The organism is Flavobacteriaceae bacterium (assembly GCA_014075215.1).
In the GTDB taxonomy this organism is placed as follows: domain Bacteria; phylum Bacteroidota; class Bacteroidia; order Flavobacteriales; family Flavobacteriaceae; genus Polaribacter.
On sequence record CP046177.1, the window covers coordinates 403,700 to 519,042 of the forward strand.

Consider the following 115,343-nt stretch of genomic DNA (forward strand, 5'->3'; position numbering starts at 1 on the left):
TTTGATGATATCGTATCTGTAGGAGAACTGACATCTTCTCGATATATCGCTATTACAGGCAGTTTTTTCTTTAAAGCGACATCGTTTATTTCTTCAGTAATTCTAGCACCAGGACAATTAAAACTTTCTTTTCCATCTTCAAAAGGTAGAAACCTAGTAACCAAAATTCTTAACTTCTTCTCCTTGTTTTCTTTCAATGGAAAAGTAGTTTTTACCTCAATGGGGGGATTGATTTTAACTTTACCTTGCTCAATTTCTTTAAAATTATTTTCTGTATTTGGGTTAAGTAGATAAAAGGAAATGACTCCTAATAGAGATATAACAGAAATAATGATTATTAGGGTACTACTTATTTTCGAAGTCAGCGTTTTAATGAGAGAAATGCCCTTTTGTGTTGGGTTCTGAGTTTCTACTGGTTTTAGACCCTTGTTTATGTCTGTCTCTAAAAAAGGCAATAAGTGTTTATCTTTAAAATAGTTCTCATATTTCCCAATTTTGAAAAAATCAAATAAACTTTGTTTGGACTCTTCAAAACTCAAATCTCCAGCAAATCCACAATAAATATGGAGAAAATCAGATCTCAATCCAGTTCCTATCGACCCTCCGTCTGAAAATCTTGTTATGTGTGCATCGTCTACAATCGCATTAGGTCTGTTATCAAGCCTTCTTATCTCAGTACCTTCTATAATGTGTCTGCTAACTTCTTCACTAAAGCGTCTTTTTATTGAATCTTCTATTTCAGATATATCAAACTTTTCTATATTTTGATAATACTTCCTTAATGCATTCAAAATGTCAATTACTACATTATTAACATCTTTCGCTTTGTGTTCTTTGCTTTTTTTTCGTCGAATAAAACAATCTCTAAGGTTTTCTCTATTTCCCGACATACTAGTTTGACATTTAAGCAAATTTACAATATTATTAGTAGCCCTTAGCTACTTATCCAAAATGTCAAAAAAAGAAAAAAGTAAGCGATTCGAATTTATTAACGAAAATCTTATTGATGGGCCGTGCCTCTATCAAGGAATTCCTTACACAACAGATGAAACAATTGATATCATTGGCAAAAAGGGAATTGAAAAAATTGATAATGAGATTAAAAAGATGGTTAAATGGAAAAATAAGATATATAAACAAAGAAACCCTGATCTGAAAGGTTTAGCTTTTACATTAAGTTTTGCAGATTTCTTTTCTCAGAGAGTTATTGAAATCACAGGAGAATTTCCTGAAAAACCCAGTAGGTATATCGAAATGCACTCTGGGTTAAAAGAGTTTAATATTCCAAAGAATTTGAGAAAAAATAACTTCGAACTTTTAAAAAGAACTAACTATTACCTAATTAAAGTTTCTGCTACAATTTTACCCGATAGGTTTGTCGAATATTTGGCAAAAAAAGTATAATACGATTCGATTTATATTCGATTTTTTTTTTGCAATTAAATTGCAAAAAAAACTCAAAAAAGGTTAGGTCTGCAAGCGATCTGCAATTTCTTTTAAACATAAAAATTTGTGCTTTTGTATCTGAAAATCAAAAATATACAAAGATGAAAAAACACAACCGTTACCCAATTGAACTTGGCTTGAGAGCTAACCTATTACGATTGGTAATTTTAGCAGGAATTATTCTTTTGTTAGTTGTCATCAGTAATTGAATGTATTTAAGGCAACAGGCGAAATTCGCCTGTCGCTTCTTTAAACTTTACTCCGTGAAGATACAAATTATATCAAAGAATTAAAAACTAGAACGAATGAAAACACAAGAACAAGATTACCTAAAAGGACTACAAGCAGGGTTCAAAGCAGAACCCCAAGAAGAAGTAAAATCTGACCAACCCATTTTTTATCGGTTTGGATTTTATGAGGGGCAAAAAGCTTCTACTGAATTTAAGTCTACAGAAATGATACTCAATCAATTTCTAGACAAAGATTAATCAGAGAGGCGAATTGTCTTCGCCTCTTTTTCAAAAACAAAAAATCGTGAATTATTTCACAACAAAACTTTAACCATATGTTCGGAATCTATAGAAACTACAAAATTATTCCTAAAATCAGAAAATTACTCGCCAAGAGTTTTGCTCTTCTTCAAGATGATGTCATAGAAGCAGCTCAAGTTGCGGCTACTCAAAACCCACCTACAGACCAAGTACTAGAACAACTTCCTTTTGTGAAGTATATCTTTTTTTCAGCCGAAACTTTTCTGTATAAAGCCGCAGAACAACTTTCAAATGTTTTGTTTGATTTACAATCTAACGCATCGCATATCTATCAGTGCCATTGTGAAGTTACCCAACGCGTAAATACTAAAGTTCTAGAAATAGAAACAGAACTCAAAGACAAACTGGCGACTATCAAAACAAATTTTGCTGACAAACAAGTTGCTTCAACGGGTCGGATACAAATTTTGAGAACCTCGCTCGAAACGCATCTCAAAGAATTATTATCACTTCCTCGGCATCGCCTCTGGTGGCGAGTCATTTGCGTGGTGATTTTTTCATTGATTATCGGATTTGGTGATGCTATTTTTATTTCTAATGCTTTAGCCATAACAGGGGTTACGGAGCAGGAGAAAATTTTCCCAGCCATTTCCATTGCTTTGGCTCTTATCTTTTGCGGAATTTTTTTGGCAGAAATTTTCCATGAGAAAAAAATCCCGATAGGATTACGAGCTGTTGTAGGAATTCTTACTGCGGCATTGGTCTACAAAGCCATGTTTGTCATTGGAGGGTTTCGTTCTTCTTTAGTTGCCAAAGATATTGCGAATGGAGCAAAACTTCAAAATATCTCTCCTGAGCAATTCGCTTTGCTCTCAGTAATGCTATTTGTAGCATTGGCTTTTGTCCATTATCTGCTATTTCCATCCTTACAGGAATTTAGAGAAAACAGAACTTGGCGATCAAAAAAACGCCAGGTAAATACCATTCGCAAACGTCTCAGAAGAGAAGAACGCCTTCGAGACCACTTGCCCAAAGAGCAACTCCAAGAAGAACAACGAGTTTCTAGAACTTCACAAACAATAATTGATGCGTTGCTTCAACAAAAAGCCAATGCAGATCAAGAACTCCAAAAGGTAGAAGCTCAGTATCACAGCTTTTATCACACTTGTATCGCCTTTTGGGGACAAACCAATAGTCAGTACAAATCTTTGGTGGCCATCTACATTGATGGAATTAATAACCAACGTGAAGAACGCGACGAAAAATTGTTTTTGACCATTGATACGTTACCAGACATTTCAAACCCATTTCAAGGTTTTCAACCGTTGGTCTATCCTGACAGATCTGTAACACAGCAAAAAAAACCTATTGTAACACCAAATAAAAACCATTTTCATCATGAAAACACGACACCTATTCTTATCTCTTAAATTATTTATTCTGTGCTTATTGCTCTCTGGATGTCATGAGTACGTCCGTCAACAAGTAGAATTTACCATTGTGAACGATAATACGGGGAGTTTTGACCATCAAACCATGGATATTCAGGCAAACGATATTGTTGACTTATTTGAACTCAATACATCACCACTAAATTACGGTCGAGCCCGAACCCGTTTTTTATCCGATGTTTCATTAGAACATACCTGGCACATTTCTCTCCCGTTTGTATCTGATGCTGAGTACCAACGATATGTCCGAGAGGCACATATTCGACAATTCGGGCAACAAATTGACTCCATTTTAACAAAACTGAAAACGGCTTCACAGGGAAAACCTGCCTCAAACTTATTCACGCCAATCGTACGAGAATTACAACGCTTGGAAAACTCTCAGGCAGACAAAAAAATCTTGGTGATTTATTCCGATTTGTTCCATAACGATCACGAGTACAGTGTTTATCGAAGAACAGCTAATCTTACAGTTTTTGAGCAAGAAGCAACGCAATTTATTACTCAAAAGATGAATGGACTTGGTAGTCTCCAAGGAATTGAAGTCTATGTAGTGTATCAACCAACGCTCCAAACCGATCGTAAATTTTCGATTGTGAGTCGTGTTTTTTCGGAAATACTCGAAGCCAAGGGAGCTCAAGTATCAGTTGGTTCAAATTTTATCAAAACCTAATAATCAAAATTTTCCCTTGAGTTGAACATCCAAATTATGATACAACCCGATACCTTCTTGGGAATTTTTTTTCCAAGAAATTTTTCTAAACCCAATTTTTCTATGTTGACCTTTCAACAGTATCTATTGCAGCACCGTATTTCTTTTGAAGTTCTTACCGATAAAGAAAAAATGCAAGTACGAGCGGATTTCAAAAAACACTATGCCCGTGCGTATCAACGTGAACTTCGAGGTCGTATAAAGCGTATTGAACTTGTCTGTTCCAAGACGGAATACCAACAACTCAAACAAATTGCCAAACAATACGGCGAAGGGATTGGGGTATTGAGTCGCAAAGCCGTTTTGGCCTACATCGAAAGCGATATCTATTTACCACCGAATCCAATCTTAGCAGATACCAAATTGTTGATTAGAAGATCTGCCAACAATGTAAATCAATTGGTCAAAGCCAGTCGTATTCACAAACAAATTGATAATCAGCATTTAGAAGCCTTGGCACGAGAGTTTCGACAGATGGAAACGGTTTTAGACCAGTTTTATCAAACCCCAAAAATTGTCTTTAAACCTATTCATCTTATCCCAAATGCTCATTAAAATGCTTCATAGAAAATTAAGCAATCCCGGACTCTTTCAACTTGCGACTTATATTAATCAAGGGCGAGAATTATTGGAAAATGAACCTGATTTTGCCATTCGATATAATACGAATGGGGAGACCATGCGAGCCATTGCTGAGGATTTTCAGCGGAATAATACACTCATTCCGAAGCGAAAAAATCGCAATGGAATTGGGCATTATATTATTTCGTTTCACCCACAGGAAAAACGCCGCTTAAATAGTGAAAAACTCTTTACCATTGCGCAGAAATTTTGTGAAGAAATTGAAGCGGATAAAAAAATCGTGTTTGCCAGACCGCACTTTGATCGAGCTAATTATCATGTTCATTTCATGGTATCGGCCTCAAAATTTGGATCGGGAAAATCTTCACGGATTTCCAAACCTCGCTTGCGAGCAATCAAGCAAGAAATGGATCGGTTTCAGCAGCAAAATTTTCCAGAGTTAAAACAGAGTTTGCTTCATCTGTCAGGAAAAGAGGTTGCCAAATCAAGCCTGACAGGGATTCCTCTGCCGCAAAAATTCAAAGAAAGTGACGGATCACTCCGAGTAAAAAGACGAAGGAAAATTTCTCAACTCGATTCCATTCGGAAAACTCTGGTTGATATAGGGAAACAATACCCGGACAAAGAAGCCTTTTTAATCGCTCTTAAACAGCAAGGTATTGAAACGTACCAATATCGTAATCGCTGTATGGGGTATTGATTGACGGAAAAAAGTATCGCTGGAAACGCCTGAACCTCGATATATACAACCTGAAACAGTTTGTACGCTCTTTTGAACTCGAACAACTCAAACACAAACAAGAACCCCAAGAAAAACAATTAAACACCTTAGAAAAATGAATTTAGAAGATATTTTATTTGGCTATGACCAGAAACACTCTCATGGCTCAGCCCAGTGGGCAAATGCCGCTGAGCGTCGCAAAGTGCTGAGAACCCGAAACAAAGGCGTATATATTGCCAATGACTTGCGGCTGAATGTAGAAATGACAAATGCTCATATTGGCGTAATCGCTCCTACCCGCATGGGGAAAACCAGTCGCTATCTGCTTAATAATTGCTTGCGTCGGTGGTCTGACCCAATGGGAATGGTCATTTTTGACCCGAGTCAAGAAATCCGATCCAAGTCACAAAACTGGTTTATCAGTCAAGGCTATTCTGTTTTCTCCTTTGATATGGAGCAATATCAGCAGAGTCAGCAGATTAATTTTTTGGATGGAATCCATGACAAGAACACCGCTCGATTGACGGCGCAGGCTATCATTGGTGCTACATATAAGGATTCTAACGATGATGCCTTTTGGACAGAGGGGAGTATTGCTCTGGTTACCCTGTTATTTCTGGCGGTGGTCAGAGTCATGAATCCTGAAAATCGCACCGTTGCATTTGTTTATCAATTAGTGAACAAACTTGGTCATTCCCAAGATGAAGTTTCAGCCTTGATAGAGAATGCACTCGATGATGCAGACTTCGATGAGTATATGGCATTTCTGGCAAATTCGGAAAAGGTAAGATTAAGTATTTTGGCGACGGTACACAGTGCCTTGTATGCCTTTTCTGATCCTGTACTCAAGCATATCGGTGCTCAAACCACCTTTGATTTTTTAGCCCTTAGAGAACGAAAAACGATTTTATACCTGCATACCAGAGAAGATAAAATCCCATTTTTCAGTGCCTTTTTTTCGGTCTTTTTTCAGCAATTATTCGAAGCCCTAATGGTTGGAACGGGGAATCAAGTGTTTTTGATGTTAGATGAGTTCGCTTCGTACCATATAATGGATTTTCACCGTATCATTAGTGTCATTGCCAAACGAAGAGTGAGTATCTCAGTCATTCTGCAAAGTATTCAACAATTGCAGGTCGCTTATGGGAAAGAAAAAGCTCAAATTATTTTGGATAATCTCATAAAATTATTCTGCCAGGATTGCCCTCCCCATTCAGCAGAGATTGTCAGTCGGAGTTTGGGAACAACGACCGAACTCTACAGCCAAACCCAAACCAATTTTTTTGATACCACTGCGCCCAAACACCGAATCAGTCGTCATCTCTTGACTCCAGATGAAGTCAGAACTTTAAACAAAGATTACTGCCTGTTTTTATGCAGTCGGTATCGCCCCATGAAACTCAAGATGAAACCCTATTTCAAAAATAAAACTTTAGTCAAACGCTCAAAATTATAAATTATGATCTCAATTTTACTCCTCCTGTTTCTCCTGGGACTCTTATTCCCAAAACCCGTAAGAACCTTGGTAAATAGTTTTGTCAGTGCATTTGGAAAAATAATAACACCATTTCTGCACGGACTCGCTGATTTTCTCGGAAAATTATTACAAGGCTTATTTGTTGTACTCTGGAAATTTCTGCAATGGATTGTAGGCGTTATTGTTCGCCTTTTTCAAGCAATATTTTCGAGGAGGTAGCTCAAAAACAATGTTAAACCAAAAAATAGAATCTTATGAAAGTTATTTGTATACAAGAAGAAGCTTACTACGCCTTACTCGATGAAATGGTGGCGTATGTCAAAAGCAAAGAAATCATTCCTGATGAGTGGATCGATAGTACCGAAGCCATGCGACTCCTCAATATAAAATCTAAGACTACGCTCCAAACTTACCGCGATGAGGGCAAAATTGTATTCTCACAACCCAGTCGGAAAGTCATCCTTTATTCTCGTAAGAGTATCATGGAATTTTTAGAAAAAAACACGTATAAATTTTAAATCAAACAAATATGAAAACACCAACGCAAAAAGAAGCCGCTTTGACTGCTCTGGGGATGAATCATGGCTATATTTTAGCTCTCGCTGCTCCGAGTCTGCTTGAACGTATCAAGAAAATGGAACACGTTCCAGCTTACAAAAAAGGATTACTTGAAGCGGAACAGCAGATTCAAAAAAATCGAGAAAAAATTACCCAAGCCAAACAAAAACAGCAAGCTCGCAAAGCTAAACTGGCGCAAATCAAAGCGAAACAACAAAAAGAACAAGGCAAAAATGAAAAAGAGCGGTGATGTTTAGGAAAAAGAAAAAACAATGGTGGATTTGTAAATGCGGAAATATTCCTAACACCAATGGTTATGAGGGATTTTATAACTGTGACCATGTGGGCTATCCTGATGAAGAGAGTCTCCATTTTGCTTGTGCTCGTTGTGGTGATATTCAGCGTAGCTTTCGATTAGCACACGAGAATCGTCATCCTGAAGCTCCTCAAAAACCAATTGATTTTATCGAGTATCTTGAAATCAAAAAGAGACAGGAAAAATTAGCGTATATCAAAGCACAACAGAAAGATGAACCAGAACAAGAACGCTGATGTGGTGGCAGAAAAAAGATTATAAGTATTACCATAATAAAGGCTTTGTATCTGCGGTGTTTGCTCCCAAAGAAAAATTAGAAGCCCTTAAAAAAAGATACGAAAAATTGAAACTCACAAATAAGAATCTTTGGCAGTTACGTGCCGAAATGGAGGGTTTTATGCAAGGTTTGGAAAAACGCAACAGATCTCGGCTTGATATCTTGGACAAAACCAAACAGCCCAGTCGTGAAACTGATTTGGAGCGTTAGTTTTTAAACTTTTTTTTGTACAATCGATATTTTTTCCATTTCGTTTTTTCGTTTCTTACATTTTTTTAAAAAAAGAAAACATTTTTAAATCCGTGTTGCTGTTGACCCCAAATTCCGGCACAGGTCAAAAGTAGCCTCTATCCAACGCTTTGCAAGACCAAGCCCTTCGGGAGTCCGAACATTTTTTTTGCAAAAAAATAACCGATACTGTCTTGCCTTGTCCATCTGCTTCGGCTGTAAATGCCCTGTTTTGGAGTTGCTGTCGCCAACAGCAACCAAACAAAAAATAAAATGTTTAACCTAAGTACATGACAAAAATTTAGTCAAGTTCATATTGTTTTGATTTACAGGGTTTAATAGCACAGAAGCGATATAATCTAATCCATATTTGAATATGCTTTTAGCCATTCTTCCATGCTTTTTTATTTTGATAGGCTTAATCTGATGTAAATATATACCAACTTTGTAACACCATACGAAAGCCATCATTACAAGCAGTACTAATTTTTCAATACGCTTAATATCTTGCAGGTGTGTGTTTTCAATATCAAAGCCACTGGCTTTCATTGCTTTAAAACACATCTCTATCTGCCATCGTTCTTTGTATTGTTCAAAGGCCTTATCAGGAGCGTTGAACGATACAATGATTAAGAAATCAGGCTTTCCATTTTTTGGGTACAACTTGCATCCGGAAAGGAAACAAAGCTGACCATTAACACGTACAATTTTAGGATAATACACAAACTCATTGATCTTATGTGGATTAAACAAGTGAAATACTTTGATGGTTTTGTTCTTATCAGGAAGCTCTACCTTAAAGTTGTTTCGAATGCGGATATAATATTTGATTCCATTTGTATTCAAGAAATCCAACCAATGATTACCTACAAACTCTCTATCGGCTACAATGGATTTAATAACATCTTTGCCAAAAAGTCTTATGAAACGATTCACAAGATCAATACGCTCCTGACTGTTAGAGTTCCCTGGCTTATCTAACATAGTAAATAACAATGGGAAGGCAACACCTTTATAGACAACTCCCAACTTAAAAATGTTGATGTTGGTCTGACCAAACTTCCAATTGGTCCTATCAATACTCAAGATCAATCCCTCTTGCTTAGGAAGGAGACTAAATATAAGACGAGCGATCAAATCTCCATCCAACGAATAATCAGCAATAAATCTTTGAATACGTCTGAGTGATGACTTCGAATCTACTGAGGTCTCAAAAGCGTTGGCTACCTTTTCAAAGGTAACTGTCTGTACCTTACAGAGGGCGATAATGAAATGTGATATGAGTTTGATTCTTGCCAAATTGATCTTACCTTGGAAATGAGAACTTAAAACTGAATTTAATTCACTACTTTTAGTGGAAGCATTGGTTTTTTTCATTAGAAAAATGAGTGATGTTATTCTTCTAATATACTGAAAATCAATGCTTTATTTTAATTATTTAACATTTAATTTACTGATAATCAATTAATTATATTTTTTGTCATGTACTAAAATGTTTAACTTAAAATTTTAAAAGATGGCAACAACAGTAACAAAAAACGGAACAAGTAAAAAAGAAACAGTAACCGTTAAAAAAGAAGTGCAAAAGAAACTTGCAGAACAAACAATTGGCAAATCAGTTAATGTACAGCCTGTTAAAAGTACATCAATTCCAAAATCAGAAACTTCTGTGATTAATTTAGATGACAGAATGCAGAAATTTGAACAACTCAAAGGCTTGGCACATCAAAGAACACGATTGTCTGATACTTTAACTGAACTGAATAAATTCAAGTACAATCAGTCTGATTCGGCAAACTTTGAGATTAGAGATTCTCAAAATTTATCGTTTATAACGACCAATACGAATTTGATTCATTTGGTAACAAATCATCTGAAAGCTACTTTGGAGAGTAGAAAATCTGAGATTGAAAAACAGTTGATTGACTTTGAGTTGTAAAAACTTTTTTACTTCTTTTAGAAACTGTCTCGGGAAACCGAGGCAGTTTTTTTGTTTTTGAGGGTTTCCGTAAATCTTTATTAAACGAATAGATTTACTTTGTTTTGGGAAATGTTGTAAATTTGTTGTAAATTTTTCAGCCATGACCCCTATTCAATAAATTTTAGAGGAGAATCGAAAAAGGGTTAGGACTTAAATTTTTAAAAATATTATGACCTAACAAAATGAAACTTGATAAAATAATACTAAAAAACTTCAGAGGATATAAAGAAGAAATTAAAATTCCAATATCAAATTTGACAGCATTTATTGGTAAAAATGATGCTGGAAAATCGTCTGTTTTGGAAGCTCTGGAAATATTTTTTAATAATAAGTTAGTAATTTGTGAAAGAGAGGATTCGAATGTGAATTCAGATGATAATGAAATTCAGATTTCGTGTATTTTTTCAGATCTGCCAAATGAAATAATAATTGACACTACTGCACCAACAAGCCTCGAAAATGAATACCTTTTAAATAGTGATGGAAAATTACATATAAAAAAGATGTTTTCAACTACTGCGGCTAAGCCAAAGGAGAAAATTTATATTGTATGTAATCATCCTACGATTCAAAATGGAAAAGATCTTTTAAGACTTAAAAGATCTGAATTAAAAGCTAGAGCAGATAATTTAGGAATTAATGAAGCTGATTATAACAGTAACATTAATTCTTCGATTCGTGGGGCAATTTGGAATTCATTTGAATGTCTTGATATTACGAATTCAGAGATTTTAGTTGATAAAGAGGATACTAAGAAAGTATATGAATCATTGAAAAACTTTCTCCCCTTGTATGCTTTATTTCAATCTAATAGGCAAAGTAAAGATGATGATAAAGAAGTTTCTGATCCGATGAAGATTGCTATTCAACAAGCATTATCAGATTTGAATGCTGAATTAGAATATATAAAAACAAAAGTTCAAAATAGAGCTACTGCAACGGCTAGAAGGACTCTAGATAAGTTAAAAGAGATGGCTCCTGACTTAGCTTCTGTACTTAAACCCCAATTTAAAACAGAACCGAAGTTTGATTCCCAATTCAAATTAACTATCAGTTCAGACGATAATATACCAATCAATAAAAGAGGAAGTGGTGTAAGAAGGTTAGTTCTCCTCAATTTTTTTAGAGCTGAAGCTGACAGATTAAGAAATCAATATTCAGGTAGAAAAGTTATATATGCATTTGAGGAACCTGAAACCTCTCAGCATCCTGACCATCAAAAAATGCTTATTGAGGCATTCAAAGAAATTTCGAATTCAGGAAACTCTCAAGTTCTTCTCACAACTCATACCCCAACTCTTGGAGGGTTATTGTCCTTAGATAGCCTAAGATTTATTGAAAAAAATGGTAACACCCGAACTATGGAACTAGGAACTGATCAAGTATTTGAGAAAATAGCTGATGCACTTGGAGTATTGCCTGAACCAATAGCAAAAAATGCAACTGCAATTTTATTGTTAGAGGGAAAAGGAGATGTAACTTTCATAAGACATATGGCTAGTCAACTAAAAGAAGGCGGGTTCATTAATCATACATTAGAGGAAAAACGAATTGCTTTAGTTCCAATAGGTGGTTGTGGAAACTTAAAACATTGGACAACTTTAAGATTGGCAGACCAGTTTAATATACCCTATTGTGTTTTGCAGGATTCAGATAAAGGGACACCAGAAGAAGCAAAAAATATTGCTAAAATTCAAGAACTTAAAAATTCTGGTGTTAAAGCATATTTAACCAGAAAAAGAGAACCTGAAAATTATATACTCTTGGAGTGTTTGAATTTACCAAGTGGAAGTACATTTAATTTTACGGATACTTGTAATGCTAAATCACTAATTGCTCAAGAGAAATTTTCAAGTAGTAGAACTGTTTTAGAAAATTATTGGACAAACATGGATATTCAACAAATTAGAGAGGTTGAAAGATATCAAGAAAATGGAGTAGATAGGTATGAATTTACTGAAATGCTGAATGATTTTTTGAGTTTAGTAAATTGATAGTAAAATAAAATTATGAGTGCAAATTGAGTGCAAATAAAAAAGCCTCAGATTTATAAATATCTCTGAGACTTTGATTTTGCTAGCTCCTCCTCTTGGGCTCGAACCAAGGACCCTCTGATTAACAGTCAGATGCTCTAACCAGCTGAGCTAAGGAGGAATTTCGCGTTTTTTCTAGTTTAGCGCGTGCAAATATAGGTCTTTTACAAAAATCACAAAAACTTTTTTTAGAAAAACCAAAACCGTAAGAGATCTTTGCAAAATTGATTTGGCAAAAAAGTTCGACGCCCGAAGAAAATTTTCAACCGGAGTAACCTGTTGGTTTTGAGGATTTAAAATTTTCGAAAAGGAAGAAATTTGAAGCCAAATCAATTTCAATACAGAATATACCACTATTTTGCAAAGGTCTCCGTAGCTTCTTTTTTATAAAAGAAATTAATTTCCGGTTTTTGTAAAAGTTGTACTTTTGTTTGGAATGACAAACGTATTGTATAAAGCATTCTTTTTATGGACAAGTTTTCATTTTTAAACGCAGCGCATACGGGCTTTATAAGCGATTTATATGATCAGTATATTCAAAATCCCGATGCTGTCGAACCCAGTTGGAGAAGCTTTTTTCAAGGATATGACCTGGCCAATGAAAAGTACTTACTTACAGAAGACGATAAGGCTTCCAATGAAATTCCGGAAGCAGTAAGAAAAGAATTTTTGGTAATTGACCTGATTAACGGATATAGAACCAGAGGGCATCTGTTTACCAAAACAAATCCTGTTAGAGAAAGAAGAAAATATACTCCTTCTTTAGAAATAGAAAATTTCGGATTATCCCGGGATGATCTGGATACCACATTTAATGCCGGGCAAATCTTAGGAATTGGTGCGAAATCTTTACGAGGAATTATTCGTCATCTGGAAAGAATCTATTGCGATTCCATAGGTGTGGAATATATGTACCTGAGAAACCCGGAAGAGTTAAAGTGGTGGCAAAATCGTTTGAATCAGAATGATAATCATCCTGATTATTCATTAGATGCCAAAAAATATATTCTATCTAAATTAAATCAGGCCGTTACCTTCGAGAATTTTTTACAAACAAAATATGTCGGACAAAAACGCTTTTCTCTGGAAGGAGGCGAAACACTAATTCCAGGAATAAGTATAATTCTGAGAGAAGCAGCAGAGAAATACGATGTAAAAGAATGTGTCTTGGGAATGGCACATAGAGGACGCCTGAATACCTTGGTAAATATATTTAAAAAGCCTGTTCGTGATCTGTTTAGCGAGTTTGAAGGGAAAGATTTTGAAGATCAGAATATCGATGGAGATGTAAAATACCATTTGGGCTTAACGTTAAGTAAAACCTATAAAAACGGGAAAGAAATAAAAATGAATTTGGTTCCCAACCCTTCACACTTAGAAACCGTAGACGCGGTTGCCGAAGGAATTACCAGGGCAAAAATTGATAGAAAATACAACGGAGACGAGTCAAAAATTCTACCTATTTTAGTTCATGGCGATGCAGCAATTGCCGGTCAGGGAATTGTATATGAAGTCATACAAATGGCTCAGTTAAAAGGGTATAAAACAGGAGGTACTATTCATATTGTAGTCAACAATCAAATAGGTTTTACTACCAACTATTTAGACGCTCGCTCAAGTACATACTGTACGGACACAGCGAAAGTAACCTTATCTCCTGTGCTACATGTAAATGCAGATGATGTTGAAACAGTTTGTCATGCCGTAGAAATGGCTTTGGAATTTAGGATGAAATTTAAACGCGATGTTTTTATTGATTTGTTAGGGTACAGAAAATATGGCCATAACGAAGGTGATGAACCTCGCTTTACACAGCCAAAATTATATAAAGCCATAGCAATACACCCGAATCCTAAAAATATTTATGCCGATAAACTAATTGCCGAAGGAGTTATTGATGAAACATATATAACCTCCATTACAGACGGTTTTAAACAAATGTTAGGGAGAGAGTTTGATAAATCCAAAGAAGACAGTACTTCCAAAGTAAAAGAATTTATGGAGTCTACCTGGAAAGGATTTACACGTCAGCAATTAACAGCAATGTTACAGCCTGTAGACACAACTTATTCGGCAGATCAATTAAAAAACATTGCTACAGTGGTTTCTACAGTGCCGGAACACGTAAAATTTGTTCGTAAAGCCGAACGGATTTTACAAGGGCGGGCAAAAATGGTCTTTGAGACCAATAAATTAGATTGGGGGATGGCAGAGACCCTGGCATATGGTACTTTACTGGAAGAAGGCTATGATATACGTATTTCCGGACAAGATGTGGAAAGAGGTACTTTTTCTCATCGTCATGCCATTTTACGAGATGAAATTTCGGAAGCATCGGTCAATCTTTTAAATAAGAACCCTGAGAATAAAGGGAAAATGCGAATTTACAATTCGCTATTATCTGAATATGGAGTACTGGGTTTTGACTATGGGTATGCAATGGCAAATCCAAATACACTGACGATATGGGAAGCACAGTTCGGAGATTTTTCCAATGGAGCACAAATTGTTTTTGATCAATATATTTCAGCTGCGGAAGACAAGTGGAAAATTCAAAACGGAATTGTAGTATTGCTCCCTCACGGATATGAAGGGCAGGGCTCCGAACATTCATCAGCCAGAATAGAACGTTACTTGCAATTGTGTGCTGAAGATAATATGACCGTGGCAAATTGTACAACTCCGTCGAATTTCTATCACTTACTGCGTCGTCATATGAAACGCAATTTTAGAAAACCTCTGATCGTTTTTACTCCAAAAAGTTTATTGCGTCATCCAAAAGCGGTAAGTAGTATTGAAGAGTTGGCAAAAGGCAGTTTTCGGGAAATTATCGATGACACAGTGGATCCAAAAAATGTAAATAGATTAGTATTCTGCACAGGTAAATTTTATTACGACCTGTTGGCAGAACGAGAACAACTGGAAAGAAATGACATTGCTTTGGTAAGAATAGAACAATTATTTCCATTACATCAGGATAAATTACAAAAAGTAATTCATCGTTATCCAAACGTTTCGGAATATATTTGGGCGCAAGAAGAGCCTAGAAATATGGGCGCGTGGAGTTATATGTTACAACGTTTCGGTTTGGTTGAACTTCAAGTGGTTTCACGTCAATATTACGCGGTACCTGCAGCGGGTTCAACAACGCGATTTAAAAAACGACACCAAAAGGTAATAGATGCTGTTTTTAAAACAAATAAGACAAAATAAAATAGTCAAAATATAAAATTACAACAAATGATTTTAGAAATGAAAGTCCTTTCCCCGGGAGAATCCATTACAGAAGTAGAAATTGCAACCTGGTTGGTAGAAGATGGTGACTATGTAGAAAAAGACCAACCGATAGCAGAAGTAGATTCGGATAAAGCTACCTTAGAATTACCTGCAGAAGAAAGCGGGATAATTACTTTAAAAGCAGAAGAAGGTGATGTGGTAGCAGTAGGTGCAACCGTATGTTTAATTGATATGGATGCTGCAAAACCGGAAGGTTCTGCTATTGCTGAAATTAAAGAAGAAGTAAAAGAAACCACAAAAGAAGAACCCGTTAAAAAAGAAACAAAAACCACATACGCTTCAGGAACCGCTTCACCTGCGGCTAAAAAGATATTAGCTGAAAAAGAAATAGATACATCTCTTGTTCAAGGAACCGGAAAAGACGGCAGAATTACCAAAGAGGATGCAGTGAACGCTGTACCAAGTATGGGCACGCCAACCACCGGAGGAAACAGAAGCTCTGATAAAAAGAAACTTTCTATGTTGCGTAGAAAAGTTGCACAACGTCTGGTTTCCGTAAAAAATGAAACAGCAATGTTGACTACATTTAACGAAGTAAACATGCAACCCGTTTTTGATCTGAGAACCGAATACAAAGAAACATTTAAAACAAAGCACGGTGTGAGCTTAGGTTTTATGAGTTTCTTTACAAAAGCGTGTGTAAGGGCTCTGCAAATGTATCCGGATGTAAATTCTATGATGGACGGAGATTACAAAATCACCTACGATTTTCAGGATATTTCCATTGCCGTTTCCGGCCCTAAAGGATTAATGGTGCCTGTGATTAGAAATGCCGAGAATTTGACTTTCAGAGGAATTGAAAACGAGGTAAAACGATTAGCTGTACGGGCCAGAGATGGCCAAATCACGGTAGACGAAATGACCGGAGGAACATTTACTATTACCAATGGTGGTGTTTTTGGTTCCATGCTATCTACACCTATCATCAACCCTCCGCAGAGTGCAATTTTAGGAATGCACAATATTGTAAATCGCCCGATGGCAATTGACGGAGAAGTAGTCATCCAGCCTGTAATGTATGTTGCTTTGTCTTATGATCATAGAATTATTGATGGCCGCGAATCGGTCGGATTTCTGGTAGCAGTAAAAGAAGCGTTGGAAAATCCTGTGGAAATTTTAATGGATAACAATGTTGTTAAAGCATTAGAAGTCTAGTTTTTTTATTTGAACTTTTTCGCCAAATCAATTCAAATACATAATATATCACTATTTTGCAAAGGTTTCTTTTAATTTTTTTAAAAACAGACTACCCTCCACTTACCGGCGGAATAATAGCCATGACATCATTTTCCCTTAACAGTGTTTCATCTGTAGCATAGCACTCATTTACGGCAATGGCATATGAGTTGATTTCCAACAATTGAGGATATTGCTCTTGTAACTCCTTCTTCAATTGAAATACGGAAATATTTACCGAAACTGACAAATCCAACGATGTCTCCCCTACCAGATCAGCAGAGATTCCAAAAAATAGTATTCGTAAATTTATTTTCATCAAAAAGAAATTCCAAATAAAAATCCATCGTTTTTAACCGAGTTAAAATTAGAACGAACATAATCAATTCGTAAAAAACGCCATTTTCCAAACCCAATATTATCCAATCCGATAGTATATTCGGTATATGGTTTTCTTCCTCCCGTAAACAATCCTTTTGCTCCAACAACCAAATGAAAATTCAATGTATTGATCAATGGAACCCGACTCAATAAAAATCCTCTGAAATTATGCTCAACATGCCATTCGGCATATTTGTCATTAGTACTAAACCGGTAATAGTCCAATAACCCAAAACTATTAATATAATTAGACGGAGCAAGGTCTAGTCGATTTCCATCCGCATGTAAGTAATCCATAAACGGAATCTCTTTCTGTTTTAAAAAGAAGCCCGAGCGGATATGGTATCTAAAATCTCCCTCATTCCCTAAAGAGATAAACTGATGCAAACGAGCCATAAACAAATCCGAACCATAGGTACTATTATTATCTCCTCCAAAGTTCTTTCGATACCCTATATGTAGTGAAGGGTATTTTGTGTTTCCCACATTAAACTTACGGTTAGGATACATGAGATATTTCTGACCAAAAACAATGGTTGCCCCTAAATTGAATGACCAGATAGTATGCGAAACAAAAGGCGCGGAAAAATTAGTTGGATCTGTCGGGTTATTAGATTGAAAGGGGATATCTCTTCCGAACAATACATAATTAGTAGTATTAAACAAAGGCTTTCTATTGGCATATTCCAGGGAAGTACTTAAAAAAACACCATTCACCGCTTCCTGCGAATATGAAACCCTAGTAAATGTTTTTTCATATATTTTCAAATAGTTTTCTTTTGCAAGTAAAGAATACAGGGTATTGTGAAGCCTTGAAATAGGATTTCTCGCATTAAACTGGCTTGTTGTAATACCTCCGGAAACAGAAAACCTGGGACGTTCAATATTGTTCCATTTTTTTCCGAAGTAGAAAACCGGGCGCAGTTTTTTTTCTGATAACCCGTAACTTGCATCCGCCCCCATGCTTATCCATTTTCCTTTATTATTTAATCGTTTAAAATAATTGAACCCTACAGAGGTATTCCAACCCTGAACCGTATTGTAAGCAATATTTTCTAATGGAGAGTTCAATGTAACAGACCATTTCCGATATCTGTTCCTATACGTATACCCTGTAAATGGCGATAAAAAAGAAAATTTATTGTTTTTTTGATCAATAGAGTCCAAATACTTTTTTGATTTGCGAACTACTTTAATACTGTCTTTTAAAATATAATCTTTTATTTCTTCACCTGTCAAAGGAACAGGCCTTAGCCGGTTCCAAAAAGTCGTATCCTTTTCCGTAGCATGCTCCTCAAAAGACAGAATTTGATTGGTAAATGTCTCCTCTACAAAACCCGGAGTAAAATTATAATCAGAATACGCCGAAGAAAACCTTCCGTCAACATTAAATCCAAAAATTCCAAAACGGAAATCGATAGTTTGTGTAATCAAAACCCAGGCTTTGTTTCCTTCGGAGTAATTATAATCTTGTTTGAATGTTAATTCATCTATAATCGGAATGCCGATTTGTTTTCCCGTGGAAATCAGGTCAACTCCGTAAATTGCCCAATCGTCTTCTACAATATAAATAAATCCGCTAAAAACCCGATCGCCTTCACGTTTAGGTGTCACTTTTACTTTATTAATCAAACGCGCGTTCTTATCGTAAAAAGAACCTTCCAGTCTGTAACGATAATAACCAAACGCACCATTTGCAATGGGTGAAACCAAATGACTATCTGCAACAGATACCGAGTTATCATAAAAATTAAAATGAGCTTCCTCTGCTCTGTTAAAACTGATTCCATTATCAGAACCACTCACCTTAGAAGCAATAATTTTTTCTTTAAACTTTTTAGGTCTTTTTTGATACGCAATTTCCGAAATAGTTTCAGATAAATAGATAATTCCGGTTCTGGTAGAATCCAGTCCGCCTCCCAGATCTCCTAAACTTTGCCCCAGTATTTTTTCAGGAGCATTTTTTACCTTAAATAATCCCCGGGAATAAAAACCAGCTGTATACTGCCGATAAGCATCTGTATTTTTTTCTTTGCTTTCAATAGCACTCCTAATGATCCTGATAGCAGGATTATCACCGGCGGAAATAGCAATTTCATTCAACACTATTTCTTCCTCTTCCAACGATACATTTAGTATAAAAGGGAAGGAAGTTACAGCGACCTCTTTTTTTAAAACCGTATACCCTAAAAGTTGAAAAATAACAGTATAAGTACCCGTTTTAGAAATGTTCAATTCATAATTACCATGATCATTAGAAGTAGTTCCCGTAATTGTTTTATCTAAATAAACACTGACAAAAGAAAGAGGAGCCCCTTTGGTATTTGTAATCGTCCCCTTTATTTGGGTAAAGCCGGTAATACTTACAAATAAAAAAAGTAGTACTATAAGTTTTTTCATAAAATAGTTTATTAGTTGAGCAGAGCAAACATAGATCATGTCAAAGCATCCAACTCTGTAAATTTTGTTAAACAAGATACAATATAATCTTAAAATTAATTATACCAAAAAGAATACTAAAGTGGTCTAAAGATGGTGTAAGGAAAATGGAACTATTTTAGTATTCTTTTTGGTATTAGACACCATTTTATTTGAAAAAGTTGCTTTTCTTTACTTTTGAAAAAATAGGTTTAAAAATGAATAAAACCCTGCAATATTCTCAATTTATAAAAAAAGAAGCAAAACGCTTAGGTTTTTTAAATTGCGGTATTGCCAAAGCCGGTTTTTTAGAAAAAGAAGCCCCACGATTAGCATCCTGGCTAGAAAATGATTTTCACGGAGAAATGCAATATATGGAAAATCATTTTGATAAAAGATTAGATACCAGGCTATTAGTTGACGGAGCAAAATCTGTTATTTCCTTAAGTTACAATTATTACCCAAAAATTCAACCGCATGATGACACATATCATATTTCCAAATACGCATACGGAGAAGATTATCATCATGTGATTAAAAGAAAACTTAAAGAGTTACTGTATGCCATTCAGGAAGAAATAGGAGAAGTACATGGCAGGGCATTTGTAGACTCTGCTCCAATTTTAGAGAGAGCCTGGGCAGAAAAAGCAGGCTTGGGATGGAATGGAAAACATACCTTATTAATTCAGAAACAACAAGGTTCTTTCTTTTTTCTGGCGGAACTCATCGTGGATGTAGAATTAGTTTATGACCCTCCATTTGCAACAGATCATTGTGGCAGCTGTACAAAGTGTATTGATGCTTGCCCGACAGAAGCCATTTTACCCAATTCAACCATAGATGGAAGCAAGTGCATCTCGTACTTAACCATAGAATTAAAAGACCATATCCCTTCAGAATTTAAGAATAATATGGAAAACCGGATATTTGGCTGTGATATTTGTCAGGATGTATGCCCTTGGAATCGATTTTCAGAACCACACCAAGAACCCCTGTTTCAGCCTCAAAAAGAACTACTGGAAATGACAAAAGAAAACTGGGAAGAAATAACGGAAGATACTTTTAAAAAAGTTTTTAAGAAATCTGCCGTAAAAAGAACAAAATACCTGGGACTTACCAAAAACATTAGATTTCTAAAAGAATAAAAATCAAAGGTTAACTTTCGCCGAAAAAACTATATTTGTAAGTTACAAACAACTCAAAAACAAAATGAACGAATCTAGAAAAAGGCGTGAAGCTCTATTATATCATGCAAAACCAAAATCAGGTAAAATAGAAGTCGTTCCAACAAAGAAATATGCTACACAACACGATTTGTCTTTAGCGTATTCCCCCGGAGTCGCCGAACCTTGTTTGGAAATTGCAAAAGATATAAATAATGTATACAAATATACTGCCAAGAGTAATTTAGTAGCTGTAATCACCAACGGAACAGCCGTTTTGGGTTTGGGGAATATAGGCCCTGAAGCGTCTAAACCGGTCATGGAAGGAAAAGGACTGCTATTTAAAATATTTGCCGATATAGATGTATTTGATATTGAGATTGACGCAACGGACGTAGATATATTCATAGCAACAGTAAAAGCCATTTCCCCTACTTTCGGAGGGATAAATTTAGAAGATATTAAGGCTCCCGAAGCTTTTGAAATTGAGCGCAGATTAAAAGAAGAACTCAATATTCCCGTGATGCATGACGACCAGCACGGAACAGCGATCATTTCTGCGGCAGCATTAAAAAATGCTGTAGAAATTATAAAAAAAGAAATGTCCGACATAAAAATTGTTGTTAACGGTGCCGGAGCTGCCGCAATTTCCTGTACAAGATTGTACTTGAGGTTAGGGGTAAAAAAAGAAAACATTATTATGTGTGACAGCAAAGGTGTTATCAGAAAAGACCGTAATGATTTTACTGCACAAAAAGAAGAATTTGCCACACATACAGATGTACATACTTTAGAAGAAGCCATTCAAAATGCAGATGTGTTTATCGGGCTGTCAACAGGAAATGTGGTAACGACGAAAATGTTGCTATCAATGGCAAAAGACCCCATTGTATTTGCCATGGCAAACCCTGAACCGGAAATTAATTACGATCTGGCAATTGCTACAAGAAAGGATATTATTATGGCAACAGGACGGTCTGACCATCCAAATCAAGTAAATAACGTACTCGGATTTCCTTTTATTTTTAGAGGAGCTCTCGATGTTAAGGCTACTAAAATAAATGAAGAAATGAAAATGGCCGCAGTTTTGGCCTTGGCCGATTTAGCTAAAAAATCCGTACCGGAACAAGTAAATATTGTATACGATGAAGTCAGTTTATCTTATGGAAAAGAATACATTATCCCAAAACCCTTTGACCCCAGATTGATTTATGAAATTCCTCCTGCAATTGCAAAAGCGGCTATGGATTCGGGAGTTGCCAGAGAACCTATCCTTGACTGGGATAAATATCGAGAGTCTTTGATGGACAGATCAGGAACAGGAAGCAAAGAAGTTAGGCTTTTGCACAATAGAGCCAAAAGAAGCCCTAAGACCATTGTTTTTACCGAAGCAGATCATTTAGATGTACTGAAAGCAGCACAAAGAGTATATGAAGAACGAATTGGGAACCCCGTCCTTTTAGGAAGAAAAGATGTCATTTTAGAACTCAAAAAAGAATTGGGATTCATGGCAGAAATCCCTATTATTAATCCTAAAACGGATGAAGAAACACCCAGAAGAAATCGGTTTGGAGAAATATACTGGAAAACCAGACAACGAAAAGGAATTACACTATCACAAGCACAAAAGCTAATGCGAGAGCGTAATTATTTTGCTGCAATGATGGTAAATGCAGGAGAAGCAGACGGATTAATAGCAGGATATTCAAGGCCTTATAGAACCGTTGTAAAGCCAATGATGGAACTCATAGAAAAAGATACCGGCGTAACCCGAATTGCTGCCGCAAACTTAATGCTGACAAAACAAGGACCTGTGTTTTTAGCAGATACCTATATTAATATAAATCCAACAGCAAAAGATTTGGCTAAAATTTCTCAAATGACCTATCAATTAGCTAAAATGTTTGGCATGAAGCCCCATATAGCCATGCTCTCTTTTTCTAATTTTGGATCCACAAAATCGGAAAGTTCACAGAAAATCAGTGAAGCCGTTTCTTATATTCACAGAAATTTTCCAAATGTAAATGTAGATGGAGAATTACAAGCAGATTTTGCCTTAAATCCGGAAATGTTAGCCAGAGAATTTCCATTTTCAAAATTAAATGGAAAAAAAGTAAATGTATTGATTTTTCCAAATCTGGAATCGGCAAATATTACCTATAAATTATTGAAACAAATTGATGAAGCCGAATCTATCGGCCCCATAATCCTGGGACTTAAAAAACCTGCTCACATCTTACAATTAGGAGCCAGCGTAGATGAAATGGTCAATATGGCTGCAGTTGCGGTAATTGATGCACAACAAAGAGAAAAGCAAAATAAATAATTTATTACATTTGAACCGAGGTTAAATTATGATTACACAAATTAGGGGAAGGCTCGTTGAGAAAAGCCCGACGTATGTTGTAGTAGAGTGTTCCGGAGTAGGTTATTTATTACATATTTCTTTAAATACATTCTCAAATTTACCGGAAGCAGAAGAGTTAAAGCTGTATACACATTTAGCCATTAGAGAAGATGCACATACCTTATACGGATTTGCCAGCAAAACAGAAAGAGAAATATTTAGATTATTAATCTCCGTTTCCGGAGTAGGTGCCAGCATTGCAAGAACCATGTTGTCTTCTATGACCCCCGAAGAAATACAACAGGCAATAGCATCCGATAACGTTGCTGTCATTCAATCAGTAAAAGGTATTGGTGCTAAAACGGCCCAACGGGTTATTGTTGACTTGAAAGATAAAATTTTAAAAACTTTTAATATTGATGAAGTTTCTATTTCTCAAAACAATACTAATAAAGATGAAGCGTTATCTGCATTAGAAGTTTTAGGGTTTCATAGGAAACAATCAGAAAAGATTGTGAATACTATCCTACAAAAATCTCCTGAAATAACGGTAGAATTACTTATTAAAAAGGCATTGAAAAATTTATAGCCGATTGAGTAAAAATATAAAACATACTATCGTATTATTGTTTGCTTTTTTTATAGGCACAATTGCTTCCGCACAAAATAAAAATGATTCTGTTTCAGTAAAAAAAGATACTACAAAATTAAGATATAACTTCACTCACTTTCAAAAAGGAGGGCTATTTTTAAATGACCCCTCTAAAATTAAAGTTGTTTTTGATAAGGTTTTAAACAAATATGTTTTTCTGGAAAAAATAGGAGATTATTATGTAAGAGTACCTATATATATGACTCCGGAAGAATATGCAAAATACCGTCTGGAAAAAGATATGCTGGAATATTTCAAGGATAAGATAAATGCACGAAACAGCAAAAGAAAGGGAGTTTCAGCTGCTCAAAAAAATTTGCTGCCTACATATTATGTGAACTCGAAATTCTTTTCAACGATATTCGGAAGTAATAAAATTCAAATAACCCCTTCCGGAAGTATCAATCTAAAACTAGGTTTTATATATCAAAATACTGATAATCCTCAATTATCAGAGCAAAACAGGAGTAGTTTTACTTTTGATTTCGATCAGCAAATAAGTGCCAGTATTCGGGCAAAAATAGGAGAAAGGTTGCAATTTACAGCTAATTATGATACACAATCTACGTTTGATTTTCAGAACTTTATTAAAGTAGAATACATCCCCACAGAAGTTGATGAACTCATGCAAAAAGCCAGAGATAAAGTGTTAGGCAAAGTAGGAGTGAGCGATAATCTTGTACAAGGCATTCAGGATGGTAATATAAAAGGAACAAACGATGATATATTACAAGGCCTCAGTATTGGAAATATCACCATGCCTATTAAAAATTCATTAATTAACGGTTCTCAAAGTTTACTTGGAGTAAAGGCAAATCTGCAATTTGGTAAAACACATATTACTGCTGTCGCTTCACAACAAAATTCAGAAAGTACTACAGTAACAGCAGAGGCAGGATCTTCTATCCAACCATTTGAGTTGAGAACAACGGATTATGATGATGACCGGCATTTTTTCTTGTCTCAATTCTTTAGAAATAATTATGCCAATGCGTTGAGAAACTATCCTTTAATAACAAGCCCTATCAATATTACCCGAATTGAAGTTTGGATTACCAACCGCTCTTCAAGTGTAGAAGATTTTAGAAGTATTGTTGCTTTTGCTGATATTGGAGAGTCTGACGTTTCCAGATTTGTTTCTCCAACTATTCCTTTAAGAAATCCGCCAACAGTAAGTCTCGGCGGACAGATTGTAAATATTCCTGATAATGATGCAAATGATATTAATATACTACTTCAGGAAAATATTGGAAATGGGCAAATCAGAGATGTATCTACGGTAGATAGCAGGCTGTTAAGCTTTAATAATTTACAGCAGGGAACAGATTACAGTTTACTGCAAAATGCAAGAAAATTGAACCCTGGTGAGTATACATTAAACCCACAATTAGGATATATCTCCTTACAAAGAAGATTAAATGACGGAGAAGTCTTAGCTGTTGCCTACGAATATACGGTTGTAGGAAGTTCGCAAGCCTCTTTTAAAGTGGGAGAATTTTCTAATGACGGGGTTATTGCTCCTGCTAATCTGGCAGTAAAACTATTACGAAGTGAGATATTGACTACAAAAAGAACAGTCAACAGCGTTGAAGAAGCATTTCCTACCTGGGATTTAATGATGAAAAACGTATATGCACTGGGAGCATTTCCGCTATCACAAGACGGGTTTCGATTTGAAATTCAATACAGAGATGATCAAACGGGAATTGCTTCGAATACTCTTCAAAATTCAACCACAACAGGAATTGCCGAAAGACCATTGTTACGAGTTATGCGATTAGACCAACTGGATCAAAGTCAATTTAGAAACAGTGATGGATTTTTTGATTATGTAGAAGGAGTCACCGTAAACTCCCAAAACGGATATATTATTTTTCCGGAACCCGAACCTTTCGGCACAAACTTACAAAACCAACTAACTACAGCCACTGATATTGATACCTATGTTTTCAGAGAAATGTATTTGGAAACAAAGATCAATGCAAAAAACAATTTCCAAAATAAAGACAAGTTTTTACTAAAAGGGTACTTTAAATCCGATAATGCCGGAGGAATCCCTTTAAATGCATTCAATGTCCCAAGAGGTTCCGTTACCGTTACTGCAGGCGGAAGACAACTGGTAGAAGGAGTGGATTTTGTAGTCGATTACCAATTAGGCAGGGTACAAATCATAGACCCCGGACTACAAGCTTCCGGAACACCTATTCAAGTATCAACAGAAAACAATGCGGTATTTAATCAGCAAAGAAAAACCTTTATAGGTGTTGATGTAGAACACCGCTTTTCCGATGATTTTGTTTTAGGAGGTACCCTATTAAATGTCGACGAAAGGCCTTTAACGCCAAAAGTTAATTTTGGTCAGGAACCGATAAACAATAACATGTTAGGAATTAATGTAGATTACTCTTCGGAAGTTCCCTACTTGACAAAATTAGTAAATAAATTACCTTTTGTAGATACGGATGCTCTTTCAAATTTTTCCATAAGAGCAGATATGGCATATTTGCTACCCGGCTCTCCAAGCGGCATAGATGTAACGGGGCAAGCAACCTCTTATATAGATGATTTTGAAGCATCACAAATACCTATCAGTATATTAACTCCGTTAGATTGGTATACTGCCAGTACGCCAAGAGGTTTTCCGGGATTCAACGGAGCAAGCGATCAGTTAGACTATAATTTCAACAGAGCAAGGCTTGCCTGGTATAATATTGACCAGATATTTTACGGTGCCGGACCTTCACCCGGAAATATAAGTGCAGACGAATTATCCAGGGCAGAAACAAGACAAATTAACTTTAGAGAACTCTTTCCAAATCAGGAGCTTGATGTAACCCAAAATGCATTGGTAAGGACGTTGGATTTGGCTTATTTCCCCAGTGAAAGAGGTGCTTATAACTTCTCTTCCGAAACAAATGATCAAACACTTCCAAACCCCGAAACTCGCTGGGGGGGAATCATGCGGGCATTAACAACAAATAACTTCGATCAGGCAAATGTAGAATACATTCAATTTTGGTTGATGGACCCTTATAAAAATTACTCCATTACCAATGAAGAAGGATTACCGGCAGGGGTTAATCCGCAAGACATTCAAAATCAGGTAGGGGAATTGTATTTTAATCTGGGAAACATTTCCGAAGATATTTTAAAAGATAATAGAAAAATGTACGAAAACGGCTTGCCAATTGACGGTCTTAAAACGGCATCTAATGTAGTCGGCACCGTATGGGGTGATGTTCCTTTAGCACAATCCATTCTATATGCTTTTGATGAATTAGACACTTCCAGGACGAATCAGGATTTAGGATTAGACGGCCTGACCGATGAAGAAGAAAGAGCAAAGTTTCCGGCATTGGCAGGTTTGGCAGATCCGGCGTCAGATAACTTTCAATACTTCAGGGGAGGTAATCTGGATGCCATAAATGCTTCTATCATTAGCAGATATAAATTATTTAACAATACACAGGGCAACTCGCCAACACTAAATCAATCTCCGGAATCTTTCCCCGTATCTTCAACTACCTACCCGGATGTTGAAGACATTAACAGAGATCAGACAATGAATACCGTAGAGAGCTATTATGAATATAAAGTTTCATTAAATAAAAGCGATTTGGTTGTAGGTCAAAACTTTATTGTGGACAGAAAAACAACCGAAATTACCCTGGAAAACGGTGCAACACAAAATACAAACTGGTATCAATTCAGGATTCCGATTAGAAGCGGAATTCCCGTCAATGGAATTTCAGATCTTAACAGTATTCGGTTCATAAGAATGTTTTTGACAAAGTTTAGAATGCCTGTCGTATTGCGTTTTGGGGAGTTAGGCTTAGTGCGGGGAGACTGGAGAAGGTACGTAAGGACACTCGACCCTGCCATTAATCCCGATAGGGAATTAACCCAAACCGAACTCAATAATTTTGAAGTAGGCGTTGTTAATATCGAACAAAACGAAGGACGTTATGTGTTGCCTCCCGGAATTGTCAGAGAACGCTTACAGGGAAGTACTACTGTACAACAACAAAATGAACAGTCAGTCTCTTTAAAGGTAACCAATCTGCCTCAAAATAAAATAAGAGCTATTTATAAAAACGTTAGCATAGATCTTAGAAGATATAAACAATTAAAAATGTTTATGCATGCAGAACCTCTTATGATTAATGGGGTTGAAGATGATGAGCTGGTTGCAATTATTCGCTTAGGAACAGATTTAAATGACAACTTCTATCAAATTGAATTGCCTTTAAAAATCTCTCCAAACGGAAGTTTAAATCCCTTAGATGTATGGCCGGAATTGAATAGTTTAGATGCTACTATTGAAAATTTCGGTAGGATTAAACTGGAAAGAGATGCCATACCAAACATAGCTATCAATGAATTATACCCTGTTCCTACTCCTTCGGATCCGCGGGAATTAATTATACGGGTAAAAGGAAACCCTACAATGGCTCAGATACGAACCATTATGCTGGGAGTGAAAAACACTGCTGCCAGAAATAAAAGTGCGGAAATTTGGTTCAATGAAATGCGTTCCTCCGGATTTGACAATGAAGGCGGGTGGGCTGCTGTAGTAAATGCCGATGCTAATTTTGCGGATATTGCAAATGTCAATGTTACCGGAAGAATACAAACTATTGGCTTTGGAAATGTAGAAGATCGGGTAAATCAGCGATCTTTGGATGAGGTAAAACAATACAATATTACAACCAGTGTAAATCTCGGTAAAATGATGCCTAAAAACTGGGGGGTGCAATTGCCGATGAATTATAGTATAGGAGAAGAATTTAAGAATCCGAAATTTGATCCGCAATACCAGGATGTAGTGCTTAGTGAAGCAGCTCAATCTAATCCCAATAGTCGATTTTCAGGAGATTATACAAAAAGAAGAAGTATTAGTTTTATCAATGTAAAAAAGAACAGAAGCTCACAGTCAACCAAAACACCGAAATTTTATGATGTGGAAAATCTTACTGCCTCATACGCTTTTAATGAGGAATACCGCAGAGATTATAATATAGAAGGATATACAAATAAAACTGTCATAGCTTCGGCTTCCTACAATTTTAGTCCCAGGTCCGAGTTCATAGAACCTTTTAAAAAGATGAGTGTCTTTAAAAGTAAATATTTACAATTGTTAAGAAATCTTAATATCAATCTCATACCAAAGACCATCGCGGTAAATTCAAGAATCAATAGAAATTTCAGTGAACAACGTTCCAGAAATTTAGTCGATAACGGTTTGTCTGCTCAACCCAGGTTGACACAAAGAAGGTATTTGTTTGATTGGGATTATACGATTGGCCTGGATATTACCAAATCGGTTTCGCTAAACTTTAATGCAACCAATAGTTATATTTATGACAGCTTCGGATCTGACGAAGATATAGAAATTTTTGACAGATTTTTTTTAGTGGGAAGACCCGACCATTACCATCAAAAATTAAACGCTACCTATAAATTACCGATCGATAAAATACCTTATCTGAATTTTATTACCGCTGATTATGGTTATACTGCTGACTTTGATTGGAGAGCTGCTTCTCAGAGTAATGTGGATCTAATTGGAAATTTGATCCAAAATGCAAATACTCATAATGTGAATACTACATTAAATTTTGCCAGATTATACAGAGATATAAAATTAGAAAACCTGATCACAAAAAAGAATAAAAGAAACCAAACGTCCGAAAAATCAACAGATGCTCCCAGGCAGGTAAAGAATACCAAGAAAAAGAAATCCATAGGGCGAAAAATTTTAAAAGGGTTTTATGATATTGTTACAGCCGTTAAAACAGGAAAGATCAGCTATTCGGAAAACAATGGCCAATTATTACCGGGATATATTCCTGAATTTGGATTATTAGGTGGTGCGCCAACTGCCTTTGCTTTTGGTAGCCAGGTAGATATTAGAACAAAAGCCTTGCAAAACGGCTGGTTGGTTTCACGCCACCCGGACAGTGCATACATAAATAAAACCTATAGCAGAGCACATTATAACAAACTAGATTACAACTTTTCGCTAAAACCTCTTAAAGATCTAAATATAGAAGTAAGAGGAAATAAAATAAAAACCAGAGATCTGACACAGCAAATAGATTTAATTACAGGAAATACACAGCTGGAAGATACACCTGTTTTTGAAACAGGGAACTTCAGCACCAGTTTTTCAATGTTTTCCACTTCGTTCAAAGACAGTGATCAGTTATTTCAATTATTTAGAAATTACAGAACGATTATAGCAAACAGATTAGCTACCGAAACTGGGCTGCCTGTGAGTGGGTACCGGGAAACTTCTCAGCAGGTTTTATTACCGGCATTTATTGCGGCATATTCGGGTAAAGACCCTAATGAAGTAAATACGGGGTTGTTTAGAAATATTCCTATCCCCAATTGGACGTTACGATATAACGGATTAATGAAATACAAATGGTTTAAAAAGAATTTCTCTAACTTTTCCATAACTCACGGCTATAATTCTTCTTATACGATTTCCAGTTTTACTAACAATTTTCAGTACGATATTAACAACCCTACGGCAACAAATTCATCGGGAAGTTACCATCCGGAATTATTAGTTTCCACAGCAACTCTGGTAGATGAATTTTCACCTTTGATTAAAGTAGATATGAAAATGAAAAATTCGTTTTCATTTACCGGAGAAATTAGAAAAGACAGAACACTCACCATGAACTTTAACAATAATACCCTTACTGATATTAAAGGAACAGAATATGTTTTTGGTATTGGTTATGTCATTAAAGATGTGAAACTAACCACCCGTTTTACCGGTAAAAAGCAAATCTTAAAAGGGGATATTAATATTCGTGCAGATGCGTCTTTAAGAGACAATCTAACACTCATCAGAGCCATTGATAGGGAAAATGACCAAATTAGCGGAGGACAAAAATTATTTTCATTAAAATTAACTGCAGATTACAGATTAAGTAGTAATTTAACAGCGTCGTTTTATTACAACCATCAAACGTCTAAATATGCTATTTCCACAACATTCCCAAGGCAGACGATTAACGGCGGATTTAACATCATTTATAATTTAGGAAATTAATAAAATGAATACAAATGAATACTCCATCAGAATTAAAATACACTAAAGACCATGAATGGGTTAAAATTGACGGCGATATAGCCACCATCGGAATTACGGATTTTGCACAAAGCGAATTAGGCGATATTGTCTACGTAGATGTAGATACGGTAGATGATACAGTAGAGAAAGATGAAGTTTTCGGATCGGTAGAAGCCGTTAAAACAGTATCGGATTTATTTATGCCTTTAACCGGAGAAGTCATTGAATTTAATGAAGCATTGGAAGACGACCCGGAGTTGGTAAATACCGACCCCTATGGGAAAGGGTGGATGATAAAAGTAGCCATAGCAGACTCATCTCAAATAACAGCATTATTAGATGCCGAATCGTATCAGGATTTTATTAAGGTGTAGTATTTTATACATTTCCATAACAATTACTATTTCAATTCTGTTTTTGAGTTTGGCTCATATACCTTCTGAATTCGTTGTAGACATATCAAATTTAGATAAGATTCAGCATTTTTTTGCCTATGTAGTGCTCACCATAAGTTGGCTGATAACAAAAAATGTAAAATTTAAAAAAATAACCAATAGCTCTATTGTTATCATCTGTTTTGTGTTTGGTATAATTATTGAAGTATTACAAGGAAGCATAACCACATATAGAAGTCCCGGTTTTTTAGATATCGTTGCAAATTCGACAGGTATCATAACCGGGTTTATACTTTTTAGAACTTTCATTCAAAAAAACGGATATTTAATATGAAAGGTTGTGAATGAAATAATAATTTAGTTAAATTAGCACTCTATACAAAACTTTTTAAAATGGAAATCAAGAAAAACCCAAAATCAAACTTAGAAAATTACAGCAAGATTTTTGTACAGCTAGGTTTGGTTTTAGCACTTTTTATTACATACGTAGCCATTGAAAAGAAAAATTACGATAAACAATATGGAGATTTAGGTGATTTGAATCTGAATGCTGACTTGGAAGAAGAAATTCCAATTACGGAACGAATAGAGCCTGTTAAACCAAAAGAACCGCCACCACCTACTCCTGAAAAAATTGAGGTTGTAGAAGATGAAGAAGAGGTAGAAGAAACAGTAATTGAATCTACGGAAACAGATGAAACCGAAGCTGTTGAGGTAGAAGAAATTGAAGAGGTGGAAGAAGCGGAAGAGGTTATAGAAGATGTACCTTTTGCAATTATAGAACAAGTACCTACATTTCCCGGGTGCAAAGGAAATAAAAATGAATTGAGGAAATGTTTTGGTAAAAAAGTGCAAAAGCACTTTACTCGTAAATTTGACTCGGAACTGCCTAATGAATTAGGAATGTCTTCCGGAAGAAAGAGGCTGGCTATGCAATTTAGAGTGGATGAAAAGGGAAATATAACAGATATAAAAGCCAGGGCTCCTCATCCCATATTAGAAAAAGAAGTTATACGAGTAATGAAGTTATTACCTAAAATGAAGCCCGGAAGACAAAGAGGCAAACCGGTAGGAGTAAAATATTCTCTTTCTATCAGAGTTGATGTAGAATAAATGTTTAATTTAAAAATTTTGGATTTCCCCCGATAAAGTGAACTAAAAATAAATCAACTTGTTTGCCGCTGGACTAGGGTTGTTTCTACTTTTTCAGATGTGATCTCCGAAACACCCATTCTCAATTTATTTAATAGCATACAGGCTGCTTTTTCTCCGATACTGATCCCTTGCTGATTCAAAGTAGTTAATCGAGGGGTTAAATTACTTGCCGTTTTTTCACTGGCATATCCTATAATTGCCAATTCTTTCGGAATTTTTTTATGTAGCTTTTTTGCTACTCGAATAGCTGCCAAAGAAGCATCTTCATCCAAAGCAATAATGGCATCTGTAGGACGACTTATAAGTTGTTTTTCTATCAGCATGCCTATAGTCTCCGAAGTGCCCTCTAGTTGCACTCCGTTTTCCATAGCATTCAGATAACCCTTTGCTCTTGATTTTCCAACACTTAAATTTTGAATGGTCGTGGCCAATACAATTTCTTTCCTTTCGCTTGCCAGTAGTTTTTTGGTGGTATCAAATAAAACCTGATCATCATTAACCAATACTTTGTCACAATTAAAATTTTTAATCACTCTGTCAAACATTACCATGGGTTTTTTCAATCGCGCTACCTTGTGAAAATGTGAAAATTCTTTATGAACTTGTGTTTCCTCTGCCAACGCAACAATAAACCCGTCTACAAGGCTATTGGAAAACGTATCTATTGCACTCACTTCTTTATCCAAAGATTCATTTGTAATACTCACAATAATATGATAATCAGAATCTGCAATCACTTTTTCAATACCAAATAATACCTCTGCAAAAAAATAGTTCTGAATATTGGGAATAATGACTCCTATAGTATCTGTTTTCCCGGATTTTAAATTCATCGCTATTTTATTGGGTTGATAATTATATAATTTGGCAGTTTCCCGGATCCTGGCTTTTGTCTCAGTACTAATTTCATGACTGTCATTCAATGCTTTCGAAACCGTAGAAATAGAAACCCCTAAGATTTTGGAGAGCTCTTTTAGAGTAATAGTTGCTGACATATATTATAAAATAATATTTAAGTAAGTGATAAAATAATTTTCAGACTATTTAAAACATAAAAATACTATTTTTCTATGAGACCATATATGTCGGTTACCATTTATAACAGTAGCATCCGAAACTTTAGAGATAAGACCATTTTACTACTAAGATTAAAAACAATAGAGACCAGAACAAAGAGAGCTTGTTTTGAAAGTCAATGAGTCTACACTCTTGCATCTAAAAGCGGAGCGGTCTTTTATCATAGAACACGGACAGAGCAGTGTATTTATAATTAAAATTAGATTGCCATTAAAAAGGTCTTTAATATATTTGATTTTTGATATATTTTACTCAATGAAAAACGGTTATTCTTTTCGTGTCATCACAGGTATGGCCTTACTTCCAAACTTTCCGATTTTCAAACTTGAAATGATTTTATTATGGACGATTTTACAACATACGCCAAGCTGGGATTTTATCATGTATTGGATTTTACTGCCTATGACCACATCCTTTTTTTGATTGTATTAGCTGTCGTATATAGTTTTAACGAATGGAAAAAAGTTCTTTGGCTGATTACTTTTTTTACAGTGGGGCATTCTCTTACCTTATTACTCTCTGCTTATGGTATCCTGTTTGACTTGAATGATAAAAACGTAAAAGTTATAGAATTTTTAATTCCGCTGACCATTTTTATTACCGGAGCTATTAATATTTTTAACCTAAATGCTATCAAAGGGATCAAAGACAATACAAATATAGTATTGGCTTTCGTCTTTGGGCTTATTCATGGCCTGGGTTTTTCTAACTATATCACCCGTTTGGTTACAGACTCTGATAATAAGTTTCTGCTTTTAACAGAATTTGCTCTGGGAATTGAAGCCTCTCAAATTGTAATTGTTTTTTGCATCTTATTATTAGGATTTGCTTTAAAAACCTTCTTAAATGTAAGTAAAAGAGATTGGATACTCGTTACCTCCGCCATTGTCATAGGGTTTGTAATTCCTATGATGATAGTACATGTTTTTTGGTAAATTATTAACTTAGTACTATTACATTTTCTGTACATTAGCCCATGAGTAAAAAACAATTAAAATATGATATTGCTTATTTAAAAATGGCAATGGAATGGGCAAAATTATCGTATTGTAAAAGAAAACAGGTGGGTGCTTTAATCGTAAAAGACAGAATGATTATTTCAGACGGGTATAATGGAACTCCTTCCGGTTTTGATAATGATTGCGAAGATGAAGACGGATTGACCAAATGGGAAGTATTACATGCGGAAGCAAATGCTATTTTAAAAGTAGCAGCTTCTGCACAGTCCTGTAAAGGTGCTACCTTATATATCACCTTATCTCCTTGTATCCATTGTAGCAAGTTAATCCACCAAGCAGGAATAAAAAGAGTTGTCTACGCTAAAGCATATCGGGATGTATCCGGAATTGGTTTTTTAAAAAAAGCAGGTGTTGATGTTGAACTAATATCTATAGCAAATGACAAATAAGAATAACCTTCCTATATATTTATCTCTGGCTACCATTTTAGGAATTGTGATAGGGGTATTATTTAATGGCTCCGGAAGTAGCCTGTCTTTGACAGGGACAACAAGTAGTGAAGCAAAAATAAAACGCTTAATTGATTATATACAAAGAGATTATGTAGATAATGTAAATACCGATGAATTATTAGATGGAGCGATTACTCAAATATTAGGCAAACTGGACCCGCATTCTGTTTATATTCCGAAGGAAAGCCTACAACAAGTTACCGAGAACATGCAGGGAAATTTTGTTGGTATTGGCATACAATTCAGGATGGTAAAAGATACAGTTACGGTGATTCAAACCATTAAAGGAGGGCCTAGTATCAGAGGCGGAATCAAAGCGGGAGACCGAATTTTGATTGCGAATGAGGATACCTTATATGGAAAAAACCTCCCTTCCGGCAAGATACCAAAATTCTTAAAAGGAAAACCGGATACGGAGGTATCTCTGACCATTTACAGAAAATCGAACGACTCTGTTTTCAATACCAGTATCAATAGAGGGAAAGTGGCCATAAAAAGTGTAGACCTTGCCTATATGATAAATGGTAAATTAGGCTATATTAAACTAAATCGTTTTGCAAAAACAACCTATAACGAATTTAAAGCTGCTCTGGACTCTCTGTTAAATCAGGGAATGAAAACTCTTGTTCTGGACCTTCGTGGAAACGGCGGAGGGTTTATTGATATTGCTAATAAAATTGCAGATGAATTTTTAGAAGAAGATAAGTTGATCGTTTTTACAAAAAATAATAAAGGCCGTATAGATAAATCTTTTGCCACCTCCAAAGGTGCTTTTGAGAAAGGTCGCTTATATGTATTGATTGATGAAAGTTCCGCTTCCGCATCGGAAATTGTTGCCGGAGCTTTGCAAGACAACGATAAAGGAACCATTATAGGAAGACGCTCCTTTGGAAAAGGATTGGTACAAGTAGAAATGAATTTGGGAGACGGATCTGCAGTAAGATTAACCACAGCAAGATATTATACTCCAACGGGAAGATCTATTCAGAAACCTTATGCTAAAAATGGAAATTACCGGCAAGATTATACAAACCGATTAAGAAATGGCGAACTGCTGTACAAAGATAGTATTCCGTTTGTAGATTCTTTACAATATAGTACACCCAAAGGAAAAATTGTATATGGCGGTGGCGGCATTATTCCGGATGTATTTATCCCTATTGATACGACAACATATCTAAACAACTTTTACTTTAGAACCATTAATGATTTTGCTTTTGATTATGTGGACAATAACAGAAATAATATCGCTTCAAAATGGCCTTCCATAGGGCGTTTTGTAAAAGAATTTGATGCAAACCGAAAAGTTTCCGATGCGTATTTTTCTAAGGTAACGGACGGAGAGCCTTCTTATAAAACCAAACAAACTATCAGAAGGTATTTAAAAGCTTCAATTGCCAACGAACTTTTTAGTGATGTCGGATTTAACAGAATTATTCACCAGAAAGATAAAATGCTTCAGAAAGTACTGGAATTGGAAAATACTATAGAATAGCCTTATTTTGTGATAATGACGACTATCAATTTATCAAACAAAAAAAAAATTTACTTTGCATCTGACCATCATTTGGGAGCTCCTACCCGAGAAGCAAGTTTACTAAGAGAAAAAAAGTTTGTTGCTTGGTTAGATAGTATTAAAAAAAAAGCAGCAGCTATTTTTATTTTAGGCGATTTATTTGATTTCTGGTTCGAATATAAAACAGTCGTTCCTAAAGGCTTTGTACGCGTATTGGGAAAACTGGCAGAAATTAGAGATAGCGGGATTCCCATATTTTTTTTCGTAGGAAATCACGATTTGTGGATGCGCAATTATTTTGAAAAAGAGTTACAGATTCCCGTATTCTATAAACCAAAAGAGTTTTCTATAAATAATGCATCTTTTCTCATCGGCCACGGAGACGGACTAGGTCCGGGAGATAAAGGGTATAAGTTTATGAAGAAAATATTTACCTTCTCCTTGTTTCAATGGATGTTTAGATGGCTGCACCCGGATCTTGGTATGAAATTAGGGCATTATTTTTCTGTAAAAAATAAATTGATTTCAGGAGATACCGATACTACGTTTTTAGGAGAAGAAAACGAGTGGTTAGTACAATATTGTAAAAAAAAGCTTACCGAAAAAAAATACCATTATTTTGTATTCGGACATAGGCACTTACCTTTGGAAATTGAATTGGAAGATAATTCCACATATATCAACCTGGGAGATTGGGTTTCCTATTTCACTTTCGGATCTTTTGATAAAAATGGATTCTCGTTAGAAAAATATGAATAATACGGATCAATCCGAAAACTTGTGGGATTTTAAAGATATTATTGAAAACATTTAAGTTGAGTCAATCGCAAAAGCATCATTCAATAGAGTTTAAAAACTTAATAAACAGTTATTTAATGGATATTCATTTAAAAAAAATCTGAAATGATAAAATTTTTATTCAAGTCTTCCCCACAACTTTTTTGGGATCTGTCTCGTCCTAAAATAGGGCTACAGTTAATTATTAAAATTTATGCTACATTTTTGTGCACGTAATTAGGTGTTTTATAATCTAAAGATAAATGTAATCTTTTATTATTATATAATTTGATTGCATTTTTTGTTGCTTTTTTGGCGTGATTGATATTTGTAAATGTTTGGTCGAGGAAGAATTCATCTTTTAAAATTCCGTTAACTCTTTCGGCCATTGCGTTTTCGTAGCAATGATTTTCTTGGGTCATACTGATTTGTATCTTTTTTCTTTTCAAAATTTGAGTATAAACATTGCTACAATATTGTATTCCTCTATCAGAATGATGTATGATTTCTTCGGTATTTTTAGTTTGATAAATAGCTTTATTTAAAGCTCTAACACAGCCTTTAAGTTCTAAACTATCACTAATATCATAGCCTACTATTTTTCTTGAATACATATCAGTAATAAGTGCTAAATAACAAAATCCATTTATAGTTCTTATATAGGTAATATCCGAAGCCCAAACTTGGTTAGGTCTATTAATGATCAGGTCTTTTATGATATTTTTATATTTATAAAAACGATGGTAAGAGTTGGTTGTTTTAGAAGAATATTTTTTCCTTCTAATTAACAAATTATTTTCTTTTAAGATTCTAAATAACTGGTCTCTACCTATATTTATATTCTGTTTCCTAAAATCATTATGTAAGGATTTCATTAGCTTTCTAGTACCTTATCTGGGTAATGTTTTCCTGCTTTTTTTAACAAGCATTATTACATTTTGTTCTATTTGTTTTTTAAGAACAAACCTTTTTTGATATTTGTAATAAGCATCTCTTTTTAACTCGAAAGCATTACAAATAGTAGCGATGGCGTACCTTCTTTTTTTTCTATTAATCGGTGCTATTTTCATTAAGGCTTTATGTTTAAGTTTTTTTTTAATTCTTCAACATTTTTATAGCCAAGATTTTCAGCAGCTACTTCAAGATAACTATCATTCACAAGTTTATCTAGATCCTTTTTAATAAGAAGATCTTTGAGTTGTTTTAGCTCTTTTTGAAGGGCTTTAATACGGGATAATTCGTCGTCTGTTTGCACGGTTACACGGGTGTTCATTAAATCTTTACGGTCATATTTTTTAATCCATACGTTTATCGTACTAGATTGTATGCCGTAAGTTAAGGCAATTTGTCTTTTGGAATGGTTTCCTTTGGTAAGTTCTGCTAATACTTTGAGTTTAAAACTCTCACTATAACGTCTTACATATCCATCATTTTTATACATATACTTGTTGTTTTTTGTATACATATTTCAGGACGGGTCATTAATGTGGCTAACGGTTTCGTATATGAAAAGTAGCGGGCTTAAAAGTGCTAACTTTTCAGTTTTGTACGGAGTTTATTTAATGACTACAAAATTTAGCCTCTTGTAGCCATTGAATTTATACCATGTTGGTAGCTGTTTATTTTAATCAACTGTCATAGTACATTTTGTACAAGAACCACCTTTACAATATTTAACACCCCACGAACTATCTGCCGTACAGCCACTATTCCCACTTTCGCAGTTACATGAATGCCCCCCTTCATGTGTCAAAGGAATAAATCTGTTAGATTGCATCATTTCAGGCTTTAAATCATTTGTACTCACTGCATAGATAAATTTATAACCGTACATTTTCATTTTCACAAGCATAATATTATTAATGTCAGATTTTTTTGCATTGGCGTTATCAACATAATTGATAGCTTTAGAATACCTATCACCATAAATTGATTTGGCATACTTTTGAAATTCACTTCTTAAATTCAAGACTAATTTTTCAGGCATATAGTCTAAATTTTCAAACTCTTTATCTGTTGAAGGGCTTAAGTGAATATCTTTTTTTATTATAAATAAATTTTCTTTATTAATGTTTCTATTTGCGTTGTTAGTGAATTGTCCTGTACATTGTCCAGTACAACTTCCATGACTGCAACCATAATTACCTCTAACATAAAAAACGTCACAACCATTTGAACCTGAGCAAGTACAAGTGTAAGAAGTTTCAGAATAATACACAAACCTATTATTATTGACTTCCACTAAAACATAACCTTTCGGGAGAATTATTTTAATTGTTGATTTATTGATTTTTTTAACAATTGAACCCTCTGGAAGTTTTAAACCATCAACTGCAGAGTTTTTAGAAGTATCCGGAAACTCAACTTTTTGAATATCCAACTTTTTTGAAATTGGATTTTCTACTTTTTCAATTTCAGATTCATTTGTACAGCTTACAATAAATAAAATACTTACAATAAATAAGCTTATTTTTTTCATGGTTTTTAAAATTTAATGCTCCATTTAAGGTCTTGAGCGGTTAGTTTTCGACCTTTCAATAGTTCGGTTTTTAGGGAAGCTTACAATTCAATTTCAATATATTGTTTGTTCTCAAGGTTCAATCTCTTTTAAGTGAGTGGCTTTAGTTATTTTAATATACAACTTTTCTTTTTTCAGAACCTCTAATTTTAAAGCAATATTGTCCTCAAATGGCTACCAACTACCGGATATTTCTTTTTACAGGCATTTTTTTGGATACCTCCATACCATAAACAAAAGGCATTTATTTATTGCCTGATTATGCCTCTTGTTTTACTCAAAAAAAATTGATGCTAAAAATTGTTCAAAAGATAAAGATTCTAGGGGTATAGGGGTTATTAAAATTATCATTACGAACTTGTTTAAACTTTTTCAATTTGCTAAAAACTTCTAATTTTCGCTTAAATTCAAAAAGTTTAAACGAGTTCTACAACAAACCTATAAAAATATTTCTTTATATCCAATGTTGTGTTTAAAAAAAATGAGAATGTTTTTCTTTTAACATGAAAAAGCTATACTGCAAATTCCTCTAAAAACTGAGGAAATAGCTTTATTTTAGAAAAAATAAAAACCAACATTATGAACTTTCCAATATCCGATCAAAAAAAGATATCAGACGTCATAATAGACCATCAATAATTTGTTTATGTTTTTGGTAAAATTACGGTAAAAACAGTTCCGATACCTTCTTCGGATATAAAACTTATGGATCCGTCATAGGCTTCTATAATGTTTTTTATCATAGGCAGTCCAAGCCCCATTCCGCTTGTTTTTGTGGTAAACTTAGGCTCGAAAATCAAATGTTTTACAGCATCTTTGATTCCTTTTCCGTTATCGGAAACGTCAATTTTTATATGTTCACCCATATCCCGTACTTCTACATCTATTTTTGGATTTTCCATACCTTCTACTGCCTGAATGGCATTTTTTATCAAGTTGGTAACAATACGTATCAATTGTGTTTTGTCTAAATGTGCATGAAGTGATGTTACCTCCGGTATATAAGAAATATAGGCTTCATTAAAAATATCCAATACCATTTTTACTACGGCAATTATTTCTATCTCTTCTTTCTTCTGTTGGGGCATTTTGGCGAAATCAGAAAAGGCAGACGCAATAGAACTCATAACATCTATTTGCTGGATTAATGTTTCCGAATATTCTTTTAATTTTTCTTTGCAATCTTTATCTTCCGGATCAAACTTTCGTTCAAAACTTTGTACACTTAAACGCATTGGAGTTAAAGGGTTTTTGATCTCATGCGCTACTTGCTTTGCCATTTCTCTCCAGGCTTGTTCACGTTCACTTTGGGCCAGTTTTACAGCACTTTCTTCGAGTTCATCAATCATATTATTATATGCTTCAACCAATGTTATGATTTCTGAACTTGCTACATCCAGTATAATCTTTTCATTTCTTTTATTTAGCCTGGTTTTATGCATTTTGTCAGAAATTGTTTTTAAAGATTGTGTAATATAGCTTGATAAGAAATAAGCCATAGCGATAGCGATTAAAAACATAAAAAAATAGACAACCCCTAATCTGGACAAAAACTCCTGAAGCTCTCTTTCTTCTTCGGCATTATCTTGTGTAAACTGTAATCGGAGAATACCTATTGGCTTAAATGTAATATCTTTTAGATAGGTATAAGAAGACTGGTAACTAAGCCCTTTAAAATTAACGGTTGTTTTTAAAATACGGTGATCTTCATTACCGGCGAGTTCGGAAATGATTTCGGAACTTAAAGAAGCTTTAACAGTATCCCGGATAGTATTGGTAATAACAGAAGCTTTTAAAAATACTCCTTTCAGATCATAGATGGTGATATCCAAATTATGTATGTAAGAGATTTCATAGATGCTTTTTTGAAAAATCATAACCAAATCTTCGGTAGTAACAGGAATGTGATCTTCTTTTTGTAATTCTAAATTGATTCGCTTTTTTATATTCTCCTCTTTACGACCAAACCGTTGTACCTGATACTCTTTTGTTTGCTCGTCGTATTGATATATAGTAACGGTAACAATTAAGACAGAAGCCAGAAGCACCAACAAAATCATTGCCAGAAAGATGCGAATCCTCAGCGATATGTTTTTGAATATGTTCAACTTATTCTTTTATAATTTGTTTGGTTTTCATCAGTAATAGATCATCCGACTCACCATCTTTATCCCGATCGTATTTACTAATTGCTTTAAACCCGTTTTTTATTTTTTCTACATAGTATGCCTCTCTGATATTTCTTTCGTTGTAAAAAAAATCAAGATACAGAGAATCTCCTTTTATGTGCCATGTGCCGGATGTATCTCCATACCTTTCGCCCTCTTTGTCAACAGACCATGTTGTAAATGTTCCGTCATGATGATAGGAAGATTGTACAATACGTTCCGGATGATTTTCAAAGGTATCTTCAAAAACAGAAGTCGTATCTGATTTTTGAAATGTCGGCATCTCTATTTTTATATAGGTAGTTTGCCAGAAACCAACCAGATATTCCTTGAGTTTTTTTTCTTTTTGACAAGAAATAAGCAAAACTCCAAAGAAAGTAAAAAAAAAGATAGTGATAGGCCTCATTGTGATTTTATAAAATAATATTACAAGATACAAATTCGATTTAACTTTGAAGTTTTCATACTTTAATAGTGATGGTTCAATAGAGGTTTTGACAGCTCCTATTTTCTAAGTGAACTCATTTAAACTTTTTGGATTTAAGCGAACATTAGAAGTTTTTAGCTTTTTTGAGTTGCATAGCAGCCGCTACGGAAGAGGAAAAAGCTAAAAACAGCAATTTTTTAGCAAATTGAAAAAGTTTAAATGAGTTCAGTAGCATACAAAAAAAACCTCCATTAAAAACCGTCATACTGGATTAAAAACCATACAAAACCGTATGGGCTTTATATTTTTTTTAAAAATAGATTCAAAAACAAAAAAATAGTCAAAAAATTTCATGATTTTTGTGTAGTAGTAGCATACTTTGAAAAAAGTTAGTTTTATGATTCTGTTTCTTAAGCAAAAAGATGTAAAAAATGGTTGTGGAGCTTTATTGTTAATGCTCTCTTTAAATAAAGACTATATATGAATTGGGAACAACTCCTTTCTCTCAAACGATTTGGAGATACACAAAAAAGAGAACGAACGGCACAAGATGAAACCAGATTGGGTTTTGATGTAGATTTTGATCGAATCATCTTTTCGTCCTCATTCCGGAGTTTACAGGATAAAACACAAGTTATTCCACTATCTGAAACCGATTTTGTACATACCAGACTGACTCACAGTTTGGAAGTATCTGTTGTGGGCAGAACCTTAGGAAGAAGAGTAGGAAAAGAGTTGTTAAAGAAATATCCGCATTTAACAACCGCAGGATATACCTTTAATGATTTTGGCGCAATCGTTGCGGCGGCTTCACTAATGCATGATATTGGAAACCCTCCCTTTGGCCATTCCGGAGAAAAAGCAATTGGCGAATATTTTAAAACAGGAAACGGATTAAAATACAAATCAGATATAACAGATAAAGAGTATCAGGATTTAATCGATTTTGAAGGGAATGCAAACGGGTTTAAAATTTTGACAGAAAAAAGGGAAGGGATTTCCGGAGGTATGCGCTTGTCTTATGCAACTTTAGGAGCTTTTTTAAAATATCCGAAAGAATCATTACCTAAAAGACCCACAACACATATTGCAGACAAAAAGTATGGTTTTTTTCAATCGGAAAAAGCTGCTTTTTTAGATGTTGCAAACAATTTGGGATTACAGCAAAAATCGACAGCAGATACTATTTCGTTCTATAGGCATCCCCTGGCTTATTTGGTAGAAGCGGCAGACGATATTTGTTATACCATTATCGATTTTGAGGATGGAATAAACTTAGGATTGATTGAAGAAGCATTTGCTTTGGAGTACCTAATCAAATTAGTGAAAGATACTATTGATACTAAAAAGTACCATTTGTTAAAATTTAAAAAAGACCGTGTAAGTTATTTAAGAGCTTTAGCTATTAATACATTGATTAATGAAGCCGTTGCTATTTTCTTAGAGAATGAAACCGCAATTCTAAAAGGGGGCTTTGAAAAATCTTTGCTGAACAAATGTAAGTATGAGGCACAAATTAACGACATTATTAAAATAAGTATTCGAAAAATTTATTTGAGCAATGAAGTTGTAGAAAAAGAAGTGGGAGGATATAAAATTATTGCAGACTTATTAGATGTCTTTATAAATGCAGTACATAATGAATATTCGGGAACCGCATCTAATTATGATAGACTTATGCTGAACTTGTTGCCTTATGAATTCAGAGTTATTCATAGCGATGTGTATACCATGCTACTTATGATTTGTACTTATGTGTCAAGAATGTCAGACAGCTATGCTACAAAACGCCATAAAAAAATCAAAGGTATGCTCATTTAATGTTAGAAAACGTAAATGTATTTGCTGAAAACACTTTTAAATAGATAAAATGAGAAAAAAAGTACTACTATTTGTAATGGTCTTTCTGGGGGTAAGTACCCTTTATATTATCAATAGAGAAAACCATAAAGAAAAAAAGAGAGTTGCCTTTATTGAATATTTAAATAACCATCCATATTCAAAAAGAAAAATAATCTCTAAAGGAGAGTTAAAAAAGATTCCAAAAAAAGATCGACCGGACCTGGCATTTGAACAAGATTTTTTGAGAACAATGGATCCGGAAACAAGAACGGTTCCTCAAGATAAACTAATACATGCTATTAACATTGCGAATCAACTTAATGAAACAAACAGAAATACTGATTTTAATTGGGAGTCCAGAGGTCCCGGAGAAGTAGCGGGAAGAACGAGGGCAGTAATGTTTGATCCTAATGATAATACAAACACAAGAGTTTTTGCCGGAGGAGTAGGAGGAGGTATTTGTATGAATAATGATATTACCAGTGCAGCTTCTACTTGGTCACAAGTAAGTCCAAATATGTCCAATTTTGCCATATCGGCGTTAGCGTACGACCCTGTCAATACAATGACTTTTTATGCCGGAACAGGAGAAGGCTGGGGAAATATTGACGCTATAAACGGAGGGGGTATATGGAAAAGTACAGATGGAGGTACTAACTGGACTAATCTGGCGTCTACTACAGATTTTGAATTTGTCTATGATATAGTAGTAAGAAATGAAAGTGGATCTGCTGTTATTTATGCCAGTATGAGAGACTCTCAAAATACGAGTTCGTCAGGGACGGATCTATTCCGATCTACTGATGGAGGAACTACCTGGGCAAACGTTTCGGAAGTTCCTGTAAGAGATTTGGAAATTGCAGCTGACAATACAATTTGGGCAGGCGATGCCGTCGGAAATATTCTTTCTTCTACAGACGGAACTACCTGGACAATTCGGTATACGAGCACAGTTACAACGCCGCGTCGTGTAGAAATCGCTTTAGCACCTTCCAATGCTTCGGTTGTCTATGCTTTGATTACAAATGAGAATGTATTTGGAGAATTTGTAAGATCATCGGATGCAGGACAAAATTGGACCTCTTTTTCAGGACCGAATGATGTTAATGACTGACCCGTCCTGAAATATGTATACAAAAAACAACAAGTATATGTATAAAAATGATGGATATGTAAGACGTTATAGTGAGAGTTTTAAACTCAAAGTATTAGCAGAACTTACCAAAGGAAACCATTCCAAAAGACAAATTGCCTTAACTTACGGCATACAATCTAGTACGATAAACGTATGGATTAAAAAATATGACCGTAAAGATTTAATGAACACCCGTGTAACCGTGCAAACAGACGACGAATTATCCCGTATTAAAGCCCTTCAAAAAGAGCTAAAACAACTCAAAGATCTTCTTATTAAAAAGGATCTAGATAAACTTGTGAATGATAGTTATCTTGAAGTAGCTGCTGAAAATCTTGGCTATAAAAATGTTGAAGAATTAAAAAAAAACTTAAACATAAAGCCTTAATGAAAATAGCACCGATTAATAGAAAAAAAAGAAGGTACGCCATCGCTACTATTTGTAATGCTTTCGAGTTAAAAAGAGATGCTTATTACAAATATCAAAAAAGGTTTGTTCTTAAAAAACAAATAGAACAAAATGTAATAATGCTTGTTAAAAAAAGCAGGAAAACATTACCCAGAGAAGGTACTAGAAAGCTAATGAAATCCTTACATAATGATTTTAGGAAACAGAATATAAATATAGGTAGAGACCAGTTATTTAGAATCTTAAAAGAAAATAATTTGTTAATTAGAAGGAAAAAATATTCTTCTAAAACAACCAACTCTTACCATCGTTTTTATAAATATAAAAATATCATAAAAGACCTGATCATTAATAGACCTAACCAAGTTTGGGCTTCGGATATTACCTATATAAGAACTATAAATGGATTTTGTTATTTAGCACTTATTACTGATATGTATTCAAGAAAAATAGTAGGCTATGATATTAGTGATAGTTTAGAACTTAAAGGCTGTGTTAGAGCTTTAAATAAAGCTATTTATCAAACTAAAAATACCGAAGAAATCATACATCATTCTGATAGAGGAATACAATATTGTAGCAATGTTTATACTCAAATTTTGAAAAGAAAAAAGATACAAATCAGTATGACCCAAGAAAATCATTGCTACGAAAACGCAATGGCCGAAAGAGTTAACGGAATTTTAAAAGATGAATTCTTCCTCGACCAAACATTTACAAATATCAATCACGCCAAAAAAGCAACAAAAAATGCAATCAAATTATATAATAATAAAAGATTACATTTATCTTTAGATTATAAAACACCTAATTACGTGCACAAAAATGTAGCATAAATTTTAATAATTAACTGTAGCCCTATTTTAGGACGAGACAGACAGTTCAATTCCGGCAGCAGATTTTACACGAAATCAGGCATGGTATGATCTTATCGCTGCAGTAAATCCGGGAAATGAAGATGAAGTTTATATCGGCGGAGTAAATGCTTTTAAAACAACTGAGGGATGGGGAAGCTGGTTAAAAATCTCCAGTTGGAGTAATACAAGGGATGCTTCGGTAAGTTTTGTACATGCAGATCATCATAATATCATTTTTAGACCAAATCATAACGATCAGCTAATTTTTGCCACCGATGGAGGTATATTTTATTGTCCGGATTTATCGATGATTCCTACCTCCGGACCTAATGCGTATGTAACAGGTATATTTCCCAGAAATTCACACTTTAATATTACTCAGTTTTATTCTGCAGCTATAGATCCGGTAAATACAAACGGTTTTCTTGGCGGAACTCAAGACAATGGAACTCAGTTATTTTCTCAACAAGGTTTCGGTGGTACGAATGAAATTTGGGGAGGAGATGGAGGTTTTTGTTTTATAGATCAAACCTTAGATGATGGTGCAAATGGATTATATAGAATTGTATCATTCACCGGAAATGCTTATTTCCTATTAGATTATACGAGTGGATCCCCGGTGTGGGTACGGTTAAACTCAGGCTCTGGAAGCTTTATCAACCCGGCAGATTATGATGATGTAAATAATATTTTATACTCATATGAGGCAGTAGGAATGATAACTGAAACAAGACTTAATACAGATAACAACTCACAAGGTTCGGGAAATACTTTTTTAGGGACTACTCAAAACCTCTCAATACCTGAGTTAACAACCGCAACAACGTATGTTAGAGTGTCTCCTTATAATGAAACTAACAGGGCCGTGTTTTTTGGTACACTGGGAAATCAGTTGATCAAAAGAACATCTGACGGAACCGTTACGAATATTTCTAATTCTAATGTGATTTCAGGTGCTGTTTCGTGTTTGGAAATAGGCGCATCAGATGATGAATTGTTGTTGACGTATTCAAATTATGGAGTTCAAAGTGTTTGGTATTCTGATAATGGAGGTACTACATGGCAAGACAAAGAAGGAAACTTACCTGATATGCCGGTACGGTGGGCTTTGTTTAACCCCTTAAACAGAAAAGAGGTATTATTGGCTACCGAGGTGGGTATGTGGAGAACGCTTGACATAACTGCAGGGTCTGTCGTTTGGGAACCTGTTGCTACAAATATGGGAAATGTGAGAGTAGACATGTTGCAATACAGGGAGAGTGATAATTTAGTTCTGGCAGCAACACATGGCAGGGGAATGTTTACTGCTAATTTTACAGCAGCTTCCGCCTCTGTTGATGAGGTTTTAGCAGATAAGAAATCGTTTACCATATACCCTACTATATCTAAAGGAAATTTTACATTATTTGCAAAAAACACCTTAGGAAAATCAAAAGTGGGTATATATGATATCTCAGGAAAGCAAGTATATACTGCTGATATAGATTTCGACAGCAATAGCAATCAACAAATTTCTGTGAACCTTACTTCAGGTATATATATCATAAACCTAACTGACGAAAATAAAAAGAAATCTTCAAGAAAAATGATTATAGAGTAACTGTAAATAGTTAGCAACTAAAATAGTTTTTTTATCTGCTAACTATTTTTTGTAATTTTTTTGCAATTGCTTGAGGGTCTAATCCTAAAATTTTTTGTAATTCATAAATGGTTCCGTGTGCTACAAATACATCCGGAATGCCTAAGATATCTATAGAAGCATCGTATTTATGTTGTGAAGCAAATGCTAAAACGGAGGAACCAAACCCTCCTTTCATAACCCCGTCTTCAATGGTTATAAGTATCTCGAACTTTTTAAAGATATCATGTAACAAAGCCTCGTCCAGTGGCTTGATAAAGCGTAAATCATAATGAGCAATATCAATATTCGAATCGAGTAAATCAAAAGCCTGTGTTATATTTTTTGAAATGGTTCCTACTGACAGCACAGCTGCTTTTCTACCTTCTTTTAAACAAACTCCTGTTCCTGTTTTAATTTTTTTAAATGGTTGCCTCCAATTTTTAATATCTCCTTTTCCTCTGGGATAGCGAATTGCAATCGGATGATCTATCCCTAATTGTGACGTATATAAGATATTTCGAAATTCAATTTCATTTCTTGGTGCACAAATGATCAGGTTTGGAATGCAATTTAAATAGGCAATATCAAAAACGCCATGGTGTGTAGCCCCGTCTCTACCTACTAAACCGGCCCTGTCTATGCAAAAAATTACCGGTAAATTTTGTAAAGCAACATCGTGGATAACTTGGTCATATGCTCTTTGCAAAAATGTGGAGTAAATGACACAAAAAGGAACCATTTTCCGGGTAGCAAATCCTGCTGCCAATGTTACGGCGTGTTGTTCGGCAATCCCCACATCAAAAGTTCTCTCGGGGAATTTCCGCATCATCAGGTTTAAAGAGCTGCCTGTTAGCATAGCAGGGGTAATGGCTATGATTTTTTCGTTTTCTTTGGCTAATTCAACTAGGGTTTTTCCAAAAACATCTTGATATTTTGTAAAATGATCTTCTTTTGATTCTACTACTATTTCACCTGAAATTTTATCAAACTTTCCGGGGGAATGATATTGAATCTGGTTTTCTTCGGCTTTTTGTAAGCCCTTTCCTTTTGTAGTAACAACATGTAGGAACCGGAGCCCTTTTATCTTTTTTAATCGTTTTAGTTCGGCACCCAGTTTATCCATATTATGCCCGTCAACGGGACCAGCATAACCAAAGTTTAATGCACTTATAGGATTATTTTTAGCAACAGTTTTATCTGTCTTAATTTTTGCCAGATATTCTTTTAAAGCACCTACCGAAGGGTCTATTCCTATAGCATTATCATTTAAAACAATTAGCAAATTAGCATTAGAAACACCGGCATGGTTTAGAGCTTCAAAAGCCATTCCGCTTGCAATGGAAGCATCTCCGATAACTACGATATGCTGTTTTTCCGTTTCACCTTTTAAGCTGGAAGCTACGGCCATTCCTAAAGCTGCGGAAATAGAGGTAGAAGAATGGCCGGTGCCAAAAACATCAAATTCACTTTCGCTCCGTTTTGGAAAACCTGAAATGCCATGCAATTGGCGATTGGTGTGAAAACTATTTTTTCTGCCTGTTAAAATTTTGTGCCCGTAAGCCTGGTGGCCTACATCCCAGACCAATAGGTCATCAGGGGTATTAAAAAAGTAATGCAATGCTATTGTGATCTCCACGACTCCTAAACTTGCACCTAAATGCCCTTCTTTAGTAGCAATCACATCAATAATAAATCTACGTAACTCCCTGGCTAATTGAGGTAATAGGTCTGTTTTTAATTTTCTTAAGTCAGACGGATATGTTATGGTATCTAACAAGCTTTTTGACATATTACAAAAATACGGTTTTACAACTCAAATCCTTTTTGTATTATTGATGAAGTGAGTTTCATAATTAAAAATGATGTTAATTCCTTTTGATGATACATATTTTATGAAAAAAGCTTTGCAGGAAGCACAATATGCTTTTGATAAGGGAGAAGTTCCTATAGGTGCGGTTGTTGTTTTAAAAGATCAAATTATTGCAAGAGGACATAACCTCACGGAAACATTAAACGATGTTACGGCTCATGCGGAAATGCAAGTATTTACTGCTGCGGCAGATTTTCTAGGGGGTAAGTATTTAAGAGAATGTACTTTATATGTAACTTTGGAGCCTTGCCAAATGTGTGCCGGTGCCAGTTATTGGGCACAATTAGGTAAAATTGTGTACGGAACTTCAGAGCCGGAAAGAGGCTTTTCTCGTCTGAATACAAAACTGCATCCGAAAACAAAAGTAGTAAACGGCGTATTGGAAGATGAATGCAGCTTAATTTTAAGACGGTTTTTTATTGAAAAAAGAAACTTAAACTAAAAATAATATAAAGTTGGAAAATATAAAAGTTTAAAGTTAGAAAGCCCCAAGTTTTTCATAATGACTTAAAATACAAAAAGTCTAAACGAGTTCAATAAGAAAGAAGCATTATTTTTAGAGAAATTAAAAGTTAAATTTTATAAATACCTACCTGAAAAGGGTGAGTTTTAAATTTCATTGTTAAAGGGGATTGATTTACGTTAAAAATTATCTCACCTTTGTAGTGTAATCGTGTGACCCGTCCTGAAATATGTATACAAAAAACAACAAGTATATGTATAAAAATGATGGATATGTAAGACGTTATAGTGAGAGTTTTAAACTCAAAGTATTAGCAGAACTTACCAAAGGAAACCATTCCAAAAGACAAATTGCCTTAACTTACGGCATACAATCTAGTACGATAAACGTATGGATTAAAAAATATGACCGTAAAGATTTAATGAACACCCGTGTAACCGTGCAAACAGACGACGAATTATCCCGTATTAAAGCCCTTCAAAAAGAGCTAAAACAACTCAAAGATCTTCTTATTAAAAAGGATCTAGATAAACTTGTGAATGATAGTTATCTTGAAGTAGCTGCTGAAAATCTTGGCTATAAAAATGTTGAAGAATTAAAAAAAAACTTAAACATAAAGCCTTAATGAAAATAGCACCGATTAATAGAAAAAAAAGAAGGTACGCCATCGCTACTATTTGTAATGCTTTCGAGTTAAAAAGAGATGCTTATTACAAATATCAAAAAAGGTTTGTTCTTAAAAAACAAATAGAACAAAATGTAATAATGCTTGTTAAAAAAAGCAGGAAAACATTACCCAGAGAAGGTACTAGAAAGCTAATGAAATCCTTACATAATGATTTTAGGAAACAGAATATAAATATAGGTAGAGACCAGTTATTTAGAATCTTAAAAGAAAATAATTTGTTAATTAGAAGGAAAAAATATTCTTCTAAAACAACCAACTCTTACCATCGTTTTTATAAATATAAAAATATCATAAAAGACCTGATCATTAATAGACCTAACCAAGTTTGGGCTTCGGATATTACCTATATAAGAACTATAAATGGATTTTGTTATTTAGCACTTATTACTGATATGTATTCAAGAAAAATAGTAGGCTATGATATTAGTGATAGTTTAGAACTTAAAGGCTGTGTTAGAGCTTTAAATAAAGCTATTTATCAAACTAAAAATACCGAAGAAATCATACATCATTCTGATAGAGGAATACAATATTGTAGCAATGTTTATACTCAAATTTTGAAAAGAAAAAAGATACAAATCAGTATGACCCAAGAAAATCATTGCTACGAAAACGCAATGGCCGAAAGAGTTAACGGAATTTTAAAAGATGAATTCTTCCTCGACCAAACATTTACAAATATCAATCACGCCAAAAAAGCAACAAAAAATGCAATCAAATTATATAATAATAAAAGATTACATTTATCTTTAGATTATAAAACACCTAATTACGTGCACAAAAATGTAGCATAAATTTTAATAATTAACTGTAGCCCTATTTTAGGACGAGACATAAAACAAACATAGCGGTCAAAAACGGACTGACCATCCAAAATCGAAAATGTGAAAGTTGAAACCGAAATAAAAGAAAAAGTAAACCGAGTTACGAAAATCGAAAGAGTAGAAAAAGAAAATTTTATTAACTTGGAAAAATCTAAATGAGTGAAAAAGATTTTTTCCCCTAAATTAAGTATTATGAATATTTTAAAAATTTTTAGAAAACCTTATCTAGCATTATTGTTAGCTGGATTAGTACTGTTTTTTTCTTGTGAGCAATATGAATTAAATAAGCCGAGAAGTTTCAATTATGCTTTGTATAAAGCTTTTAAGGAGCGAAACATTGAGTTAATAAATATTGATTTCAAAAACTCTGATAATGATAAATCATTACAATTTGGGCAAGGTTTATTAGCAACTTTAAACAATGAATATGGATCTAATTTAGCTATTCCAGACCACATTTTAACAGCCTTATTTACTAAGACAGATATTAAAGATATTAAATCTTTTGTGGTAAATGAAGGTTTGTTATCGAACCAAGATGTAGAAGATCTAAGAAGTTTTGCTGATAAAACTGAGACTGATAACTTCCAAATAGCAATAGATGAATTTGAACAAGACATTATATCAAGAAACCTGTCCGATGTTGAGTTTGAGAAGTTCAATAAAATTGCAAGTTCATTGAAAATTACGAACGAAGAAAACTCAGAAATTTTCGATAATAATCAATTTCAAGCTAGAGGACCATGGAGTTGTCTTCTTGCTTATTTAATTTGGGTTGCAGCCCTTATTGGATTTGTAGCTGGTTGCGCCACAGTATTTTTATGTGCAATAGCTCTTATTGGTTTGGCTTCGGCTAGCTATAATGTAATAACTGAATGTGCCGGATACATGTAATAAATAATATTCATATCATGATTAAATTACCTAAATATATAATTCAAGCCCTGTTTTTTTTGTGTTTATTGATAGCTTTAATATATGTCTATTTTATTTATAGTCACAATAAAGAACTGAACTTTTTCAAATATTCAAACTCTTTCTTTTTATCCATTTTAATTGGAAGTCTTTTTTTATCACTTTATCAAAAAGAATCAGTAAAAAAAGGACAGCTAAACATTATGAAATTCCCCTTTTTAACAGCAATTATTATGATAATTGAAATTTTAGTATTCTCTATCTTTATTAGAAAATTAATAATTTCTGAGATTCAAAATAAAGAAGTGCTTTATTGGCAAATATCTGCACCTATTTTAGCAATACTATCATTAATAGTTTTCATAAAAATACATATTAAAAACATCAAGACCAGAAGGAAAGGTGAAAGTAACGTGGCATAACACGGTATAAAAAATAGCGGTTTAAGTACAGTACATCATTTAAAATTGATTCCGTAAATTGAAACTCCGTACAAAACTGAAAAGTTAGCACTTTTAAGCCCGCTACTTTTCGTATACAAAACCGTTAGCCACATTAATGACCCGTCCTGAAATATGTATACAAAAAACAACAAGTATATGTATAAAAATGATGGATATGTAAGACGTTATAGTGAGAGTTTTAAACTCAAAGTATTAGCAGAACTTACCAAAGGAAACCATTCCAAAAGACAAATTGCCTTAACTTACGGCATACAATCTAGTACGATAAACGTATGGATTAAAAAATATGACCGTAAAGATTTAATGAACACCCGTGTAACCGTGCAAACAGACGACGAATTATCCCGTATTAAAGCCCTTCAAAAAGAGCTAAAACAACTCAAAGATCTTCTTATTAAAAAGGATCTAGATAAACTTGTGAATGATAGTTATCTTGAAGTAGCTGCTGAAAATCTTGGCTATAAAAATGTTGAAGAATTAAAAAAAAACTTAAACATAAAGCCTTAATGAAAATAGCACCGATTAATAGAAAAAAAAGAAGGTACGCCATCGCTACTATTTGTAATGCTTTCGAGTTAAAAAGAGATGCTTATTACAAATATCAAAAAAGGTTTGTTCTTAAAAAACAAATAGAACAAAATGTAATAATGCTTGTTAAAAAAAGCAGGAAAACATTACCCAGATAAGGTACTAGAAAGCTAATGAAATCCTTACATAATGATTTTAGGAAACAGAATATAAATATAGGTAGAGACCAGTTATTTAGAATCTTAAAAGAAAATAATTTGTTAATTAGAAGGAAAAAATATTCTTCTAAAACAACCAACTCTTACCATCGTTTTTATAAATATAAAAATATCATAAAAGACCTGATCATTAATAGACCTAACCAAGTTTGGGCTTCGGATATTACCTATATAAGAACTATAAATGGATTTTGTTATTTAGCACTTATTACTGATATGTATTCAAGAAAAATAGTAGGCTATGATATTAGTGATAGTTTAGAACTTAAAGGCTGTGTTAGAGCTTTAAATAAAGCTATTTATCAAACTAAAAATACCGAAGAAATCATACATCATTCTGATAGAGGAATACAATATTGTAGCAATGTTTATACTCAAATTTTGAAAAGAAAAAAGATACAAATCAGTATGACCCAAGAAAATCATTGCTACGAAAACGCAATGGCCGAAAGAGTTAACGGAATTTTAAAAGATGAATTCTTCCTCGACCAAACATTTACAAATATCAATCACGCCAAAAAAGCAACAAAAAATGCAATCAAATTATATAATAATAAAAGATTACATTTATCTTTAGATTATAAAACACCTAATTACGTGCACAAAAATGTAGCATAAATTTTAATAATTAACTGTAGCCCTATTTTAGGACGAGACATAAAACAAACATAACGGTAAAAAAACAGGTTGACCACCTACCTTAAAATTAAGTGAGTGGAATATGTGAAATCGGAAAAACCACTTGATAAAAATAGAGTAAACCGATTGAATGTCGAATAATTCAAATTTTGTATAACCAGAAAAATTTAAAATAAATGAAAAAGATTTTTCCTCTAAAACTAAATAAAGATGAAACATTTATCTAAAATAGCATTTGCTATCATTTTAAGTTTAACACTCTTTGCTTGTAGTGAAGAAAATAGTTCTATACGGAAAAATGACTCTGAATTATTATCTTTAAATGAGTTTAAAAAGTTAGCTCAAGACCATAACAAAGCAATGGATTATGTTCTAAATGGATTAAAGAATAATGATGTATCATTTAATAAAAATAAAGCTAATATAGATGATTTAATAAATTCAGAACTAAATTCATTTTACTCTATCACATATAAAACAGGTAAAGAGATAGCAGTAGAATATTCAGAAAAGGAGGTAGAGAGATTTTTTTATGACAAAAGAATGACAGAAAGGAGTAGTTCTAATTCTGTGCCTCCTATTCAAGCCGTAATTGAAGAGTATTCAGATAATTTATCAGATGAAGTTATTGAATTATTAAATGAAGTTGAAATTTCTCTGAACAATGCTCCCAATGATTTTGGTGCTACAATCAATCAACTAAATTTGATTGAAGAGACTGCTCAAAATGAATTATCTGAAATAGATGCTCAAATAATTCTGGCTAGTGCTGAAATAGGAAAAGCCTCTTTAGAGTATTGGAGAGATAATATTGATGATTGGCAACAGGTCTTATCAAGTGAAAGTAACCGTTCAGGACGAGGTTGGTTTAGTTGGAGTGATGTGGCAGGTGCAGATGTTGCTGGAGCGGTTGGAGGTGCTGTTGGTGCAGCAATAGTAAATGTTGTTCCTGGAGCAGGTCAAGTAGGATATGCTGGGGCTATTATTGGTGGAGCTGCTGGAGGAAGTGCAGCATCTGCAGTTTCTCAGATATGGGATCATTTCTTTTAAAATTGTAGTATTATGACAAAAGCTGGATATTTTATTTTTTTCATAACATTTATTGTTATTTATACAATTTTAACAATCTTTATCTTTGAAAAAGAAATAAGTATACTTATATTACATTCCACATTGAGTTCAATATTCTCCATTTTGATAATTTATTTATATCAAAAATTTAAAATGAAAAAAGAATAATAAACGTGGCATAACACGGTATATAAAAAATAGCGGTTAAGTACGGATTTCAAAGGTTTGTACTTTTCTGCTGTATTTACCTTAGATTGAAAAATAATAATTTTTTTTATTTTGCTACTTTTTATATACGGGGACGATAATACTTACAGAAGTACTAGAACTAAATTAGGAAACGTAAATACCGGAGATGGTTATAAATTCAGGGGACGTGGTATTTTTCAGTTAACAGGAAGTTATAACAACCAATCTGGGCTTGGTGCTTATGATAAAATTCATTGTACCAGTAAATGTAGCAACTCCAGAAAAGCAGCATTAAAAATTTGTGAATTTTTTTAACTTTAAAATCTATTAGGTATTTAAACTGGTATTCAAAACAAATAATTTTAGCAATATGAATTTTAAAAACATCCTGGTAGAAGAAAAAAGCGGATTGGCAATTATTACTATTAACAGACCCAAAAAGTTAAATGCGTTAAACATTGCTACTATACATGAGCTACATCGGGCTTTTGACAGCCTAAATAGCAATCCTTTTATTAGAGTCATTGTAATTACAGGTAGTGGAGACAAGGCCTTCGTTGCAGGAGCAGATATTTCCGAATTTGCTCATTTTTCTGTTGAAGAAGGAGAAAAACTGGCCGAAAAGGGGCAGGAACTCCTATTTGATTTTATAGCAAATTTATCAACTCCGGTGATTGCAGCTGTCAACGGGTTTGCCCTGGGAGGAGGTTTGGAGTTAGCCATGGCATGCCATCTCAGAATTGCTTCTGACGATGCAAAAATGGGATTACCGGAAGTTTCACTGGGAGTAATCCCCGGTTACGGAGGAACTCAACGCCTGCCACAACTGGTAGGAAAGGGAAAAGCCATGGAACTAATCATGACTGCAAATATGATTACTGCCGAAGAGGCAAAAAAAATCGGACTAGTCAATGATTTAACTATTCAGGAAAATTTACTTTCTCTGACAGAAAAACTGGCAGGTAAAATAATGAAAAATTCACCTGTTGCAATTGGCGCAGCAATAAAATCCGTAAACGATCACTTTAAAGATGGTATCAATGGCTTTAAGACCGAAATCAAGGAATTTGGAAACTGTTTTGGAACCGAAGATTTTAAAGAAGGAACTACTGCTTTCTTAGAAAAAAGAAAACCTGATTTCCCCGGAAAATAATCAAAACAAAAAACCGGAAAGGTGAATATTCTTCCGGTTTTTTGTTTATATATTCGAGACCTTTGCAGAATTGATTTGACAAAAAAGTTCAACGCCCGAAGAAAATTTTCGGGAAGGAAGAAATTTGAAGTCAAATCAATTTCAATACAGAATATATCACTATTTTGTAAAGATCTCTATTCATAATTAAAGTAGTGTCTAAAAAATCACTTAAAATCTTCATCTGTTACTCCTTCGTTGATTTTTATTTCTTTTGTTACAAAATCAATCTTTTGTCGTCCAAAAAAACGAGAAACTTTGTGTGGAAATTTAATTCCGTTTACTTCTTTATAATCCGCATATAAAACAACGTTTTTTATCTCCTGTCCATCCGGGCTTTTAGCAGTTTGAACCGTTTTTATTTTTAACCCTGAAACTACATCGTAATACACTTCTTTGTCGTTAATTTCAATTACGTAGGCGTTTTTACCTTCAACAGGCTCTATTCTTTTTAAATTTCCTTTTGCATAGGCCATATCGGAGAAAGGAGTGGTATCGGATTTTGCTTCCTCCAAATCTTCTCCTTCCAAATCTTTCTTTTGACCTCTGGCTTCCGAATACCCTTTTTCACCATCAAAAACTTGCTTTTGCAGTACATTTCCCAGCATAGATAAAAGGATAGACTGTTTGTTGGGTTTTGCCGTTTTATCAATAAGTGAAATGGGAGCCGGTGCTCCTGTTACATTAGCTTCGGACGTAATCATTAACGTCTCTACAGTTGCCACTTTTTCCGATCCTCCTATAGCACTTACATAATTATCAACAACAGTAGCAGCAGTCACACCTTCAGGAATTGGCAATGACATTTCCGGTTTTTCAGAAGGTTTTCCGTATTTATCAAAATAATCAATCTTATAATCGGAATTTTTTTCCAAATTCTTTAAAACATCAATGCCTTTGCCGGTAATTATAATTCGGGCTTTATCACCTCTAAAATATTTAATCGCTGCATTCTGCACATCATCTACAGTTACTGCATTTATTTTTTGCAAATAGGTTTCGTAGTAATCTTTCGGTAAATCATACAATTCAATATTTAAAGCATATCTGGCAGCAGTAGCCGGTTTTTGAACATCAATTACAAAATTGCCAATATATTTTTCTTTGGCATCTTTTAGTTCTTTTTCGGTTACTTTTTGATATCGGATTTTATTAATTTCTTTTAATAATTCTACTACGGAACTATCGGTTACCACATTCCTAACACTTGCTGTTGCTCTAAATGTTCCTGCATGTCTGCTTTGCCTTACATTTGAGTATGATCCGTACGTATATCCTTTATCTTCTCTCAGGTTTTGAAATAAACGAGCTGTTGCTCCTCCTCCTAGAATTTGATTTGCCAGTAAAGCAGCATAGTAATCTTCATCGCCTAGTTTCAGATTAATATTGTTAATGACAGCAATTTCAGATTGTACGGCATTAGGCATATCAACAAAATCTATTTCTGTAGTTTCTACATTTTCAGGTGTGGGCATTATATATGAAGGAATGGTTCCCGGAGACCAATCACCAAATAATTTTTTTACTAATTTTTTTGTCTTTTTAGGGTTGATATCTCCGATAATCACCAGATATCCGTTATTTGGTCTATAGTAGGTATCATATGCATTTTTAACATCTTCAAGCGTAATATTTTTTACTGTTTCTTTGGTGGTAAATTCTCCAAAAGGATGGTCTTTACCATATGTTAATACATCTTCGACTCTTCTGGCGGCGGTGGTAACGCTTTTTTCATTAGATTTTATAGCATCCAGCGTTATTTTTACTTCTTTATCAAATTCTTCTTGGGTAAAAACAGTATTTTTAACCCCATCTGCCATTAAACTTAAAATTTCCGGAAAGTATTTTTTTAATGAAGAACCAAAAGCTCCCCTTCTGGAAAAATTTAAATTTGCTCCCATATAATCCACTTTTTCATTAAAATCATCTTTAGAAATATGAGTGGTTCCTCTTCCAATTAAACTTCCCGTCATGGATGTAAGTCCGGCTTTATCCCCTTCAAAAACAGGGTAATTATCTATGGTTAAATTTGCGGAAGCTCTCGGTAATTTATGGTTTTCTACCAAAATTACGGTCAACCCGTTTTTCAGTTTAAATTTTTCTGCTTTACCTAGTTTTACCTTTGGAGCAGGGCCGGGTTCAGGCATTTTACTTCTGTCAATCTGAGCATTTACTGTAAAAGACATTGCCAGCATTGCTACGAATAATAAGATTTTTGTTTTCATAATTATAAATGTCTTTTGGTATTATTTTTCCTCTGGTAAATATTCCAAGAGTAATCGTTGATTGGGGTTTAGATATTTTTTAGCAACTGCTCTGATTTCTTCTCTGGTAATAGATCTGTAAATTTCAATTTCCGTATTAATTAAATTTGTATCATTATATAAAACATGATAACGTGCCAGAGAATTTGCAATTCCTTCTACACTTGAATTAGCATTCACGTAATTATTTTCAAACTTATTTTGTAGTTTTTGATACGCTTTTTCAGAGATCAAATCCCTTTGAATTTTTATAACTTCAGCATCCATTTCTTTTACCAGGTCAGATAATTTAGTTTCACCCTGAGGAATACTAAATAGTGCATATACTCCATAATCTTCCTGGCTCAAATTTACTGCTTGTACAGCTAGTGCCATTTTTTTAGTATCGACCATTTTTTTATACAGAACAGAACTTTTACCACTACTTAAATAACTGGAAATCATATCTAAAATTCTTGAATCCCGCGTTTTCATAGAAGGCGTTCTATAGGCAGCCACTATGGCAGGTAATTGAATATTAGGATCGTATGCTTTAGCATCTATTTGCGATGTGATAGGGTCTTCTTTTGGAAAATTCCTTACAATATCTTTTCCTTTGGGAATCTCTCCAAAGTAATCTTTAATCATTTTTTTTGTTTCAAAAATATTGATATCACCTGCAACAACTAACGTCCCATTATTTGGCACATAATATTTTTTGTTGAATGCTAAAAATTCATCTAAGGTAGCTGCATCCAGATGTTCCATTTTTCCAATAGTCGTTCCTTTATAAGGGTGTTTTTTAAACATATGAAGTTTTACATTCTCCAATAATCTGGAATACGGCTGATTATCAACACGTAATCTTTTTTCCTCTTTTACTACTTCATTTTGAGTATCCACACCGTCCCGGCCAATTATGGGATGTAATAATCTTTCGGATTCCATCCATAATCCGATCTCTAATTTATTGGAAGGAAATATTTCATAGTAATACGTTCTGTCATCAGTAGTATTTGCATTATTCCTGCCTCCATTGGCAGACACTATTTTAAACCATTCTCCTTTACCGATATTTTTAGAACCTTCAAAAAGCAGATGTTCAAAAAAGTGAGCCATTCCTGTTCTGTCAGGTTGTTCATCTTTTGCGCCTACGTGATACATTACAGAGGTAATGACTACAGGAGCCGAATCGTCTTTATGTAAAATCACATGCATTCCATTATCTAAATCATATTCTTCAAACTCAACTTGTTGAGCACTTGAAAAAAATGCTGTCAAAAAAACTAAAAACAGTGTTAAAATTCTTTTATTCATTGATTTGTTAATTTTTAAGTTGTTTAGTACGACGCATCCAAATACTTTTTGTTACAAAAATTTTATAGATGAGTCTTAATTGGTTCATTACCAAAAATAAGAAGTATTCACCAGAATCACGGAAAAATAAGAATTTTTATCTTTAGATTAATTACTCATAAAACTCATTTTTTTGATTTCTAAAATTTTTAGAAGATACCTACGATACATAATTCAGGTTTAACTTTACACATAACTTGAACTCATTTAAAATTTTAATTTTCGCTTACATATAAAAAGTTAAAAAAAACCTAATAAAAATGTAACATTTGTTAAAATCAAACGTCTTTACTAAAAGATAAGCTTTATATAAAAAATGAGAAATCTTAAAAAAATAATAGCTTTATTCTTATTAATTTTTATTACGGGAACAGTAGTAACTATTATTTCCATTAATAAAATTCTAGATAAAGAAACTTCTAAAGATACAGAGACTATAAAAGCTTCCAAAGACTCCATAAAAGACAAGAGTACTAAAAGAGTAATTTGATCTTTTAACCCGGATGATGCATTAGAAAATTCATTACAGTTCGAAATCGTTTCAAAATAGATCACTTCACTGCATTTTTAAAATAAACTATAGTCGTGCTACCTTACCTTTAAGAAAATGCTATATGTTATCACAATCTCAATCTTCATAAAAAAGTTTATAGAGGTCAGTAGTTAGTTACATATAATTTCACTTTGATAAATTTTATCACTCATGACCATTTTAGTTATTAAGTTATTGAATATTGTGTTTTTGTTTTGCGAGCGATTAATTCTAAAACAAAACTCATTAAAGTATCGGTTTAGATTAAACTCACTTACCCAAGAATAAGTTGTCCTAATCCATGATTTTATTTGATGAATCATCGTATGTAAGGCTTTAAAGTTTAATCCTTTGTCGCTATCAATCTGGGTAATGTTATAGGCTTTTGCAATAGGCCTGTAGCCTTTCCATTTGTGAGTGATTACTTGAGCCTTTCTATCAATATGCTTAATGAACATATATTGCAACGATTGTGCAGAAAAATCTTTGATGTTTAAAGCATACATACGCTTTACTTTGCCCTGGTCTGTGAACTCAACAGCAGTAATAGCCTTCTTTTTCTTAGCATCATAACTACGACCTATCTTGTTTTGCTCATAACCACCCAACACAAATTCATCAACCTGTACATGACCATCCATAGGGTTATTTTTACTAGAAGCCATAGCTTCTCTTACTTTAAGCATAAACAATCGTGCTGTCTTTTCTGTAATACCATAGCGTACACCCATTTGTGTAGCTGATAAACTCTTGGTGGTAGTTGCCATTTCAAAACAGATAAAAAAGGCTTTTCGTACACCAAATCGCACTCTGTGAAAAATGGTGTTAGCCGTTGGGCTTTCTGTATCACCACATTTATTGCATGTTCTTGAAAAGTTCTTACGTACTTGGTAACTGGTATTACCACATTTACGACATACATAACCCTCTTTCCACTTGATTTGACCTAGATATGCTTTGCAATCTACATCTGTTTTAAAGCGTTCAGCGAACTCTAAAAAGTTTTGACCCTTGAAAATTTCCATAAAATCCCTATTTTTATTGACATACAAGTTATGAAATTATCTACTGACCTCTAAAAGTTATAATACATCGTTTAACAAATTGAACTATTGCGTCTATTTTTCATTACTTTTTAAGTAATTAACAATGTACATTATAATTTTTTATTTTTTATATGAATTTTGAAAAAAATAATGCTTATAATAAGTTGTTTATAAGTAACATAAAATGATACTATAAAATTTTGATATATGGGTTATTAAAAAAAATAAACAATTTATCAAAACATAACTCTTTAAAAATCAATTTTTTGTAGCTTATTAACTTTTACTATAATAAAATATGCACATATTCTTATTAATAAGAATTATCTAAAAAATGTAAGTAAATGCTAATATTTATGTTGATAAATGTTTATTAATATATAAGAAATAAAATTGTTTTTTTAATCATAAAGTCTAATAATATTATTCATTTATCAAACCAAATTTTATTTTTATTTTTTTTTAACCGGTTTTTAACAATTAAAATTCATAATTTGAAATAAAAAGACTGAACTTACTTAATAAATTTTGATACCTGGTAAAAACTCTTAATTATTAAAAATTAGAAAATACCCTACCAGTGGAATGAACAGATATAGGTACGTTTGTAATCAATAGAGAATAGTTGAATGAGTAGCTACGGTTCTATATTCCATATAATAGGGCGAAATCCGAAAAGCCCATTTTTAGAGAGAGTAGGAATCATTATTACCCGTTGTGCATTTTGAACTAAAAAGTAAATTTAAACCTCAGTTCGAGTGATTTTGAGCTACGAAAAATCGTATCGAGAATAGAATTTTTGCTCTAAATATGTTCTCGATACAAATTTTTCTTATTTTCAATCGAAAAATTTACTCGAATTGACGAATTTTATCAAAATGCACAACGGGTCATTATTATATTTTATTATTATTATGCCAAATTATCCGTTAACAAGAGGAGCAAATCAAGCAATCCAAAATTTACCATCCATTGAAATTAGAAATCCGCATCAAATAAATGCTAGGGTGGTTGTCACACATTATCGTATTAATCAACAGGACGAGTTGGTTAATGTAGATATTGGAGGACTTGATACAATTATTTGTAATTCACTCGCAGGAAGAGTCATCAGTAATGTTTTTTTACCTCAACAATACAATGAAGGAATTAATAACCCTAATGAAGTTATAATTATAAGACCTTAAAAAGTTGTATTAAAAATAATATTATTTTATAGAGTTACCCATTTAGTTCTCAAATGACTGATAATGAATTATAAGTTTAGTTTTCAAAATTTTAATCATTTAAACTCTAGGTCAATATTCATAAAGCTTCCCATGAAATCGCTGATGAGTTTATGCTACTTAACTGGGTAATCCTATTATTTTATACATTTAAAATAATTTACAAAAAACACTGCTTTTTAGATTTTCCTACAGAGCAGTATTTTTATATGTAGTAGATATAGGAATTAAAGGCACCTCTAAAAACTACTTTTTTATTCATATCAAAAAGATACAAACATCAAAAACCAATTCAAAAAAAAGAAGCTGCCTTTTCAGATAGCTCCTTTATTTTGAGTTTTTGGAGTATGCTAATGCACACTTTAGATGCCAAGATATATCTTCTTAATTTGGATCATAGATACACCGTACGGACATACCATAGCTTCTTCGGTAATTACTATTAATGACTACACTACTTGAATTGAACTGTAATAGACTAGCAGTTGCACCTGAGTTAAAACTAGCTGTACTTGACCAATAGAAACCATAATGAAGATTTTCAACTCCAATACCAGGATGCCAGTGATGACGATCTCCTGCGGTAGTTAATTTTAAGGGGCTGTTAAAAGCACCTGCAGCATTATTGGTAGTCCACGCCGCAAATTCTGTTTGCCATTCTGCTTCGGTAGGAACTCTAAAACCGTCGGGACACGGGTCATGTGATCCTTTGGTAGCGCCATTCCAACGTGTATCATCACGTGTACTTAACCAGTCGTAAGGATATGAACCATTTAGTATAAAAACAGAACCTTCATTACCGCTGGCTACAGGTCCGGCAGTTATACTACTCGTTCTGAACTGATGTCCGTCGGTATTTCTACCCCACTGATACAAATCTCCGTAAGCATTACTGTCATCGGAACTTGTAGCAACCTGAGTAGCCCCTAAATTTCGGTCCATAAAAATGGCACCTCCGGCTCCGACAACTGTTGGAGTGTTCACTAAAAATATCATTGCCTGTACTTCTGCCTGTGTTGCAGGACTGGAGAAGCTGTTGGGATTGGCATCAATATAATTTCTATATGCTGTTTCATTGGCATCATTTATTGCTGTCAAAGCAGGTATAATCTGATTTAGTTGTGCTATGGTTACTGTTGAGTTTTGAGTAGCGCTATCCGCATCACTACCGATTTGAGCTAAAACAGCATCACTTGCGTTTATATTATTAATAATGGTTTGTAGCTCCGCAAGTGTTGTAGGAGCAGGAGTAGGTGCATCAATAGCTACTTCATAACCCGAGAGGTTTGTTGCTATCAGGTTTGTTAAACCCACACTGGTCAGATCAGCTATACTCGGATTGCCATTTGCAGGATTATCAGATGCAGCGACAATAGAAGCCACACTGTGAGCAGAAATATTTGCACCATTTATTAGATTTATAAACTCACTTCCATTGTTAAGGTAAAGTCCTTTTGCATTGCAATTCGTACAATATACAATAAGTCCTTCGGCAGGAGATGCAATGGCATCTATTTGAGTTTTTGTCATTCTTGGTAGTAAGAAGCCTTTAGAGGTACTGCTTATATCCATAGCAGCAGAAGCCGGAGACATTGTTCGTACCCCAATCTGTGCGTGAGTTGCAATATTGAGAGCAATTCCTGTAAAAGTTACGATTATTTTTTTCATGATGATCTATTTTATGTGTTATTATTTATTTTAAATCTGTTTATTCGAGGATTATTTTCTTTCGTAGATTCCCTGATGATGTTTTTAAATCAATCAGGTATACTCCTGTTTTGATAGTTTCGGGGATGGTTATATGTTGAGTAGGACTTTGTTCAAAAGAAGTTTGTAAGACCTTTTTTCCTAAGATTGAATACATGTTAAGTTTAGCAGTACCTTGACTCAGTCCGGTAATTGTTAATCTATTGGTAGCTGACATATATATACTTACCTGATTGGACACTACAGTATTATCTTCTACGTTGAGAACCTCTCCTGCAGAGGTATGTATATAGAACCTTCCAATACCTGAGAGTGTTTCATTAATGGTAATTTGATGGGATTCTCCATTTATTTTTGTAAAGGTGTTATTGGTTACATCTTGCAGATATACATCTATATCTTGTGGTAAGTTGTCAGTGGAGGTACTGAAAGTAAGCGTTTGGTTGGCATTGGCCTTGATTGACAATGGGATTACCATTGCCTGGTAATTACTGTCAGGTAAACATTGCCTGGTAAAGTCTACTCCGTTGCTATCACTGACCAGGTGTGTGTTTATAAAGAAGTTTGTACTTCCGCTATCATAGGCTCCTGCATCGTATCCTGGGTTCAGTCCGGTGGTTGCATTTTGAAGATACTTAACGGAGGTTTGTTTATTTAAGGTACCGTTAAATTGACAACGATACTTGGAGTTGTATTTGCTGTTCTGTAGAAGGTAGCTGTTCCGCTTTGGTGGTTTTGTATTGCTTTTGTAAAAATAAATGTTTCACTATCATCTTTTGCTTTTACCATAAAACCCTGTCCGGGAGCAATCTGTAATGCAGGACTTGCATTGTTAACAGGTTGATAGGGGTTACTCCGTTCCAAAAGTATAAGGCCGTATAAGACGGGTCTAAAACGCTACTGTTCTGGTCAAGGATATTGTTTGCTTTTGCACCGCTGTTAGCCGGTAAAAAAGAAGGAAAAGGATTTCCCAGTGCACTCCAATAAAAACTACCACTGGAAGTGGTTAATGATACCGATACATCCGAGTTGGGCATTGCTCCTTCAAAGGTATAGTCTCCTATAGCTGTTCTGTTGGTAGAATAACCTTTTCCGTTTACAAAGTTACCTGCACCTGGAGCATTAGTATAATACTCCCAACGATTGGAGCTGGTATTTGAATTGTTATAGGTAGCGACAGCATACATGGCACCGCTTGTGTTGATACTATTACTGGTATCGGTTACAAAGTCATTGATGCTTTGAGAGCTTACCGGAGCAGCTACCAAATGCCAGTCTGTATCTTTAATATGTCTTTTGTAGGCAATATTTCCTGTTGCACTACCGGTTACCAGTAAAGAAGCACTGGTAGTAGCACTTGATTTAACAGTAATCGTTCCCGAAGCATCGATAGTGGCATTGTTGTCAATATATAGTACATTGCCTGAATTTATCGAGATAATACCTCCCGAACCTACATAAAACGATTGAGACCGTCCCAGTTGAACTAATAATATTGCCAGTGTGTATATGATAATTGTTCTCATTGATTGTTATTTTGAGAAAACAAACCTACACCCGATATACAGTAAGAAAAGCAACTTTTAGACCAACATCACCTCTTTTTTAGGTCAAACACTATTTTTTTAGATGAATGGTATTTTATTGAAAAACAACCTTTTGTAAAATTTCCCAGAGTTTTAACAGCTTCATTATTTTTGAGGAAGATGAGTTTATGATTCTTTTGGTATAACTTTTATTTCATGAGACCTTTGCCAAAATAGGTATATATTTTGTATTTGAATTGATTTCAAGCTGTAATAGATTTTCTAATGCTTAATCCGGGTTTCATTCTGTTAAAAGCTTTTTTTGAGTTACATAGCAGCACTAAGGAGGTAAAATTTCACTGTTCCAATAAAATTTGCATCATCTGTTTTGCAGATATTTTTCCAATGCGTTGTATTTCGGGAAATGGGGTTTCATCGCCTATCTCATAGGTAATTCCTACGGCGTTTAAGCTATATAGAAACCACCCTTTGGAAACCGGTTTTGTACTATTACCGGAAGCTTCACGAACTTTATAGCCGGGGATGTCATTTTCGATACCATTAAACCATGTAGTAATAAAGTTCGGGAGCGATGTATTTTGTCTCTCCTTATTGGTATAAAAAATATCGTACCAGGTAGAATGAAAATCCAAACCAAGTATAACGTTGGCCTTGGATTTTTTATACTGTTTGGTAATATAGCGAACCACCTGTCTGATTTCCGGTTGGTTGTATTTTGACCAATCCCGGTTGGTGTCCACTCCACCGGCATTGTGCCTCCAATGTCCTAGATCCACTCCATCGGGATTTAACAGAGGAAAGGCCAGAACCCGATATTTTTTCAGAAAGCCTGAAGAGAGCGTATCTGTTAAAATGGTGTTTACAAATTCCCGAAATGCAAAATATCCCGTTACCTCCGTGGGGTGTTGTCTGGTGAGCAGCACTACAATGGGTTTGTTTTTTTTATGGTCTTTATAAATATCTAAAACAAGTAATTCCCTGCCCAATTTAGAGGTTCCGATTTTTTTTAATTTCACAAGTGGTTTGTATGCCTTCGTAATTTTTGTACACCATGATCTTACCTGTGAGGAAGCGTGTATTTCCTGAGCTGCTACTCTAATTTTTTCACCCTCAAGATTTAATTTAATAGTGTATTCCTTTTTGTCTGCAATCAAGATATTGCTGGAATCTAATACAGACCAAACATTATTTTTTTTAATTTTCGGATGATATCTATGGGTAAACTCACCAGGGTATTTGAATTTTACATAAATAATGGTATTCTTTGCAGACCATATATCAAATGCATAGTAAGCACTGTTGTTTATCGGAGTGTTTTCAGGTTCAATATGGGCAATAACCGTACTGTCATTTAATTTGGTCATGTTGTTTAGCCTGGCTCCGTCAAATTGATTACTTGCATAAATAGCCAAGTCATGTATAGAAAAAGTGCTCTTGACTTGGTGTTTTATTTTTTTTGTAGAGGTATTTACATAATCCTCAAAAGCTACTTTTTTTAATGAACTGCAACTACTAATGGCAATGCATACTACTACGACAGTAGTAATAAATAAAAAGAATTGCTTTTTAATCATATATGATGACTTACAGAGCTCTTACAGGTTGATTCCGAATGAGGTCAATATATAAATTTACCTGTTTTTTTAGATGTTTTCTTTCATATATTCCATCTAAAAAACCGTGTTCCAACACAAATTCAGAGCGTTGGAAGCTTTCGGGGAGATCTTTCCCGGTAGTGTCTTTTACAACCCTCGGGCCTGCAAATCCGATGAGAGCATTTGGCTCTGCAATATTAATATCTCCTAACATGGCAAAAGAAGCTGTTGCTCCCCCGGTAGTCGGGTCTGTACATATAGAAATATACGGAATTTTTGCTTCGGCCAGGTGTGCCAACTTAGCAGATGTTTTTACCAGTTGCATTAGTGATAACGAAGCCTCCATCATTCGAGCTCCTCCGGACTTTGAGATCATTAAAAAAGGAATGTCATTTTTAATGGAATAGTCAATAGCTCTTGCAATTTTTTCTCCAACCACACTCCCTATAGATCCACCGATAAAAGCAAAATCCATAGCGGCAATTACCAGATATTTACCGTTAGATTTGCCGACAGCGGTTCTTACAGCATCGTTTAGTTGGGTTTTTTCCTGTGCAGCGACTACTCTGTCAGAGTATTTTTTAGTGTCTTCAAATTTTAGAGGATCTTTGGAAATAAGTTGTGGGTTCAGTTCTTCAAATTCATTATTGTCAAAAAATAATTCGAAATATTCTTTGCTCCCTATCCTGACGTGATATCCGTCTTCGGGACTCACATATAAATTGGATTTTAGCTCTTCCGTATCAATAATTTTTCCGCTGGGAGTCTTATACCATAACCCTTTGGGAGTATCTTTTTTATCTTCGGTAGGAGTGTGGATTCCTTTATCGCTTCTTTTAAACCAAGGCATATTGCATCTTATTTAAATGAGTTGTAAATATATTATAAACTATAATGTATTTACATTATTTAGATCTTCAAATGCTTTTTTTAAGCGTTTTTTAAATGTGATTTCACCTTCTCGCAGCCATTTTCTTGGGTCGTAATGTTTTTTATTGGGCTGGTCCGGTCCTTCCGGATTGCCTATTTGTGTTTTCAAATATTCGATATTTCCGGTCATATAATCTCTGATTCCCTCAGTAAAGGCAAATTGTAAATCAGTATCGATGTTCATTTTAATGACTCCATACCCTATAGACTCTCTAATTTCTTCCAGAGTAGAACCCGATCCTCCATGAAATACAAAATCTATGGTATTATGAGGAACCTGATATTTTTCGGAAATATATTCTTGAGAGTTTTTTAAGATTTTGGGAGTTAGTTTTACATTTCCCGGCTTGTATACACCATGTACATTTCCAAAAGCTGCGGCAATTGTAAACTGATCGCTTACTTTTATTAACTCTTCATATGCATATGCCACTTCTTCGGGTTGTGTATACAATTTTGATACGTCAACATCAGAATTGTCAACACCATCTTCTTCACCGCCTGTAATTCCTAATTCTATTTCTAAGGTCATACCCATTTTATTCATTCTTGCCAAATAAGTTTTACAAATTTCTATATTCTCCTCAATAGGTTCTTCTGACAAATCTATCATATGAGAGCTATATAGTGATTTCCCGGTTTCCTTATAAAATTGTTCACCTGCATCTAATAAACCGTCTATCCAAGGCAATAGTTTTTTTGCACAATGATCCGTATGCAAAATTACGGGAACTCCATATGCTTCTGCTAATAAATGTACATGTTTGGCACCGGTTACAGCACCTGCAATTGCTGCTTTTTGATGTTCATTGGTCAAACCTTTACCTGCATTAAACCGGGCACCTCCATTAGAAAGCTGGATGATAACCGGAGCATTTAACTCTTTGGCCGTTTCCAAAACAGCGTTGATGGTATTCGAGCCTACTACGTTTATCGCAGGCAAAGCAAAACTTTTCTCTTTGGCTAATTTAAAAATAGTTTGTACTTCTTTACCGGTTGCAACTCCCGCCTTTACAAGATGATTCATTTTCTTAGTTTTGATATTAAATAAAGGGCTCAAAAGTAATCAATTTTATATAAAAAACACGAATCTTTACATTGAGCTTGTTCAAACTTTTTACGTACATCAAAAAGTTTAAGCGAGTTTATCAGGGATCATTTAAAAAGGATAATTGATCCCTATATTATATACTGCATTTGAAAAATTATAGTTTCTAAACCACTTGTTACTAGCCAGATAAGGTTCATGCATCTTAAAACCTAAATCCAGTCTTAAAGCCAAAAAATTAAAATCATAACGAATACCAAAACCCGACCCTACTGCAATGTCGTTCAATGATTGCAAACCATTGAATGTTGCTTCATTATTTTCAAAAACAGCATTCGTAATATCCCAGATATTGCCTGCATCTACAAATAATGCTCCTTTTAAACTACCTAATAAATCAAATCGGTATTCGGCACTCGTCAACAATTTTAAACTACCGGTATTATATTCTAATCCGGGAGAACTTCTTCCAGGCCCTAAATCATATGTTTGCCATGCTCTTATATCGTTAGACCCCCCGGCAAAATAGCTTTTTGTAAAAGGAAGTTCCGAATTGTTGTATGGGAAAATAGCTCCTAAAAAAACTCTAATACCAAAAACAGTATTTGCATGGGTATCCCAAAATTTCTTGTATTCAATATCTGTTTTAAAATATTGAGCCAAAGGAATTTCAAAAACTGTTTTATTATTATTAGCATTTGTTTTACTAAATAAACTCATGATATTTCCGGAATTTGCTACACGAATTTTAAAAAATGAGAAATTATTGTCTTTAAAATTTGTTTGATTGTTATAGGTAAATGAATAAGCTATGGTCGGAATTACAAAATCAGATGTAATAATATTATATCTATCCAATATATTTGCATTTACCTGATGCAGTAACGCGTTTGAGTTTTGAAAATTTGTATCGGCAAGAACAGTATTCATAAAGCTCACAGGCTCATCAGGTCCTTGTAATTGGTACGTAGGATCATTATAGTATACTCTGGCAATAGTGTTTAATTTAATGTATTCGGAATTGTAGATATCAAAATAGTTTCCAATATTTAAATTCCTAATATATTGGGTGTTAAAAATTTCTAATTGTATTGTTTTTTTAGGAGTATACTGCCATTTGTAGTCAATAAAACCGGTAAAGGTTTGTCTGTCTAAACCAATATTTTTTTGCAGGCTGGTTCCTAATGAAAACAGTGTTTTGGGATTCATCCTTTTCGGAACTAATTTATTGAGTCCAAAAGGAGCGACAAAACGGGGCACTTCTAATGATATATCCGACCCTATCTCCCATGAATTGAAAAAATTACTGCTTTTATTGGCATCCTGAGAGGCATTAAAAAAAGAGCCCAAAAAAGAAAGTTTAAAAATTTCCGCACCCTTAAAAGTATTTCTGTTAATGAAGGAAAATTTACCTGAAATACCCAGATCTCTAATATTTGAATGGGTCAACTCTGTCTCTAATCCAAAACTGTATTTCTTTATAGGCGTTAAGTATATATTTACATCTAATTGGTCATCGGAATTTGCTACGGTATCAAATCTAATATTAACAGACTTAAAATTTTTTAACGATCTTAAATGCCTTCGTGTTAAATTTCTCAAGGTATCTTTATAAATATCATCTGGTTTTACAAATAAAGATTGGCTCAGATATTTAGGATTGTATGTTATTTTGTCATGTGCAATAAAACGGTACTCTTTATAACGAACCACATCTCTGTAAGGTTCGTTTTTTTTAGCAAAAGTATAATCTGTAAAAACATTAATATTTCTTAATTTTTGAACTTTAAATTCTTTTGAAATCTGCTTTCCGTCTTTTCTAACCACTCTGTTTCCTAAAATCACCAAATCTACATTGGTTTTATAATTTGCATTTGTAGAATCTAAGTTGTAAAAACCCAGATAATTTTCAGAAAAATGAAAAACTCCATTATTTCTAAACAATTTAATAATCCTGTCTGCTTCTTTGATAAAGTTTTCGTTATTGTACTGATCGCCGGATTTTAAAAATGTTTTTTCTTTTTCTTTAGCATAAATGGCATTTAGAACAGGCGATGCTATTTTATAGTTAATCGTATCTAAAAATGTTGCATTTCCCGTATTAATAAAATAATTAATGTTTGCTTTTTTATTTTTAAGAGTGTCTATTTTAGCAGATACGGATGCTTTAAAAAACCCTTGGGTTTTGTAATAGGCTTTTAAATTTTTAACAGTTTTATTTAGTTTTATTTTATCTATAATGGAAGGCGTTTGTCCATTTTTTAAAAACCAATTGTTTATCCTGATCATTGAATTGGCATAAGCAATACTTTGTTTCTCTGAGAAAACATTTTTTATGAAACGATATGTTTTCGGTCTTTTCCGTCCCCATTCGGATGCAGTTTGAGGATTGTTTTTGTTTCCTATATTATAAAAATATAAAGGCAAAGGCAAACCTAAGGTTTTGCTATTCGGCTTTTGGAGAATTAACGTATTTAGTACTTTATCATTTTTCTTTTTACCATTGACATATGTAGTATTTTTAGTTAACAGGTATTTTTTTTCGGGAACACGCTTAACAGAACTACACGATGTTAGGTACATTAATATCAAAAAAAAGAGAAAGAGTTTTTTCATGAAAAGCATTCACTATACAAGTTCAAAAATACTATTTTTGAGCAGTTTATCCGGGTAAAATGAGTGTATCCAAAAAACATCGTAAACTTATAACAAGTTTACAGCAAAAAAAGTATCGTATCAAGTATAAATTATTTGTTGCGGAAGGGATAAAAGTAGTATCGGAATTTCTGAATTCATCATTTGAGCTGGATACTTTATTTACTACTGGAAAAGAGCACTTTCAAGTGGAGGAGAAAAAGATGGTTTTCGTCGGCGAAAACGAATTAAAACAAATTAGCCGGTCACAATCGCCAAATGCAGTGTTAGGTTTATTTAAAATCCCGGATACTGTTAACTCAAAGAACACGGGATTAACACTGGTTTTAGATGGGGTCAATGACCCGGGCAATTTAGGAACTATCATCAGGTTGTGTGATTGGTTTGGAATTGCTGATCTGGTTTGTTCTACAAATACGGTTGACTGTTATAATTTTAAAGTTGTACAAGCGAGTATGGGTTCTTTAAAAAGGGTTCAGCTACATTATACCGATATTGCTGATTATCTGGCAGTATCCGAAAGGCCTGTTTTTATAGCCGATATTAAGGGAGAAAATATATACGAATCGGCATTCCCTGAAGAGGCAATCTTGATTATGGGAAGTGAAGCTAACGGAGTTTCTGAGAAGATCAAAGAGCGTGTAAAAAATAGTATTGCTATTCCCGGATTTGGTGGAAGTATACGGCAAACAGAAAGTTTAAATGTTGCTACTGCTGCTGCAATTTTAGTAAGCGAATTTAGAAGGCAAATTACTCAAAAGTAAAGTTTATAAAAAAGCCTCGTGTCCCTAAGAAGTCAACAGGTGAAGTCCATGGGCTTGGCCCGTTGGAAGGGTTATCGTTAACGATTTCATTATTTAAGGCAAATACTCCTCGAATAGAAGGAGAGAATTTAAAAAAATATAAATAAAAATCCATACCAATTCCAAGCTCGTACATAAAATTACTTGATTTCAACCGAAACTCTCCACTAAAATTATCATCCGGATTTTTTTCATTGCTGGAAAAATTATAATCGTATGAAATACCTGCCAGCAGATAAGGTCGTATATTGTTATACCTATTTGTGCTAAACTTAAAAACCAATGGCAAGTGCAGGTATGTAGACCCTACTTCCCTTATATTATCTCTGGCTTCTGTTAGATGGTTGAATGTAATTGTTTTTGAATTGCTGATCAGACCAGGTTCAAAACGAAGATTGATGTTTTTATGTAACCGTAAATCCGCGATTAAACCTACATTAAAACCTGTGGTAGGGCTTACCCGGATATCTGCATTTAAAAAAGAGCTGGGTTGTAAATCTATCTTATAATCGTTTTGATTTATCCCCAAATAAAATCCGAAATGATATAATTTTTTGTCAAAATCCGGGAGATATTGTACTTTCTCCGTTTGAGAAAACCCCTGGAAAGAAAACAAAAGACAAAAACTAAAAACTAAAAATCGTTTACTCATTGTTTTTTTGTTGCAGAATAAATAGTAGCTACCCCGAATGTAACCGGAGTATATCTCGTATTCATAAACCCGTTTTTTTGCAAAATATTGTCAAAAGCAGCACCAAAAGGGAAAGAATTTGCAGATGCACTCAAATAAGAATATGCGGCTTTATCTCCGGAAAATAGTTTGCCGATAACGGGTAAAATAAATGACGTGTAAAATGTATATCCTTGCTTGTAAGGAAATTTGACAGGGTTGGAAGTTTCTAAAATTACAAGGATTCCATTGGGTTTAAGTACGCGTTTAATTTCGGAAAGCCCCTTGTTAAGGTTTGCAAAATTTCGAACACCAAAGGCTACGGTAACAGCGTCAAAAGAGTTATCCTTAAAAGGCATATTTTCAGAATCTCCGATAACCATATCAATGATGTCGGAAAGATTTGCTTTTGCTACTTTCTGTTTCCCAACCTCCAGCATCCCTTCTGAAATATCCAGACCAATGATCTCATCGGGATTCAATTTGGACATCATCAATGCCAAATCTCCCGTTCCTGTTGAAATGTCTAAAATAGTTTTAGGATTATTTTTAGCAACGATACTTACTACTTTTTTACGCCACCGTACATCTATTCCAAATGAAATCACCCGATTTAAACTGTCGTAATTTCCGGAAATGGTATTAAACATTTTTGTAACCTGCTCCTTTTTTCCTAAATCCGAATCTTTATATGGCTTGATTATTTTTGGCATTTGTTTACAGATTTTTTAGAAAATGAGTAAAGAAAAGTAGGTTTTATCTTAGCCATTAATAGCAAGGACCTCACTTATTTGATTTGGCAACATTTCTTTTAGCATGGTTTCAACACCATTTTTTAGTGTTACCATAGAAGAGGGGCAACCACTACAAGCACCTTGCAAAATAACGCTTACCGCTTTGCTGTTTTCATCATAATCCTTAAAAGCAATATTTCCGCCATCAGATGCTACAGCAGGTTTGATGTATTCATCTAAAATAGCTACAATTTTTGCTGAGGTTCCTTCTAAGTTGATCGTTTCTTCTTCAGAAGATAACTCTTGAGTTGACTTTTGCTGGGGCGATTCCCGAATAATGGTTGTATGCACTTGAAGATGCTTTTTGATATGTATTCTTAGTTCCGGATGCACCTCATCCCATGAGACTATATCGTATTTGGAAATAGAAATATAATTATCTGAGATGAATACTTCTTTTACAAAAGGAAAATTGAAAAGAGATGCTGCCAGAGGTGATGAAACACTTGCTTCGTCAATGTTTTTATATTCGACATCAGTGGTCGTTAATATTTTGTTGGTTCCAAATTTCATTACCGAAGGATTTGGAGTGATTTCAACATACACTTCAACAGGTTCTTTTTTAGTATCCGAATTTTCATTGACAACGATATTGCTTTCCTGCAAATACAGGCTGATTTGTTCTCTTACCTCTTCTTGTACATCGGCCCATTCCACAATATCATATCGCTGTATGGCAATAAAATTTGCGGCAATGTATACTTTTTTTACAAAAGGCAAATAAAACAATTGCTGTGCTAAAGGTGAATTTTTTGCTTCGTCTATATGGTTGAATTCGTAACTCCCTCCATTTACCAGTATTTGTGAGCTGACAAATTTTATAATTGTATGATTATTGGTTTTTTCTATTTGTAAGTTAAACATATGCACACTCTTTTTATATATAAAACAGAGTTGCAAAATTAATGGAAAAAACCGAATGTAAGTTTATTTTTATCTGTAGTCTTATAATTAAAACCTATTATAAATACTTGCCTTCCATATTTTAACCTACTTCTTTTAAATAAACAATTTAACATTTGACACTATGCAACCTTCTTCATTCCAAAAAAACCTCTTTTACTATTTCTTAGTAGACCGAATGCCTTCTGTAAATGCGGTAGCCAAAATTAATAATCCTCCTATATAAGTATTGGTTTGAGGAATTTCGTCTAAGAAGAAAAAAGCAAACACAATTCCAAAAACAGGCTGGATACTACTGATGATAGTTGTGGCTGTTGCCGAAAAGAACTTCAAAGCATATATCATTAAACTATGTCCAATAGCGGTAGTTACAATTCCAATTAAAATTAAATATGGAAATTGGGACTGAAATCCGGACCAATTCATAAAAAATAAAAAAGGAGTCATTACAATGGTAATTACAAAGGTTTGGTAATACATCAACATGGATCCGTGATAATTATTTACATGTTGTTTTAATATTAAAACCCTTATGGAATAGCATACGGCCGATAACAAACCGAATAGAATTCCTTGAACCTGAGAGCTGTCCGGATTAAAATCAGGCGCTAGTATGTAAATACCTGTCAATACGATAATACTCATTATGATATGAATAGGATTGCGTTTTGTTTTTAAGAAGAGAGGTTCCAGTAATGCAGTAATCACCGGAAATGTAAAAAGAGATAACATCCCCAGAGCTACATTAGATAATTTTAAAGCATAGAAATAAGTAACCCAATGCCCTGCCATAAGTACTGAGCTAATGATGAGTGGAATGTGATCTTTTTTTATGGAAATGGTTAAAGGGATGTTCCGTATTTTACAAAACAAAAACAAAAAGATAAAAGCAAAAAAAGATCTAAACCATACAATGACCTCAGAAGGCATAGCAATATATTTTCCTAAAACCCCTGAAGTACTTATAAATAAAGTTGCTAAGATAAGCTCTGAAAGGTGTTTAACATAATTGTTACCCATATACTCTCAGTTACATGTTTTTTACCCGTTGTGCATTTTAAATAATGCTGATTTTAATATTGTTGATATTTCTATTAAAGATAAATTTGTTGATGTATTGAATTACAGTTAAAGCAGATATCTTAGATATTATTCTTGTTTTAAATCCTTCAAAAGTTTTAGCATAGTTTCTTCGAATCATAAACTGGTCATATAATTGTGAGAACAAAGTTTCTATACATTTTCTAGATTTTCTAAAAATATAAGCTTGTTTCTTATACTGATTTTGATTATTTCTCATTGGTGTATTTAATTTAATATCATAGGTTTCAAATAAATTAAGTTGAACTTCTGCGGATAAATATCCTCTATCACCAATTAAAGTAGCGCTTTTAATCTGCATTTTAACCGCTTTAAGATAATTGATATCATGTACAGATGCTGGACTAAAATCGATACTCTGAAAAACACCGCTCACAGAACAAATTGCGTGCAACTTATACCCGTAATAATTAGTACCTTGAGATGCACAATAACCTTTGTCTGGAAAGGTATGCATTGTTTCTTTGCAGATTTTAGAACGATAACTTCTTGATAATTTGCAAACTTCCAAAGGCATACTGTCAACGATAAAATAATTCTCAAATTCATTAAAGTAGGAAGCTAATTTTAATCGAATACTGTCCAAATGATCTAATAATCTACGCCTTCTTTTGTTATAAACACTTCGTTCTATTTTCTGGTAAATTGCAATTGGGAGTTTCCTAAACAAATCATTCTCGCTATCAATTCCCATAAATTCTACCGTTAAACTTAAACTGATGAGTTCTAAATCACTAAGTTTAGGTTCACGCCTTTGATAAATTAAAAGTTGTTCTTTTGATATTTTTCTTAATACTTCCAATATTCTTTCGTAATTTGCATTTAAGTTGTTCATTATAAATGATTTGTGATTAAATCAATTTACTGATTTTCAGTAAGATGAACAACTTTTTTTGTCCTAAATCATAATGCACAACGGGTGTTTTTTATAATTTTCAGCGCAACTTCTATCGAATCCACTTTAATAAAAGTAATTAATAATCGCAAACCGTTAGCTGTTTGTTTTTCTTTCATCACACAATTTTTTGGGTGCTGTTGTACATATTTTAATACATTCTGAAACACTTCTGTTTGATAAAACGAGCTTTGCTGGTCCGAAATAAAATAACCAATCATACGTTTTTGTTTTAAAACCAGTTTTTCCAATCCCAGGCTTCTGGCAAACCATTTCAACCGAACGCTATTCATTAAATCAATTGCCTGAACTGGTAGTTTTCCAAAACGATCTGTAAGTTTAGCTTCAAAACCCTGTAACGTCAATTCATCCTCTATAGTAGCTAATTCGTTGTATAGGCGCAAACGCTCGGTAATAGAATTGATATAATTGTCCGGGAAGAGAATTTCAAAATCAGTATCCATTTGTACTTCCTTTACAAATTCTTTAGAAGTATCATTATGGGTATTATATATTTCTTTAAACTCACCCTCTTTAAGCTCTTCAACGGATTCCTGTAGTATTTTTTGATACGTATCAAAACCCATATCATTAATAAAGCCGCTTTGCTCACCACCCAGTAAATTTCCTGCTCCCCGGATTTCCAGGTCTTTCATGGCAATATGAATGCCGCTTCCCAAATCAGAGAATACTTCCAATGCTTCAATTCTTTTTCTGGCATCTTTTGTAATCATATGATAAGGGGGAGTAATAAAATAGCAAAACGCTTTCTTGTTAGATCTACCCACACGGCCCCGTATTTGATGTAAATCAGACAATCCGAAGTGATTGGCGTTGTTAATAAAAATAGTATTGGCATTGGTAACATCTAATCCGCTTTCTATAATAGTGGTTGTCACAAGAACATCAAATTCGTTATTGATAAAGTTGACCATTAAATTTTCCAGTTTTTTGCCTTCTACTTGCCCGTGCCCGACACTTATCTTAGCGTCTGGTACTAATCTTTGAATCAATCCTGCAATTTCTTTAATATTTTCAATTCTGTTATGTACAAAGAATATTTGGCCGCCTCTGGAAATTTCATAATAAATAGCACCTCTTATAATTTCTTCATCAAAGCGAATGACATTTGTTTCTATGGGGTGCCGATTAGGCGGGGGAGTTGTAATAACAGATAAGTCTCTGGCAGCCATCAGGCTAAACTGTAGTGTTCTGGGAATTGGAGTAGCCGTTAAGGTCAGTGTATCTACATTTTCTTTCAATGTCTTTAACTTATCCTTTACAGAAACGCCAAATTTTTGCTCCTCATCAATAACCAGTAATCCCAGCTCTTTAAATTTTATTTTTTCGTGAGTGAGCTGATGTGTGCCAATAACTATATCTATGCTACCATTATTAATACCTTCAATGATAGCATTTCTTTGTTTCGTTGTTTTAAACCGGTTTAGATAATCAATTTTAATAGGAAAATCTTTTAACCGATTTGAAAATGTTTTAAAATGCTGAAAAGCCAATATAGTAGTGGGAACTAAAATAGCAACCTGTTTTCCGTTATCTACTGCTTTAAAAGCAGCTCTGATAGCAATTTCGGTTTTGCCGAAACCTACATCACCGCAGATCAAACGATCCATAGGTTGTTCACTTTCCATATCTGATTTTACATCCCTGGTTGCCTTAAATTGGTCAGGGGTATCTTCAAATAAAAAACTTGCTTCCAGTTCATGTTGCATATGAGTATCCGCTCCAAAAGCAAATCCTTTTTGTGTTTTTCTTTTCGCGTACAGTTGTATTAAATCATAAGCAATTTCTTTAACTCTCTTTTTTGTTTTTTGTTTTATTTTTTTCCAGGCACCGGAACCTAGTTTATAAATTTTAGGAGCCTTACCGTCTTTTCCATTGAATTTCGAGATTTTTTGCAATGAGTGAATGCTTACGTATAAAATATCCCGATCTCCGTAGAGCAGTTTGATAGCTTCTTGTGTACTCCCGTCAACATCTATTTTCCGAAGCCCTCCAAATTTGCCAATTCCGTGATCTATGTGGGTAACATAATCGCCAATTGTCAGAGTGTTGAGATCTTTAAGGGTAATGGCTTGTTTTTTTGCATATCTGTTTTTTAAATGGAATTTTTGATATCGTTCAAAGATTTGATGGTCCGTATAACAAACTAATTTTTCATCAACATCTATAAAACCTTGATGTAGCGGAGAAACAATTGTTTGATAATAGGTTTTATCAACGACATTGTTTTGATTTTGATCCGTACCGGCATTGAGAATATCTTCAAATCTTTTTGCCTGTTTTTCATTGGTGCAGAAAATATAATTCCGAAACCTTTTTTGGTGATAACCTTGTAAGTTTTCAATTAACAGGTTGAATTTTTTGTTAAATGGTGGTTGAGGTTTTGTATTAAAAACCACGGAAGAGCTGCCTGGTTTGGGCAAACTGCCAAGATGTGCAACAGAAAAGTTGTCCAGTTGATTTTTAATATATATTCCGTCACAAAAAAGAGCAGTTGGTGTCGCGTGCTTTATTTCTTCCGGAAGTTCTTTATATGCTATTTTGGCTTTTTCAAACAAAGTATCCAGTCTTTCACATAATATATCCTCATTTTTTAAAAATACACTACTATTTGAAGGAATATAATTCAGGAAACTTTCCCGGGGATTATTTTGAATCGCACGTAAAGATCCTCCTGTCATTTTATTTTCTATATTGGGAATGATGCTGATTTTTTTCAATTTATCTTCTGACAACTGGGAGACAATATCAAAAGTCCTGATACTATCTATTTCATTGCCAAAAAACTCTATTCTATAGGGTTTATCGTTAGAAAATGAGAATACATCTATAATACCTCCCCTAACAGAAAACTCGCCGGGGTCAGCTACAAAATCCACCCGGTTAAAATGATATTCAAATAAAATTTCATTTATAAAATCTAACGAAACCAAATCTCCTACAGCTATTTTAAGCGTATTTTTTTTTAATTCCTTTTTCGTGATTACTTTTTCAAATAATGCCTCAGGGTATGTAACAATTAAAGGAGGTTTTTTGTCAGTATGAATACCATTTAAAACTTCAGAACGCAATAAAACACTTGCATTATCAATTTCTTCTACCTGATAAGGCCTCCTATAAGAGCTCGGATAAAAGAATACATTTTTACGGCCGAGTATATTCTCAAAATCATTTAGATAATAAGCAGCCTCTTCTTTATCGTTAAAAATAACAATATAAGGATGTGCTCCCGCTTTAAAAATTTCCGAAATAATAAAAGATAATGAAGATCCAACCGGATTTGTTATATGAAAATGGAAGTTTTTCCGATCTAAAAACGCTAAAACCTGTTTTAGTTTAGGAGATTTTTGATATTGATTTACAATCTCTTGTTTGCTCAATTACATACTAAATTTTAGCTAAGATACTATCTATATGTAAAAAATGTACATCGTATCTAGTTTTCTTTTTAGAATACAATATATTTGCCAAAATTTAGTTAATTATAGATGCTAACACATTAACCTTTGAAAAATATGAAAAAAACCGTATTTTTTTTACTGACAGTTTTTTTATTCTGTAACTTTATTGTTAAAAGTCAAAACCAAGACTTTAAGTGGGTTGCAGGGATAAGCGGCACATATACCTATTATGGAAATGTAAGCGCAAATGTCATTAAAGACAAAAACAGTTTTCAGATTCCGAAATTCAACGTCGCCAGGTATATTTCCAAAGGGATTACACTAGACGGTAGTATCATTTTAAGTACTATTAATGGAATAGAAGGTTTTTTTACAAACTCTTTTCATTATTTTTCTGTAGATTTTACAGGGAGGTATGATTTTGGTTTATCTAATGAGAATTTAGTTCCTTATGCCGGTTTTGGTTTTGGGTTTGTTGGTGCACCCAGTACAGTAAAAACAGCAAAAACTAGCATATCATTGAATGCTGTAGCAGGCGGTACGTTTTGGTTTTCGTCCAATTGGGGTTTAAATGCTCAATTTGTGTTCAAACGACTTCGTCACAGCGCCATAAAGATGTTAACTAATACGCAGCTTTCTTTTGGTTTGGTCTATAGCTTTGAAAAGAGAGTGTTAAATTACAGGATTTGGGATAAGAAACATTAGCACATTATAGGTTCGAGCCTAATTTTATCCCTACAAAAACAGTTCTTGGAACTGCCGGTCCGTAAATATAATTGCTGTCCCTTTCTTTTCCAATATCAAAATCGTTCTGGTAAGCGTTAAAAAGATTTTTAACACCGCCGAATACCTGAAAATGAATCCTTGACTTTTTGCCGGTAAAAGTATAGCTGGACTTGATACCTAATTCAGTAAAAGAAGGTGAGGTAACATATGTGTCCATAGGTAAATTTTGTGCCGATGCCATATGTAAAACCTCCATTTGACCAGTATATATCAAATTCAATGAGGTGCTAAATTTTTGATTCGGATTGTATGATAAGGTAGCATATCCATAGTTGTTAGGAGTTCTTAAAAATATTCTTCTGGCAGGTAGTACATCAGAATTCTCTACCGGAGTGTCAAATAAACTGGACTGAAATGTAAATCCTGTTTCTAACTGTAAAATGCTATCGTAATTAAATCGGGTTTCAAGCGTAATTCCTTTTACCGTAGCACCATCTCCGTTTCTTTTTTCAAAACGTTCCCCCAAGGCATCTGTTCCTGTAGGTCGCAAAAAGAAAGCATCATCTAGACGGGTGTAAAAAGCCTCAAAGGTAAACCCATAAATATAATGTTCGGCAGGTTTATCATAATTAAAAGACATACTATAACTAACAGAGCGTTCCTCCTTTAAATTATCGGCTAACGTAACTCTTGAAACACCACCTCCTGCAAAAGCAATATGTAAGTCCGTATCAAATGCCTGCGGGGCTCTAAAACCAGTGCCAAAAGTGGCCCTGATTTGTCCTTTATCAAAAGGGCTGTATAATAAAGAGATTCTCGGACTGCTAATGAGTCGGTCTACCAGATTGTGTTTATCCAATCGGATTCCGGTCAGTAAACGGATGCTTTTATTAACTTCCCAGTCACTTTGAAAAAAGAACCCGATATTTTTGGTAAGCTGATCTACGGTATATTGATAAGCCTCAATTTGATCAAAAACACCATCTTGTACAAACTCACCTCCAAAAGTAAATACATTATTGCCTCTGATAAACTTTTCAAATTTGTGATTGAGTTGAACTCCTCCTTGGTAAGTGGTAGTTGTAGATATCCCATATGGCGGGTCTTGTAAATGATTTTGAATGGCTGCCGGATCATCCGGAAAAACTCCGGTATAGTGCTCCCTATCCGTATATTGAGTCGCAAAATAGCTGATAAATGAACTACGATCGTCATTAAAATTTATTTGATAATCTACATTGCCAATATATACATCGTGAGTTCTTTCCTCCGATTGTAAGGCTAAATGAGGTGCTTTATTTACTATTTCCCCTCCATATCTATACTCATTGAGTTTACTGAAATTGATTTCCAGTTTTTGATCATTTGTGGGTAGAAAGAAAATACTGGCACCAAAAGCAGTATTTTTTAACTCTGTCAGTTCGGAAAAACGATCATTGTTTGCATCAAATAAACCTCTGCTTCGATTGTTAATGAATAATGAAACCCCTGCTTCTCTTTCTTCATTTACAATAGTTGCATTTCCTGCAATAATATGGTCTGGAGTTCCTCGTATGTTTTGATAAGTATAGCCTATAGCATACTCATTTCTCTTCGGGATTTTGGTAATTACGTTTACGGTGCCACCTATGGCACTGGAACCATACAATGCAGAACCGCCTCCTCTTACTACTTCAATCCGATCGATCATATTGGCGGGAACCTGTTCCAAACCATACAACCCTGTTAAGGGGCTAAAAACAGGGCGGCCATTAATTAAAATTTGAGAATAACCCCCGGAAAGCCCATTCATACGGAGTTGAGTATAGTTACAGGTTTGACAATCAGTTTCAACCCGGAGGCCTGTTTGAAATTTTAACCCCTCGGATAAATTACAAGCCTGTACATTATCTAAAGTAATACTATTAATAACATTGACAATTACAGGGTTTTTTGTCCTTCTCTTATGAGTTCGTGTTCCGGTAACTGTTATCTGGTCAAGCGTTTCGGAATATTCGGTTAACTGAAAATTAACCGTGACCTCTGTAGTAGATTCGGAGATAAAAATAGTTTTTGTATCTGAAAGAAAACCTGTAAAAGAGGCAATGATTGTGATCTGCCCTTTTTGCAACGTTTTAAACTCAAACAAACCGTTGGCATCAGCATGTATTCCTTCCAAACTTTCTTTTAATTGTACAGAAGCAAAAGGCAATACCTCTTTTTTTATGCTTGTTACTTCGCCTTTAATGATCGTTTGACTATTGGCAGCAAAAGAAAATAATACCAGAATGAAAAGCAAAATAGTCCTCACGATAATTCTTATTGAATCTTTTGCAAAAATATATTTTTTAGTCTAATCTAAAAAATATATTTAATTAAATTAAAAAATAATTTAAACTAAATAAAATAATATATATTTGTATGAGATCTTTGCAGAATTGATTTGACAAAAAAATTCAACGTCCGAAGAAAATTTTCAACCGAAATAATCGGTTGGGTTTGAGTATTTAAAATTTTCGAGAAGGAAGAAATTTGAAGTCAAATCAATTTTAATACGTAATATATCACTATTTTGCATAGGTCTCTGTATATAAATATCAATAATGTTTACGCACTCAGAAGAGAATTATTTAAAGACAATTTACCATCTGGCAGCCTTTTCCGAAGGAGGTATCAGTACAAATGCCATTGCCCAAAAGTTAGAAACAAAAGCTTCTTCCGTTACAGATATGATACAAAAGTTATCTGCTAAAAACCTATTGGAGTATAAAAAATATCAAGGGGTAGCTTTAACGGATTCGGGTAAAAAAGCAGCAACAAATATTATCCGAAAACACCGGTTATGGGAAGTTTTTTTAGTTGAAAAATTAAAATTTTCATGGGACGAAGTACATGATATAGCGGAACAACTGGAACATATACAATCACCAAAATTGATCGATGAGCTAAATGCTTTTTTAGAATTTCCAAAATACGATCCGCATGGTGATCCTATTCCGGACAAAGAAGGCAACTTACATATTATTAAAAAGAAATTACTATCCGGTTTATCAGAAGGGGAAAAAGGAATTTGTGTAGGCGTTAAAGATTCTTCTGCCGCTTTTTTACAATTTTTGGATAAGCAGAAAATTGCGCTAGGAAAAGAAATAAAAATACACGCTAAAGAAACGTTTGATAATTCCTTTGTGCTAATTGTAGACGGAAGAAAAATATCGATTTCAAATAAAATTTCAAATAACTTATATATACAGACCACATGAGCATATTTGAAAGATTAGTAGCTTTTGGAGAAGAACACCCGATACTGGCAGCTTTATATGCTTCTCTTTTCACATGGGGTTTAACAGCTTTGGGAGCATCTCTGGTATTCTTTTTTAAAAAGATGAACCGCGCTGTTCTGGATGGAATGCTAGGTTTTACAGGAGGTGTAATGGTAGCGGCAAGTTTCTGGAGTTTACTATCACCGGCAATAGAAAATAGTCCGGGAGAAGGTTTTATAAAAGTAATACCATCTGTTATAGGTTTTGGTTTAGGAGCTCTGGCATTATTCGGAATGGATAAACTGTTACCGCACCTGCATATTAATTTTAAGGAATCCGAAGCAGAAGGAATGAAAACCAATTGGCATAAAACGACTTTGTTAGTACTGGCAATTACTTTACACAATATTCCGGAAGGGTTAGCAGTGGGAGTTCTATTTGGAGCAGCAGCTACATTGGTAGGAGTAGAACAAACAGGAATGATTATTGCAGGACTTTCTTTAGCCATAGGAATCGGAATTCAGAATTTCCCGGAAGGATTTGCAGTAGCCATGCCATTAAGAAGACAAGGAGTAAGCAGGCTGAAGAGTTTTTGGTACGGGCAGCTATCTGCCGTAGTAGAACCTGTAGCTGCCGTATTGGGAGCATTGGCGGTATCTTTTTTTACACCTATTTTACCTTATGCACTGGCATTTGCAGCAGGCGCAATGATCTTTGTCGTAGTAGAGGAAGTTATTCCGGAAACTCAAAGAGATAAATATACGGATATTGCGACATTAGGGTTTATTGGCGGTTTTATGGTGATGATGTCTCTGGATGTAGGTCTTGGATAAATATATTACAATGATATAGATGTAGACCTCACAGAGGTCTTAAAGATCTGTGAGGTCTAAACGCTTTAGTACAATTAGCAGGCGAACTTTTAACTTTCCAACTTTGATACTGTATTATCGTCCCCTTTTCGTATTTTGCAATAAAATTTTTTATTGCAAAACGTAGCTACATTTACTGTTTATAATGCATCTGCCGGAAGCGGAAAAACCTATACGTTAGTAAAAGAGTATCTAAAAGTAGTACTTCGTACGGAAAATGCTTTTGCTTATCAACAAATTCTGGCAATTACATTTACAAATAAAGCAGCTGCAGAAATGAAGGAAAGAGTATTGAAAAGCTTACAAGATTTTACCGAGCGCAAAGAGAGCGAGCTATTAAATATACTAATTAGTGAGCTGACCCTTAATGAAGAAATCATACGTAACAGGAGTACAAAAATTTTACATGCGATACTTCAAAATTATTCCGCTTTTCAAATTACAACTATCGATAGTTTTACTTATAAGATAATCAAAAGCTTTTCTTTTGATTTAGGGGTGTCTCAAAATTTTGAAATAGAACTGAATGCCAATGATTTGTTAAGCCAGGCTGTTGAGGTTATAATCTCCCGAATAGGTATTGATACTAATTTGACAAAATTATTGGTTGCATATACTTTAGGTAAAACAGACGAAGATAAATCTTGGGATATAAGCAGAGAACTTTGTGAATTTTCCAATGTTTTATTGAATGAAAATGATGCTGTACATTTCAAAAAATTACATACAAAAACCGTAGATGATTTTTTAGTTCTAAACAAGCATATTTTAACTAGTCAAAAAAAAATAAAGAAACGATTTAAAGAGGTTGGAAGAGAAGGATTGGAGATTATTGATGCAAAGGGCCTTTCTCATAAGGATTTTTATTGCGCATTGCTGCCAAAACATTTTAGCGCTCTGGCGGACACCGTTGAAAAAGCCAATTTTTTTGATGCATCCAAATTGAAAGTAAGAATTGAAGAAAATATATTTTATGCTAAGGCAGTGGCAGTTGCCACAAAAAATGCCATCGAAGAAATTTTGCCGAAATTAATAAAACTATATCTGGAATCGGAAAACTTATACAAGCAATACATGTTGAATAAGTTAGTCATGGAAAGTGTGGTTCCCTTAGCCGTTTTAAATCAAATAAATGAAGCACTGCAAACCCTAAAAGAGGAGCAGAATATTCAATTGAATGCAGAATTCAATCAGCTTATTTATGAAAATATAAAAGAGCAGCCTGCCCCTTATATATACGAAAGGATTGGTCAAAAGTTTACACATTATTTCATAGATGAAATGCAAGACACATCCGTTTTGCAATGGCAAAATTTACTCCCGTTAATTCAAAATTCCTTATCACAAGAAAATACAAGTTTATTATTGGTGGGAGATGCAAAACAAGCCATTTACAGATGGAGAGGAGGAAAAGCAGAGCAGTTTATGGCACTTGGATCGGAAGAAAAACACACACAAAATCCGTTTTTTGTGTCCAAAAAAGTAAAAAAGTTAGCATATAATTACAGGAGCTATAGTGAGATCATTAATTTCAACAACTCTTTTTTTAAACACTGTTCCGGGTATATGCGAAATGATGCTTATAAAAGTTTGTTCCTGCACACATCACATCAAAAAGAAACTGATAAAAAAGGAGGTTATGTACACTTATCCTTTCTTGAAAAATCAGGGCAAAAAGAAGAAAACGATGTAAAATATGCTAAGAAAGTATTTGGAACCATTCAAGATTTAAAAGTATCGTTTTCATTAAATGATATCTGTATCTTGGTAAGAACTAAAAAAGAAGGTGTTATCATTGCCAACTATTTATCTGAAAAAGGAATCAAAATAGTTTCTTCCGAAACCCTGTTGATACAAAATAGCCATTGTGTAAACTTTATTATAAACCTGCTCGGTTATAGCTTACAACCCACAAACAATGATGCATTGTTTGAGTGCCTATATTTTTTGCACGAACATATACCGGTACCAAAAAACAAGCACTCTTTTTTTAAAAGATATGTGCATTTAGGGCAAGAAAAGTTATTTGAGGAATTAAAAAAACATGAAATTCATTTTGATCTTTCCATTTTTAAAAGGTTGCCGCTATATGAAAAAGTCGAATATATTATTAGAAGCTTTAGACTTTTAAAAACATCCGATGCCCATGTTCAGTTTTTATTAGATGAGGTTTTACTTCAACAGGGGAAAGATGCCACTATCCGGGATTTCCTGGATTTTTGGGAGCGGGAAAAAAAGAATATAAGCATTGTTGCTTCCAAAGATTCGGATGCCGTCCAGGTGATGACCATTCATAAATCAAAAGGCTTGGAATTTCCGGTGGTAATTTTCCCTTGTGATTTGGATATTTACAAACAACCACCTTCTAAAATCTGGCTTACTAAATTGCCTGAAGAAAAATTCAGCGGGTTTGAAGAATTTCTGGTAAATTACAAAAAGGAAATCGCAATACTTTCTGAAAACGGAGAACAAATCCATATAAAAGAGCAGGATCAACTGGAATTGGACAATATCAACTTATTATATGTTGCACTAACAAGGGCAGAAGAACAATTGTATATTATTACGGAAAAAGGATTTCCAAAAAACCAGAAGAAAAGCCAAAAGTATTCCGATTTCTATACCAATTACCTGATAGAAAAGTCAATATACGATCCTGAAAAAGAAGAATATAGCTTTGGAACTCCAAATAGAGAAAGAGAAAAAGAAGTATCTCAAAGTAAATTATCTTACCAGAAAAAATATATAAATACGCCTTGGCAAGATCATCATATTCATATATTGGGAAGTTCATCTGTTTTATGGGATACAAAAGATGCTATTGATTATGGAAATCTAATTCACGAATTAATGGCTAAGATATACACTGCTTCGGATGTTGTAAATGTTGTAAACTCATACAAAGTACGAGGGATGCTTAACAATGAGGAAGCCTTTGAAATTCAATCAATAATTGAGAAAATGGTAACTCATAAGAAGTTAAAGAATTATTACATACCACATCTTGAAGTTTATAATGAAAGAGAAATGATAACCCGGGATAATCAAATTGTGGTTCCGGACAAGTTGGTCATTTTTCCAAATGAAGAGGTGGTGATTATAGACTATAAAACAGGAAAACCGTCTGAAGATCATCATCATCAATTATTAAAGTATCAGGAGGCTATTCAATCAATGAACTATACGGTAGTTAAGAAAATTTTGATTTATATAAGTAATGAAATTGGTATGGAAGAATTTTAAAGTAAATTTGATAACCAAAACAAGTCAAAAATGTACGGGGACATACAAAATCATTTACAAAAAGAAATTCGGGAAATAAAAAATGCCGGATTATATAAATCGGAAAGAGTCATTACCTCAGCTCAAGGCACGCTTATTAAAATTTCCACAGGAGAAGAAGTAATTAATTTTTGTGCCAATAATTATTTAGGGTTGTCAAATGATCCAAGAGTTATTCAGGCAGCCAAAGATACAATGGATACTCATGGCTTTGGAATGTCTTCCGTACGATTTATTTGTGGCACACAAGATATTCATAAAGAATTGGAAAAGAAAATAGCTGAATTTTACCAAACGGAAGATACCCTGTTATACGCTGCAGCTTTTGATGCAAACGGAGGTGTTTTTGAGCCATTGTTAGGCAAAGAAGATGCGATCATATCCGACAGCTTGAATCATGCATCTATTATAGATGGAGTTCGTCTGTGCAAAGCGGCCAGGTATAGGTATCATAACAATGATATGGTTTCACTGGAAGAGCAGTTAATTGCAGCAAATAAACAAGGTCATCGTTTTAAAATGATTGTTACGGATGGTGTTTTTTCTATGGATGGAATTGTTGCCGAATTGGATGCCATTTGCGATTTGGCAGACAAATACGATGCATTGATAATGGTAGATGAATGCCACGCAGCAGGGTTTATAGGGGAAACGGGTAAAGGGACCTTAGAATTAAAGAATGTTTTAGAGAGAGTGGATATTATAACAGGCACTCTGGGAAAAGCTATGGGAGGAGCTATGGGAGGATATACTACAGGCAAAAAAGAGGTCATAGCAATTTTAAGACAAAGATCAAGACCCTACTTATTTTCTAATTCTTTGGCACCTGCAATTGTCGGAGCTTCTATCAAGGTTTTTGAAATTTTAGCATCGGATACTTCATTACGAGATAAACTGGAATGGAATACCAACTATTTTAGAAAAGAAATGGAACAAGCAGGTTTTGATTTAATTGGGGCAAACGCAGCAATTATTCCTGTCATGCTATATGATGCTGAACTTTCGCAAAGAATGGCCGACATGCTACTGGAAGAAGGTATTTATGTCATTGGATTTTTCTTTCCGGTTGTGCCTAAAAAACTAGCAAGAATAAGAGTTCAACTCTCGGCAGTACATTCTAAAGAACAACTGGACAAAGCGGTCAATGCATTTAAAAAAGTAGGGAAACTTTTGAAAATAATAGATTAGCTTAACGACTTAATTAAGAATTTATTAAAAATTTTTACAAAAAACTTTGTAAAATTAGATGTAAGGACTTACTTTTGCCTATAACATAACAAAAATATTAATTTAAATATTTAATAATGAAACGATTAAAATTGCCTATCGTAGCTATATTTGCGTTAATAGTGATTAGCAATGTAAATGCTCAAGACTCAAATAATCCCTGGAAAGTAGGTATTGGAATAAATGTTGTCGATTTTATCAGGCCGTCTAATGTTAATAGAGACAATGTGAGAGATTACCCGGGATCAACCGATTGGAATTATATTAATTCTATTTCCAGTATTATGGCTGAAAGGTATCTTAACGATGGTTTTACACTTCAGTTTGCCGGATCTTTGAATGATATTGGAAGTCAGAACGCCCTAAATGATGCCAATTCTGTTTACTGGGCGCTTGATTTAAATGCAAAATACGATGTTAATACCATTATAGGTGATACATCTTGGTTTGATCCTTTTATTTATCTTGGCGGAGGTTATACTTCTTTGGACAATAACGGTGAAGGAATGTTAAATTACGGTTGGGGATTCAACGTATGGTTTAACGAGAATTTGGGAGCGAGCGTTCAAAGTGGTGTAAAAAATAATTTTGCCGATAAAGTTCAGGATCATTTCCAACATACACTAAGTTTGGTTTTCAGATTTGGAGGAAAAGATACCGATGGAGATGGTATTTATGATAAAGAGGATGCCTGTCCTGATGTACCGGGATTAAAAGAGTTTAATGGCTGTCCTGATGCTGACGGAGACGGGATCAAAGATTCTGATGATGCCTGCCCTGATGTTGCCGGTTTGCCTGCATTAAATGGTTGTCCTGATGCTGATGAAGATGGAATAGCTGATAAAGATGATATGTGTCCTAATGACAAAGGAACGAAAGCAAACAATGGCTGCCCGGATACTGATGGAGATGGTGTATTAGACAAAGATGATAAATGTGTTAATGTTGCCGGCCCAAAAGCAAACAGAGGATGTCCGTGGCCGGATACTGATGGAGATGGTGTGTTAGATAAAGATGATAAATGTGTTAATGAAGTAGGCCCGGCTTCTAATGACGGTTGCCCTGAACCTGTAATTGCTGTTGAAGAGGAAAAGAAAATAGGAGATTTTGCTAAATCCATTTTATTCAATACGGGAAGATCTTCTTTCAAAAAAGGAGTTGTGGAAAGATTAGATGGTATTGTTGCTATTATGAGTCAGTTCCCTAAGGCTACATTTGCTATAAGTGGTCATACGGATAGTACCGGTAGTAAGAAAACAAATGATAGATTATCCAGAGAAAGAGCTGAAGCAGTATTGAAGTATTTAACTTCCAAAGGAATTGATGCATCCAGATTAATAGCCAAAGGTTATGGTTCTTCAAATCCTATTGACACAAATAAAACAAGAGCAGGAAGAGCTAATAACAGAAGAGTAGAAATTAAGGTTACCAACAAGTAATTTTAAATAGTAAGATAACTTAAAGCCGCATTTTTAACATGCGGCTTTTTTGTATGCAACTAATCCAAATAATTCATTTCAAAAACTTGTTGTTCTTTCGTAAATAGACTACCTTTGCAGCCGAAATAAGGAAGCGGATATTCCTACAACAAAAATTCATAATCTAAAGTATACATAAATGGCTGCAATAACAGGTAAAGTCTCTCAAATTATTGGTCCGGTAATCGATGTTGAATTTAATACCGAATCTGCCGAACTTCCAAAAATATATGATTCGTTGGAAATTAAGAAAACAGATGGGTCTGTTTTAGTATTGGAAGTTCAACAACACATTGGTGAAGATACTGTAAGAACTATTTCTATGGATGCCACAGATGGTTTACAGAGAGGGCAGGAAGTAGCTGTTACCGGTAACCCCATTCAAATGCCTATAGGAGGGGACATTTATGGCCGTTTATTTAATGTAACCGGAGACGCAATTGACGGATTGGGAGATTTACCTAAGGAAGGAGCTAATGGATTACCAATACACAGAGCAGCACCTAAGTTTGAGGAATTATCTACATCAACAGAGGTTTTATATACGGGAATCAAAGTAATTGACCTAATTGAACCTTATGCAAAAGGAGGTAAAATCGGTTTATTTGGAGGCGCGGGAGTTGGTAAAACAGTATTGATTCAGGAGTTGATCAACAACATTGCAAAAGGACATGGCGGGTTATCTGTTTTTGCCGGAGTAGGAGAAAGAACCCGTGAAGGAAATGACTTGTTAAGAGAAATGTTGGAATCCGGGATCATTAAATACGGAGATGATTTTATGCACTCTATGGAAGAAGGCGGATGGGATCTGTCTAAAGTAGATAAAACCGGAATGAAAGATTCCAAAGCTACTTTTGTTTTTGGACAAATGAATGAACCTCCGGGAGCTCGTGCAAGAGTAGCATTATCCGGTTTAACAATTGCCGAATATTTTCGTGACGGTGCCGGAGAAGCACAGGGAAAAGATGTATTGTTTTTCGTAGATAATATTTTCCGTTTTACACAAGCAGGTTCTGAAGTGTCAGCATTACTAGGTCGTATGCCGTCGGCAGTAGGATACCAACCTACATTGGCTACTGAAATGGGAGCGATGCAAGAACGTATTACTTCGACTAAAAAAGGTTCTATTACCTCCGTACAAGCAGTATATGTACCGGCAGATGACTTAACAGATCCTGCACCGGCAACAACGTTTACACATTTGGATGCAACAACAGTACTATCTCGTAAAATTGCCGAATTAGGTATTTATCCTGCTGTAGACCCATTGGATTCTACCTCACGAATATTAACCCCGGAAATTTTAGGAGGCGACCATTATAATTGTGCTCAAAGAGTAAAAGAATTATTACAACGATACAAAGAATTACAGGATATCATTGCGATTCTTGGTATGGAGGAGCTATCGGAAGAAGATAAATTAGCTGTTAGCAGAGCCAGACGCGTACAACGTTTCTTATCACAACCGTTTCACGTAGCTGAACAGTTTACGGGAATACCTGGTGTACTGGTAGATATTAAAGAAACGATCAAAGGATTTAATATGATTATGGATGGTGAATTGGATCACCTTCCCGAAGCGGCATTTAACTTAAAAGGAACCATTGAAGAAGCAATTGAAGCCGGAGAGAAAATGCTGACGGAAGCGTAAATGAGTCAGCAATAAATTTCAATGATTATGAAGTTACAAACTAAAAAAGGATAAAATATGTATTTAGAAGTTGTATCTCCGGAAGCTATTTTATTTTCTTCAGAAGTAGATTCCGTTGCCGTTCCCGGAGTAAATGGAGAGTTTTATATGCTAAATAACCACGCATCTATTGTTTCTACATTAAAAGAAGGAACCATAAAAATTCATACGCATACCCAAGAACATTTAAAAATGGATGATTTGCACGGACGGATTGTTCGAGATACTACGGATAATAAAATAGTAACAGTAGCTATTCATTCCGGAACAGTTGAACTGAAAAAAAATAAGGTAATTGTATTAGTAGATTAGTAAAAAGAATAAATCATATAAAAAAAACCGACTTTATAAACTCGGTTTTTTTATAAATTTGAAATATAGAATGAGCTAGCTATAGTTTCCTAATCTTTGGAGGATAAAAAAGAGCTAAAAAATTTTCATTTATAACTCTCTGTTTAGTACATGACAAAAAATATAATTAATTGATTATCAGTAAATTAAATGTTAAATAATTAAAATAAAGCATTGATTTTCAGTATATTAGAAGAATAACATCACTCATTTTTCTAATGAAAAAAACCAATGCTTCCACTAAAAGTAGTGAATTAAATTCAGTTTTAAGTTCTCATTTCCAAGGTAAGATCAATTTGGCAAGAATCAAACTCATATCACATTTCATTATCGCCCTCTGTAAGGTACAGACAGTTACCTTTGAAAAGGTAGCCAACGCTTTTGAGACCTCAGTAGATTCGAAGTCATCACTCAGACGTATTCAAAGATTTATTGCTGATTATTCGTTGGATGGAGATTTGATCGCTCGTCTTATATTTAGTCTCCTTCCTAAGCAAGAGGGATTGATCTTGAGTATTGATAGGACCAATTGGAAGTTTGGTCAGACCAACATCAACATTTTTAAGTTGGGAGTTGTCTATAAAGGTGTTGCCTTCCCATTGTTATTTACTATGTTAGATAAGCCAGGGAACTCTAACAGTCAGGAGCGTATTGATCTTGTGAATCGTTTCATAAGACTTTTTGGCAAAGATGTTATTAAATCCATTGTAGCCGATAGAGAGTTTGTAGGTAATCATTGGTTGGATTTCTTGAATACAAATGGAATCAAATATTATATCCGCATTCGAAACAACTTTAAGGTAGAGCTTCCTGATAAGAACAAAACCATCAAAGTATTTCACTTGTTTAATCCACATAAGATCAATGAGTTTGTGTATTATCCTAAAATTGTACGTGTTAATGGTCAGCTTTGTTTCCTTTCCGGATGCAAGTTGTACCCAAAAAATGGAAAGCCTGATTTCTTAATCATTGTATCGTTCAACGCTCCTGATAAGGCCTTTGAACAATACAAAGAACGATGGCAGATAGAGATGTGTTTTAAAGCAATGAAAGCCAGTGGCTTTGATATTGAAAACACACACCTGCAAGATATTAAGCGTATTGAAAAATTAGTACTGCTTGTAATGATGGCTTTCGTATGGTGTTACAAAGTTGGTATATATTTACATCAGATTAAGCCTATCAAAATAAAAAAGCATGGAAGAATGGCTAAAAGCATATTCAAATATGGATTAGATTATATCGCTTCTGTGCTATTAAACCCTGTAAATCAAAACAATATGAACTTGACTAAATTTTTGTCATGTACTTAGAACTCTCTGACTATCATATGCTCCCCTGAGCCCTCTACTATCGAACCGTAACTTTTTGTTTTTTTATTGGGTACTTTACTAAATCTGTAGTTTTTTGAGCTCCTTTTCCCAATCTTTTTCTTTTCACGATTAAATTTTTGTTGAATAAGCTGCTCGCTTATAACTTCTAGTTCTTCATTAGGGATATCACTTTTTGTGTATTTTTCTATACCATTCATCATCATAAATATCAAACAAGATCTCAAGCAGAATTATCTGTGTTTAAATAGATAGAAACTTGGTATAATAGAAAACGTTTACACTCTGCTTTGGGACTAAAACCTATTGAAGAATTTGAATTAGATATGAATACTAAAAATTTAGCAGCATAATCTCTTTTCGTTTTGTCCAACTTTTTGTTGCAAGTCCAGGTGTAATCTTCCCTAAAAACCGAACTGTTTAAAATTAGAAAGATTAATTTTAACTTTCAATAGACAAACAAAGCGAAAGAGTAAATTTTCACCTTCACATCTTGCAAAGATTTTGAAAGAGTTTGATCAAGGGAAAACAGTTGTAGAGATTAGCAGGGAACATGGGTTTATTTCAGCAACTTTTTACAAGTGGCGTTCTAAATATGCCGGGATGAGTTCCGGAGAGTTACGTTGCGTCAAAGAGCTTGAGGGTGAGAACCGGATGCTCAACCAGATGTATGCTTCTCTAGCCTTAGATCATCAAATGGCAAAAGAGGTTATTGCAAAAAAGCTTTAAAGCCTTGCCGTAAGAGAACGATAAGTAAAACACTTGCACATTATGGTATTAGCAGGGCGTGCCGAGTCTTAAATATGAGCAAGAGTGTTTATTATTATAAACCGTTACCCAAAGCCGATACTGAGATAGAGCTCGCTTTACAAGAAAAAGCAGTTCAACATTGAGAAGAAGGTTTTTGGAAGGCTTATAGTCGTTTACGTAATCAAGGCAAACCATGGAATCATAAACGATTGTATAGGGTTTACAAAGCATTAGGACTTCCTCTACGTGGTAAAGTAAAAAAACGATTACCATCTAGAGTGAAAGAACCATTAGAGGTTCCGGAAAATCTTAATGATACATGGAGTATGGATTTTGTTACCGATACCCTTGAGAACAAAAGACGTTTTAGAGCCTTTACTATTATCGATGACTGTAATAGAGAGGCATTACATATAGAAGTAGATTTTTCTTTACCAAGTAATCGTGTGTTTTGGGTACTTAACGATCTTGTTAATAGAAGAGGAAAGCCCAATAAGATACGTATGGATAATGGCCCGGAGTTCATTGCTAATATCACCGCTGTATGGAGCCAAATGCATGACATAGAGTTTACCTATATTCACCCTGTCAAACCAACTCAAAATGCATTTGTAGAGAGATTTAATGGAACTTATAGGCGAGGAGTTATTGATAAATATATTTTTGAGAACATTAACCAAGTAAGAGAACAAACCCAAGATTGGATGTATGATTATAATCATCATCGACCCCATGACGGGCTTGGTAGATTATCGCCAATAAAATACGCAGAAATTAATTCTCTTGGGGCTAACTCCAAGAGAATTAAAACAATAAATTTATCAAATATTAGAAATTTAAACAGTTCTAATTAGGGGAAGCTTACAACGTAAGTACACCCCACTTGATTGTTTTTATAACTAAAGGCTTGGGCTTCTACTTTGTTTAAATCAGTAGTGTTCGTGCCTTTGAGTTCTATTACACCAATCGCTTTGTCATCTACAATGATACCGCCATCGGCTTTTTTGCTGTCCTTAATATTTTTGAGTTCGGTGGTGAGATTAAAATTAGGTGTAGGGTTTTTTGTGTAGCCGAGTATATTTACAAACAAATCAATCAGAAATTCACCTTGGTATTGTTCTTCCTTAGCATTTCTAATATTTTCCTGAATAGTAGGGTTTAGGAAATGCGCTTGATAGGCTGTCCACTTTTCTTTTAAAAGGGTTTCATTTTGTGGCTTAAGATATTTTTGGACAATGATATTTTGAAATAGAGGCATTGATTATCACTTTACTGCTATTTGAATATTTTTCATCGATTTTGCCAATTATCTTCAATTAGCATTTACTTTGCTCCTAAAATATAACTTCTCCCGTTATTTAGGTAACAGATTCCCACAAAACTTATTATTTGAGGGGAAATCTCATGAAACATTAATTTATCGAATAGTATTCGTATTAAAAACGAATCATTATTTTAGAAGCTCAAAATAGTTAAGATGAATCTGGAAGCAATTGATTATAGTATTATTATTGGGTTTTTTATGATTTCTTTATGTATTGGCCTGTGGGTTTCTAAAGTTTCGGGAAAAAATACCCAAGAATATTTTTTGTCCGGGAGAAATATGCCCTGGTGGCTATTAGGAGTTTCTATGGTAGCTACTACATTTGCTACCGATACACCCGGTTTGGTAACCGAATTGGTGAGGAAGCAGGGTGTTTCGGGAAACTGGGTTTGGTGGGCTTTTCTTTTAACAGGCATGCTTACCGTATTTTTCTATGCCAAGCTATGGAGAAAATCGGGAATTACAACGGATTTAGAATTTTATGAATTGCGCTATTCCGGAAAATCGGCTCGTTTTCTAAGAGGTTTCAGAGCTGTTTATTTAGGTGTCGTTTTTAATGTAATTACTATGGCGGGGGTGTGTTTGGCCGGAGCAAAAATTGCTGCTATTCTTTTAGGCATTTCACAAGAAGAAACATTGATTTATGCTTCTGTTATTGTGGTTATATATGCTTCTTTAGGAGGTCTAAGAGGAGTTATTATTACGGATTTTATACAGTTTATAATTGCTATGGTTGGTTCTGTTTGGGCAACTGCCTACATAGTCAACCTTCCGGAAATAGGAGGCTTAACGGCTTTATTAACCCATGAGAATATAGTAGGGAAATTATATATGTTTCCTGATTTTTCAAATAAAGAAGCTATCATCATCCTGTGTATCATTCCTCTTGCCGTACAGTGGTGGAGTACTTGGTATCCGGGAGCAGAACCCGGTGGCGGAGGCTATGTTGCACAGAGAATGCTGGCTGCTAAAGATGAAAAAAACGCTACCTGGGCTATGTTGTTTTTTAATTTCGCACATTATGCTTTGCGTCCATGGCCCTGGATTATTGTTGGTTTGGCTTCATTGGTTATTTTTCCGAATTTGGAAAGCATCAATGTCGCTTTTCAAAATTTACCTCCGGATATGCAGGGACATGATGTTGCTTATGCAGTTATGATGACGTATCTGCCTGCCGGTTTACTAGGTATGGTAATCACTTCTTTAATTGCGGCTTTTATGAGTACTATCTCTACACAATTAAATTGGGGAAGTTCGTATATAGTGAATGATTTGTACGGAAGGTTTATAAATAAAAATGCTACCGAAAAGCAAAAGGTAATTGTTGGAAAAATAACGGTAGTGATGCTAATGCTTTGTGCTGCGTTATTCTCTTTTTATTTGAAATCTGCCAAAGATGTATTTGATTTATTATTGCAAATCGGTGCCGGTACGGGGTTATTATTCATTTTACGTTGGTTTTGGCATCGTATTAATCCGTTGAGTGAAATTGCAGCAATGGCCATTTCGTTTGCAATTGCTGTTTTCTTTTTTATAAATGCCAAATTAAAAACTCCTTGGTTGGAAATAGAAGGGTATTGGCAACTTATAATTGGAGTAATGGTAACTACCGCTGGATGGGTATGCGTTACATTATGTACCAAATCAACAGATAAAAATACACTAGCAAAATTTAATACTCTTATTTTTGAAGGGGGTTCCAAATTCAAAAACATCGGATATAAAATCACAGGTTTTTTACTAGGCATTATAGGAGTATATAGTTTTTTGTTTGCTACGGGAAATTGGATTTATGGCAAAACAATTGCAGCTGTTATGCTTACCATATGCACAATAGGATGTGTATTTATTTTGAATAAAATTTGGAAGAAAGTTATATAGCGATTAAAGTTGAAAAGTTCCAAGTTTCAGGTTCCAAGAAAGGAGCAGTCTAATGTTTCACTTGTAACTTGAACCTACTTTTCTGTAAAATCCTCTCAAAAGAATTTTCTAAAACCAAATTATTGCTACTTTTGAGGTGCCGTCTTGAGTAATACAAATTGCAGTGTTGAAAAGATTTGCCAGAAATTAGTTTCTATAATATAAAGTGAATTATCTTTGCATAAAGAAAAATACGGGATATGAAATTGAAGATACTAACAGATACATTATTAGAGGAATTTGTCACTTTGACGAAAGATTTCTCATTAGCAATTTTAAAAGAACAGGAGAAAGCAAAACTTCCTGTAGATTATTTTCAATTTTACAAATCAATGTCCTCCGTTTATTCTTCAAAAATTGAAGGAGAAGATATTGATTTTGACAGTTATTTCAAGCATAAATTTTTAGGCGTACAGTTTAAATCAGATTATACTAGAAAAGCAGATGATTTATATTTAGCGTATGAGTTTATAGAAAATAATGCACTCACTCTTGAGAATGTACAAAAAGCTCATTCTCTTTTAAGCTCAAATTTACTTCCAGCAAATCAGCAAGGTTTGATTAGACATAACTCTATGTTTGTTCTTAATAGTAAAGATCAAATTGAATATGTGGCTGCACCTGCCAATATCCTGGAAACTGAATTAGATAAACTTTTTTCAGATATTTCATTTTTATTGACTAAAGAGTTATCGACACAGGAAGTGTTTTATTATGCATCACTTATTCATTTAGTTTTTGTAAAAATTCATCCGTTTCAAGATGGAAATGGAAGGGCAGCTAGGTTAATTGAAAAGTGGTTTCTATATGCGAAGTTTGGAAGTTTGGCGACTTCTGTTCAGTTAGAGAAAAATTATTATAAAAATTTAGAAAACTATTATTTAAACATTAAAGTCTTAGGACTTGAATATGAAGAGTTAAATTATGAAAGAGCGTTGAATTTTTTGCTTATGACAATAAAAGGAATAGGGAAAGAATAAAGGACATGCCCATAATAATAGTAGCTGTGGCACAACTCTAATTTTTCAAAAACAACTCCTTGTTTTTGAAATTTATCAAAGTCCTCTTTTTCGCTTTGGCAGTGTCCTCTTTTTTAGGGGTTGTTTTCTTTTTCGGTTTTTTCTTTAATCCTATTTTCTGAAGCAATTCGGACAGGGTATTGAAGTTTACCTGGTAGTTCAATCCGGCTCCCTGTGTATATCCTTCTTCCTGAGTTGAATACTGGATTTCATTTTGTCTGTTAAAGATAACCCCCTTAAAAGTTCCGTTTTTATTTAATAGCACTTCTACCTTTACCTCTCCTACCACACTGGATTGTGTTTGTGCTCCAACGGGTACTCCGACCTTTCCGTTTATAATAATTCTATCGCTTATTTGTGTAGTCAAAGACGCTTCAAAAGTGTTATCCGTAGCTAAATCATTTTCAACATTTTGAGGGGTACCTTGTTTATAATCCAGATTGATTTTTACTTTGTCATCTCTGGAGCTTATAATATCAGACAATATAGATCCTACCAGATTTGATGTGGTTCCTGCAATCAAGTTATTTCCATCTATGTTTGCCCTGTCAAGCTCCATAAAACTCCCAAATACTAACAATGAAAAGAATTGTCTCATTTTAGCATTTTTATTATTATCATTTAATACAAAATCCAACTCACTTTCTATAGTTGAATTTGAATTGGGGATTTGTATGTCAAACTCTTGTTTGGAATTGAACAACCCACCCGTAATTTTTGTAATCAAATTGACATCAATCTTTCTATTGGTATTAAAATTTTCTAATAATACTGCCGGGTTTGCTTTGGTTGTATATAAGGCTGTTACATTTAAATCGGCATTATACGGATCTCCACTCCAGGAAACCGTACTTCCTTTAACGATAGCAAAAGGTTTATTCACTACTCCTCCGTATTTTAAATTATAAAAACCGTTGTCAATAGTAAAATCTCCATACATATTAAAAGTTCCTCTGGTGTCAATTTCGATTTGCAAGTCTCCCGCTCCGCTGCCTTTTAGTTCGCTTCCGTTTACTTCGTCAATTACTACTTGTGCTATGGCATCTTTTGTCACTTCCAAATTGATAAATAACGATACTCCTTCAATAGCTTCCAAAGCCAGTTCTTTTTGTCTGTCTTCGGAGAGCGTACCGGAGTTAAAATGAATTAATTTGTAACTTTCTACTGTGGCGATGTCTTTTAGCGGAATTACGAACAGTGTGTTTTTCTCGGTTTTTCCGTTAACAATGATGTCTAATTTGTCAGTAAGCCCGGTAATTTCTGCAGCACCTTTAATAAATGCGGTCCCATAGTATTGTGCTTCTTCCGTATTTTCAGTGTCCATTACCAGCAGATTATCGGTATCTATTTTAATGTCTAACACCCACGCGTCAAAATTTTGATGTATAATGGCTCCGGATAGGATGCCTCTGGTATGGTGTTTTGTATCTAACAGCGTAATATCGTTTAATATAAAAGATTGTCCCTTCAAACCAATAAGTGATGTCCCTTCAAAATCGTAATCCGTATTTAAGTACGGAAATTTTAATCCTGCGCCTTTTAATACCAGGCCGCCATTCATATCGGGATTTCTCAGAAACCCTTTTAATGTAAAATTTCCGGAGGCTGATCCTCTTATTTTGGATAGGACGTCCTTGCCCAGCGGGCTGAATGCATTTAGTTTAAAATCTTCTAGGAATACGGAAAGATCTATGGTAGGCCTCGCGTTGGAAAAATCCAAATCACCTGTAGTAGCAATGCTTTTAACGCCTTCTTTTTCTAATGACAGACCTACATTATATTTTTCGTAAGAATTATTGCCTTCTACATTAACTGCTAAGTTCCCTTGTACAAAATCATTTACTTTAAAATGATTTATTACCAGGTTTCCTCCGGGATTATAGACTCCTTTTTTCTGGATAAAATCTATACTTCCATTTAATTGCCCTTTCATTTTTAAGCTGTCAATGGCAGGCAGAAAGTTCTCTAAAGCAACTTCTGTAAAGTCGACTTGTAGATTTTTATATGTGGAATCTCTTAGAGAACCCTTAAAATTAACTTGTTGTTTTCCTGATTTTATGAGAAAAGGAGAAAAAGTATATTCTTTAGTATTTAAGTCAAAAGTAACTTTATTATTTGCATTATTATCAGGGTTGATACTCCAGTTATGATCTCTAAAATTAAAAGTGGATTTTTGAATTCCAAGTACCGATTTTTTGGTATTGTTGATAGTATAGAAAAAGTCTACATTGAACTTTTCATTATCATTTGCACCACCTCTAAAAACCGATTTAAAAAACAGGGTATCATTTACGGTTTTATTTAGCAGGTTTAATTTTGAGAAAGAATATTGTTTGGTACTTAATTTATTGATGATTAGTTGAGAATTATACAGCTCGTTTTTTGTATCTGTCCTCAGTAAAAACTGATCTATCTCATTTCCGTATGCAATAATTTTGGGAGAAGAAATCGTAAGTTTTAACCGGTTATTATCTGCATTGATAAACCCTCTTACTTTGGTATTATTGTCTATGGATATATTTGGGAAAAATACATCCACCGCCTGGCTATATACTGAAAAATCAAAATTGATAAATTGATGCGGTTTTACTTTATACGGATGGTAATTAGTATATATATTCCCAAAAGCATTTTGTGCTAACGGTAATAATTCTTCAAAGGTAAAATTGCCTGTTAACTCTCCTTTTACGATATCTTCGGAATCAATTCTTATTTGTTTAATCGTATCTTTTATGGTGGAGAATATTAAAAATTGCTTAAAAGAAAATTTTTTCCTGTGATTTATGTATTCAATATTTTTAAAATTGGCCACACCTATGAGGCTGTTTAGTTGATTCCCTCTTATATCGAGATCAATGGTTCCTTTTAGTTCGGAAATGCTATCCTTAACGTACAGGTTGGTTGTTTTTAAATCCGCATAAGCAATCGTTGCATTAAAGTCGAATTGGTGTTCTTCGGATATAATATCTGCCAGTCCTTTGAATGACATTTTTAAATTTTCATCATCTACGGAAAAAGTACCGTCAAATAAGTTATTTTTGTATCTCCCGTCTATGAGAATATTCTGGTAAGGATATCCTTTAAATTCAAACTCCGAAACCTTACCAGTTAAAGTAGTATTTATATTTTCAGGCAGAAAACCACTTCCTTTTATATCTCCTTTAAAAGAGATATTTCCAAGCAACGGATTTTTAAAAAAACGGCCTAAGCCAAAATCTATAAGGCCTATCTCTCCGTTATAATGAGCATCCTCTGCAGTATCTATATCTGTAATTTCCAGATCTGCAACCGTTGTTCCTATTTCGGAAACAATAGTTACCGTAGCACTTAAATCGGAAGAGGTTATTTTTGTTTTTCCTTCCAGAGTAAACTCTCCAAGATTTATGAATGCTGAGGGCAGGCTTTTCCCAAGGAGGTTCGGCAGCATCTTCTTTAGGTGTATATAACGGGTCGTTATATTTTCTAATTCCCCGTCAAAAACAAATCCTTTTTCTGTGTTTACGACATTTTTAAAATCCATATTTCCAACAATGCGGGTTCCCTGGTCGGAAATCGCATCGAGGTTTGTTACCTTAAAATCATTTAGAAAGCCGGTTGCAATTCCTGAAAAATGCAAAACATCGTTTCCGTCTAATTCATCGTATAACTTCTTTACGTCTTCAACAGATATACTACTTAGCTTAAAAGTAGCAGCAATTGCGACACTGTCGTTAAAATACTTTAGGTTTTCTTTTTTATAATGGAACTCAATTTCAGCTTCGATTTTAGATTTTTGAGTTCGCAGCATGGTGTTATAAAACTGCATCTGTGTTTTTGAATAGGCAAAATCAGTAGTCAGGTTTGTTATTTCAATATCTTTATTATCTGTGAAATACAACCCTCTTATTTTAATAGCAACATTTGGCCCGACGATAGAAAAATCCCGAAGGTTTCCTCCTCCGTCTGTAAGCCCAAACAAAAAAGGGTCTTCATCATTTTCATCTATGAGCTTAAAATTTAGATTTTCCAAATAAATATCGGAGGTTCTGAGTATAAATGGTGTATACGTATCATCTTGGGGTGTTGGCTCATCTTCAAAACTATCAGTAAAAACAGAAAGATTGTCGTCCATTTCGCCTTTATATGTTTTTATGTGAAAGTTGACCCCGTCCAAAGAAATACTTTTTAGATTTACATTGCCGTTTAATGCTCTTTTTGCATTTAATAATGCCGTACTCAGCTTGTCTATAAAAATCAATGTATCTTTATGGTGGTCTCTGATTTCTATACCTTTTAGAGAAATAGCTCCCAGTAAAGAAAGGTCTACCTTTTTTATTACCAAGTCCGTTCCAAAATCCTGATTTATTTTTTCTGTTGCCAGTTTGGCCAGCTTGGTTTGTATGGCAGGAATTGATAAAAAAACGATGAGAAGCAGCATAAAAAGTATGAAATACTTTATGCATTTAATCAATATTTTAGAAAACTTCTTAATGGCTGAATGTATTGAACTCATTTAAACTTTTTCAATTTGCTAAAAAATTGCTGTTTTTAGCTCTGTTTTTGTCTTTTTTTCCTTCCGTAGCGCTGCTATGCAACTCAAAAAAGCCTTCAACAGAGCTAAAAACTTCTAATTTTCGCTTAAATCTAAAAAGTTTAAATGAGTTCATTTGTAATGTACGGCAAAACGATGTATTTGTTACAAATATTTTGCCATCTTACACAAAGAACGTCAAAATTAACAAACTATTAAATTTCTGACTTAAAAAACTGGTATTCACTTGAAAATATAACTAATTTTGCTTCAAATTTACATTTCTTTGAAAAAAGACACCGTATATATTTTAGGGATAGAATCTTCTTGTGATGATACCAGTGCATCAGTCATCCGAAATGATACTGTTTTGAGTAATGTTATTGCAAACCAGAATGTACATGCTGCGTATGGTGGGGTGGTTCCCGAACTGGCTTCAAGGGCGCATCAACAAAATATAGTTCCTGTTGTACAGCAGGCGATTAAGAGGGCAAGTATTAATATGACTCAATTAAATGCCATTGCTTTTACAAAAGGGCCGGGATTAATGGGCTCTTTATTGGTTGGAACCTCTTTTGCCAAGTCACTGGCAATGGGATTAGACATCCCTTTAATTGATGTAAATCATATGCAAGCTCATATTTTGGCACATTTTATTAAAAGCAATGATACCAAAATACCTCCGTTTCCTTTTATTTGTCTGACGATAAGCGGCGGACATACGCAAATTGTAAAAGTGAATGATTATTTTGACATGGAAGTATTGGGAGAAACAATAGATGATGCTGTTGGAGAAGCTTTTGACAAATCTGCCAAACTCCTTGGATTGCCATATCCCGGAGGTCCTTTGATAGATAAATATGGAAAGCAGGGAAACCCGAAAGCTTTCGCATTTAACAAACCTAAAGTAAGTCCATTAGCCTTTAGTTTTAGTGGACTAAAAACTGCTATTTTATATTTTTTACAAAAGAAGGTCAAAGAATCACCAAATTTTATCCAAGAGAATTTATATGACATTTGTGCATCTGTTCAGCATACGATTGTAGAAATTTTAATGGATAAGTTAAAGGCGGCAGTAAAAGAAACAGGAATAAAGCACATTGCGATTGCAGGTGGCGTTTCTGCAAACTCTGAAATCAGAAAACGGCTTGTACAAGCAGAAAAGAATGCAGGGTGGCATACGTATATTCCTAAATTTGAATACACTACAGACAATGCTGCCATGATAGCAATTACGGGCTACTTAAAATATTTAAATAACGAGTATGCCAATGTTTCCGTAGCAGCAACAGCACGATTAAAAGTTACCGAATAAAAAAAAAAGCTTGCAATTTCTGCAAAAGCAATAAATATGCCTAAAAAAGAATTTTATCTTTTGGTTTTTATACTACACCCTATAGCTCTGGTATAGGTTTTTACAGGTTTTTCTCCTTTCAACAGGGCATCTACAGCATTTTCTACGTATTTCTCTTTTACATTTGAAGGGCTTCGGGAACTATCATCGATGGCACCAATGTATTCAACAATCAGCTTACCATCCTCGTTATTTAAAATATATACATGAGGAGTTTTAGTCGCACCGTATTTCGGGTATATTTCCTGCCTCTCATCAAATAAATAGGGAAATGTAAATCCTTTATTTTTAGCTCTGATCTTCATTCTGTCATAGCTGTCTTCGGGTACTGCTTCCGGGTCGTTCGGGTTTATGGCAATGACAGGGTATCCTTTGGATTTATATTTTTTATCCAGAGCTATAATTCTATCTTCATTTGCAACAGAGTAAGGGCATGAGTTACACGTAAAAATGATGATAAACCCTTTTGCTTCTTTAAAATCTGCCATCGAAACCGTTTTCCCGTCTACATTTTTTAATGAGAAATCGGAGGCTACATCACCTACTTTATACCCTCCTGCGGGTTTTATGGTAAACGCTGCTGAAATTACCAATACTACTACAAGCGATATTCTTTTAATTGTTTTCATAATTGATTATTTTATAAATGGTTGAATTTTGTTTTCTAACGTTTCATACGTAAATGATTGTTCGTAAAATGTGCTGTTATCTTTATTGTAAATAAGTGTGGCCGGGATAGCCCCGGACCACTTTTCATCAATGTTATGAATCCAAAATTGCTCATTTGTATCGTTTAGTACCACAACTCTGGACTTTAACTCGTGTTTTTTAACAAAAGGAATTAATTTTGTGGTTATTTTGTCAGGAAAATCCAGGCTTACCAAAACAACCTCAACATTTTTATAGGTTTCATTTAATTTTTCAAAATAAGGTAGTTCTTTTACACAGGGGGCACACCAAGTTGCCCAGAAATTAATCACATAGATTTTATCATCTTGTACGTGCAAGATGGGTTTTAGTTCTTCATAACTGAGCATAGGTATTTCCGAAACTTTCTTTTTACAGGAAATAAGGTATATGGAAATAATAAATAATGCCAGTATTTTTCTCATATGGTAAAATTACAAATTAGATAGTGTTCTGAAAAACTATTAACTAAAACTTAACGGGTGCACGACAAATTTCCGTAAATAGAAGTTTTTATGATTTTTCAATTTCATCAAACACCTAATTTTGTTGAGTTTTTGGTTTTCAAAAAATCAGAGTTATTAACAAAAACGGAAATTTGTCGTACACCCCAACTTAACAGCCGGACTTATTTAAAAATATCATTTAATACTTTTGCCAGGCGGATACCTGCTTTTTGTATTTGTGTTCTGGCTGTGGTTAAATAATCATACGAGTACCGGTATCGCAAATCTTCATCTTCTTCAACAGAAGCATATATTTTTTTTGTAAGTATATGTGTTTCACCTACCCAATCAATAATGGAGCCCTGTTGAATTGCTTTTATTTGTGCTTTGGACAACAGGTCTGCATTATCTGCCAGTTCCTTGTAACTCATTTTAAAACCTTCTATCATTTTAGTATCCCAAACACTGTGTAAATTTGTTTTTCTACCAAACCATTTTACCTGTACTCTATTTCCTCCCCGGTCTTCTTTACGTCCAATATGTAGCGGTTGATGTAAATCGCCAATCAGATGGATCAGCATTTTCAGGTAAAAAGCTCTGTCTTCTTCCGAATTGTTTTTAATAATATTGATACATGTATCAATTCCGGTTACCAAATCTCCCGCAGGGTTTTTATCGGATTCTTTGTAATTTGAATCCAATGGCATATTGATAAAATGCCAGGTATAAAATCGGTTGTATTTTTTATCAGACTTAATCTCATCTGCAAATGTAGAGACAAAGGCGAGACTCTGACCTTTTAACAGTTTTCGAATCTTACGTTTGGCCTTATGGGTTAGGTGCTTACTTGCTATGACTCCAACGGTTCTATGCCCTGTTTTACCCCAAACAATTTCTGTTGCTTTTGTAGTGTATCCTGTGATAAGAAAAAAACCCACCAGTAAAATCCGAAAATTCATGATCATTGATTTTTTAGTTAACAGCTAATTTATAAAACATTTTTTTGATTACCTGTTATAATAACTAATGTAGTTGAAATTTAACATCTGTACAATCCGGATCAGGAGTATTCATTATTTTGCTTTATACCAAAATGAATACTAAAATAGTCCAATCTTGCTATGAAAATTCCAAATTCCATCGCTAAAAATACTCGGCGTAACTAAGCCTGCGTTTTTTAACTCGAACTTTGAAATTTTCCTCACACAATCTTTAGACCACTTTAATATTCTTTTTGGTATTAGATAAAAGAAAAAGCCTGCCGAACTTTTTTGCCAAATCAATTTCGATACGGAATATATCACCATTTTGCAAAGGTCTCAGAATGTAAAAAACTGCCTAAATCTCTTAAAATTTAACTGCTGTTCCGGAAGCAGTTACCATTAACATACTTCCGTTAGCCCCTACTGTTTCATAATCCAAATCAATACCAACAATGGCATCTGCCCCTAATCTGTATGCCTGATCTTCCATTTCGCGCAGAGCAGTTTCTTTGGCTTCTTTTAACACCTTTTCATAAGAACCCGATCTACCGCCTACAAAATCCCTGATTCCGGCAAATATATCTTTGAAAAAATTGGCTCCGATAATCGTTTCACCCGATACCAAACCCAGATATTCTTTAATAGGCTTTCCATCTAATGTATTTGTGGTTGATACTATCATTTTATTTACCTGATTTCTTTTTAGTATTTTTTATTGCTTCACCAATTTGATTACTTGCCGTAAAACTGGCTACCATATCGTTTAACATATTGCTTCCTGCCTGCGGAGAGTTTGGTAATAAAATCAGATTACTGTTTGTTTCTTGCCCAATAGATTGTAGGGTATCGTAATGTTGCGTAACTACTATCAAAGCAGAAGCTTCCTGTGAATTGATCCCTACTTTGTTTAATACCTCTACGGATTCTTCCAAACCACGAGCTATTTCTCTTCTCTGATCGGCAATTCCCTGGCCTTGTAAGCGTTTGCTTTCAGCTTCCGCTTTTGCTTTTTCTACGATTAGGATCCGGGCAGCATCTCCTTCAAATTGAGCGGCAATTTTTTCACGCTCCGAAGCATTGATCCTGTTCATAGCTTCTTTTACCTGTGCATCAGGGTCAATGTCTGTAACCAGCGTCTTAATAATATCGTACCCGTATTCCATCATTGCGTCGTTTAACTCGGATTTTACAGCAATGGCAATATCATCCTTTTTTACAAATACATCATCCAGTTTCATCTTTGGAACCTCGGCACGGACCACATCAAATACATAAGAAGTGATTTGATCGTGAGGATAATCTAATTTATAAAACGCGTCGTAAACCTTGTTTTTAATTACTTTAAACTGTACGGACACTTTAAGTTTTACAAATACATCATCTAATGTTTTGGTTTCAACAATGACATCCAATTGTTGAATTTTCAGGCTTAATCGACCTGAAATCCTGTCTATTAAAGGAATTTTGAGTCTGAGGCCGGAATGCCTGATGGCTACAAACCTGCCAAAACGTTCAACGACAGCTGCTGTTTGCTGTTTTACCATAAAAAAAGTGGAAAAGATCAACAACACGACTAAAAAAACTCCAATACTTATAAATACGATCATAATAATTTTTTAAAAGTTACTATTCATTAAAAATACAAAATCTTATACCTAACAAGACGCAAAAAAAAGAATTTGTTACAAAAAAAGATCAATAACGCCTTCTTCTGTCCGGGCCTGTTGTCCTTACAGGCTGCCTGACAGACCTTGGTTTTGCTTTCTTTTTTATTTTTTCAGTATATTTAATCCACTTCTTAAATTGCTTTTTGTCTAATAAAGCTTTTAAATCCACATGCAAAATACTATCCTTTTTTAATGCTTCTTTGCGTATCGGACCCATCACAACCTTTATTTTATCTCTGAAATTTTTCATAACAGAAATATCTCTTGTCTCCTCAACAATCTTTATGGAAGCATCATAAGTTGTTTTTAAATCATCCAAAGCATATTGGTTAATACGAGTAATATCTTTAATAGATGTATTATAGTTTTTTAGTACGGTTACTACTTTTTTACCTAAATCGCTTTTTTCTTTTACTCCTATTTTTTTACATGCTTTTTTGATGTCATAAGAGAGCAAACCAGCTAATTTTTCAGGCTCAAATTTAGGCCTTTTTATACCTCCGGTGTTTGTATTTGGGTATGCATTGTTTCTATTTTGGCGACCGAATTGTGCTGTAACAGACACAGTACATAGAAAGGTAATTAAAAAAATGAGTATTTTCATAATTTATACTTTGATTTTTTATCAGACTAAAAAATAGTGTTTTTTACAAATGTTTTAAATTGACTCTTCTTTTAGTTTGGAAACGATATTATGTATTCTTTTGATAGTTTCTTTTTTGCCAATTAATGTCATAATATTAAATAAATCAGGGCCTTTCAAATCTCCGGCTAAACTCAACCGCAAAGGTTGCATCACTTCACCGAAACGAACTTCATTATCAGTAATCCACGTTTTAACCTGACTTTCAATATTTTCAGAACTAAAATGATGAACAGATGCGATTGTTTCCGAAACACCATTCATAATTTTTGCAGTTCCTGTTTTCCAGCTTTTCCTGACAGCTTTTTCATTATATGTGGCAGGGCTTTCGAAAAAAAACGAACTTAATTCCCAAAAATCACTGACAAAAGCAGCACGTTCTTTGATTAGTGAAACCACTTTTAACGTATATTCTCTGTTAAAAATAATACCTCTTTCTTCAAGATAAGGTTTGTATAGATCAGTGAGATACCCGTTTTCTTTTTTTTGTAGATATTGCCGGTTGAACCATTTGGGTTTGTCAGGGTTAAATTTGGCTCCGGATTTGTTTACTTTTTTCAGATCAAAAGCTTCTGCTAATTCTTCCAAAGAAAAAATTTCCTGCTCGGTACCGGGATTCCACCCGAGTAAAGACAGCATGTTTATAAAAGCGTCATGAAAATACCCGCCCTCTCTATATCCTCTTGAAACAGCCCCTGTTTGTTCATTAGTATATGCCAGGGGAAACACAGAGAAACCTAACTTATCTCCGTCTCTTTTACTTAATTTTCCTTTACCAACAGGTTTTAAAATTAAAGGGAGGTGTGCAAATTTGGGAGGCTCCCAACGAAAAGAAGTATACAGAAGCACGTGCAAAGCCAAAGAAGGCAACCACTCCTCTCCTCGTATAACATGACTAATCTCCATCAGATGATCGTCTACAACATTTGCCAGGTGATAGGTAGGCATCCCATCGCTTTTAAACAGTACTTTATCATCCAGTATATTTGTGTCAACCCGTATGGTTCCGCGAATTTCATCTTTGATAGTCAATGCTTCATCTTGAGGAGATTTAAATCGAATCACATAGTTTTCTCCCGAATCAATTCGTTTCTTTACCTCTTCCTTGGAAAGCACTAAAGAATTAATTAAACGACCTTTTTCCCTGTTATGCCAATTGTAGATAAATGTTTTTCCCTTTTCTTCGTGTTGTTTTCTATGTGTATTCAGTTCCTCTGCAGTATCAAAAGCATAATATGCTTTTCCTTCGGCAATCAAACGATCTGCATACGGTTTATACAAATGTTTTCTTTCCGATTGGCGGTAAGGACCATAAGGATCATTCTTAGTACCTATACCAGACGTAGTTAAAACAGGGCCTTCATCAAAAGGAATGGAACACCAGTCTAAAGTATCCATGATATATTTTTCGGCATTTGCAACATATCTGGACTGATCGGTATCTTCTATTCTGACGATAAAAACCCCCCGGTGTTTCCTGGCAAACAGATAATTATACAATGCCGTTCTTACGCCACCAATATGCAAAGGTCCTGTAGGACTGGGAGCAAAACGAACTCTTACTTTAGATTTCATGGATACTTTTTGGTAATACAAATATACTCTACCAACGGTATTAAAAAAAGTGAATTAATCGTATAAACAGGATAAACTCATGCTTTGAGACCTTTGTCAAAATAGTGATATATTCCGTATTTGAATTGATTTGACTTCAAATTTCTTCTTTCTCGAAAATTTTAAATCCTCAAAATCAACAGGTTATTCCGGTTGAAAATGTTCTTCGGGAGTCGAACTTTTTTGCCAAATCAATTTTGCAAAGGTCTCGTTCACATAATCGAGTAGGAAGATAGGGATTATTTCCCTATCTGTCCTCTCACACCACCTAGCATACGATTCCGTATTGGGCGATTCCTTAAGTTTTAACTCTGACCTTTTGGTAATAATCCAGCATAAATATGTAGCCTGCTTGTCTAAGTCGATCTGTGGTAATGGTAGTGGCAAGTATAAAGCTGTTAGCTGTATGCCAATAACTCTTCCTTATGTTTGCCCATTGCCAAGCTTTAGATTTGTTTAATCCCAATTTGGTGAGATGCCTTAGTTTGGTCTTTATCTGTTTCCATTGTTTCCAAATAACCATTCTAAGCCGTCTTCTATACCACTCGTCTATGCTCTTTAACAGCTTCTCGTTATAGCCTAAGCTTCTAATTCTGTTTTTATTCTTAGAGACCGATAACTGTGATGACTCATTTCAAATATAGCATGTATTTCGATGGACAGCTTTTGGTTCTCTAACCATAATTTACTAGTACCTGAGCTTAACCAATTATAATAACCGCTTTTACTTACACCTAAGATTTGACACATCTTTTCAACAGGAAATTTCATTTTATGCTTTTTTATAAATCTAAATTTTTCCTGTCGCTCGTTGAAAAGATGCTGATCGCCTTTTTTAGAATATCACACTCTAATTCCATATCTGGTAATTGTTTCTTTAAACGAGCTATTTCTTTTTCCTCGTCTGTTTGCTTGGGATTACCCTTTCCCGGAAAACTATTTTTGCCATACTTTTTTTCTTCTCTACGCCAACGAAATAGAACCGAATAAGGAATATCTAATTCCTGGCAAACCTGTTTTACATTGCCGCGGGCATAACTTAATTCTACAGCTTTTTGTTTAAATGTGGGACTGTAATTACGTTTTTGTTTTTTCATAATTCAAAGTTAATTACGTTAACTCTAAATCTCGCTCCTTTATGTCCAGGCTAATGTAGTAAGTTCACTACATAAATCATTCCGTTTTTGGAAATAAGGTAGGGTTTAGGCAAATATTATTATTTTATACATGAGGCTATACATGCTCAACCTGCTCCATAAAATTATCTATTTTTTCTTTGGGAATAAACCCTTTAAGCATCAACCCGATTCCAAAAACAACGAGTATGATGCCCATAATTCTTTTTATTCTATAAATAACCAACGGTGTCATTTTACTTTTGAGTTGCTTTGCCAGAACAATTTTTCCAAGATCAGTAACAAAATAACTCATAATAATGATCGTAAAATAGTAGAGTATCCGGGTGGGGTTCATATCCAACGTAGGGCCAATAACAACAATTAAACCAAGCCAGAACGTCAGTACGCCAATATTTATAAAATTTAGAAAAAATCCTTTACATATAAGTTCAAGGTAATTCGTATTTCCCGATAGTACTTTGGAAGCCTTCACCTCTTTTTTTCCTGATCTGTCAAGATATGTAATGACACCGTATATAATTAAAATAAGCCCTCCGATAAAAAATAACCTGGGGTAGTCTTTAATTTTTTCAAGCAAATGCCTGCTGCCATAATAGGCAATAAGAATAAACGATACATCGCCCAGAATAACTCCCATATTGAAGGCAATTGCAGCTCTGACCCCTCTTAATATGCTTGTTTGTATAAGCATAAAAAAAACAGGCCCTATCATAAAAGATAAAAAGAAGCCTAAAAGCACCGCATTTTTAATATTGTAAAAATCCATATATCAGGATCGGTAATGGTTATATATCATCAAAATCAACCTTGATTTTTGAAGTCGTCGGATGTGCCTGGCAAGTTAAAATAAAACCTTCCTTTACTTCTCTGTCTGTTAACACCGTATTTTTATCCATAATCGCTTTACCTTCTGTTACTTTCGCTATACAGCTACTACAAATACCTCCCTCACACGAATAAGGAGGATCTATCCCTTTGCGAAGCGAAGCTGCCAATATCGTATCCGCTTGATTCATCGTAAAAGAAGTTTCATCATCGTCTAATAAGACGGTGATTTCGGTTAACCCTTCTTTTATTTGATCGTTGTTTTCTTTTTCCAACGAGGCAGAAAACCATTCGGATAAAATCATATGTTCATCAAAACCACATGTTTTCAGAGCCTCGGAAACCGTATGAATCATCTCTCCCGGGCCACATAAAAAAGCTCTTTTAAAAGAAGTTTCTTTGTAGATATTTTTTATATAATACATAACAATACGATCGTCTATTCTTCCGTGTTTTGAATTAGCGATGTGTTCTCTGCTGTAGACGTAATGTAAATTGAAACGATTCGAAAATTCACCGTGCAAATGATCCAAGGAGCCTTTAAAAATAGTATCCGCGGCGGTTTTA

The 115,343-nt window shown here is 34.3% G+C and carries 101 protein-coding genes, 1 tRNA gene and 2 pseudogenes (2 of these 104 running past the window's edge); 58 read left to right on the forward strand and 46 right to left on the reverse strand.

The window, feature by feature from the left end; translation table 11 throughout:
* A protein-coding gene (locus GKR88_02140; protein QMU63189.1) for a hypothetical protein crosses the window boundary here: on the reverse strand, positions 1-890 show its beginning. The gene continues 901 nt to the left of window position 1, outside the view; the window shows 890 of its 1,791 coding nt (coding positions 1-890); its start codon is at positions 888-890; its stop codon lies beyond the left edge, outside the window.
* 61 nt (positions 891-951) lie between these two features.
* Between GKR88_02140 and GKR88_02145 the strand changes: the two genes are divergently transcribed.
* The 11 genes from GKR88_02145 (at position 952) to GKR88_02195 (ending at position 8,241) form a co-directional block, all read left to right on the forward strand.
* Positions 952-1,404 (forward strand): hypothetical protein, encoded by a 453-nt coding sequence (locus GKR88_02145; protein ID QMU63190.1) that lies wholly within the window; start codon positions 952-954, stop codon positions 1,402-1,404.
* Positions 1,405-1,751: 347 nt separating this feature from the next.
* Positions 1,752-1,934 (forward strand): hypothetical protein, encoded by a 183-nt coding sequence (locus tag GKR88_02150; protein ID QMU63191.1) that lies wholly within the window; start codon positions 1,752-1,754, stop codon positions 1,932-1,934.
* A 77-nt stretch (positions 1,935-2,011) separates the two neighbouring features.
* Positions 2,012-3,367, forward strand: a complete 1,356-nt coding sequence (locus GKR88_02155) for a hypothetical protein (GenBank protein ID QMU63192.1) — start codon at positions 2,012-2,014, stop codon at positions 3,365-3,367.
* Positions 3,336-4,061, forward strand: coding sequence for a hypothetical protein (locus GKR88_02160; protein QMU63193.1), 726 nt, complete (start codon positions 3,336-3,338; stop codon positions 4,059-4,061). Before GKR88_02155 ends, GKR88_02160 begins: the two co-directional genes overlap by 32 nt.
* A gap of 21 nt (positions 4,062-4,082) precedes the next feature.
* The gene (locus GKR88_02165) at positions 4,083-4,655 is read left to right on the forward strand and encodes a hypothetical protein (protein ID QMU63194.1); all 573 of its coding nucleotides are present in this window, start codon (positions 4,083-4,085) and stop codon (positions 4,653-4,655) included.
* A complete protein-coding gene (locus tag GKR88_02170; protein QMU63195.1) occupies positions 4,615-5,382 on the forward strand; it encodes a relaxase/mobilization nuclease domain-containing protein in 768 nt (255 codons plus the stop codon). Before GKR88_02165 ends, GKR88_02170 begins: the two co-directional genes overlap by 41 nt.
* 136 nt (positions 5,383-5,518) lie before the next feature.
* Positions 5,519-6,859 carry a TraM recognition domain-containing protein gene (locus tag GKR88_02175; protein ID QMU63196.1) on the forward strand — a complete coding sequence of 447 codons (1,341 nt, stop codon included), beginning with the start codon at positions 5,519-5,521 and terminating at the stop codon, positions 6,857-6,859.
* Between the two features lie 275 nt (positions 6,860-7,134).
* Positions 7,135-7,398 carry a helix-turn-helix domain-containing protein gene (locus tag GKR88_02180; GenBank protein ID QMU63197.1) on the forward strand — a complete coding sequence of 88 codons (264 nt, stop codon included), beginning with the start codon at positions 7,135-7,137 and terminating at the stop codon, positions 7,396-7,398.
* Positions 7,399-7,409: 11 nt separating this feature from the next.
* Positions 7,410-7,688 carry a hypothetical protein gene (locus GKR88_02185; GenBank protein QMU63198.1) on the forward strand — a complete coding sequence of 93 codons (279 nt, stop codon included), beginning with the start codon at positions 7,410-7,412 and terminating at the stop codon, positions 7,686-7,688.
* Complete coding sequence (locus tag GKR88_02190; protein ID QMU63199.1) at positions 7,688-7,990, forward strand: hypothetical protein; 303 nt, start codon at positions 7,688-7,690, stop codon at positions 7,988-7,990. Before GKR88_02185 ends, GKR88_02190 begins: the two co-directional genes overlap by 1 nt.
* Entirely contained in the window at positions 7,990-8,241 is a 252-nt protein-coding gene (locus GKR88_02195) for a hypothetical protein (GenBank protein ID QMU63200.1), read from the forward strand. The genes GKR88_02190 and GKR88_02195 overlap by 1 nt, the downstream gene beginning before the upstream one ends.
* Before the next feature lie 300 nt (positions 8,242-8,541).
* Here the strand turns inward: GKR88_02195 and GKR88_02200 are convergent, their stop codons facing one another.
* Positions 8,542-9,636: an IS4 family transposase gene (locus GKR88_02200; GenBank protein ID QMU63201.1), complete on the reverse strand. Its 1,095-nt coding sequence runs from the start codon at positions 9,634-9,636 to the stop codon at positions 8,542-8,544.
* 139 nt (positions 9,637-9,775) lie between these two features.
* Between GKR88_02200 and GKR88_02205 the strand changes: the two genes are divergently transcribed.
* Together GKR88_02205 and GKR88_02210 are read left to right on the forward strand one after the other, a co-directional pair.
* Positions 9,776-10,198 (forward strand): hypothetical protein, encoded by a 423-nt coding sequence (locus GKR88_02205; protein QMU63202.1) that lies wholly within the window; start codon positions 9,776-9,778, stop codon positions 10,196-10,198.
* A gap of 224 nt (positions 10,199-10,422) precedes the next feature.
* A complete protein-coding gene (locus GKR88_02210; protein ID QMU63203.1) occupies positions 10,423-12,234 on the forward strand; it encodes an AAA family ATPase in 1,812 nt (603 codons plus the stop codon).
* An 86-nt stretch (positions 12,235-12,320) separates the two neighbouring features.
* On the opposite strand, the gene GKR88_02215 is transcribed toward GKR88_02210, so the two are convergent.
* Positions 12,321-12,394: transfer RNA gene (locus tag GKR88_02215), tRNA-Asn, on the reverse strand.
* A gap of 347 nt (positions 12,395-12,741) precedes the next feature.
* Between GKR88_02215 and GKR88_02220 the strand changes: the two genes are divergently transcribed.
* The gene (locus GKR88_02220; protein QMU63204.1) at positions 12,742-15,486 is read left to right on the forward strand and encodes a 2-oxoglutarate dehydrogenase E1 component; all 2,745 of its coding nucleotides are present in this window, start codon (positions 12,742-12,744) and stop codon (positions 15,484-15,486) included.
* Between the two features lie 27 nt (positions 15,487-15,513).
* Complete coding sequence (gene odhB, locus GKR88_02225) at positions 15,514-16,725, forward strand: 2-oxoglutarate dehydrogenase complex dihydrolipoyllysine-residue succinyltransferase (GenBank protein QMU63205.1); 1,212 nt, start codon at positions 15,514-15,516, stop codon at positions 16,723-16,725.
* A 91-nt stretch (positions 16,726-16,816) separates the two neighbouring features.
* Here odhB and GKR88_02230 read toward each other — a convergent pair whose 3' ends face one another.
* Together GKR88_02230 and GKR88_02235 are read right to left on the reverse strand one after the other, a co-directional pair.
* Complete coding sequence (locus tag GKR88_02230; GenBank protein ID QMU66616.1) at positions 16,817-17,059, reverse strand: molybdopterin synthase sulfur carrier subunit; 243 nt, start codon at positions 17,057-17,059, stop codon at positions 16,817-16,819.
* 5 nt (positions 17,060-17,064) lie between these two features.
* On the reverse strand, positions 17,065-19,527 hold the full coding sequence (locus tag GKR88_02235; protein QMU63206.1) for a carboxypeptidase-like regulatory domain-containing protein: 2,463 nt from the start codon (positions 19,525-19,527) through the stop codon (positions 17,065-17,067).
* Between the two features lie 236 nt (positions 19,528-19,763).
* On the opposite strand from GKR88_02235, the gene queG reads away from it, so the two are divergent.
* The 7 genes from queG to GKR88_02270 all read left to right on the forward strand — a co-directional run bounded on the left by queG (position 19,764) and on the right by GKR88_02270 (position 32,305).
* The gene (gene queG, locus GKR88_02240) at positions 19,764-20,690 is read left to right on the forward strand and encodes a tRNA epoxyqueuosine(34) reductase QueG (protein QMU63207.1); all 927 of its coding nucleotides are present in this window, start codon (positions 19,764-19,766) and stop codon (positions 20,688-20,690) included.
* 64 nt (positions 20,691-20,754) lie between these two features.
* Positions 20,755-23,034 carry an NADP-dependent malic enzyme gene (locus tag GKR88_02245; GenBank protein QMU63208.1) on the forward strand — a complete coding sequence of 760 codons (2,280 nt, stop codon included), beginning with the start codon at positions 20,755-20,757 and terminating at the stop codon, positions 23,032-23,034.
* A gap of 28 nt (positions 23,035-23,062) precedes the next feature.
* Complete coding sequence (gene ruvA, locus GKR88_02250) at positions 23,063-23,644, forward strand: Holliday junction branch migration protein RuvA (protein QMU63209.1); 582 nt, start codon at positions 23,063-23,065, stop codon at positions 23,642-23,644.
* 4 nt (positions 23,645-23,648) lie between these two features.
* The gene (sprA, locus tag GKR88_02255) at positions 23,649-30,776 is read left to right on the forward strand and encodes a cell surface protein SprA (GenBank protein QMU63210.1); all 7,128 of its coding nucleotides are present in this window, start codon (positions 23,649-23,651) and stop codon (positions 30,774-30,776) included.
* Between the two features lie 14 nt (positions 30,777-30,790).
* Complete coding sequence (gene gcvH, locus GKR88_02260) at positions 30,791-31,171, forward strand: glycine cleavage system protein GcvH (GenBank protein QMU63211.1); 381 nt, start codon at positions 30,791-30,793, stop codon at positions 31,169-31,171.
* Positions 31,137-31,526, forward strand: coding sequence for a hypothetical protein (locus GKR88_02265; GenBank protein ID QMU63212.1), 390 nt, complete (start codon positions 31,137-31,139; stop codon positions 31,524-31,526). Before gcvH ends, GKR88_02265 begins: the two co-directional genes overlap by 35 nt.
* 59 nt (positions 31,527-31,585) lie before the next feature.
* The gene (locus GKR88_02270) at positions 31,586-32,305 is read left to right on the forward strand and encodes an energy transducer TonB (protein QMU63213.1); all 720 of its coding nucleotides are present in this window, start codon (positions 31,586-31,588) and stop codon (positions 32,303-32,305) included.
* A 53-nt stretch (positions 32,306-32,358) separates the two neighbouring features.
* On the opposite strand, the gene GKR88_02275 is transcribed toward GKR88_02270, so the two are convergent.
* A complete protein-coding gene (locus tag GKR88_02275; GenBank protein ID QMU63214.1) occupies positions 32,359-33,342 on the reverse strand; it encodes a LacI family DNA-binding transcriptional regulator in 984 nt (327 codons plus the stop codon).
* A 423-nt stretch (positions 33,343-33,765) separates the two neighbouring features.
* Between GKR88_02275 and GKR88_02280 the strand changes: the two genes are divergently transcribed.
* Genes GKR88_02280 through GKR88_02295 form a run of 4 tightly spaced genes read left to right on the forward strand, consistent with a single transcriptional unit; the run spans position 33,766 to position 37,170 of the window.
* Positions 33,766-34,359 (forward strand): HupE/UreJ family protein, encoded by a 594-nt coding sequence (locus tag GKR88_02280; GenBank protein ID QMU63215.1) that lies wholly within the window; start codon positions 33,766-33,768, stop codon positions 34,357-34,359.
* 41 nt (positions 34,360-34,400) lie between these two features.
* Positions 34,401-34,832, forward strand: coding sequence for a CMP deaminase (locus GKR88_02285; protein QMU63216.1), 432 nt, complete (start codon positions 34,401-34,403; stop codon positions 34,830-34,832).
* Positions 34,822-36,390, forward strand: coding sequence for a PDZ domain-containing protein (locus GKR88_02290; GenBank protein ID QMU63217.1), 1,569 nt, complete (start codon positions 34,822-34,824; stop codon positions 36,388-36,390). Before GKR88_02285 ends, GKR88_02290 begins: the two co-directional genes overlap by 11 nt.
* Before the next feature lie 15 nt (positions 36,391-36,405).
* Positions 36,406-37,170, forward strand: a complete 765-nt coding sequence (locus GKR88_02295) for a UDP-2,3-diacylglucosamine diphosphatase (protein ID QMU63218.1) — start codon at positions 36,406-36,408, stop codon at positions 37,168-37,170.
* Between the two features lie 230 nt (positions 37,171-37,400).
* On the opposite strand, the gene GKR88_02300 is transcribed toward GKR88_02295, so the two are convergent.
* The 6 genes from GKR88_02300 to GKR88_02325 form a co-directional block, all read right to left on the reverse strand.
* A complete protein-coding gene (locus GKR88_02300; protein ID QMU63219.1) occupies positions 37,401-38,063 on the reverse strand; it encodes an IS3 family transposase in 663 nt (220 codons plus the stop codon).
* A 15-nt stretch (positions 38,064-38,078) separates the two neighbouring features.
* The gene (locus GKR88_02305) at positions 38,079-38,258 is read right to left on the reverse strand and encodes a hypothetical protein (protein QMU63220.1); all 180 of its coding nucleotides are present in this window, start codon (positions 38,256-38,258) and stop codon (positions 38,079-38,081) included.
* Entirely contained in the window at positions 38,258-38,629 is a 372-nt protein-coding gene (locus tag GKR88_02310; GenBank protein ID QMU63221.1) for a transposase, read from the reverse strand. The genes GKR88_02305 and GKR88_02310 overlap by 1 nt, the downstream gene beginning before the upstream one ends.
* 183 nt (positions 38,630-38,812) lie before the next feature.
* On the reverse strand, positions 38,813-39,667 hold the full coding sequence (locus tag GKR88_02315) for a hypothetical protein (GenBank protein ID QMU63222.1): 855 nt from the start codon (positions 39,665-39,667) through the stop codon (positions 38,813-38,815).
* A gap of 683 nt (positions 39,668-40,350) precedes the next feature.
* Entirely contained in the window at positions 40,351-41,766 is a 1,416-nt protein-coding gene (locus GKR88_02320) for a GHKL domain-containing protein (protein QMU66617.1), read from the reverse strand.
* A gap of 49 nt (positions 41,767-41,815) precedes the next feature.
* Positions 41,816-42,280, reverse strand: coding sequence for a hypothetical protein (locus tag GKR88_02325; GenBank protein QMU63223.1), 465 nt, complete (start codon positions 42,278-42,280; stop codon positions 41,816-41,818).
* Positions 42,281-42,781: 501 nt separating this feature from the next.
* Between GKR88_02325 and GKR88_02330 the strand changes: the two genes are divergently transcribed.
* The 5 genes from GKR88_02330 (at position 42,782) to GKR88_02350 (ending at position 48,144) form a co-directional block, all read left to right on the forward strand.
* Positions 42,782-44,122: a deoxyguanosinetriphosphate triphosphohydrolase gene (locus tag GKR88_02330; GenBank protein QMU63224.1), complete on the forward strand. Its 1,341-nt coding sequence runs from the start codon at positions 42,782-42,784 to the stop codon at positions 44,120-44,122.
* A 49-nt stretch (positions 44,123-44,171) separates the two neighbouring features.
* Positions 44,172-45,257: a hypothetical protein gene (locus GKR88_02335; GenBank protein ID QMU63225.1), complete on the forward strand. Its 1,086-nt coding sequence runs from the start codon at positions 44,172-44,174 to the stop codon at positions 45,255-45,257.
* A 37-nt stretch (positions 45,258-45,294) separates the two neighbouring features.
* Complete coding sequence (locus tag GKR88_02340) at positions 45,295-45,666, forward strand: transposase (GenBank protein ID QMU63226.1); 372 nt, start codon at positions 45,295-45,297, stop codon at positions 45,664-45,666.
* On the forward strand, positions 45,666-46,523 hold the full coding sequence (locus GKR88_02345; GenBank protein QMU63227.1) for an IS3 family transposase: 858 nt from the start codon (positions 45,666-45,668) through the stop codon (positions 46,521-46,523). Before GKR88_02340 ends, GKR88_02345 begins: the two co-directional genes overlap by 1 nt.
* A gap of 328 nt (positions 46,524-46,851) precedes the next feature.
* Complete coding sequence (locus GKR88_02350) at positions 46,852-48,144, forward strand: T9SS type A sorting domain-containing protein (protein ID QMU63228.1); 1,293 nt, start codon at positions 46,852-46,854, stop codon at positions 48,142-48,144.
* Between the two features lie 31 nt (positions 48,145-48,175).
* On the opposite strand, the gene GKR88_02355 is transcribed toward GKR88_02350, so the two are convergent.
* Positions 48,176-49,954, reverse strand: a complete 1,779-nt coding sequence (locus tag GKR88_02355) for a 1-deoxy-D-xylulose-5-phosphate synthase (protein ID QMU63229.1) — start codon at positions 49,952-49,954, stop codon at positions 48,176-48,178.
* 73 nt (positions 49,955-50,027) lie between these two features.
* On the opposite strand from GKR88_02355, the gene GKR88_02360 reads away from it, so the two are divergent.
* The 11 genes from GKR88_02360 (at position 50,028) to GKR88_02410 (ending at position 57,187) form a co-directional block, all read left to right on the forward strand.
* Positions 50,028-50,477 (forward strand): nucleoside deaminase, encoded by a 450-nt coding sequence (locus tag GKR88_02360; GenBank protein ID QMU66618.1) that lies wholly within the window; start codon positions 50,028-50,030, stop codon positions 50,475-50,477.
* Positions 50,478-50,751: 274 nt separating this feature from the next.
* Entirely contained in the window at positions 50,752-51,123 is a 372-nt protein-coding gene (locus GKR88_02365) for a transposase (GenBank protein QMU63230.1), read from the forward strand.
* The gene (locus tag GKR88_02370; GenBank protein ID QMU63231.1) at positions 51,123-51,980 is read left to right on the forward strand and encodes an IS3 family transposase; all 858 of its coding nucleotides are present in this window, start codon (positions 51,123-51,125) and stop codon (positions 51,978-51,980) included. The genes GKR88_02365 and GKR88_02370 overlap by 1 nt, the downstream gene beginning before the upstream one ends.
* 189 nt (positions 51,981-52,169) lie before the next feature.
* Positions 52,170-52,904 (forward strand): hypothetical protein, encoded by a 735-nt coding sequence (locus GKR88_02375; protein ID QMU63232.1) that lies wholly within the window; start codon positions 52,170-52,172, stop codon positions 52,902-52,904.
* A 17-nt stretch (positions 52,905-52,921) separates the two neighbouring features.
* Positions 52,922-53,347 (forward strand): hypothetical protein, encoded by a 426-nt coding sequence (locus GKR88_02380; GenBank protein QMU63233.1) that lies wholly within the window; start codon positions 52,922-52,924, stop codon positions 53,345-53,347.
* Between the two features lie 177 nt (positions 53,348-53,524).
* Complete coding sequence (locus tag GKR88_02385; GenBank protein QMU63234.1) at positions 53,525-53,896, forward strand: transposase; 372 nt, start codon at positions 53,525-53,527, stop codon at positions 53,894-53,896.
* Positions 53,896-54,075, forward strand: a complete 180-nt coding sequence (locus GKR88_02390; protein QMU63235.1) for a hypothetical protein — start codon at positions 53,896-53,898, stop codon at positions 54,073-54,075. The genes GKR88_02385 and GKR88_02390 overlap by 1 nt, the downstream gene beginning before the upstream one ends.
* Before the next feature lie 15 nt (positions 54,076-54,090).
* Entirely contained in the window at positions 54,091-54,753 is a 663-nt protein-coding gene (locus tag GKR88_02395; protein QMU63236.1) for an IS3 family transposase, read from the forward strand.
* 231 nt (positions 54,754-54,984) lie between these two features.
* On the forward strand, positions 54,985-55,824 hold the full coding sequence (locus tag GKR88_02400; protein ID QMU63237.1) for a hypothetical protein: 840 nt from the start codon (positions 54,985-54,987) through the stop codon (positions 55,822-55,824).
* A 300-nt stretch (positions 55,825-56,124) separates the two neighbouring features.
* A complete protein-coding gene (locus GKR88_02405; protein ID QMU63238.1) occupies positions 56,125-56,349 on the forward strand; it encodes a hypothetical protein in 225 nt (74 codons plus the stop codon).
* Between the two features lie 55 nt (positions 56,350-56,404).
* Positions 56,405-57,187, forward strand: coding sequence for an enoyl-CoA hydratase (locus tag GKR88_02410; protein QMU63239.1), 783 nt, complete (start codon positions 56,405-56,407; stop codon positions 57,185-57,187).
* A 206-nt stretch (positions 57,188-57,393) separates the two neighbouring features.
* Here GKR88_02410 and GKR88_02415 read toward each other — a convergent pair whose 3' ends face one another.
* Both GKR88_02415 and GKR88_02420 read right to left on the reverse strand, forming a co-directional pair.
* Positions 57,394-59,451, reverse strand: coding sequence for an insulinase family protein (locus GKR88_02415; protein QMU63240.1), 2,058 nt, complete (start codon positions 59,449-59,451; stop codon positions 57,394-57,396).
* 21 nt (positions 59,452-59,472) lie between these two features.
* Positions 59,473-60,786: an insulinase family protein gene (locus GKR88_02420; GenBank protein ID QMU63241.1), complete on the reverse strand. Its 1,314-nt coding sequence runs from the start codon at positions 60,784-60,786 to the stop codon at positions 59,473-59,475.
* A 355-nt stretch (positions 60,787-61,141) separates the two neighbouring features.
* Here GKR88_02420 and GKR88_02425 point away from each other — a divergent pair, with 355 nt between their 5' ends.
* Complete coding sequence (locus tag GKR88_02425) at positions 61,142-61,315, forward strand: hypothetical protein (protein ID QMU63242.1); 174 nt, start codon at positions 61,142-61,144, stop codon at positions 61,313-61,315.
* Positions 61,316-61,488: 173 nt separating this feature from the next.
* On the opposite strand, the gene GKR88_02430 is transcribed toward GKR88_02425, so the two are convergent.
* Positions 61,489-62,382 (reverse strand): IS1595 family transposase, encoded by an 894-nt coding sequence (locus GKR88_02430; GenBank protein QMU63243.1) that lies wholly within the window; start codon positions 62,380-62,382, stop codon positions 61,489-61,491.
* A gap of 899 nt (positions 62,383-63,281) precedes the next feature.
* On the opposite strand from GKR88_02430, the gene GKR88_02435 reads away from it, so the two are divergent.
* On the forward strand, positions 63,282-63,590 hold the full coding sequence (locus GKR88_02435; GenBank protein ID QMU63244.1) for a hypothetical protein: 309 nt from the start codon (positions 63,282-63,284) through the stop codon (positions 63,588-63,590).
* 423 nt (positions 63,591-64,013) lie between these two features.
* Here GKR88_02435 and GKR88_02440 read toward each other — a convergent pair whose 3' ends face one another.
* The 8 genes from GKR88_02440 to GKR88_02475 form a co-directional block, all read right to left on the reverse strand.
* The gene (locus tag GKR88_02440) at positions 64,014-65,297 is read right to left on the reverse strand and encodes a hypothetical protein (protein QMU63245.1); all 1,284 of its coding nucleotides are present in this window, start codon (positions 65,295-65,297) and stop codon (positions 64,014-64,016) included.
* Between the two features lie 40 nt (positions 65,298-65,337).
* The gene (locus GKR88_02445) at positions 65,338-65,814 is read right to left on the reverse strand and encodes a T9SS type A sorting domain-containing protein (GenBank protein QMU63246.1); all 477 of its coding nucleotides are present in this window, start codon (positions 65,812-65,814) and stop codon (positions 65,338-65,340) included.
* A gap of 176 nt (positions 65,815-65,990) precedes the next feature.
* Positions 65,991-66,200 (reverse strand): hypothetical protein, encoded by a 210-nt coding sequence (locus GKR88_02450; protein QMU63247.1) that lies wholly within the window; start codon positions 66,198-66,200, stop codon positions 65,991-65,993.
* Positions 66,119-66,862, reverse strand: coding sequence for a hypothetical protein (locus GKR88_02455; protein ID QMU63248.1), 744 nt, complete (start codon positions 66,860-66,862; stop codon positions 66,119-66,121). The genes GKR88_02450 and GKR88_02455 overlap by 82 nt, the downstream gene beginning before the upstream one ends.
* Positions 66,863-67,218: 356 nt before the next feature.
* Positions 67,219-68,457, reverse strand: coding sequence for a hypothetical protein (locus tag GKR88_02460; protein ID QMU63249.1), 1,239 nt, complete (start codon positions 68,455-68,457; stop codon positions 67,219-67,221).
* Between the two features lie 10 nt (positions 68,458-68,467).
* Positions 68,468-69,328, reverse strand: a complete 861-nt coding sequence (gene accD / locus GKR88_02465) for an acetyl-CoA carboxylase, carboxyltransferase subunit beta (GenBank protein ID QMU63250.1) — start codon at positions 69,326-69,328, stop codon at positions 68,468-68,470.
* Between the two features lie 39 nt (positions 69,329-69,367).
* On the reverse strand, positions 69,368-70,435 hold the full coding sequence (fbaA, locus tag GKR88_02470) for a class II fructose-bisphosphate aldolase (GenBank protein QMU63251.1): 1,068 nt from the start codon (positions 70,433-70,435) through the stop codon (positions 69,368-69,370).
* Positions 70,436-70,567: 132 nt separating this feature from the next.
* Entirely contained in the window at positions 70,568-73,072 is a 2,505-nt protein-coding gene (locus tag GKR88_02475; protein QMU63252.1) for a BamA/TamA family outer membrane protein, read from the reverse strand.
* Between the two features lie 59 nt (positions 73,073-73,131).
* Between GKR88_02475 and GKR88_02480 the strand changes: the two genes are divergently transcribed.
* Positions 73,132-73,875, forward strand: coding sequence for an RNA methyltransferase (locus GKR88_02480; GenBank protein ID QMU63253.1), 744 nt, complete (start codon positions 73,132-73,134; stop codon positions 73,873-73,875).
* Here the strand turns inward: GKR88_02480 and GKR88_02485 are convergent.
* The 6 genes from GKR88_02485 to mfd form a co-directional block, all read right to left on the reverse strand.
* Positions 73,862-74,566, reverse strand: a complete 705-nt coding sequence (locus GKR88_02485) for an outer membrane beta-barrel protein (protein ID QMU63254.1) — start codon at positions 74,564-74,566, stop codon at positions 73,862-73,864. The two genes, GKR88_02480 and GKR88_02485, sit on opposite strands and share 14 nt — an antisense overlap.
* Positions 74,563-75,297 (reverse strand): bifunctional demethylmenaquinone methyltransferase/2-methoxy-6-polyprenyl-1,4-benzoquinol methylase UbiE, encoded by a 735-nt coding sequence (gene ubiE / locus GKR88_02490; GenBank protein ID QMU63255.1) that lies wholly within the window; start codon positions 75,295-75,297, stop codon positions 74,563-74,565. The genes GKR88_02485 and ubiE overlap by 4 nt, the downstream gene beginning before the upstream one ends.
* Positions 75,298-75,345: 48 nt before the next feature.
* Positions 75,346-76,242 (reverse strand): NifU family protein, encoded by an 897-nt coding sequence (locus GKR88_02495; protein ID QMU63256.1) that lies wholly within the window; start codon positions 76,240-76,242, stop codon positions 75,346-75,348.
* Between the two features lie 198 nt (positions 76,243-76,440).
* Positions 76,441-77,301 (reverse strand): EamA family transporter, encoded by an 861-nt coding sequence (locus GKR88_02500; GenBank protein QMU63257.1) that lies wholly within the window; start codon positions 77,299-77,301, stop codon positions 76,441-76,443.
* Positions 77,302-77,338: 37 nt separating this feature from the next.
* The gene (locus GKR88_02505) at positions 77,339-78,217 is read right to left on the reverse strand and encodes an IS982 family transposase (GenBank protein ID QMU63258.1); all 879 of its coding nucleotides are present in this window, start codon (positions 78,215-78,217) and stop codon (positions 77,339-77,341) included.
* Between the two features lie 68 nt (positions 78,218-78,285).
* The gene (mfd, locus tag GKR88_02510; GenBank protein QMU63259.1) at positions 78,286-81,678 is read right to left on the reverse strand and encodes a transcription-repair coupling factor; all 3,393 of its coding nucleotides are present in this window, start codon (positions 81,676-81,678) and stop codon (positions 78,286-78,288) included.
* Positions 81,679-81,813: 135 nt separating this feature from the next.
* Here mfd and GKR88_02515 point away from each other — a divergent pair, with 135 nt between their 5' ends.
* On the forward strand, positions 81,814-82,404 hold the full coding sequence (locus tag GKR88_02515; protein ID QMU63260.1) for a hypothetical protein: 591 nt from the start codon (positions 81,814-81,816) through the stop codon (positions 82,402-82,404).
* Between the two features lie 4 nt (positions 82,405-82,408).
* On the opposite strand, the gene GKR88_02520 is transcribed toward GKR88_02515, so the two are convergent.
* Positions 82,409-84,652 (reverse strand): TonB-dependent receptor plug domain-containing protein, encoded by a 2,244-nt coding sequence (locus GKR88_02520; GenBank protein ID QMU66619.1) that lies wholly within the window; start codon positions 84,650-84,652, stop codon positions 82,409-82,411.
* Between the two features lie 355 nt (positions 84,653-85,007).
* On the opposite strand from GKR88_02520, the gene GKR88_02525 reads away from it, so the two are divergent.
* From GKR88_02525 to GKR88_02560, 8 genes are all read left to right on the forward strand, one after another.
* Complete coding sequence (locus tag GKR88_02525) at positions 85,008-85,664, forward strand: metal-dependent transcriptional regulator (GenBank protein ID QMU63261.1); 657 nt, start codon at positions 85,008-85,010, stop codon at positions 85,662-85,664.
* Positions 85,665-85,666: 2 nt separating this feature from the next.
* Positions 85,667-86,497: a ZIP family metal transporter gene (locus tag GKR88_02530; protein ID QMU66620.1), complete on the forward strand. Its 831-nt coding sequence runs from the start codon at positions 85,667-85,669 to the stop codon at positions 86,495-86,497.
* 153 nt (positions 86,498-86,650) lie between these two features.
* Positions 86,651-89,779: an AAA family ATPase gene (locus GKR88_02535; protein ID QMU63262.1), complete on the forward strand. Its 3,129-nt coding sequence runs from the start codon at positions 86,651-86,653 to the stop codon at positions 89,777-89,779.
* 30 nt (positions 89,780-89,809) lie between these two features.
* A complete protein-coding gene (kbl, locus tag GKR88_02540; GenBank protein ID QMU63263.1) occupies positions 89,810-91,006 on the forward strand; it encodes a glycine C-acetyltransferase in 1,197 nt (398 codons plus the stop codon).
* A gap of 116 nt (positions 91,007-91,122) precedes the next feature.
* Positions 91,123-92,484, forward strand: coding sequence for an OmpA family protein (locus GKR88_02545; protein ID QMU63264.1), 1,362 nt, complete (start codon positions 91,123-91,125; stop codon positions 92,482-92,484).
* 178 nt (positions 92,485-92,662) lie between these two features.
* Positions 92,663-94,174, forward strand: coding sequence for a F0F1 ATP synthase subunit beta (locus GKR88_02550; protein QMU63265.1), 1,512 nt, complete (start codon positions 92,663-92,665; stop codon positions 94,172-94,174).
* Between the two features lie 57 nt (positions 94,175-94,231).
* Entirely contained in the window at positions 94,232-94,525 is a 294-nt protein-coding gene (locus GKR88_02555) for a hypothetical protein (protein QMU63266.1), read from the forward strand.
* Between the two features lie 257 nt (positions 94,526-94,782).
* Positions 94,783-95,877, forward strand: coding sequence for an IS4 family transposase (locus tag GKR88_02560; GenBank protein QMU63267.1), 1,095 nt, complete (start codon positions 94,783-94,785; stop codon positions 95,875-95,877).
* Here GKR88_02560 and GKR88_02565 read toward each other — a convergent pair.
* Positions 95,874-96,101 carry a hypothetical protein gene (locus GKR88_02565; protein ID QMU63268.1) on the reverse strand — a complete coding sequence of 76 codons (228 nt, stop codon included), beginning with the start codon at positions 96,099-96,101 and terminating at the stop codon, positions 95,874-95,876. The two genes, GKR88_02560 and GKR88_02565, sit on opposite strands and share 4 nt — an antisense overlap.
* Before the next feature lie 232 nt (positions 96,102-96,333).
* Between GKR88_02565 and GKR88_02570 the strand changes: the two are divergent.
* A pseudogene (locus GKR88_02570) lies at positions 96,334-97,499 on the forward strand (IS3 family transposase).
* Between the two features lie 5 nt (positions 97,500-97,504).
* Here GKR88_02570 and GKR88_02575 read toward each other — a convergent pair.
* Positions 97,505-97,903, reverse strand: a pseudogene (locus GKR88_02575) (restriction endonuclease subunit M).
* A gap of 219 nt (positions 97,904-98,122) precedes the next feature.
* On the opposite strand from GKR88_02575, the gene GKR88_02580 reads away from it, so the two are divergent.
* Both GKR88_02580 and GKR88_02585 read left to right on the forward strand, forming a co-directional pair.
* Positions 98,123-99,850: a Na+:solute symporter gene (locus GKR88_02580; protein ID QMU63269.1), complete on the forward strand. Its 1,728-nt coding sequence runs from the start codon at positions 98,123-98,125 to the stop codon at positions 99,848-99,850.
* A gap of 239 nt (positions 99,851-100,089) precedes the next feature.
* Positions 100,090-100,869 carry a hypothetical protein gene (locus GKR88_02585; protein ID QMU63270.1) on the forward strand — a complete coding sequence of 260 codons (780 nt, stop codon included), beginning with the start codon at positions 100,090-100,092 and terminating at the stop codon, positions 100,867-100,869.
* 37 nt (positions 100,870-100,906) lie between these two features.
* Here the strand turns inward: GKR88_02585 and GKR88_02590 are convergent, their stop codons facing one another.
* On the reverse strand, positions 100,907-105,325 hold the full coding sequence (locus tag GKR88_02590) for a translocation/assembly module TamB (GenBank protein QMU63271.1): 4,419 nt from the start codon (positions 105,323-105,325) through the stop codon (positions 100,907-100,909).
* Between the two features lie 85 nt (positions 105,326-105,410).
* Positions 105,411-105,554, reverse strand: coding sequence for a hypothetical protein (locus tag GKR88_02595; protein QMU63272.1), 144 nt, complete (start codon positions 105,552-105,554; stop codon positions 105,411-105,413).
* Between the two features lie 150 nt (positions 105,555-105,704).
* On the opposite strand from GKR88_02595, the gene tsaD reads away from it, so the two are divergent.
* On the forward strand, positions 105,705-106,733 hold the full coding sequence (gene tsaD / locus GKR88_02600) for a tRNA (adenosine(37)-N6)-threonylcarbamoyltransferase complex transferase subunit TsaD (GenBank protein QMU63273.1): 1,029 nt from the start codon (positions 105,705-105,707) through the stop codon (positions 106,731-106,733).
* Between the two features lie 53 nt (positions 106,734-106,786).
* Here tsaD and GKR88_02605 read toward each other — a convergent pair whose 3' ends face one another.
* The 11 genes from GKR88_02605 to GKR88_02655 form a co-directional block, all read right to left on the reverse strand.
* Positions 106,787-107,401, reverse strand: coding sequence for a redoxin domain-containing protein (locus GKR88_02605; protein QMU63274.1), 615 nt, complete (start codon positions 107,399-107,401; stop codon positions 106,787-106,789).
* Between the two features lie 6 nt (positions 107,402-107,407).
* Positions 107,408-107,884, reverse strand: a complete 477-nt coding sequence (locus GKR88_02610) for a redoxin domain-containing protein (GenBank protein ID QMU63275.1) — start codon at positions 107,882-107,884, stop codon at positions 107,408-107,410.
* Positions 107,885-108,087: 203 nt separating this feature from the next.
* Complete coding sequence (locus GKR88_02615) at positions 108,088-108,864, reverse strand: S1/P1 Nuclease (GenBank protein ID QMU63276.1); 777 nt, start codon at positions 108,862-108,864, stop codon at positions 108,088-108,090.
* A gap of 388 nt (positions 108,865-109,252) precedes the next feature.
* Positions 109,253-109,570 carry a heavy metal-binding domain-containing protein gene (locus GKR88_02620; protein QMU63277.1) on the reverse strand — a complete coding sequence of 106 codons (318 nt, stop codon included), beginning with the start codon at positions 109,568-109,570 and terminating at the stop codon, positions 109,253-109,255.
* A gap of 1 nt (position 109,571) precedes the next feature.
* Complete coding sequence (locus tag GKR88_02625) at positions 109,572-110,495, reverse strand: SPFH domain-containing protein (GenBank protein QMU63278.1); 924 nt, start codon at positions 110,493-110,495, stop codon at positions 109,572-109,574.
* Positions 110,496-110,583: 88 nt separating this feature from the next.
* Positions 110,584-111,159, reverse strand: a complete 576-nt coding sequence (locus tag GKR88_02630) for a hypothetical protein (GenBank protein QMU63279.1) — start codon at positions 111,157-111,159, stop codon at positions 110,584-110,586.
* A 54-nt stretch (positions 111,160-111,213) separates the two neighbouring features.
* Positions 111,214-112,773: a glutamate--tRNA ligase gene (locus GKR88_02635; protein ID QMU63280.1), complete on the reverse strand. Its 1,560-nt coding sequence runs from the start codon at positions 112,771-112,773 to the stop codon at positions 111,214-111,216.
* Between the two features lie 618 nt (positions 112,774-113,391).
* Positions 113,392-113,583: a hypothetical protein gene (locus GKR88_02640; GenBank protein ID QMU63281.1), complete on the reverse strand. Its 192-nt coding sequence runs from the start codon at positions 113,581-113,583 to the stop codon at positions 113,392-113,394.
* Positions 113,584-113,594: 11 nt separating this feature from the next.
* Complete coding sequence (locus tag GKR88_02645; protein ID QMU63282.1) at positions 113,595-113,909, reverse strand: transposase; 315 nt, start codon at positions 113,907-113,909, stop codon at positions 113,595-113,597.
* A gap of 136 nt (positions 113,910-114,045) precedes the next feature.
* Positions 114,046-114,717 (reverse strand): LysE family translocator, encoded by a 672-nt coding sequence (locus GKR88_02650; GenBank protein QMU63283.1) that lies wholly within the window; start codon positions 114,715-114,717, stop codon positions 114,046-114,048.
* 19 nt (positions 114,718-114,736) lie between these two features.
* Positions 114,737-115,343: the 3' portion of a 2Fe-2S iron-sulfur cluster binding domain-containing protein gene (locus GKR88_02655; GenBank protein ID QMU63284.1), read on the reverse strand. Its footprint extends 440 nt past the window's final position; the window shows 607 of its 1,047 coding nt (coding positions 441-1,047); its start codon lies off the right edge, out of view; it ends in the stop codon at positions 114,737-114,739.

Bases quoted from the DNA above. Each gene is read 5' to 3' on its own strand.
- GKR88_02455 (QMU63248.1), bottom strand. From the start codon at position 66,862: ATGAGAACAATTATCATATACACACTGGCAATATTATTAGTTCAACTG.
- GKR88_02445 (QMU63246.1), bottom strand. From the start codon at position 65,814: ATGGTAATCCCATTGTCAATCAAGGCCAATGCCAACCAAACGCTTACT.
- GKR88_02330 (QMU63224.1), top strand. From the start codon at position 42,782: ATGAATTGGGAACAACTCCTTTCTCTCAAACGATTTGGAGATACACAA.
- accD (QMU63250.1), bottom strand. From the start codon at position 69,328: ATGCCTTGGTTTAAAAGAAGCGATAAAGGAATCCACACTCCTACCGAA.
- GKR88_02145 (QMU63190.1), top strand. From the start codon at position 952: ATGTCAAAAAAAGAAAAAAGTAAGCGATTCGAATTTATTAACGAAAAT.
- GKR88_02235 (QMU63206.1), bottom strand. From the start codon at position 19,527: ATGAAAAAACTTATAGTACTACTTTTTTTATTTGTAAGTATTACCGGC.
- GKR88_02345 (QMU63227.1), top strand. From the start codon at position 45,666: ATGAAAATAGCACCGATTAATAGAAAAAAAAGAAGGTACGCCATCGCT.
- GKR88_02180 (QMU63197.1), top strand. From the start codon at position 7,135: ATGAAAGTTATTTGTATACAAGAAGAAGCTTACTACGCCTTACTCGAT.
- GKR88_02210 (QMU63203.1), top strand. From the start codon at position 10,423: ATGAAACTTGATAAAATAATACTAAAAAACTTCAGAGGATATAAAGAA.
- GKR88_02305 (QMU63220.1), bottom strand. From the start codon at position 38,258: ATGAAAATAGCACCGATTAATAGAAAAAAAAGAAGGTACGCCATCGCT.
- GKR88_02360 (QMU66618.1), top strand. From the start codon at position 50,028: ATGTTAATTCCTTTTGATGATACATATTTTATGAAAAAAGCTTTGCAG.
- GKR88_02435 (QMU63244.1), top strand. From the start codon at position 63,282: ATGCACAACGGGTCATTATTATATTTTATTATTATTATGCCAAATTAT.
- GKR88_02340 (QMU63226.1), top strand. From the start codon at position 45,295: ATGTATAAAAATGATGGATATGTAAGACGTTATAGTGAGAGTTTTAAA.
- GKR88_02420 (QMU63241.1), bottom strand. From the start codon at position 60,786: ATGAATAAAAGAATTTTAACACTGTTTTTAGTTTTTTTGACAGCATTT.
- GKR88_02485 (QMU63254.1), bottom strand. From the start codon at position 74,566: ATGAGTAAACGATTTTTAGTTTTTAGTTTTTGTCTTTTGTTTTCTTTC.
- GKR88_02320 (QMU66617.1), bottom strand. From the start codon at position 41,766: ATGATTTTGTTGGTGCTTCTGGCTTCTGTCTTAATTGTTACCGTTACT.
- GKR88_02565 (QMU63268.1), bottom strand. From the start codon at position 96,101: ATGATGATGAATGGTATAGAAAAATACACAAAAAGTGATATCCCTAAT.
- queG (QMU63207.1), top strand. From the start codon at position 19,764: ATGAATAAAACCCTGCAATATTCTCAATTTATAAAAAAAGAAGCAAAA.
- GKR88_02245 (QMU63208.1), top strand. From the start codon at position 20,755: ATGAACGAATCTAGAAAAAGGCGTGAAGCTCTATTATATCATGCAAAA.
- GKR88_02620 (QMU63277.1), bottom strand. From the start codon at position 109,570: ATGATAGTATCAACCACAAATACATTAGATGGAAAGCCTATTAAAGAA.
- GKR88_02475 (QMU63252.1), bottom strand. From the start codon at position 73,072: ATGAAAAAACTCTTTCTCTTTTTTTTGATATTAATGTACCTAACATCG.
- GKR88_02460 (QMU63249.1), bottom strand. From the start codon at position 68,457: ATGATTAAAAAGCAATTCTTTTTATTTATTACTACTGTCGTAGTAGTA.
- GKR88_02650 (QMU63283.1), bottom strand. From the start codon at position 114,717: ATGGATTTTTACAATATTAAAAATGCGGTGCTTTTAGGCTTCTTTTTA.
- GKR88_02220 (QMU63204.1), top strand. From the start codon at position 12,742: ATGGACAAGTTTTCATTTTTAAACGCAGCGCATACGGGCTTTATAAGC.
- GKR88_02185 (QMU63198.1), top strand. From the start codon at position 7,410: ATGAAAACACCAACGCAAAAAGAAGCCGCTTTGACTGCTCTGGGGATG.
- GKR88_02605 (QMU63274.1), bottom strand. From the start codon at position 107,401: ATGAAAACAATTAAAAGAATATCGCTTGTAGTAGTATTGGTAATTTCA.
- GKR88_02640 (QMU63281.1), bottom strand. From the start codon at position 113,583: ATGAAATTTCCTGTTGAAAAGATGTGTCAAATCTTAGGTGTAAGTAAA.
- GKR88_02160 (QMU63193.1), top strand. From the start codon at position 3,336: ATGAAAACACGACACCTATTCTTATCTCTTAAATTATTTATTCTGTGC.
- GKR88_02635 (QMU63280.1), bottom strand. From the start codon at position 112,773: ATGAAATCTAAAGTAAGAGTTCGTTTTGCTCCCAGTCCTACAGGACCT.
- GKR88_02295 (QMU63218.1), top strand. From the start codon at position 36,406: ATGACGACTATCAATTTATCAAACAAAAAAAAAATTTACTTTGCATCT.
- GKR88_02275 (QMU63214.1), bottom strand. From the start codon at position 33,342: ATGTCAGCAACTATTACTCTAAAAGAGCTCTCCAAAATCTTAGGGGTT.
- GKR88_02550 (QMU63265.1), top strand. From the start codon at position 92,663: ATGGCTGCAATAACAGGTAAAGTCTCTCAAATTATTGGTCCGGTAATC.
- GKR88_02350 (QMU63228.1), top strand. From the start codon at position 46,852: ATGATTCCTACCTCCGGACCTAATGCGTATGTAACAGGTATATTTCCC.
- GKR88_02645 (QMU63282.1), bottom strand. From the start codon at position 113,909: ATGAAAAAACAAAAACGTAATTACAGTCCCACATTTAAACAAAAAGCT.
- GKR88_02610 (QMU63275.1), bottom strand. From the start codon at position 107,884: ATGAGAAAAATACTGGCATTATTTATTATTTCCATATACCTTATTTCC.
- GKR88_02525 (QMU63261.1), top strand. From the start codon at position 85,008: ATGTTTACGCACTCAGAAGAGAATTATTTAAAGACAATTTACCATCTG.
- GKR88_02205 (QMU63202.1), top strand. From the start codon at position 9,776: ATGGCAACAACAGTAACAAAAAACGGAACAAGTAAAAAAGAAACAGTA.
- GKR88_02595 (QMU63272.1), bottom strand. From the start codon at position 105,554: ATGAACTCATTTAAACTTTTTAGATTTAAGCGAAAATTAGAAGTTTTT.
- GKR88_02545 (QMU63264.1), top strand. From the start codon at position 91,123: ATGAAACGATTAAAATTGCCTATCGTAGCTATATTTGCGTTAATAGTG.
- ruvA (QMU63209.1), top strand. From the start codon at position 23,063: ATGATTACACAAATTAGGGGAAGGCTCGTTGAGAAAAGCCCGACGTAT.
- GKR88_02300 (QMU63219.1), bottom strand. From the start codon at position 38,063: ATGAAATCCTTACATAATGATTTTAGGAAACAGAATATAAATATAGGT.
- GKR88_02390 (QMU63235.1), top strand. From the start codon at position 53,896: ATGAAAATAGCACCGATTAATAGAAAAAAAAGAAGGTACGCCATCGCT.
- GKR88_02615 (QMU63276.1), bottom strand. From the start codon at position 108,864: ATGAATTTTCGGATTTTACTGGTGGGTTTTTTTCTTATCACAGGATAC.
- GKR88_02150 (QMU63191.1), top strand. From the start codon at position 1,752: ATGAAAACACAAGAACAAGATTACCTAAAAGGACTACAAGCAGGGTTC.
- odhB (QMU63205.1), top strand. From the start codon at position 15,514: ATGATTTTAGAAATGAAAGTCCTTTCCCCGGGAGAATCCATTACAGAA.
- GKR88_02195 (QMU63200.1), top strand. From the start codon at position 7,990: ATGTGGTGGCAGAAAAAAGATTATAAGTATTACCATAATAAAGGCTTT.
- GKR88_02580 (QMU63269.1), top strand. From the start codon at position 98,123: ATGAATCTGGAAGCAATTGATTATAGTATTATTATTGGGTTTTTTATG.
- GKR88_02555 (QMU63266.1), top strand. From the start codon at position 94,232: ATGTATTTAGAAGTTGTATCTCCGGAAGCTATTTTATTTTCTTCAGAA.
- GKR88_02365 (QMU63230.1), top strand. From the start codon at position 50,752: ATGTATAAAAATGATGGATATGTAAGACGTTATAGTGAGAGTTTTAAA.
- ubiE (QMU63255.1), bottom strand. From the start codon at position 75,297: ATGCCAAAAATAATCAAGCCATATAAAGATTCGGATTTAGGAAAAAAG.
- GKR88_02440 (QMU63245.1), bottom strand. From the start codon at position 65,297: ATGAAAAAAATAATCGTAACTTTTACAGGAATTGCTCTCAATATTGCA.
- GKR88_02630 (QMU63279.1), bottom strand. From the start codon at position 111,159: ATGAAAATACTCATTTTTTTAATTACCTTTCTATGTACTGTGTCTGTT.
- GKR88_02380 (QMU63233.1), top strand. From the start codon at position 52,922: ATGATTAAATTACCTAAATATATAATTCAAGCCCTGTTTTTTTTGTGT.
- GKR88_02265 (QMU63212.1), top strand. From the start codon at position 31,137: ATGCCGAATCGTATCAGGATTTTATTAAGGTGTAGTATTTTATACATT.
- GKR88_02190 (QMU63199.1), top strand. From the start codon at position 7,688: ATGTTTAGGAAAAAGAAAAAACAATGGTGGATTTGTAAATGCGGAAAT.
- GKR88_02425 (QMU63242.1), top strand. From the start codon at position 61,142: ATGAGAAATCTTAAAAAAATAATAGCTTTATTCTTATTAATTTTTATT.
- GKR88_02335 (QMU63225.1), top strand. From the start codon at position 44,172: ATGAGAAAAAAAGTACTACTATTTGTAATGGTCTTTCTGGGGGTAAGT.
- GKR88_02290 (QMU63217.1), top strand. From the start codon at position 34,822: ATGACAAATAAGAATAACCTTCCTATATATTTATCTCTGGCTACCATT.
- GKR88_02370 (QMU63231.1), top strand. From the start codon at position 51,123: ATGAAAATAGCACCGATTAATAGAAAAAAAAGAAGGTACGCCATCGCT.
- GKR88_02480 (QMU63253.1), top strand. From the start codon at position 73,132: ATGAGTGTATCCAAAAAACATCGTAAACTTATAACAAGTTTACAGCAA.
- GKR88_02285 (QMU63216.1), top strand. From the start codon at position 34,401: ATGAGTAAAAAACAATTAAAATATGATATTGCTTATTTAAAAATGGCA.
- GKR88_02175 (QMU63196.1), top strand. From the start codon at position 5,519: ATGAATTTAGAAGATATTTTATTTGGCTATGACCAGAAACACTCTCAT.
- GKR88_02500 (QMU63257.1), bottom strand. From the start codon at position 77,301: ATGGGTAACAATTATGTTAAACACCTTTCAGAGCTTATCTTAGCAACT.
- GKR88_02410 (QMU63239.1), top strand. From the start codon at position 56,405: ATGAATTTTAAAAACATCCTGGTAGAAGAAAAAAGCGGATTGGCAATT.
- GKR88_02315 (QMU63222.1), bottom strand. From the start codon at position 39,667: ATGAAAAAAATAAGCTTATTTATTGTAAGTATTTTATTTATTGTAAGC.
- GKR88_02415 (QMU63240.1), bottom strand. From the start codon at position 59,451: ATGAAAACAAAAATCTTATTATTCGTAGCAATGCTGGCAATGTCTTTT.
- GKR88_02155 (QMU63192.1), top strand. From the start codon at position 2,012: ATGTTCGGAATCTATAGAAACTACAAAATTATTCCTAAAATCAGAAAA.
- GKR88_02495 (QMU63256.1), bottom strand. From the start codon at position 76,242: ATGTTTAACTTACAAATAGAAAAAACCAATAATCATACAATTATAAAA.
- GKR88_02585 (QMU63270.1), top strand. From the start codon at position 100,090: ATGAAATTGAAGATACTAACAGATACATTATTAGAGGAATTTGTCACT.
- GKR88_02310 (QMU63221.1), bottom strand. From the start codon at position 38,629: ATGTATAAAAATGATGGATATGTAAGACGTTATAGTGAGAGTTTTAAA.
- GKR88_02505 (QMU63258.1), bottom strand. From the start codon at position 78,217: ATGAACAACTTAAATGCAAATTACGAAAGAATATTGGAAGTATTAAGA.
- GKR88_02400 (QMU63237.1), top strand. From the start codon at position 54,985: ATGAAACATTTATCTAAAATAGCATTTGCTATCATTTTAAGTTTAACA.
- fbaA (QMU63251.1), bottom strand. From the start codon at position 70,435: ATGAATCATCTTGTAAAGGCGGGAGTTGCAACCGGTAAAGAAGTACAA.
- GKR88_02590 (QMU63271.1), bottom strand. From the start codon at position 105,325: ATGCTGCTTCTCATCGTTTTTTTATCAATTCCTGCCATACAAACCAAG.
- GKR88_02325 (QMU63223.1), bottom strand. From the start codon at position 42,280: ATGAGGCCTATCACTATCTTTTTTTTTACTTTCTTTGGAGTTTTGCTT.
- gcvH (QMU63211.1), top strand. From the start codon at position 30,791: ATGAATACTCCATCAGAATTAAAATACACTAAAGACCATGAATGGGTT.
- GKR88_02280 (QMU63215.1), top strand. From the start codon at position 33,766: ATGGACGATTTTACAACATACGCCAAGCTGGGATTTTATCATGTATTG.
- GKR88_02270 (QMU63213.1), top strand. From the start codon at position 31,586: ATGGAAATCAAGAAAAACCCAAAATCAAACTTAGAAAATTACAGCAAG.
- GKR88_02430 (QMU63243.1), bottom strand. From the start codon at position 62,382: ATGGAAATTTTCAAGGGTCAAAACTTTTTAGAGTTCGCTGAACGCTTT.
- GKR88_02560 (QMU63267.1), top strand. From the start codon at position 94,783: ATGAAAAAAACCAATGCTTCCACTAAAAGTAGTGAATTAAATTCAGTT.
- GKR88_02355 (QMU63229.1), bottom strand. From the start codon at position 49,954: ATGTCAAAAAGCTTGTTAGATACCATAACATATCCGTCTGACTTAAGA.
- GKR88_02200 (QMU63201.1), bottom strand. From the start codon at position 9,636: ATGAAAAAAACCAATGCTTCCACTAAAAGTAGTGAATTAAATTCAGTT.
- GKR88_02625 (QMU63278.1), bottom strand. From the start codon at position 110,495: ATGATCGTATTTATAAGTATTGGAGTTTTTTTAGTCGTGTTGTTGATC.
- kbl (QMU63263.1), top strand. From the start codon at position 89,810: ATGTACGGGGACATACAAAATCATTTACAAAAAGAAATTCGGGAAATA.
- GKR88_02395 (QMU63236.1), top strand. From the start codon at position 54,091: ATGAAATCCTTACATAATGATTTTAGGAAACAGAATATAAATATAGGT.
- GKR88_02385 (QMU63234.1), top strand. From the start codon at position 53,525: ATGTATAAAAATGATGGATATGTAAGACGTTATAGTGAGAGTTTTAAA.
- GKR88_02515 (QMU63260.1), top strand. From the start codon at position 81,814: ATGAAAAAAACCGTATTTTTTTTACTGACAGTTTTTTTATTCTGTAAC.